Below are 112,712 nucleotides of genomic sequence, written 5' to 3'. Positions count from 1 at the left end.
GCTGCCGGATAATTGCCCGATGTCTCCCGACGCAGGATCGCCGGCGCCGCCGGCCAGAGCTGGGCTGAAGCCGGCGTCCAGATGCCGCCGCCGGGCGCCTTGAAACCCTTCTCGTCCCAGGGGGCAACCGGTTTCAGGCCATCCTTGATCATCTGCTTCGCGGCGGGGATCAGTTGGTCCGGCTCGACCACCTGATGCACGAGGTTCATCGCCTTGGCGCGGGAGCCGGTCAGCGACTGGCCCGTCGTCATCATCTGCAGCGCATCCTGGGCGTTCGCCAGGCGCGGCACACGCTGTGTGCCGCCGGCGCCGGGGAAGATGCCGACCTTGACCTCGGGCAGCGCGATCTTGACGCTCTTGGCATTGGAGACGACGCGGCCGTGGCAGGCGAGCGACATTTCGAAGGCGCCGCCCATGCAGGTGCCGTTGATGGCGGAGACCCAGGGCTTGCCCGATGTTTCGAGCTTGCGAAACAGGCCGGTCATGCTGCCGACCATGTCGAAGAGTTTCTGCACGGCCGTTTGCGGGCTCTTTTCTTTCTCATCCTGGTAGAAAGTGAACGTCGACTTGACCATCGACAGATCGGCGCCGCCGGAGAAGGAGGACTTGCCCGAGGTAATGACGACACCCTTGACGGCGGCGTCAGTGGTGGTGGCATCGATGATGGCGTCGAGCTCGGCCATCACCTCCGCGGTGAAGACGTTCATCGATTTGCCGGGCATGTCCCAGGTGACGAGAGCGATGCCGTCGGCGTCGGTTTCGAGCGTGAAATTTATGTAGGTCATTGGGTTTCCTCCCCGATCAGGCCGGCAAATGGCTGCGCTGCGCGTCGACTGTCTTCGTCTTTTCGGTGACTACATCGCCGATATGCTTGGTCTGCGATGGCTCGAAAAGCACGATCCAGCATTCCTCCTCCGCCACCGGATTATGCTCTACGCCCCTCGGCACGACATGAAAATCGCCGGCGTTCAGGTGCACATGCGGGCGGTCGCGATATTCGATGGTCAGCGCGCCCTTCCAGATGAGAAAAAGCTCGTCCTCGTCGCGGTGAGAATGCCAGGCGAGCTGGCCCCGGACCTTGGCGAGCTTGACGCTCTGGCCGTTGAGATCGGCAATGACGCGGGGCGACCAGTGCTCGGTGACCTCGGCATATTCGGTTTCGATCGTGCCGGTGTTGAAGCTCATCGTCAGACCCTTTCGATAACCGTCGCGGTACCCATGCCGGCGCCGATGCAGAGCGTCACCAGCGCGGTGTTGAGGTCGCGGCGTTCGAGCTCGTCCAGCACCGTGCCGAGGATCATCGCGCCGGTGGCGCCGAGCGGATGACCCATGGCGATGGCGCCGCCATTGACGTTGATCCTGTCGTGGTCGATGTCGAAGGCTTGCATATAGCGCAGCACCACGGCGGCGAAGGCCTCGTTCAACTCGAAGAGATCGATGTCGGCAAGGCGCATGCCGGTCCGTTTCAGCAGCTTCTCGGTGACATCGACCGGTCCGGTCAGCATCAGGGCCGGATCGGAGCCGATATTGGCGAAGGCTTTGATGCGGGCGCGCGGCTTCATGCCCATGCTCTGACCGCCTGCCTTGGAGCCGAGCAGGACGACGCCGGCGCCATCGACGATGCCTGAGGAATTGCCGGCATGGTGGACATAGTTGATGCGCTCGATTTCCGGGTGCGCCTGGATTCCGACGGCCTCGAACCCGCCCATCTCGCCGGGCATCTGGAAGGAGGGATTGAGGGAGGCAAGCGCCTGCATGTCGGTGCCGGGGCGCATATGCTCGTCCTTATCAAGGATCGTCAGGCCGTTCTGATCCTTGACCGGCACGACCGACTTGTCGAACCAACCCTGCTGCCAGGCATGTCCAGCGCGCTTCTGGCTCCCGACGGCGTAGGCGTCGACATCGGTTCTGCTGAAACCATATTTGGTGGCGATCAGATCGGCGGAGACGCCCTGCGGCATGAAATAGGCCGGGAAATTCACCGAGGGATCCATGAACCAGGCGCCGCCGGACATGCCGAGGCCGACGCGGGACATGCTTTCGACGCCGCCCGCGATGACGATGTCGTCGGCCCCTTGGGCAATCTTGCCGGCGCCGAAATTGACGGCATCGAGGCCGGAGGCGCAGAATCTGGAGATCTGCATGCCGGGCGCCCTGGTGGAATAACCGGCTTCGAAGGCGGCTGCCTTGGGGATGACGGCACCGGCATCCATGACCGGATCGACACAGCCCATGATGATGTCGTCGACGGTCGTGGTATCGAGCCCGTTGCGGTCGCGGATCGCTTCCAGCGTCTTGGCCGCCAAGCGCACGGAAGGCACCTCATGCAGGGCGCCGTCCTTCTTGCCGCGGCCGCGCGGCGTGCGGACGTGGTCGTAAATAAAAACCTCGGTCATGTTCTGCTCCCTATCGGCGGCGAGGCCGGTGAATTTCAACTCCCCTTCTCCCCTCGGGGAGAAGGTGGCCGAAGGTCGGATGAGAGGGCGCTCGCGGCAAACTCGACCTTGCTTGCGCGCGGCCGTTCGCTCCTTCGTCGCTCACCCCCTCATCTGTCCTTCGGACATCTTCTCCACGCAGGGGAGAAGGGGGAATTCGTCAAAACGCTTCGGCGGCAAGTTCCATCATCGTGTCTGCACCGGCTTCGATACGGGTCTTGCGAAGCGCGGTTTCTGGCATGATGCGTTCCATGAAGAAGCGGGCGGTCACCAGCTTATTCCTCAGGAAATCCTCACGGGTTCCATCGCCGGATGCAAGGCCGTCCTCGGCGGCTTTCGCCATCTTTGCCCACATATAGCCGAGAACGACAAGGCCGAAGAGGTGCATGTAATCAGTCGAGCCGGCGCCGGCATTGTCGGGCTTGGCCATGGCGTTCTGCATGAACCACATGGTCGCGCCCTGGGCGTCGTTCAAGCCCTTCTTCAGATGCTTGGTGAAGAAGGACAGTTTTTCATTGTCCCGATTCTCTTCGCAGAAATCGCCGATCTCCTTGAACAGCGCCATGGCGGCACGGCCGCCGTTCAAGGCGAGCTTGCGGCCGACGAGATCGAGCGCCTGAATGCCGTTGGCGCCTTCATAGATCATGGCGATGCGGGCATCGCGCACATACTGGCTCATACCGTGTTCTTCGATATAGCCGTGGCCGCCGAAAACCTGCTGGGCCATGACAGCATGATCGAAGCCCTTATCGGTCATCACGCCCTTGAGGATCGGGGTGACGAGGCCGAGAATATCGTCAGCCGTCTGGCGCTCCTTCTCGTCAGTGGCACGGTGAGCAATGTCCGACTTGAGCGCGGTCCACAGCAGAAAGGCCCGGCCACCCTCGTTGAAAGCGCGGATGGTCATCAAGGTGCGACGAATATCGGGATGAACGATGATCGGATCGGCCTTCTTATCCGGCGCCTTGGGACCGGACAGCGAGCGGCCCTGGATACGGTCGCGGGCATAGTTGGCGGCGTTCTGATAGGCGATCTCGGAAATGGCGATGCCCTGCAGGCCGACCATCAGTCGGGCCTCGTTCATCATCACGAACATGGCGTTGAGGCCGCGGTTTTCGGCGCCGATCAGGAAACCCGTCGCCTCGTCGTAATTCATGACGCAGGTGGCGTTGGCGTGGATGCCCATCTTGTGCTCGATCGCGCCGCAGGAGACAGCATTGCGGGCGCCGAGGGCGCCGTCCTTGCCGACGAGGAATTTCGGAACAATGAACAGCGAGATGCCCTTGGTGCCCTCGGGCGCGCCTTCGATGCGGGCAAGCACCAGGTGGACGATATTGTCGGCGAGATCATGCTCACCGGCAGAGATGAAGATCTTCTGGCCGGAGATCCTGTAGCTGCCGTCGGCCTGCGGCACCGCCTTGGTGCGCAGCATGCCGAGATCGGTGCCGCAATGCGGCTCGGTGAGGTTCATGGTGCCGGTCCAGGAGCCGTCCACCATCTTCGGCAGATAGGTGCTCTTCTGCTCGGACGAACCATGGACGAGGATCGCGGCGATCGCGCCTTGCGTCAGGCCCGGATACATCATCAGCGACATGTTGGCGGCGGAGGTATATTCGCCGACGGCGGTATGCAGCGTATAGGGAAGCCCCTGCCCGCCGAATTCCTCGGGCACGGCAAGGCCGATCCAGCCGCCTTCGCGATAGGCCTTGTAAGCCTCCTTGAAGCCCTTCGGCGTCGAGACGCTGGCATCGTCGTGGCGATGGCAGCCTTCCTGATCGCCGGAATAATTCACCGGGAAGAGAGCCTCCTCTGCAACCTTTCCAGCCTCGCCGAGGATCGCCTCGATCATGTCAGGCGTCGCGTCGGCAAAACCGGGAAGATTGTTGTAGCGTTCGAGGCCCAGCACGTCGTTCAGGACGAAGAGCGTATCGGTCACCGGGGCCTTGTAGACTGGCATCTCTGGATTTCCTCCCATTCGACTGCGCGGGTCGCGACGGCCTCGGGGACTGTCTTACAAAATATTGACGTTTGCGTAAACGTCAAATTCTGCCGCTTCGCCGCCTTTCATGAAAAAATTTGTCATGACGAGTCTGCGGGCGATGAAGGGCCCGAAAGGCACGAGACGTCGTCTCCCCTTCCTTGTCCATCGTGGAACGGCGTATAAACGCAAGCGTCTTTCAACCCGCAATTCGGGAATGCCAGGGGAGGATGGTCGGGATGATCAGTTTCGAGGCGATAAGGCAGCGTGCGGAGCAGCGGAAGGGCGGAGCCGCCGCTTTGCAGGCCTTGCTGGAGAAGCATAGGCCGGATCACAACCGGCTGCGCACCATGCCCGACGACCGCATCCTCGCAGACATGACCCGGCGCATCTTCTACAGCGGCTTCGTCCAGAAGGTGATCGATGCGAAGTGGCCGGGTTTCGAGGCGGCGTTTTCCGGCTTCGAGGCGGCTATGCTGAATATCGCGCCCGACGATTATTGGCATGACCTGACTTCGGACGAACGGATCATCCGCAACGGTGCGAAGATCATGTCGGTTCGCGCCAATGCCGCCTTCATCCGCGAACTGGCACGGGAACACGGCAGTGCCGGCGTCTTCTTGGCCGACTGGCCGCGGGAGAACCAGATCGGCCTTCTCGACCTGTTGGGGAAACGCGGCAGCCGGCTCGGCGGCATGACCGGGCAATATTTCCTGCGGGGCATCGGCCGTGACAGCTTCGTCAGCACGATCGACGTGCTCGCCTGCCTGAGATCGGCCGGTGTGCCGCTCTCCTCCTCCGGCATGGCGAAGAAGGACCAGCCGCTGATCCAGCAGGCCTTCAACGACTGGGCGGAGGAGACTGGCCTTTCCTTCATCCTCCTGTCGCGCATCAGCGCCTATTCGATCGATGCGGCGCACACGCACGGAAATTCGCACGGGCAGTAGCGCAGGCCGCTCGGAGTTCCTACGTCTTCCGGACGATTCATCGAGGAGGATATCATGACCGACTTTCCCTATGAGAGCGCCCTCATCGTCGGCGCGGGCTCCGGCATCAGTGCGTCGCTTGCACGGCAATTGTCGGCGCTCGGCGTCAAGGTCGGGCTTGCCGCCCGCAATGTCGAAAAGCTCCAGCTGCTCATCGAGCAGACCGGCGCCAGCGCCTTTACCGCCGACGTCTCGCAGCCGCAAAGCGTTGCAGCGCTGTTCGAAGAGGCTGCCGGCGCGATCGGCGGACCTGACGTGGTGATCTTCAACGCCGGCGCCCGCCTGCGCGGACCGCTGGCCGAACTCGATCCCGCCGATGTCGAAAAGGCGATCGCGACCACCGCTTTCGGCGGTTTTCTGGTGGCGCAGCAGGCGGCGCAGCGGATGATACCGCGCGGCCGCGGCGCCATCCTGTTCACCGGCGCTTCGGCGAGCGTCAAGGGTTATGCGCAATCGGCCCCCTTCGCGATGGGCAAGTTTGCGCTGCGCGGCCTTGCCCAGAGTGCGGCTCGTGAACTTGGGCCGATGGGCATCCACGTCGCGCATTTCGTCATCGACGGCGCGGTGCGCTCGCAGATGCGGCCGGACCGGGCGGAGAAGCCGGATGGCACGCTTTCGCCGGAGGCGATCGCCCAGACCTATATCGACGTGCTTCGCCAGCACCGCAGCGCATGGTCGCTGGAGGTCGAAGTCCGGCCCTGGACGGAGAATTTCTGAGCTGCCATCGGCGGAGAAGGCAGCTATCGCGGCGACGATGGACAGACTATGTTTCGTCGCCGGAGCTGACCAGGATGATTTTAGGCCGGATGGCCTAAAATCATCCTGGTCCAGATTCAATGGTTAGAGCATGATGCCGTCCGAAAACCGCTCACACTTTTCGGCATCATGCTCTCGGAGGACACCGATGCAGCGCCTGGACCATGTCACGATCGATACCCGCGATGCCTCTCGTATGATCGGCTTCCTCAACGCCGTGCTCGGCGTCGAGGAAGGCTATAGGCCACCCTTCGACTCGCCCGGCCACTGGCTCTATCTGGACGAACGCCCGGTCATCCATCTCAGCCTGACGTCACGCAGCACCGATTTTCCGCCCGGCATCTTCAATCATGTCGCCTTCAGCCTCTACGAATTCGGCGCGGCGCTGGAGCGCATCAAGGCGAGCGGCTATCGCTATGAATATTACGATATTCCCGACACCGATCTCGGCCAGATCTTCGTCTATGGCCCCGAAGGCGTGAAGATTGAGCTGCAATATAAGCGGCCGACCTAAGCGCCCCACCGCCATTCGATGTGACGAATTCAGGGGCAATTGCCGCCTAAAACGGCGTTTGGAACACAAACGTTAAAAAATTCTCATCGACATTAACGGCTTGTTTACCACGTTTCGTGAAAGGTGCGGATTGAGCAGTAGCAATCCGCATTCCTTTTCCCAGTGTCGCGTTTCCCAGGGATGCCGCTACATCGTCCAGCTTGAGGAAAGTCTAATTGACTAACCTCTTATGAATGATGTGCTCCGGTCGGCGTGAAGACGCTGGCCACAGACGGAAAAGCCAATGATCGAGCTCTGACGAGGGGTCGAGCAGTCGAAGCGAGCAAGAAGATGAACGGATCGCGATCAAATCCTTCCCGACAGTCCGACAGGACCTCGCTCGATGCGCTGAACCGCACGATCGAAGGGCTGGAGGCACGCATCGAAGGGCTGATAGGCAGCGGGCGCGAACAGCGGCCGCGCACGGCAACAGCCGAGCGCGAACCCTACCCGGCCTCCAATGCTCCGCGCCCCGCAAGGGCGCCGCTCGAGCCGCGGCCGGATCCGCTCGCCGAAATCCGCCAGCGCCAGCGCGCGCTTGAAGCGGGCCGCGAGCGACCCTACACACGCGAGCCGGCCCCGCAGTTGCGCGAACCAGCCCCACAGTTGCGCGAACCCGCGTCGCGCGTCGCCACACCACAACCGGCACCCGCCCTCCGTGCGGGCGACGACACGATGACCGAGATCGCCCAGGCGCTCGTCAATCTCAGGCATGATCTGAAGCGCGATATTTCCGAGGGCGTCACCCGCGAGATGAACGCGCTGCGCGCCGAGCTGCGCGAGATCAAGGCGAATGCCGGCGATGGCGGTTTCGCCGATGATATGCGCGCCGATATGGGCCGCCTTGCCCAGAGCATTACTCAGTTGACCGGCCGCTCGAGCGGTCCGGAGGCGACCGGCCTGCGCGAGGACTTCGAGGAGCTGCGCTCGCTGATGGACGGGCTGGCGCGCGAGGATTCGCTGCGCCATATGGAAAACCGCTGGGACGGCTTCGAGAGCCGGCTTGCGGCGCTCGATACCGAGGGGCTGCAGGAAGAGCTGGTTTCGCTCGCCTATAGGCTCGACGACATCAAGCGCCATATCGGCGGCATGGGCGAAAGCCCGGCGGTCCGGGCACTTGAGGACAAGCTCATCGCCATCGCCACGGCGATGGAGCAGTTCGGCAACATGATCCAGCCGCACGACCGGGTCATGTCGGAGCAGTTCGCCGCCATGGACACGCGGCTTGACGAGATCAGCCGGGCGATCGCGGCAAGCGGGCGCGCGGCTGCCACCAACGATCCGGCGCTGATGCAGCGGCTGGAAGGCCGGCTTTCGGCGCTGGCCGATCAGATCGATCTGATGAGCCATGATGCGGCCAACCGCGCAACGCCGGCCGACGAGCTGGCGATGCGGCTCGAAGCGCTGACATCTCGCGTCGAGGAGTTGACGAAGGCGGAAGCGACGTCACGGCTCGACGAACGGCTGGAGCATCTTTCCTATCTCCTGGAGCGCACGCAAACGACGGCGCAGCCCGACCTCACCGGCACGCTTTCCGACATTTCCCGCAAGATCGACGCGCTTGAGAACGGCGCGGTCAACGACGTGCTGGCGCAGCGGCTCGACGGTCTCGCCCGGCGCATCGACGAGATGGCCTACCAGCAACCGGCACCGGCCGCCGCGGTTGACGACGGCGCCTTCCGGCGTCTCGAAGGGCGGCTGAGCGACATCGCCGCCCGGCTGGAAGAGAGCACATCGGCAGCGCCGACCGATCCACATGCGCTGAAGAACCTCGAAGACCAGATCGCCAATCTTTCGGCACTGATGAACACGCCACGCGAAAGCGCCGCGATCCCAGCCGAATTCGACCGGCGGATGGGCGCGATCGAAGACTATATGGCGACGAGCGACGAATATATCATCGAGGCGGCGCGCCAGGCGGCAGAAGCCGTCGTCGACGCCTATTCGCGCCATGGCGGCCCGCAGGGCGCCGTGGCTGCTGCCGATATGTCGGCGCTGACGGCGCTGGCCGAGGATCTGCGTCACCTCGAGGAAATCAGCCGCGACAGCGAGGAGCGCACGCACAAGACTTTCAAGGCGCTGCACGAGACGCTGGTGCATATCGCCGACCGCCTCGACGGCATGGAAGAGCGCGGCGGGCGGGTGAGTGCCCAGATGCCGGTGGCCGAGGTCGATTTCGATGTCGATCCCTACGCGCTGATGGTGGCCGAGGCCGAGATGGACAGGACGCCGGCCGCTGTCCTCACAGCGAAGGCCTCTCCTGTTATCCGCACGGCCGAGGTTGCAGCCGAACCTGCCGCCCCGGTGCAAGCCAATGCCATGAGCGGAACGAGCGCGATCGCCATCGAAGCCGCGACCAGGACGACTGAGAACGTGACGCCAATACGGGCACAGGCACCGGCAAAGGCCAGCCTGCTTGCCAGCCTCGGCAAGCGGCTGCTGCCCGGCAGGAAAGCCGAGAGCCGGGCAACCGAACGCCCGATGATCGACCCCGCGCCATCGATCGATCCGACCGACGTGGTGCCGACGGATGCGGCAAACGAACTGCTCGAACCGGGCTCGGGCGCGCCCGACGTGAAGAAGATCCTTGAACGGGTCCGCGCCAGCCAGAGTGCCGCACGCGGCAAACCCGCCGCCGAAACCGATCGCGCCGATTATATCGCCGCCGCGCGTCGTGCAGCGCAGGCAGCCGCGATGGAAGTGGACGCCAATCCGAAACAGGCAGCCGTCAAGGCCGAGAAGAAGGGCGCAAGCGTCGACAAGACTTCTGACAAGACGGGCAAGACCAGCGCCTTTTCGCGCTACCGGCGGCCGATCCTGCTGGCCGTCGGGGCCGTGCTGCTGGCGATCATGGCCTTTCCGCTTGCCCGGACGTTGACGAGCGGCGAGAGCGCCCCGCAGGCGCCAGCCGAAGTCTCGGCGCTGACCGGCGCGACGGAAAATCCGCAGCTAGCCTTGCCTGAAGCAACACCCGCCCAGCCGGACACCGGCACGGCAGAAACGGCCGCCCCAACAGCGCAGACGACGTCCCCCGCCGCCGAACAGGCTGAGCCGGAAGCAACCCCGCCGGTTGTCGGCGATCATCTGACCGATGCCGCGCCGTTCGACGGCGAAGGGGCCGCGACATTTGCCCCTGCCGCCCCATCCGGCGCAGCGCAGGAGACATCGGGCTTTGTTGCGAACACGCCGGCGGCGGCATCCGCACCGCAGGCCGCCATCACCATTCCCGATACCGTCCAGCCGAAATCGCTTGCCGATGCGGCGCGCAGCGGCGATGTGCTGGCGCTGTTCGAGATCGGCGCGCGTTATTCGGACGGCCGCAACGGCATCACCGTCGATCAGAAGCAGGCGGCAGGCTGGTACCAGCTTTCGGCCGACAAGGGCTTTGCACCGGCGCAGTACCGGCTCGGCAGCATGTACGAGAAGGGCAATGGCGTCGAACGCGACATCGCGAAGGCGAAGAGCTTCTACGAGCAGGCGGCAAACCAGGGCAATGCCAGCGCCATGCATAATCTCGCCGTGCTCTACGCTTCCGGCGCGCTCGGCCAGCAGGACTATGCCACGGCCGCCTCATGGTTCACCAAGGCCGCCAACCTCGGCATCACCGACAGCCAGTTCAACCTGGCGATCCTTTGCGCGAGGGGCAACGGGGTTCCGGCGGATATCGAAGAATCCTACAAATGGTTTTCGATCGCCGCCAAGGCCGGCGACAAGGACGCGGCGCAGAAACGCGACGAAGTGGCCAAAGCCATGAAGCCGGACCAGCTCGAGCGGGCCCGCACTAAGGCCGATCTCTGGAAGCCGGAGCCGGTCGACCACCGCACCAACGCTATCGACATTCCCGACGAATGGGCCGGCACTGGCCTCAAGACGGCGACGGTCGACATGAAGAAGGCGATCCGCAATATCCAGGCGATCCTCAACAATAACGGTTTCGACGCCGGCTCACCGGATGGCGAAATGGGCGCAAAGACCGTGACCGCGATCAAAAGCTTCCAGAAGTCGGTCGGCCAGGAGCCGGACGGCAAAGTGACCGACGCAACCGTCAAGGCGCTGCTCGAACGCAACAAGCAGGGCAGCAAGGCCATCTAGAACCTTTCCGCTCTTTTCGGGTGCGGAAATGGCCTATGTCTCGTTTGCGCCAGCCCGGGCGCAAACCGCACGGCCCTTTTGCTGTAATTGCCCTACAAAAGGCTTGGCGGCCTCAAACATTTTTCGTTTTTTCCGCCGCCTGTCACGCAATCTGAAAAAAGCCGGATTATGCGGGACAGATCGATCGTCGCACCTGCCGAATCGTCCGCTTTCGATCTCCGTCGCCACAGGGGCCGATCGAAAGCCTCTGGCAACGATTTCACAGTATGGTGCGCATTCGAACGGGGTCGTGACAGAAACCGCCCGGCAGGGGCGGTCATCATTCGGGGTCGGCTGTGACAATCTATCTGCCCATCGCAGAATTGTCGGTGAACATCTTCATCATTCTCGGCATGGGGGCGGCCGTCGGATTCCTGTCTGGAATGTTCGGCGTCGGTGGCGGCTTTCTGATCACGCCGCTGCTGATCTTCTACAATATCCCCCCAATCGTTGCGGTCGCAACCGGCGCCAACCAGGTGGTGGCGTCGTCGATCTCGGGTGCGATCACGCATTTCCGGCGCGGCACGCTCGACGTCAAGCTCGGCACGGTGCTTTTGGTCGGCGGTCTCTCGGGGGCGACGGTCGGCATCTGGATCTTCTCGCTGCTGCGCGCCATCGGCCAGCTCGATCTGATCATTTCGCTGATGTATGTGATCTTCCTCGGCACGGTCGGCGGACTGATGCTGCTCGAAAGCATCAATGCCATGCGGCGGGCGGCGGGCAACGAGCCGCCGGCACCACGCAAGCCCGGCCACCAGCACTGGGTGCACAGACTGCCGCTGAAGGTGCGTTTCAAGAAATCGAAGGTCTTTCTCAGCGTCATTCCGATCGTTGCGCTCGGCTTTGCGATCGGCATCCTCACCTCGATCATGGGTGTCGGCGGCGGCTTCATCATGGTGCCGGCAATGATCTATCTGTTGCGCATCCCGACCAATGTCGTTGTCGGCACCTCGTTGTTTCAGATCATTTTCGTGACCGCCTATACGACGATCGTGCAGGCGGCGACGAACTTTTCCGTCGATATCGTGCTCGCCTTCATCCTGATGGTCGCAGGTGTCATCGGCGCGCAATACGGCGTGCGCGTCGGCCAGAAGCTGCGCGGCGAGCAGCTGCGCGCCCTGCTCGGCCTGCTGGTACTCGCCGTCGGCGTGCGTCTGGCGATCGCGCTGGTGGTGACGCCGGCCGACATCTATTCGGTGGTGATGGGAGCGGGCAATTGATGCGCCTGCTTGCCGCCGCCATCGCGCTTCTTTGTCTGCTGCCGGCGGCTGCCGGAGCGCAATGGCTGCCTGGGCAGGCAACCGAAGCGGTGCGTGAAGGGCTGGAAATCGGCACGTCGACCAGCGAAATCGCCATCACCTCGGATTTCCACGGCGCCGACCTGACGATCTTCGGGGCGCTCTCGAACACCGACCAGCTGCTGCTCGCCATCGGCCAATATGACGTGGTCGTGGTGCTGGAAGGCCCGCGCCAGGATGCGACGGTGCGCAAGAAGGAGCGCGTCTTCGGCATCTGGGTCAATACACGCTCGATGACCTTCGAGGCGGTGCCGCACTCCTACTCGATGTCGAGTTCGCGGATGATCGACGACCTGACGACGCCGCTCGAGCTGACCGATCAGGGGATCGGCATCGATCACATTCCGCTGACGCCGGTCGGCTTCGTCGGCGATGGCAGCAATCTCGGCGAATTCCGCGATGCCTTCCGGCGGCTGCAGCAGGGCGGCGGGTTCTACGACCGCAACCCGAGCGGCGTGCGCTTCGTTTCCTCCAACCTCTTCAAGGCGAGCCTGCGCCTGCCGGCAAACATTCCGAACGGCGTCCACACGGTCCGCGCCTATCTGTTCAAGAGCGGCAATCTTATCACCCAGGAATCGCTGCCGCTGCGCGTCATCAAAACCGGCATCGAGCAGACGATCACCGACGCCGCGCATGGCCAGCCGATCCTCTATGGCTTCGCGTCCGTGGCTCTTGCCGTCATCACCGGCTGGGGCGCCAGCCTGATCTTCCGCAAGGACTGATCTGCGATAAGACGCGGCATTCACGCGAATTTCTTCCTTGTAACGGCGGGCGGTCAAGCGGCCGCGTCGCGCCGATGCGGTCATTCTCACCGCTGAACACCGCTTGCATTTTGCTATCAGTTGCATTAGGTTTCAACCAGTTGTAATATGCAATCGGTTTTGATCGTGGCTGGCAAATCCAGAAGGAGGATGGAATGAGAAAGCTTGTCGTCTGGAACCTGATGACCCTCGACGGTTATTTCGAAGGCACGAAGCCGTGGGATATCGACTTCCACAATCTCGCCTGGGGACCCGAGCTGCAGCGCCTGGCCGAGCAATTTGGTGAAGAAGGCGATCTGCTGGTCTTTGGCCGCAAGACCTATGAGGGCATGGCCTCCTACTGGCCGACCGCCGAAAGCGAAGACAAGATCAAGGCCTATATGAACGGCATCGCTAAGATCGCCGTGTCGCGGACGATGACCGAGCCCGGCTGGAACAATGCCCGCATCGTCAGCGATCCGATCCCCGAATTGACGAGGCTGAAACAAGAGGACGGCAAGACGATCTTCATCTTCGGCAGTGCCGCGCTTGCCGACAGCCTGCTGAAAGCCGGCCTCATCGATGAAGTCAGGATTTGCGTCGTGCCCCTCATTCTCGGCGGCGGCAACCCGCTTTTCAAGCCTGCAGGGGAGCAGGTCGCGCTAAAGCTCATCCAATCCTCAACGACGGAAAGTGGCGCAGTGATCTTGCGCTACGAGCCCGTCAAAGCGTAGCGGGTTAGACTATCTGATGACGACGGCGGTCCAATCTATGGCCGCATTCGGCTTTTCCTCCTCAAATCCCGCCTCTATCATCGTCGCCGAACAGAGGGCGACGGAGCATGACAAAAGGCGCAGACCCACCGTTTGCGGAAGAACAAGATGAACGGCCGGCGGTGGGTGCACCGGTGGAGATCCGATGCAGCGACGGCGTGATGCTCGGCGGCCATCTCTGGACCTCGGGCGAAGCGAAGGCTCGCGCCAGCGTCATTATCAATCCGGCGACTGGCGTGCTTGCGCGTTATTATCATCGTTACGGCCACTTTCTCGCCGCTCACGGTTTCGACGTCCTGACCTATGACTACCGCGGCATCGGGCTTTCGCGGCCGGCGAGGCTCCGCGGCTGCGATTATCGCTGGCGGGAGTGGGGCGAACAGGATTTCGACGCGGCGCTGTGCTTCATGGACAGACGGGCAGACCAGCCTCTCTATGTCGTCGGCCACAGCATCGGCGGTTTTCTGCCGGGCCTTTCGAAACATGCCGGCCGGATCGACCGCATGCTGACGATGGGCGCGCAATATGCCTATTGGCGCGATTATGCGGCAGCGCGCCGGATGCGGCTGCTGATCAAATGGCACGTCGTCATGCCTATGCTGACGGCGCTCTTCGGCTATTTTCCCGGCAAACGGCTCGGCTGGCTCGAGGATCTGCCGGCGGGCGTCGCCCATGAATGGAGCTTTCGCCGGGCGCGCATGGAGTGGAGCCACCCGGCCGCGGAGCGGGACGAGGTGCTCAAACGTTTTGCCGCGGTGACCGCACCTATTCTTGCCGTCGCCATGTCGGACGACGAACTCGGGACCGTGCCGGCGATCCGCCGCACGCTTGCCTATTACCGCAACGCCGAGATTGGCGAAGTGCTATTGCAGCCCGCCGATCTCGGCTTCGAGGCGATCGGCCATTTCGGCCTGTTCCATGCACGCCATTCCGAGGGCTTCTGGCGCGACAGCGTCCTCTGGCTGCGCGACGGCATCCATCCCTGGCCGGCGCAGGCAGCAATCCAGAGAAGTTCGTATTCGACTAAAAACCGGTTTTTAACATTTACGAGTTAGTAATCTCTCGGAAACGAGAGGTTTTATCATGCGTACTCGTATCGTTCTGACCGCCGTGGGTCTCGCGCTGCTTGCCGGCTGCGCGACGGCGCCGAAGCAGACGAGGAACATCTGTGCCGTCTTCGATGAGCGCGACGGGCTCTTCTCCAGCTGGCAGCGTGCAGCCGAGCGGACGGAGAAGAAATACGGCGTGCCGGTGCCAATCCTGATGGCGACGATGTATACCGAATCCGGCTTCCAGCCCTATGCGCGGCCGCCGCGCACCAAGCTGTTCGGCTTCATTCCCTGGACCCGGCCCTCAACCGCCTATGGTTATTCGCAGGCGCTCGACGGGACATGGGATCACTATCAGTCGCAGACCGGGAACTGGACAGCGCGGCGGGCAAACTTCGCCGACGCCATCGATTTCATCGGCTGGTATCACGCCCAGAACAGCGCGGAGACCGGCATTCCGCTGAACGACGCTTATAATCTCTATCTCGCCTATTATTCCGGCCCGACAGGATACAAACGCGGCGACTGGCGCTCGAACGGACAATTGCAGCAGACGGCGCAGAAATTTGCGCGGATGGCCGGGACGTATCAGCAGCAATTGCAGAAGTGTGATTGATTTCAGGGTGTGCCGTGTAAGTCCCGTATCCGAGATAGCAATCGCTACCCCCGCAAATTCCCGTATCTGACCGAATAGATCCGATCCCGGCCCAGCAGATGCGCCATCAGCGAAGATGTGTCGAACAGGCCCTTCATCGCCTGATGGGCGAGATCCAGGCCGCCGCTCATGACGCCGAAGGCCGGCATCAGGAGGCGGGCGCCATCGGTGGCGAAACACGGACGGCGGACGGATTTTTCGCGGCGGCGCACGGTCGCGGAGGGGTGCAGGTGGCCGGCGATTTCGCCTCTCTGCAAACCGCTCCGCGGCTCGTGGCGAAAGGTCAGTCCGGCATAATGCATCTCGTCGACCGAGGCGCCGGGCAGATCCACGACGCCGTCGGGATCGTGATTGCCATTGACCCAGATCCATTCGCGGCCGCGGGCCATGGCGACGATTAGCGCCCGGAAATTCTCCGGCAGATGCGCAGAACCGATGCGGTCGTGGAAATTGTCGCCGAGCGAGACGACGAGCTTCGGATCATAACGAGAAATGACGGCGGCAAGCACGGTCAGCGTCGCCAACGTATCATAAGGCGGCAGCATCATGCCGCGGCGGGCGAAGGCCGCGCCTTTTTCCAGATGCAGGTCGGAGACGACGAGCAGGCCGGCATCCGGCAGATAAAGCGCGCCGAGGGGGTCGCAGACGGCGGCAATGCCATGGACCGATGTCTCGATCCCCGGCATCGCGGTCTGTCCCGATATGTCGCGCGCAAGCGCCAGGCGGTTGATCACGGTCAATATTCCCAAACAAGTCTCAAGCGAGCGCCTCGGCGATCAGATCGTCGGCCGCTTCGGCGAGCAGCGCATCATGCGCCTCGCCCGGCACCGCTTCACGGCCGATTTCCAGCATCACCGGCACGGCGAGCGGGGAAATATGGTCGAGAGCGCGGTGGGTGATGTGGCCCCTGATTCGCCTCAGCATATCGCCAAGACGGCCAATATCCAAAAGTCCCGTCGCCGCATCCTGCCGCGTCGCCTGCAGCAGGATGTGATCCGGCTCGTGGCTGCGCAGCACGTCGTAGATCAGATCGGCCGAGACGGTGATCTGGCGGCCGCTCTTTTCCTTGCCAGGATGACGGCGCTCGATCAAGCCTGCAATCACGGCGCAATTGCGGAAGGTGCGCTTCAACAGGAAGGATTCGTCGAGCCAGGCTTCGAGATCGTCGCCAAGCATATCCTCGTCGAAGAGGTCGGAGAGGCTGAGCCTGCCATTGCCGATCATCAGCCCCATATCCTCGAGCCCCCAGACGGCCAGCGAATAATCGGTGGCGACGAAGCCGAGCGGCTTGGCGCCGGCCCGCTCCAGCCGGCGGGTGAGCAGCATGCCGAGCGTCTGGTGGGCGAGACGGCCTTCAAAGGGATAGGCGACCATATAGCCGCGGCTGCCGCGCGGGAAGGTTTCGATCAGGAACTCGTCGCGCTTCGGCAGCATCGACTTGTCTTTCTGCAGCGACAGCCAGTCGCGCACTTGATCCGGCAGTTGGCGCCAGCGGTGGGGGTCGGCGATCATCGCGCGCACCTGCTCGGCGAGATAGGTCGACAGCGGGAACTTGCCGCCATTGTAGGAGGGGATCTTCGGATCGAGCGAAAAGGCCTGCGATGCCAGGCACTCGTTTTCGCGGATGCCCTCGAAGCGCAGCACCTTGCCGGAGAAGACGAAAGTATCGCCCGGCGACAATTGCTCGAGGAAATATTCCTCGACCTTTCCAAGCGTGGCGCCGCCGCGGCCGATCCTGCCGCCCTCGCCGCGCTTGACCATGCGGATGTTCAGCATCGGGCTTTCGACGATGGTGCCGAGATTGAGGCGGTATTGCTGGGCGACGGCGGGATTGGAGACGCGCCAGCGGCCCTCCTTGGTCTTGCGGATGCGGGCATAACGCTCGTAGGTGCGGAGCGCATAACCGCCGGTCGCGACGAAATCGACGATGCGCTCGAAGGTTTCCCAGGTCAGATCGGCATAGGGCGAAGCGCTGATGATTTCATCGTAGAGTTCCAGCATGTCGAAAGGTTCGGCGCAGGCCATGCCGAGCACGTGCTGGGCGAGCACGTCGAGCGCGCCGCGGCCGACCGGCGGGGTGTCCTGGGCACCGACATAATTGGCGTCGAGGGCCGCCTGACACTCCATCACCTCGAAGCGGTTGGCCGGCACGAGGATCGCCTTCGACGGCTCGTCCATGCGGTGATTGGCGCGGCCGATGCGCTGGGCAAGCCGCGAGGCGCCCTTCGGCGCGCCGACATGGATGACGAGATCAACGTCGCCCCAGTCGATGCCGAGATCGAGGGTGGAGGTGGCAACGACGGCGCGCAGCCGGTTTTCGGCCATCGCCGCCTCGACCTTGCGGCGCTGGGCGACATCGAGCGAGCCGTGATGGAGGGCGATCGGCAGATTGTCGTCATTGATCGTCCAGAGCGCCTGGAACAGCATTTCCGCCTGGCTGCGGGTGTTGACGAACAGCAGTGTCGTTTTGTGTTCGACAAGCTTGTTGTAGACGTCGGGAATGGCATAGCGAGCGGAATGGCCGGCCCAGGGAATGCGCTCTTCGGTCGACAGGATCGAGATATCCGGTTTGGCGCCACCCTCGACGACGACGAGACCGGCATGATGCTCACTGCCCTCCTGCCCGCTGCCCTCCTGTTGGGCGACCAGCCATTTCTGCAGATCCATCGACTCGGCGACGGTCGCCGACAGGCCGATGGTCTGGAGGCCGGGGGCAAGGCGGCGCAGGCGGGCAAGGCCGAGCGACAGCATATGGCCGCGTTTGGAGGTGACGAGCGAATGCAACTCGTCGAGCACGACATATTTCAGGTCCTTGAAGAAGCGCTCGGCCTCGCGGTTGGCGAGAAGCAGCGCGACCTGTTCCGGTGTCGTCAGAAGAATATCCGGCGGGTTGAGCTTCTGACGCTGGCGCTTGGCGTTCGGCGTGTCGCCGGTGCGGTTTTCGACGGTAACCGGCAGGCCCATCTCCTCGACCGGCTTCATCAGGTTGCGCTCGATATCGATGGCAAGCGCCTTCAGCGGCGAGACATAGAGCGTATGGATGCCGGTGAAGACGGAGCCTGGCGGAATCCGGCCGCGGCGGGTGAGATCGGTAAGCGACGGCAGAAAACCGGCGAGCGTCTTGCCGGCGCCGGTGGGCGCAATCAGCAGCGTGCTTTCACCGGCCTCGGCGCGGGCGAGCAATTCCAGCTGATGGGCGCGCGGCCGCCAGCCCTTTTCCGCAAACCAGCGGGTAAAGGCGGCAGGCAACAAAGCGCGGGCTTCGGCATCGATCTGGTCCACGCCCTGAAACTAGTGAAATCCTAAGGAAAAAGAAGAGCGGCAGCTTTTCACATGGCGATATAGCGGTCTTTGCGATGGTTGATGGCAATCGTGAGGTTGAGCACGACCGCGCCGAGCACGGAGCAGGCAATGATGAAGGGGCTGGCGACGAAGAAGGAGAGCGCCAGGATGATGCCGTCGAAGCCGAGCTGGACGAAACCGGCGCGCCAGCCGAAACGATCCTGAATATAGAGGGCGAGAATGCCGATGCCGCCGAGGCTGGCGCGGTGGCGAAAGAGCGCCAGCATGCCGGCGCCGATGACAAGACCGCCAAAGAGCGCCCCGGCGAAAGGATTGACATGGGCGATGCCGATGAATTCCGGGACGAATTCGGACAGGACCGATGTCAGGGCGATGGCGGCGAAGGTCTTGATGGTGAAGGCAAGACCCAAGCGGCGAAAGGCGAGATAATAGAAGGGCAGGTTCACCGCGAAGAAACAAAGGCCGAAGCTGATCCCGGTCGCATAATGCGCGAGGAAGGCAAGACCCGCCGTGCCGCCGGCGAGCAGCCCCGCGCCGGAGAGAAGCGAGACGCCAAGCACGGCGAGCATGCTACCGGCGACGATGCCCTGGGCGTCGTCGAACGGCGAGTGGCGATCGGCGCTGGTATTCAGAAGGCCTGCGAAGGCGTTGGATGCCATGATGTTCCCCTGTCGGCTTTCTCCGTTTCTATCCGGCGCCGGGAGAAAGGCAAACAGCGCCCTGTTGACAACCGGTATAATCATGGATATTTTTTATCCACGAATTGGAGAGATGCTTCGATGAAGATGAGCGATGGAGTCGAGCAGGCCATTCACAGCGTCGCGATGCTTGCCGGCCTCTCCGAAGGCGGCGTGCTTTCGGCCGCAGCACTGGCGGAGTTCCACGGCGTCTCGACGAGCTATCTGCTGAAACATCTGCAGGCGCTGTCAGGCGCCGGCATCCTCGATACCGTGCCGGGGCCGAAAGGCGGATACCGGCTGGCGAAGGCGGCCGAGGAGATCTCGCTGCTCGACATCCTGCTTGCGGTCGAGGGACAGGCGCCGGCTTTCCGCTGCGCCGAAATCCGCCAGCGCGGGCCGAACCCGGTCGCCGATCGCTTCTTCGCCAAGCCCTGCAACATCAGCGCGGCGATGCTCCGGGCCGAACGGGTCTATCGGACCGAACTCGCCAAGACCAGCATTGCCGACCTCGGCATCGAACTGACGGCCCTCGACGACGGATCGATCGCAGCCCGAGGCTGCGCCTTCCTTGAAATCCATGAACGCAAGACGGCTCGCTGAGCCATAACCAAGGAGAAGATCATGCAACCGCGTTTCAACTTCGCAAAAGCCGCCCCCGATGCCTACAAGGCGATCGTCGCGCTCGAGCAGTACGTCCAGTCCTCCGGGCTCGAGCGCCGCTTCATCCACCTGATCAAGCTGCGCGCTTCGCAGATCAACGGCTGCGCCTATTGCGTCGACATGCATGTGAAGGAAGCCCGCCATGATGGGCTCAGCGAGCAATGGATCAACCTGATGTGTGTCTGGCGGGAATCACCAGTTTATGACACCCGCGAACGGGCGCTGCTCGGCTGGGTCGACGCCGTGACCAACATTGCTAAAACCGGTGCACCGGATGCCGATTACGAGACGCTGAAGGCGCATTTTTCCGAGGAGGAAATGACGAAGATCACCGTGGCGATCGGCGCGATCAATATCTGGAACCGACTTGCCGTCGGCTTCCGCTCGCAGCATCCGATCGATGCCGCAGTCAAGGCAGCGTGATCAATTTCTGCTTAAGGGAACCATCCCGGCGACCGACCCGAAAATCTCGGGTCGGTTGAATATAAGGTCACTCGTAATTCGGAGTGGCCCGCACGGCAACGGCATCAGGCGATGGGCCTGAGAGGTCGATGCTATTGAAGAGGTCGCGGACAACTTTCGCGATTTCCTCTGCGGAAGCGCCCTTGGCGTATTCTTCCTGCATGCGGCGTCTTACAAGCTTTTCCAAATCTGACATAACTCACCTCATCAAATCCGGCGCGGGAAGAAGTGTCGCGTCATGGCTGAGCAGAGGCAAGTTACGTTTTGTTTAGAATGGCTTACCGATTTGTAATGTTAGAGTGCGATGTAGCGGTCGGCACGGTGGTTGATGGCGACGAAAAGGTTGAGGACGACGGCGCCGAGCACGGAATAGAAGACGACCGGCGGCGTGGTGACGAGGAAGGCGGCGGCGAGCACGCAGAGGTCGATGGCGAGCTGGACGAGGCCGGCGCGGATGCCGAAACGCTCCTGAACGTAGATACCGAGAATGCCGACGCCGCCGAGGCTGGCGCGGTGGCGATAGAGCGCCAGTACGCCGAAGCCGAGCAGCAGGCCGCCGAGAAGGGCCGCCCAGGCCGGATGGATGCTGGAAATGGAGAAGAAGCGCGACTGCACGTCGGCAAGCACCGAAGTCAGGCCGATGGCGATGAAGGTCTTGATCGTGAAACCCATGCCGAGACGCTTCCACGACAGCCAGAAGAACGGCAGGTTGAGCAGGAAGAAAGCAAGGCCGAAATTGACGCCGAAGGCATAATGCAAAAGGAAGGCCACGCCGGCCGTGCTGCCGGTAAGAAGCCCGGCGCTGGCGAGCACGTAGAGGCCGAGGGCGGCGACGAGGCTGCCGGAGAATATGCCCTGCACGTCTTCGATCGGGGCATGGCGCGTGGCGCTGGCATTCCAGAAGCCGCCAAGGGCATTGATGAGCTGTGTCATGTCGCCAGTCTCCACGGCAGACGAGTTCAAGAACACGCCGGAGAACACCGGGCGCGGCGAAATTTTGCGTAATGAAATGAGCTTGAGCGCCTTGGCGTTTATCGCTGGGCTCGCTGCCGATGCGGTGCAGTATCGGGTTTTTCAGTGAGCCGATCAAGCGAAATAGGTAAGCAATACTGACCTATAAAAACATCGCAAGAAATGTTCGCTCACGCCGGCTTGCGCGTAAGAAACAGAATGCCGGCAACTGGTTTGCCGCCATCTTTGCGAATGACCGTCTTGGTGATTTTGAGGATTTCGAGGCCGTGACGGGCGAGCAGCTTCCGCACATAGGCTTCCGAATGGGCGTAACGCAGCGATGGCGCGAGATGAAAGCCGTCGCCCTCCCCCGCATCCTCGACGGAAAAGGCGATGTCGGCGCCGGCGGCGGCGAGGTCTTCGACGATGGCAAAGACGCTTTCGAGATTGCCGAGATACATCAGCACATCGGCTGCCGTCACCAGGTCGGCGCGATGTCGCGCCGCATCGGTAAACAGGCCGGAGAGATCGGGCGCGAGCGACAGATCGGCCTGGGCGAGACTGTCATAGACGTGTTTCTCGGCGGCCTTGGCCAGCATGTTCTGCGAGAGGTCGAAGCCTTCGAGACGGGTGACACGGCCATGGATTTCCGAGCCGAGCAGACCGGTGCCGCAGCCAAGATCGACGGCCAATTGGTAATGCCTGCCGGTGGAGTTAACGAGGGCTGCGAGCTTCTGCGGGACGCTGTAATCGAGTTTTTCGACCAGTGCCGATTCGAAACGGTCGGCATAGTCGTCGAACAGGCGCTCGACATAGCGGCTCGGCGGCCGGTCGGGTGTGGCGCTATCGCCGAGCAGGGCGAGCTTGAGTGCGGCGCCGAAAATGTCTTCGGGATCGAGGGCAAGCGTGCTGCGATAGGCCCCGATCGCGGCTTCCCCCTTGCCCGCCTTTTCGCGATAGGTGGCGAGGCGATACCAGCCGGCGGCCCAGCCGGGCACGAGTTCGAGCGCCTGCTCCATCAGCTCGGCCGCCGCCTCGGGCTCACCGCCTTCGTCGAGCATGCGGGCGTAATCGGCACGGCGGTCGGCGATGACATCGCCTGAGGAAAGCTGGTGGGGCTGCATAATTAGACCTGTTGACTTTTACGCATGTCGTTATCGCAAAACCGCTCCACACTTTTGCGCGACATGCGTTACAGCGCCGCGCGTCTTTTAAGACGCGCAAAGGACGCTGTAACACTTTCAATCCGCGCATCGTGCTTTCCGAAAATCGATTCCGATTTTCGGGCCGATGCGCCAGCCCGCATTTGGCTGCGGCCACAAAAAAACTCAAGTCCTATTTCACAGGCGAAGCGGCCAATCCCGGAAAGGGCTTGCGGGCGGTACGCCGCAACCTTATTCCAAGGGCAAACAGGAGATGGCGCATGTCCGATCAGGTGAACAAGTTCCTCGGCGATTCCTTCGCCCGCACATTGATAAAGCTTATCGTCGTGTCGCTGATCGTCGGTTTCGTCATGACAGTCTTCGGCCTGACGCCGTGGAACATCATCTATGGGTTCCGGGATTTCATCCTGGAAATCTGGCATCGGGGTTTCTCGGCGCTCGGGCGCGTCGGCGACTATCTCCTCCTCGGGGCGACGATCGTCATCCCGCTCTTCGTCATCCTTCGCCTTTTCAGCTATCGCCGGTAACATGACATCGATCGACCTTTCCAGGCGCAGCCTGCTCATCCTTTCCGGACTCACGTTTGCCGCCGGCATCGCCGGCTGCACCACGACCCCGCACCTTGCCGGCACGCCGTCCAACGGCGAGGACGAAACGGCGAGCGTGCTGCCGCTCGTCAACCAGTTGAGGGCGAAGAACGGTCTGCCGCCGCTTAGCCCCGATCCGGCGGCGAGCACGGCTGCTCTCTTCCAGGCCAAACGCATGGCGAGTGCCGGCAAGATGGCGCATCTGATGGGGCTAACCGACAGTTTCGGGGCGCGGGTCAAGGCGAGCGGCGTCCAGCTGCCGGCGGCTGAAAATATCGCCGCCGGCCAGCAGAGCGTCGATGCCGTGGTGACGGCCTGGATCAACTCGCCGCATCATCTGGAAAACATGCTCGGGCGCTATGACGGCCTCGGCGTCGCCGTCGCCCATAATGTATCTTCCAGGAACCTGCCCTATTGGGCCATGGTGTTGTCCAGCTGAGGCGATTCGGCCTCGAGATAAGGCCATCATGGATACGCGCAGCAACGACAACAGGTTCGCTTTCGATGTGACGCACCGGCTGGTGCTGTCGATCGCCATTCCGATGACGCTCGGCTTCATGACGACGCCGATGCTCGGGCTGACGAATACCGCCGTCGTCGGCCGTATGGGTGACCCGGAAGCACTTGCGGGGCTGGCGATCGGCGCGATGCTGTTCGATCTGATCATGGGCAGCTTCAACTTTCTGCGCGCCTCGACGACCGGTCTGACGGCGCAGGCCTATGGCCGGCGGGATGGGCACGAGCAGCAGGCGATCTTCTCCCGGGCGATGATTTCGGCGCTCGGCTGCGGATTGGCGCTGCTTTTTCTTTCGCCGCTGCTGATCGCGGCCGGGTTGAGGCTGATGGGCGCGCACGGAGCGATCGCCGAGGCGACCAGCAGCTATTTTTCGATCCGCATCCTCGCCGCACCGGCAGCACTGGCGAATTACGCCATCCTTGGCTTCGTGCTCGGGCGCGGACAGGGCAAGATCGGGCTGCTGCTGCAGGCGATCATCAACGGCATCAACATCCTGCTGTCCATCTATCTCGGCCTGACGCTCGATTGGGGCGTGGCGGGGGTCGCCTGGGGTACGATGGCCGGCGAGACGGCCGGCGCGTTCGCCGGGCTTTTCATCGTGCTCAGCGGCTTTGCCAAGGCGGAGCGGCCAGCATGGTCCGAGGTTTTTTCCCGGCGCCGGCTGGCTGAGCTTTTCGCGCTCAACCGCGACATCCTGATCCGCACCTTCGTGCTGATCGGCGCCTTCACCATCATGACGCGGATCGGCACCGGTTTCGGCGCGGTGACGCTTGCCGCCAATGCCGTTTTGATGAATTTCGTTCTGCTCTCCAGTTATTATCTCGACGGGCTCGCCAATGCCGCCGAGCAGATCACCGGCCGGGCGATCGGCGCGCGCTACCGGCCGGCGTTCGACCGCGGGCTGAAGCTGACGACCTTGTGGTCCTTCGGGTTGGCGGCGATCGTTTCGGCTTTCTTCTTCCTCGCCGGTCCCTGGCTGATCTCGGTGCTGACGACCTCACCGGAGGTGCGACAGGCGGCTGAGACCTATCTGCCCTGGGCGGCGGTGACCGGGCTGACGGGCGCGCTCGCCTTCCTGATGGACGGGGTCTTCATCGGCGCCACATGGTCGGCCGAGATGCGCAACCGGATGCTGATGTCCTTTGCTGGCTATCTCCTGATGCTCGCCGTCTTCGTCCCGCTCTTTGGCAATCACGGCCTCTGGCTGGCAATGAACGCCTTCCTGCTCTTCCGCGGCTTTTTCCTGGCAATACTGGTCAAGCCGCGGGCCGATCAGGCATTTCGGGCCGCCCAGTAATCCAGCCTGGTGTCGCGCAAGTCGCGGATCGAGTTGGCCTTTTCGCGATCCAGGAGTTTGGTGAGGCCGCGGACGATATCGCCGGCCAGACCAGGCCCTTCGTAGACCATGCAGGAATAGAGCTGGACGAGATCGGCGCCCGCCCTGATCTTTTCCAGCGCGGTTTCGGCCGAGGAGACACCACCGACGCCGATGATCGGCAAAGCCTGGCCGACGCGCTTGCGCATCCTGGCGAGCACGGCCGTCGATTTTTCGAACAGCGGCACGCCGGAGAGGCCGCCTGTCTCTTTCGCCTGGCGCTGATCCTTGAGACCGTCGCGCGACAGCGTGGTGTTGGAGACGATCAGACCATCCAGCGCATGCGCGAGCGCTTCCGCCGCGATATCGTCCATGCCTTCCTCGGTCAGATCAGGAGCGATCTTCAGAAAGACCGGGACCTTGCGGCCGGATGTCACTGCTGCCTCGTCGCGCGCCGCAAGCACGGCAGACAGCAGTGCGGCGAGGCTTTCACGGCCCTGCAAGTCGCGCAGGCCCGGCGTGTTCGGCGAAGAGATGTTGGCGGTGAAATAACGTGCGACGGAATGGAAGCGGCGAATGCCGGCGACGTAATCGGCGATGCGGTCGTCGCTGTCCTTGTTGGCGCCGATATTGACGCCGACCATGCCCTTGCCGCTCAGCGCGGCAAGGCGTCCGAAAGCTGCCTCATGGCCTTCATTGTTGAAGCCGAGGCGGTTGATGACGGCTTCATCCTCGACCAGGCGGAAGATGCGCGGCCGCGGATTGCCGGATTGCGGCTTCGGCGTCACCGTGCCGATTTCGGTAAAGCCGAAACCAAGCTTCAAGAGCGCCTCCGGCACCTCGGCATTCTTGTCGTAGCCGGCGGCCATGCCGAGCGGATTGTCGAAGACGAGGCCGGCAACCGTCTGGCGCAGGCGTGGATCGGGGGTGAGCTGGCAAGCGGGCACCAGGCCGGATTTCAGCGCGGCGATCGACATGCCGTGCGCCGTTTCCGGATCGAACAGGAAGAGACCCTTGCGGGCGACACGCTTGAAAGGATCGATCATGGCTGCAGCTCCGGGAAGACATGGGCGCCGGTCTCGTCGAGCGGCAGCGGTACTTCTGAGAGCACGGCGGCCAGCGGCAGGTCGGCAAAGAGATGCGGGAAGAGATCGCCGCCGCGCGAGGGTTCGAACACCAGCTTGTCGCCAAAACCCCCTCCATCGACGGCAATCAGCAGCAGCCCGGAGTGGCCGGCAAAATGCAGCGCCGCGGTCTGCTTCACCTGATCGGCGGTCGAGAAATGGATGAAGCCATCCTTCAGATCGATGCCGGCGCCATGAAAAATGCCGGTTTGTCTGGCTTGCTGCCAGAGCGTTTCCGTCACGATCTTGTAAAGGGTCGGTGTCACGCTCATCATGGCCTCGCGATTGCTGGTCCTCGATCACCAGCGCTTTGCCGGAAAGAGGCGGCGATGTCCACGCCCCAGCACTCAAAAACGGGACCGGCAGAAACAAATTCCGGAGGATGAGACGATGAAGATTTTGGTTCTCACGCTTAGCGTTCTTCTCCTGCCGCTTGGCGCCGCGGCGGCCGAACCCGATGCAAGCCGGTTCCAGCTGGAAAAGAGCGGCGACCATTTCGTGCGGCTCGACCGGCAGACCGGGGCAATGTCGATCTGCCAGGACAAGGACGGCGCCCTCGTCTGCCGGATGGCGGCCGACGAACGGGCGGCCTATGAGGACGAACTCGACCGGCTTTCCGAGCGGGTGACGAAGCTGGAGCAAGGCGGCTCCATCCAGCGCGCGCTGCCGAGCGATGCCGAAGTCGACCGCTCGATCAGCATCATGGAGAAGATGATGAAGAGTTTCATGGGGATGGTGAAGGAGTTCCAGGCTGATGAAAACGCCAATCCCCTTCCGCAGAAGACCTGATCTGATATAATCCCATGAGAAAGCCGGCATGAACGCGGAGGGATGGCGTTCGCGCGCCGGCAATGATCGGGCTCTTGGGAGGGAGTTTTCGATGCACGAACAGACCATCATCATTGCGGACGACCATCCGCTTTTCCGGGATGCGCTGCGTCAGGCGGTGATCGGCATGGAAGGCCGGCAGGCGATCGTCGAGGCCGGCGATTTCGCCGCTGCGCGCACGGCCGCAGGCGCCCATGCGGACGCCGACCTAATGCTGCTCGACCTCGCCATGCCCGGGGTCAGCGGCTTTTCCGGCCTGATGGCGCTGCGCTCCGAATTCGCCAGCCTGCCGATCATCATCGTCTCGGCAAGCGACGATGCGACGACGATCCGCCGGGCGCTGGAACTTGGCGCTTCCGGCTTCATCTCCAAATCCTCCGGCATCGAGGGCATTCGCCGCAGCATCCAGACGGTGCTTGCCGGCGATATCGCCACGCCGGAAAACTATCGCGACGGCCAGGAGCAGGATCCCGATGTCGCCGACCTGATCCACCGCCTGCATACGCTGACGCCGCAGCAGAGCCGGGTGCTGACCATGCTGGCCGAAGGGCTGCTGAACAAGCAGATCGCCTATGAACTCGGCGTCTCCGAGGCGACGATCAAGGCGCATGTCTCGGCGATCCTGCTGAAACTCGATGTCGACAGCCGCACCCAAGCGGTCATCCAGCTCGGCAAGATCAATATGGCGATGGTCGCCTAAGCACTTTCAATAACAGGATTTTATTCCTCATTTACCTTTACTCAGGCGGCACGGTCGGTTAATATTCGGCCTGGTTTAAGCGCGGCAGGCACGAGCCGCACGGAATCGGGCGCATATGCTGTCACACGACCAGATCTGGGGAGCGATCGACAGGCTTGCCGAACGGCATGACCTGACGCCATCCGGTCTTGCGCGCCGCGCCGGGCTCGACCCCACCTCCTTCAACAAGTCGAAACGGCTTTCCGCCGATGGGCGGCTGCGCTGGCCCTCGACGGAATCGATCGCCAAGGTGCTCGGTGCGACCGGGGCGAGCATGGAACAGTTCCTTGTCTTCCTGCGGCCGGATGCCGGTCTTTCCAAGCAGTTGGCCGGAGAGCTTGCCGGAGAGCCTGACGACGCCTTTCCGCCGCAGGGAAGCTCGATTCCGCTGCTCGGCTTCGCCCAGGCCGGCGCCGGCGGCTTTTTCGACGATGGCGGTTTTCCGGCCGGCCATGGCTGGGATGTGGTGGAATTTCCGGCGGCCCCGACACAGAAATCCGGCGTCTATGCGTTGGAGGTGCAGGGCGAAAGCATGATGCCGCTCTACCGCGACGGCGACGTGCTGATCGTCGCGCCGGGTGCGCAGGTGCGCCGCAACGACCGCGTCGTGGTGCGCACATGCGCGGGCGAGGTGATGGCCAAGGTGCTGCTGCGCCAGAGCCCGCGATCGATCGAGCTGATGTCGCTCAATCCCGAACATGCCAACCGAACACTCGAGCTTTCCGACGTCGATTGGATCGCCCGCATCATCTGGGCCAGTCAATAGGAAGATATTCCATGCGCCTTGCCGCCTTGTTCACAGGTCTTACGGGAATGGCGGTGGTGGCCGGCCTGCTGATGGCGGGCGAAACAAGGCTGCGCGGCGGCACGGCCGGGGAAGAGAGCGTGTCGGCAGAGGAGACGGCGACTTCGGTGGATCCCGCCGCGCAAGCCGGCGAACCGGCTGCGATGTCGGACGACCGGGCCGAAGTGATCGCCCGTTCGGCGCAACCGCCGGCTCCTCCCTCCCCTCGGCCAGCCGACGGCACGGCGCCCAAACCCGCCGATATCGCACCACCAGCTGAGACCGCCGCCGGGCAAGCCGCAAATCCTTCCGCGAAAAAGCCGATGGAGCTGACGCGGCCGGCGGTCGAAAATGCCGGCATGCTGTCCTTCGGCGAGCGCAGGCTTCAGCTCGCCGGCGTCGTGCCGACGCCGGCCGACAGGATATGCGGGCCGGCGGGCCGGCAATGGCCCTGCGGCATGATGGCGAAGACGGCGCTGCGCCAACTTTTGCGCAATCGCAGCATCGCCTGCGATATCGATCCGGCCGAATGGAAGGAAATGGCGACGACCGCATGCCGGCTCGGCACGCAGGATCTCGGCGCATGGCTTGCCGAAAACGGCTGGGCTGAAGTCGCGGCGGGTTCGCCGCTTGCATCGGCCGCCGAGAAAGCCAGGCAGGCTGGAAAAGGGCTTTACGGCGACGATCCGCGCCGGAGATAACTGGCGGTCATGACGGGGACCGATCCCTTGTAATGGCGGCTGCCAATTCCTAATCTCCGCTGATCGAAAAAGGAATCAGAGATGAACAAGCCGCTTTCCGCCCATGATGCGCTGATCTACGTGATGGTGATGGCCTCTGCCGTCGACAGCACGATGAACGACAGGGAGCTGGAAAGGATCGGCCAACTGATCGGATTTCTGCCGGTTTTCCGGGATTTCGATGACGACAAGCTGATTTCGGTGGCGCGCGACTGCGCCTCGCTGCTTTCCGGACCTGAGGGCCTCGACGTCGTTCTCGAAACCGTGCGCGACACCCTGCCCGTCAAGCTCTACGACACCGCCTATGCGCTGGCCGTCGAGGTGGCTTCCGCCGATCTTTCGGTCAAGGCGGAAGAACTGCGGTTGCTCAGCCTGCTGCGCGACCGGCTCGGCCTCGACAAGCTGACCTGCGCGGCGATCGAGCGCAGTGCGATAGCCCGTTTCCGCAAGAGCTGATCCTTAAGTCTTTGTTTTTATGCATGTCAGTAGAGCCCGTAGGGAAAATAGCGCAGATAGATTTCCTGCAGACGGCCGTTGCGCGACAGCGTGGCGAGCGCGTGGTCGATGGCTGACGTCAGCACGCTGTCCTTCTGCCGCAGCATGATCGTCATGCCCTCGCCGAGGAAATGCTCGGAGAGATAGGGGCCGTCGAACAGTGCGCAGCATTTGGCCGAGGCCGGCGAGGAGACCCAGAAGGAAAGCTGCAGCGCATCGGCGAAGGCGGCATCGACCTTGCGCTCCCTAAGCGCAGCAAGCAGGGCGTCCTTGGTGTCGAAGGTCTGCGCCTTGATCGCGGGAAAGAAGGCGGCCAGCATCGCCTCGTGCACCGTGCCCTTGACCACACCGACCGGGTGAGCCGAAAGCGCGGCCGCCGTTTTGCCGTCGAGCGGAACGGCGAGATTGTGCACGAAGCGCGCCGGCAGCATCAGATAGGGCCGGGAGAAGACGAATTGCCGGCGCAATTCAGGCGTCACGGCAAGACCGGCGATGACGGCATCGCCCTGCGAGGCGGCGAGCGCATCCTTCAGATCGGCGAAAGGGATCGCCTGGATCTGGCACTTGTCTGAAATCTCCAGCTCGCTGCAGATCTCGCGGGCGAGATCGACGTTGAAACCGGAAAGCTTGCCGTTCTGATCGGTAAAATTGAACGGCGGGAAATCGACCGAGGTCAGGAAACGCAAGCGGACCAGCGAGGAGAGATCGGGCCTCGCCAGACGTTCGCGGGCATCGAAAAGCAGCGGCAGCGAGGGTGCAGCCTGCTGAGCGGATGCGGCAAAACCCGAAAACAGCACGCGCAGAAACAGCCCGAATACGAGAAAACCCTTCACAGCCAGGGATGCCAACTTGGATTGCATCATCGTGATCTTGGTCTCGGGTTAAGCGCGAAGCGTGCGGTGTCGGCGAGATGTAGCAGAGTCATGCGGGACGGGGAATATGCATGCGACGGATCGTGCCGCATCCGCCCCTCATCCGCCTGCCGGCACCGACCGGGGTCGAGCCACGGGTCTCGGCCCGTCCTTCGGACCCCCGTTTGCGGGGCGAAGGGGATATGCCGCGACCTCGCCGACGCCTCGCGTGGGATGTCCCCTCGCCCCGTTTACGGGGAGAGGGTTAGGGTGAGGGGCAGCCATCAGCGCAGATCGGGCAGCCATGGCAACGCATTGAAGACGATAATTCGGGCGCTAAAAATCGTGGGTATGCCGCCCCGCCGTTAGCGCGGAATTAAAGAATATCGCCTCTATTTGTGGCGACGACACGGACCCGCCGACCGATTGCATGATGCATGCGTCAACCCCGCCATAATCCCTGAGCCGCGGCACTTACGCGGCGCTCCGTTTGCAACAATTGATTTCAAAGCACCGGGCGTGCGACGCCCGGTCAACCGGGTGACATTTCCATGTTGAAGCATCTGAAAATCCGCACGAAAATCATATCGGTCGTGGCGCTCTTGGGGCTGATCACGATGGCCGGGCTGATCTATGTCATTGCCGAGTTCCGCCGTGCGGATGCCGCCTACAGCGCCTTCATCGATCATGAAGCGCTGGCCTCGATGCAGAGCGCGCGCGCCAGCGCCTCGGTGGTGGCCTCGGTGCTGCAGGTAACCCTGCTGGCCGAGATGAAGCCCGATACGCCGGCATTCGCCACAGCGCTCGCCACACCGAGCAAGCTGCCGCAGGCCCGTGACCGGATGAAAGATGCGCTGGCGCTGGTTCCCAGCCGCAAAGCGGCGATCGATGACATCCAGGCCGGCATCGATGAGATCGAAACGCTGGCGAACAAGATCATCGAACAGAGCAAAGCCAAGGACAGCGCCGGGGCGCTGGCGAATGTTGCCCTGATCAATGCCAAGCTCAATGCGCTGACCCCGAAGATGATCGCCAACAATGATGCGATGATGGCGATGCTCAAGGACGGCGGCGACGCGCTTTCGGCCTCGGTCAACGGGCGGATCGTCTTCTGTCTCGTTCTGATCGGCATTGCCGTGCTGCTCGCCGTCGGCTTCAGCGTCGTCGTCGCCCAGATGGGCATTGCCGGCCCGATGACGCAGTTGCGCCTGCGCATGACTCGGCTTGCCGAAGGCGATACCACAAGCGAGGTCAGCGGGCTCGACCGCGGCGACGAAGTCGGCCAGATGGCAAAGGCCGTGTCGATCTTCCGCGACAATGCGATCGAGCGCGGGCGGATCGAGGCGCGGGCCGAAGCTGACCGTAACCTCAGTGACGGCGAGCGGCGTGAACGCGACGCGCAGAAAACCCGTGAAGCATCCGAACTCGAAGGCGCAGTTACCGCGCTCGGCGACGGCCTGCGCCGTCTTGCCGCCGGCGATCTCGCCTCGCATATCGACCAGCCCTTCGTCGCGCATCTCGATGCGCTGCGCGAGGATTTCAACAACTCGGTCGAGAAGCTCAACGAAACTCTGCATACGGTCGGCGCCAACGCCCGGGCGATCGGCGCCGGCGCCAACGAGATCCGGTCTTCCGCAGACGAGCTTTCCAGGCGGACGGAACAACAGTCGGCCTCCGTCGAAGAGACGGCGGCGGCGCTGGAGGAGATCACCACGACGGTGCGCGACGCCGCCAAGCGTGCCGAGGAGGCGAGCCAGCTCGTCGCCCGCACCCGCCTCGGGGCCGAAAAATCCGGCGACATCGTCCGCAAGGCGGTCTCCGCCATGCAGCAGATCGAAAAATCCTCGGGCGAAATCTCCAACATCATCGGCGTCATCGACGACATCGCCTTCCAGACTAACCTTCTGGCCTTGAACGCCGGCGTCGAAGCTGCGCGTGCCGGCGACGCCGGCAAGGGTTTTGCCGTCGTCGCCCAGGAGGTGCGCGAACTCGCCCAACGTTCCGCCAAGGCGGCAAAGGAAATCAAGGGCTTGATCACCAACTCCGGCACGCATGTGCAGACCGGCGTTTCGCTGGTCGGCGAAACCGGCAAGGCGCTCGATTCGATCGTCCAGGAGGTGCAGGAAATCAACCAGCACGTCCACGCCATCGCCGAAGCCTCGCGCGAACAGTCGATCGGGCTGCAGGAGATCAACACCGCCGTCAACACCATGGATCAGGGCACGCAGCAGAATGCGGCGATGGTCGAGCAGTCGACGGCCGCCAGCCACAGCCTCGCCACGGAAGCGACAGCGCTGAACAACCTGCTCGGCCAGTTCAGGCTGACGGGCACCGGCGGCTTTGCCGCCAGTGCGCCGATTGCCGCCGCAGCCCCACGCGCTACCCCGCGCCCGGCCGTCAGAACAGCCCCGATCCGCGTCGCTCGCGAAGGCACAGCCCGCCCGGCCGCCTCGCCAGCCCGCGCCCTCGGCCAAAAAATCGCCAACGCCTTTAACGCCGGCAACAGCGCACCGAAAAGCCAGGATGGCGACTGGACGGAGTTCTGAGCCACGGCTGTCCAGTTCACGCCCGAAGCCTGCCCGTCACCCTAACTCAACCGGGGTCGAGCCGCTGGTCTCGACCCGTCCTTCGGACCCCCGTAAACGGGGCGAGGGACGTGCCAGGCGCGAGCCTAGCGAGGAACGGAGAGGTTGCAGCTCTTCCCCTTCGCCCCGCTAGCGGGGAGAAGGTCTTTTGGGATCTCGCTAACCCGGCCGCCAGCCGACCTCGACGAGGATATTCCCAGGCGCCGTGCAATAAAACAGCCAGCCGCCGCGCATGGCAGCTGGCGGACCGGAGAGCGCCGCGCCGGCGGCAAAAAGCCCGGCATGCACCCTATCGACATCTGCCCTTTCGGGCAGGATGAAGCCGATATGATAGGTCTGGCGCTGCAGTTCAACCTGGTCGGCGGTGCCGAATTTGGCAATGGCGTGACTGAGGACGATTTCGAGACCGGCATCGTCCGCAAGGATCGCCAAGCCGTTCTGGCCGCGCATATCCTTAAGCGTCAGGCCGAAATGGCGGATGAAAAAATCCGCCGTCGCAGTGATATCGGGTACGTGAAAATCGAGATGGTTCAGGCGCATGACAGTCTCCGTTCAAAAAATCCCGGGACTGCCTTTTGCCGTCTCCGCACGCCGCCGGGATCCCGCATCTGGTGCGGATCACGTCGCGGGTTCTCGTGCCATGGGCCACGGAGCAGAGCTTCGCCGGAGCGCTCTTGACGCTCCAGCGGAAGGGATCGGGCTTACCTCAACCGATCCTGCCTTTTTCGACGCTGCCGATCTAGCAGACGGCGCCGGTTTCGGCAATGGATTAGCACTGAACGATCACGGCGTTCCAAGCGGTGCTTCTCGAAGGATTGAAACTGCCCATGCCGTTTGCGTGATGCGCCGGCGCCAATAGAGAGTAAGATCGCTTCGTCGGCGGCATCGGAAGGGATGGACATGAAACCCGCACTCATCGGCCTCATCGGCACCCTCCTCATTGCCGGTTGCAATACCGTTACCTATAGCGGCCCCGGCCTCGAGCCAATCCCCGGAAGCATCACCTATAACGGCCAGCCGCGCACCAAGCTCACCAAATCGCCGGTCGGCTCGGCCTTTCCGCATGATTTCATCGACCAGTATGGCCAGCAGGTGGAGGAAACCTACATCATCCAGCCCGATCGGAGCCTGATCATCGCGCACCGCCGATACAAGCCGATCCGGTTCTTTGGGGATTAGATGTTGGTCGGCTTCGCGTGCGGGAAGCTGGAGCGGGTGAAGGGAATCGAATATGCTATCTAACACAATGATTAACATCACTATTTCTATCATTTGATCTTACAATACCGCGAATAGTACCGGAAAACCCATTGAGATTAAAGCAGACCACAGCGAGCTTATCAGACAACCTTGAAAATCAGACCAGAGGGGGTCAACCGAGCGATTGTACGTACAGAATAATGGCAGAACCATCCAAAGGATGGCGTGCACTTTTGCAGCATTCCCCTCCATGTTATTTGGCGAAACAAGACGACGTTCGCTTGCTAGTTGAGTGATCGCCCTCAATGTGGACGGAGGTCATTCTATCCTTAGCGACCGCGTATGACGGCATTTTCTATGGAGGAAACACATGTGATCGTCTCAGCATGCCGACCCGACCCTACAAGCTGCCTTGGGGCGCGCGCCCGAAAGGCGTATATAAATTAGTTCGGGCGCACTTAGTGCGCCAACCTAGCAGCGCGCTACGGGACAAATCCTCTGCGCAGTTTGCAGAGCATTTGTCCGGTTACGAGCAATTGCCCGCCCGTGGGCAGCGAAAAAGCTCGGCACAGGGCGCCTAGACCCACAGATTGCACCGCCGGCCGCCGTGATCAAATTTCTGAAGACGCTGAGAGAAGCATACTTCGGCGGTGCAGCTCTGGGTTAATTCAATTGGATATATTGACAAGTGTATTACTTTGGCATTCTGTACCTAGGGTTGGTATACAACTATACGTTATGTTGGAGGGCGAGCGATGAAAATCGGTTTTTCTGTAGTTTTTTGCGTTCTTCTTTTTTCAACAGTGATCGTTGAAGCCAAAAGCGGATGCCTAATGGCGGGGCCAATTCCGTGTCCGCCAGTCGCGAATTCCGCTTGGTGGAACGGCGCGTGGGCCACGAGAATGCAAGACGGAGGCGGAAAGCCTTTGACCGCCTTCACTCTGTTGAAACCAAATGGAAAGTACGTTTCGACCCTTGAGTACGACGATGGGAGAACGGTGCAGGAATGGGGTCACTTTCAAATAGAATTTCCTAAAGGAAAGAAAAGTATATCGCACGTAGCAGTTAACATTACCGAGGAAGCTAACGATATTGGCATCAAAGTTGAGACCACTAATTACCGGAAATCTGGGGACCTCATCAACCTGATGGCCGCTCCTCTGCCCTCGAAAGGCAGCCATGACTGTGAGTGCGCTGAAGGCAAGATAACCTATTGGGTCGAGGGATCGTCGCTCTCGCCCGGCAGCTTCGCGTCTCCGCAAAGTTTCAAATTTCTCGAACAAGCGCCCGGCTACGTCCGCGTATGGGGTGACGGGGTAGACGGCAAACTTAGCCGACAATACGCCGCGCCTTGATTTCCTTTCGTAGTGACTTCGGGCTGAAATCTTGGAAACACCATGTTCAAGTATCGAATGCTGCCATGCTTATTGGCACTCGGCATCGCCGGCGGGTACGGGGAGATGTCGTGCGCGGAGATGATTGCAGAATGCGGAGCAGGCCAGGATCGCGGCTGCGCTATAGAACCCAATTTGAGATTGGGTTGGCTCTCGATCGGCTATCCTCCAGAAATCTCCGCAATGGTGCTAAAGATGGCCGATCCGAAGCTGACATGGCTCAACGACAATGTGGATGAGAGCATTCTCTCAGTGGCGAGCCGCGGCATAGCCATTGCTTCGAAAGCGTCGCCAAAGAAAAGAGGCGGTCTCTTGATACTTGCAGAAAGCACCCCTCTTGGCGATCAACAATGGCGACCCGAGAAGGTAATGGATTGGACAGTTCGGGCAATCAACTTACAGGAAATTGAGCCTCAGGAACTTTACCGTCTACTGGACGTGGGGGATGTGAAGACACCGGCGCCGCTAGATATGACCGTTGACAAAAACGCCGCCGCGCTTTGTCACTTCGTTCCAACACTAGTCTTGAGTGCTAAGTCAAACGTCAAAAACAGCGGCATATTTCTTTTGGCGTCTCGGGAATGTCCAAACGCGTTGTTTGGATGGTGGAATGATCGTGGGCTGGTAATTGACACTGTGGTGGGGGGAATCGGACCGACCACGAAAGCCGCAATTGATAATCTCAACCACTGAGGTCGATGCGATGTATGCGAATGCTCGGACGCTTGCCGCATTGATGGTTCTGTTTTCCGTCCAGGGCACTTTACAAGCCAATGCGTCGGGACGGTTGATATTGATCGGCTTATATGACACGGCCGATCCTACAGCGGGGGTGCTAATCAAGCGCGCATCACAACGTGTGAATGCTTTCTTTGACGCGGCATCCGATGCGCTGGGGGAGCAACGGCAGGTAAGCCAGTTCGTATTGGATGGTGCTGACTTCTCAGTCGATAGTTTGCGTGCTGTAGTGAATCCGCTACCTGCCCTCGGCGCCGACGACTCAGTGATTTTAGTTTATATCGGGCACGGCTTCGACGATCCTCTGTCGCCGTTCCAAATGCTTAACATCCGCGACCAGAGGAACGACAAGGATAGTCTGCCTGCGCAACGGATCATAGATGCGTTGTCCTCAAGAACGCCAGGAACACTGATCTTATTGTTTGAGGCATGCAACGTAGAGCGCCAAGCCTCGACGTCAGCAGCAGCTGAAGAAACACCGGACCCTCGACGTATCAAAGCGCTTCTTGATGCGCACTTTGGTCTCGCAATCGCTTCTACCCGCGAGGGCGAGTACAGTTATGTCGGGAAAGGAGGAGGAGTTTCTTCGAATAGGCTCCTCAGCTTCTTTTCAAAAACACAGGGCTCTCTTGCTTCCGCAACTGCCTTTCAGTCGTTTATGTCCCAACCGCTCGGCACAGGGGCGCCGCTTCAGCCGGAACAACATCCCACAGCGAGGAGATTGTGGTAAAATTCTCCGCAATTTTTTTACTCGTCTCCATCGCCCTTCCCGAGGCCGAAGTACTCGCGGAAGAAGTCCAGTTTGACGATACGCTTGTGTGTGGAGAGGCAATGGCAGCTCCAGTGCCGGGGACGAGCGCTACGATTACCAGTCTGTCGTCCACCAGCTTAAGCTCCGACGGCTTGCAACCGGGTTGGGACGAGTTCTTGAACGTGTCATTCCACTTGATAGAAGATCGCATACATTCCGGCGCAAGTCTCGTGATTGCAACCCGCATGCCCTTCGATGACACGCCGGGAGCACTTCGCAACCCCGGCTGTTTCTCCAGGTCGAAAAACTACGTGATGCTTGCGGAAGGTCTGCTTGAGTTCGCCTTCTTGCAAGCTCGTCCAGAACGTAGCGCGTCGGCCATTGGGGTTACATTTCACGAGCTCGGCCACGCGTTTCAGCAACGCAAGGCGCCAAAATCCATGGGAGACGGCTCTATTGAAGACTACCTATATGCAAAATCCGATCAAGGCATTGAATTGTTTAGCGATTATTTTGCTGGGTTCATGTTTCTATTTTGGCGACGTTATGTCGAAGACCATTTAAACATCAAAAATCCGCTCTATCACGACCTGCTCGTGAACCTCGCCAGCTTTGACAACTTTCGGTTTACGTTTCGATACTTCGGCTGCTATCAGGCAGCAAGATCTATTCACGGCGACTATCGACAGCGCCATGACGCATTCGTGCTTGGCGCATTGGACGCCGAAAAGGTCGGCGTCCGCAGTCTTGATGATGTTACCGATGATGATTTGGACGCTATGGTTATGTCAGGCGCCGTCGCAGTTCTTCGGATCAGCACTCAACCACATGCGAAAAGCGCGGGCAATAGTTGTATGCCGAAATAGAATATTTTCTCGCACTCAGTGGAGTAATGTATGCTACGAGAACTGTACTTGGCGGTAGGGACTATTGTGGCTCTTGGCTCGGTTAACGTGGCGCACGGTTACGATTGTCCATTTTCCGACAAATCGACGTGCGTGGACGCTAGCCCACATAGCCATTCGCAGCAACCGACGAACTTCTGCGAATCATTGATCTTGCTCACTGAAACTCCTCCAAATAATCTAAGCTACGACGATGGTGACCCGGTCGACTTAAATAATTTTCGAGCGGGACGCCTTGCGGACAGGCTTGAGATGTCAAACGGCGCGAGGGTGCCATGTCGGCTCGCCAAGATTAGATCCAAAGGCTATTTTGCTGCGTATTGCACACAAACATCAGATACTCGAGAGGAATTGGCCGATATCTACCGATCATATCTAAATGACATGAGGTCATGCGCACGGCGACATGGTTATAAGGAGTTTACTGGTGCCACTCCAGGAGTTGCTCCAGGCAATATAGGTATGAGGCAAAATTACAGTTTTAACAAAGGCGATTTCTACGTTTGGCTATATTCCGGCGTGAGCACAACTGGGCGTTACTATGTCGGCTTCCAATGGCAACTTGAGAAATTCTAGATGTGGGCGCGGAGCACCGGCGCAAGCGCAGATTCTTGCTACTTGAGCAGTAGGATCATCATATGACCAAAGGTGGATGCATTATCTTGTTGGCTTTGTTCAACGCTGTTATTTTTTCAACTCAAGCGATCAGTTCCGGGTCCGACGGCTTGTTCGTGGACACGTGTCGACAGGACGACTGTGAACGCGAGTGGATTATCGTAAAGACAACCGTCGAAATGGACACTTATCGTGTGACTGTGAGGAATGCGAGCTATCGAGCGCCTGCGCAAGAAATGGAACCTCAATACGATCAAGTGAGTGATCATAATGATGTTGTCCATTGTGGATCGGAAAGTCCATATACACAGGCACCTGACGAGCCTCCACGACCGAGAGGAGACTGGTCGGATTTGCCAAGTAACGACGACTCGGCGTTTGAAATTCGAGAAGCGCTCTGGATCGCTGTCTGCCGAGGAGAGTATGGCCTCCCCCAACAATGGTAATTAGAGCTTCGTTGTAAGGCTGGAACTTCCATCTGCTGAGCCCGGCGGTTGTTGCCGTGATCGCTTGCAGGAAGATTGCGAGTACCTCAACTGCACGCTGAGTGGGTGCGAAGGATACAAAGATAAATCACCGTTTCGAGCTGCGGTGATCGTAACCGGCATGGAAGACTCGTTGCTGCTTATCGTACGATTGAATCAAAATAGAACCTGCGTACCGTCGCCGTGCGATCCTCTGCGGAATCAGATAGGAAATGTTGAGAAAATGGGCAAGCCTTTGGACAAGAAGCTCATTGAGACTTTAACAACAACTGCTGATGCAATCTACGCTCAGCCAAAGGTCCAACGTCCCGATGACGAAGGATTTTTGGCAGAAATGTTTGCTGAAGGCGGCGCGTTCAACCCGCACAAGGCAGTAACACTTTTGCTTGACCCCCAGCCTTCCTATTTCGGACACAAGGAGGCAATGCTCGCTGCCTTCTCCAGCTGGGTAATCGCCCCTGAAGACGAACAGATGCAGTTTGAGTTCGTGGCGACCTCGATAAAAAATTCTATTAAAAAATCTGAGGAGCTCGCACAAGAAACTTGTGAAGATCTATCGGCGGTTGAAGTGGACATGATTGCCCGCTATGCAATCGCGGGTCCGCAATTCATTGAAAATCTCTACTTTCCTTTCACGGGAATGCATCTACTTGCCGAAACTGTGGTGTCGGAGGCGAGCAAAAAAGACGTGAAGGCTAAAGAAAGGCGGTTCTACACTCTCTTGCGAATGATGGACCTTTGCCACTACTGGTCCTCTTCCGGCATTTACGCTTCCGACTTCGGACCAAGCGTCAATCGGGCTATTGATGTAGTCGAACGATTTCCCGACCGGAGGACCGTTACAAGGTCTGGAATCTACGACGCATGGGCGGAAGTGAAAGGCAATATCGCTCTAATTTATGCGGCAAACTCCGTTGAAGTCGATGAGGGTCTGTCACTTCTCGAGAGCTTTAAGCAAGGTAGTATCGACTTTGACCGACACTATCCGGTATTCGATCGCTGGATGCGGCGAGCACGCTACGTGTGCGACACGATACTATCCAAGATGCCTGACCTGGATCTCTATGAGTCCAACATTGCGCTTCTCTTGAATATTGATAGCGAGCCTTTCCCTCACGCTGAGTTCTCCGGCAGAGAGCTAGATGAAATCAATAACGCGTCACGGTGACGCTTTAACGCAATTACAACTCTCCTAAGAACAATAGGACTGCCTCTCCGACCACTGGTAGGAGAATTTAAGCAGCTGATCGAGAAGGCTAAATTTCTCCCGTTCCCACAAATCGGAACGAAGGAGAAAAATATGAAGTCGTACATTCGAAAACCCACAAATAGCACGCCTGACGCGTTCGCGAAGCGGCAAGGCTTTCTTCGCCTCGACATGATTTTGGCACCTCTGGGGCCGCTACCTATCAGCAAGTCAAGCTGGTGGAGTAAGGTGCGTACTGGCGAATATCCTCAACCGGTCAAGCTTGGGCCCCGAACGACTGCTTGGCGAGTAGCTGACATCCTCGACCTCATTGAACGGCTGGAGAGTCGGCATGTCTAAAAATCGGGGCTCAGATAAATTCTCGGCGTTCGCTCGCAGATGGCATCTTTTTGAAGAAGCGGAGATATGCGCATCGTACTTCGCTTCAATCACACAGCGCCTGATCGCTTTGGGCGAGATGACCGATCACTTGTCGGGAGGTAATTTCGAAGGTGACCTGCAGGCGGTGCGTAGCTTGATATCAGCAACGCCGGCAGCGCTAGATGAGAACGACTACGTGGTGACTGAATTTCGAGAGCGTCTCATATCGGGGCTCTCTGTAATCGAAAGTGCACTTCCCTCTTTGGCGCGGCCCAGAAAGACGGTGGTGGCGGAAATAAATTCGATGCTTGCTCACGTTAGACTGGAAGCCTTTGCGGTCGAATCCTTCTTCGCAAGCCTAGTCACCATGCTTGGAGACGATGAATGAAGAACTCGCGGAAAGTTGCTTCCAAGCGAATAAACCACCCGGAAAAGTTCTCGTGGTCCGACATGATTCCTTCGAAAGTGAGACCAAGTGATCATGAAATCAAGCTGATTCAAAATTCGGATTATCCGAATTTCATGGAAGAATTGAAGAGCATCCGGACGGGCCTCGCTGACATGGAGCTAAAACGCCGAGTGTCATTGGCTCGAAATCTCGCGTCCGCTTACAACGTAGCAAAACGGCTCGAACGGGATTTTTTTGCGTGGTCCGATTTTCTAGCAGGCGACTGGGGTGACCTTCGGAAACCTAAAGTCCAAGAGCAAAAGAAGAATGCGCTTAAGCACGTCCTTCGCTGGCTGTGTGGCCCGACCAAAGACGGCCAGAAGAAAGCAAGCTTCTATAATCGCGCGTTAGGCCCGCTATTTGAGAGTGATCTAACAGCTCACTCGATCAGGATGAAAATTCACTACACTGGCCTACGAAAACTTGCGGACCAGCATGCCGCGTCAAAGCAGAAAAAGCCAAAATTTGACTACATGAAACCTGTCGAAAAGAACAAGCGGTGGTGCGTTACCATGGACGTGGAGTTTGATATCCATCCGCACGACCTGATCGGATTAACCGGCCAGATTGGATTCGAAATGACAGGCCGCGTTTTAGAAACAGCGGGCAAACGCATGAAGGTGCTCGGCTGGAGATTCAAAAAAACTCAAGACTTTTCGTAGGCATCAAAGCGAACGGTCTGTACAGTCCTGAGACCTGAAAGCCAGAGGGCGCTTTAGGCGCCCTTTTTGCTCATCTCCGAAGGATGCCTTGGCAGTATGAAAATCCCGTCACTTCCGATCCGAAGCTTGTCAAACGATTTCAAGACGTATCCTGTGGCTTTTGTGGGTGTGTCTTTGATCGGCTTGACGTGGACATTCGTCAACATCCCGCTGCGCATAATCTGAGGTCTCGCCCGATCAACGATATCCTCCAAGTTCATCGCGGTTCGGGTTTTCGGCGGCACAAGATAAATTCCACCGAGATGCATTCCGTCATTGTTCGCAATTCCGTGAAGCGCTTTCTTGATCTTCTTGTGTACCGGCCAATCCACGCAACCCAAGAAGAACGGCCAATTGTCGATCGGCACCTTAGACTGATCCTTGAGGAATCTCGTCAATAGCGTTGCATAGATCCGCTCAACCTCATCCTCCATCCGAGCCTTGCGGGTCTCTTCCGAACCTTTCAATTCCTTGAACATAAATGTGAGCAGTGATCCTTCGAAACCTTCATCAATTCGTTCCTGTATCATGCTCTTGTATGCGTCGATGATCTTCTGCTTGTCGCTCATGTAATATCTCCTGTCGTCATACAGGCTGCTGCCCTGATGTGTCTTTCAGGCAATGCGCTGCCATATGCCTGATCCATCGATCAGGACATTGCGTTTTCAAATGTACGAAGGTCCGAGCAGACGTGGCGCTTCCCCGCCTGTCATAACCATCGATTGTCGTATGCAATTGGCTTATTGCCTGTGTGCTTTACCGCCGCCGCAAGCGAGCTCTGGATAGGGCAAGGAACCGAGTCTGGATCTCATTCCTCGTGCAATACAGCCTGCAATCACGAGGCGCATCTAGCGGAGACAACAGCAACCTACAATTGACATCTCGCCACTGTTCTGATATAACATGACGGCGCAGGCCAGCTTTGGCTTGCAGCCATAATCATGCTGGGCCCCTCGGGGCCTTCTTTCATTTCGGAGATCGATATGACCGCGACTGCAACTGCCGCAAACGGTATCAGCCTGCCCCACCCCGTCATCGTCCTCGGCCGTGACGACAATGGCAAAGCCCACGCCTCGTTCTTTCCCGCCACCGATGCTCAGCCGGCCTCACGCGCCGCCAGTCTAATGGGAATGCTTGCGCTCCCTGCGGACAACGACGCCGTGCGATCGCTGCTGCCGAAGCTACCGAAGGGAAAGCTCTTCGACAGCGGCAAAGCCTTCGTGCCCTTCGTCAAGCAGGACCTCTACAAACAGATTGCCGCGCACCTGCCCGAGGCCGACCGGGCGAAGGCGGAAGAAGTGCGGGCGCCCCTGCCGATGTTTCGCAACAGGGACATTCCGCGACGCCGAGCAATGTGCCGGATAGCTGGGATAAGGTCGTCGTCGGCAGCTTGGTTCTCGTGACTGAAGATCCGCTTGAGGGATGGTTCGAAGCCACGGTCGTCGAACTCAAGCCGGACAATGTTCTGCGGCTCCAGTGGCGGCATTACCTCGACCTGCCGCCGTTCAACCGCCGGCTTGAAGACGTGGCGCTGCTGCATCCCTCGATGAAGCTGTGAGGGCCGGCCTATGCGGAGCCTCTCGATGACTGCGTCACCCCATCAACCGGCGGCCGTCGAAAGGACGGCCACCATTCGCAGCCTCAACGATGCCTTCAGGCGCAATCCGACGGCCGGCAGGGCCGTTATGACCCAAGGGGTGAACTCTCTGCCCCACGATCAGCGATTGGCCCTCTTGAGGGCCGTCGTCGGGTTCTCGGCCTTTGATGCCGGCAATGATCCCTACAACGAGCACGACTTCGGGGCGATCGAACTGGATGGCGTCAGCTACTTCTGGAAGATTGACTACTTCGACCAGGACTATGACATGGGCTCGCCCGATCCCGCCAATCCGCACATCACCCGCCGTGTGCTGACCATCATGCGGGCGGACGAATACTGATGCTTGCGATCAATTCAAACCCGGCATCACCGCCCCGGTTTTCGTCCAGCGGGCAACGAACTTGGCGGTGGTTCACCTGCGGCCGGTATCTCGAAAAGCTCTGCGATATCGACAGCAAGTGCTGCCGCGATGCGATCGAGGAGATCGATCGACGCGTTGAAGTCGCCGCGCTCGATACCGCTGATGGTCGTGCGATCGACACCAGCGTCTACGGCAAGGTTCTCCTGCGTCACCTTCTTATCGGCACGCACCTTGCGGAGATTCCAAGCAAGTCGTTCGCGTGTATCCATGATCGCATGGCGACCATCTTGAAGGCTCGTAATCCATCGGATATATCCAACATATTTCAATTTCGGCGCGAGGTTTGCGCCGCTGGGGACAAACTATGAAAATCGCAGTCGGAATTATTGGAATCTTCTTGGGCCTGCTGGTGCTGATGCAGTCATGCGCCGTCACGGCCGGTAGCGGCTTGCTTCAGGACAAAGCGACCGGAGGTGCCGGCGCAGTCGGCATGCTGGTTGGCCTGCTCTTTTTCATCGCAGGGGCATTCTCGTTCGCCCTGCCGCTCGTCGGTACGATCATGTTCGGGCTGGCGGCAGCCTTCGCCTTTCTGGCATCGACACAGGGAAGCTTTTCAGACCTTACGATCTGGGGCTTCATTGCCTTGATCCTCGCCATGATGTCGTTCTTCACGTGGCGCTCAGCAAAGCGGAAGAAGCTCAATGCGCCTGTCTGATCAGCTAAAGCCCCTTGCCCTCGGCCTATCGCTTTCACTTGTCGCCGCGTGCGGTGCCGTGGCGAGTGAGACGAACTACTACAACAGCAAGCCTTGGGCGGTCGTGCTGCATGTGCCGGACGCGCAGGGCGTACGCCCATATTGCGCCATTCGCACGTCGCTTTGGGATACAAGAGCGATATCCATCGAAACGCAGATCGGAGCTGCAGACGCGGTGACGATGGCTATCCGCATTCACAAGGACAATTGGAAGTTACCGCTCAATCAGACAACCTCAGTCGCCTTTATGACCGTGGCTGCATTGGGTACCGACGTCACGATGAAGGCGATCAGTGCGGAGGAGCTTTACTACGCATTTCCTCGAGGGTCCTTCGACCAAACCAGCGTTGTCCTCAGCACTCTCATTCAACAGGTATTCAGCTCGCGGCAACCTCCGCCTCTCACGGTCAGATTCGGCGGCAATGAGCCAATGTGGGTTGTGCCGGCGCTGGATCGTTTCCAAACAATCGAGTTCAACGAGGCTTTCAACCGCTGTGACGTCGATCTGAGAGGACTGCATGCGAGTGCGACCGAGGGCAACACAGACACTTCGCCGTTTGCCGCCGCGTCTTCGTCGGTTACTCCTTCCGGCCAATCTTCAAGTGCTGACCGGCCTCAGCCTGCCACCAATTGGGAATTCTACACGCGTGATGAGGATTGGGGATCGACATGCTTTGTCCAAACCCATCGCGGGATAACGATGGTGGGCTTCATCGGTTCTCCGGGCAAGGAACTCGTGGGATTTGTCAGCAGCCTATTCAGCGGCGAAACAAAGGCAACGTGGCATGTCGACGATAGTCCGGCGTATGTCGTCGAGGGCGATCAGGACGATTATTTCACATGGCACAGCTTCGGTCCGATGCCTCCGGCAATTCTTGATCAGGTGGCTCAGGGGAAAGACCTGGCCGTGACGAGTGCCAAGGGTGAACGCGTCGTTATCGACCTCGGTGGGGCAGCCGATCCGGTCTCCAAATTCAAGGCGTGCTTCAAACCCTAACCGACCGCCGCAACTGCGGGCTCGGAATAATCCGCCCCGCAGGTTGCTATAGTAATCTGGTGCAAGACGATCACAACGATAGCATGACGAGTTCGACCTCAGCTATGAGCAAGCACGGCGCGACGTAAGCCCACGGTGAAGGCCGTCTTGCGAGGTTGATGCGAACATCGGAAGTCCTAGTGCAAACACTAGGAGTAGTCCTATGACCAAGCATCCGATTGAAGTGATTACGTCTGTCGAGCGCCGCTGGCGCTGGTCTCGCGAAGATAAGGAGCGGCTGGTTGCAGCCTGCCTTGAGCCTGGTGCGGTTCTCTCCGAGATTGCTCGATCGGCCGGCATCCACGTCAGCCAACTCTTTCGGTGGCGCAAGGAGCTTTGCCAAATCGAGGAACCGAGGACCGAGACGGCGAACACCTTGGTGCCCTTGATCGTGTCGAAGGCCGCGCCGGCAGCCCAGCCCGTTGCCTTGGAAGCGTCGGCCCCATCGCAGCCGCGCCGGAAGCGTAGCGATGTGATGATTGAGCTGGGCCGCGGTCGCCGCGTCCGCGTGAATAGCGACATCGACACGGAGGCGCTTGGCCGTATTCTCGATTGTGTGCTGGGTCGGCGATGATCCCGGTCCCTGCTGGTGTGAAGGTCTGGCTGGCAACGGGCCATACGGACATGCGCAAGGGTTTCCCCGGTCTGTCGCTGATGGTGCAAGAGACGCTGAAGCGCGATCCGATGTGCGGACATCTGTTCGTGTTCCGCGGTCGTGGCGGTGGCCTGATCAAGGTCATTTGGCATGATGGCCAGGGAGCCTGCCTGTTCACGAAAAAGCTGGAGCGGGGACGCTTCATATGGCCGTCTGCCGCCGACGGCTCGGTGGTGATCACGCCGGCACAGCTCGGGTATCTGCTGGAAGGTATCGACTGGCGGATGCCGCAAAAGACCTGGCGACCGACCTCGGCCGGATGAGTAAAAACACTGGAATGGCGGGGTCAAATATGATTCCATCAGTCCATGAACGATGCGGCCGAACAGCTTCCTGACGACCTTGCCAGCGCACTTGCGGCCCTGGCGGCGGAGCGTGCCCGACGCATCACGGCCGAGGCCGAGGCAGCGACCGCCAAGGCAGAAGCCGCCAGTGCAAAGGCGCTCGTATCGCATTCCGAGGCGCTGATCGCGCGGTTGAAGCTGGAGATCGAGAAGGTCCGCCGAGACCTCTACGGCAGTCGCTCGGAGCGCAAAGCGCGGCTTCTCGAACAGATGGAACTGCAGCTCGAGGAGCTGGAGGCCGATGCTGGCGAAGATGAACTGGCAGCAGAGATCGCAGCCAATGCTTCGACCGTCAGGGCCTTCGAGCGCAAGCGACCATCACGGAAACCGTTTCCCGAGCATCTCCCGCGCGAGCGCGTCGTCATCGCTGCCCCGACAAACTGCGCCTGCTGCGGCTCCGCCAAGCTGTCGAAGCTCGGCGAGGATGTCACCGAGACCCTGGAGGTCATCGCGCGTCAATGGAAGGTCATTCAGACCGTTCGGGAGAAGTTCTCCTGCCGCGAATGCGAGAAGATCACGCAGCCACCAGCACCCTTCCATGTGACACCCCGCGGCTTTGCCGGCCCGAACCTTCTGGCGATGATCCTGTTCGAGAAGTTCGCCCAGCATCAGCCGCTCAATCGCCAGAGCGAGCGCTATGCTAGAGAGGGGATCGATCTCAACCTGTCGACGCTGGCCGATCAGGTCGGCGCGTGTGCCGCGGCCCTGAAGCCAATCCATTCGTTGATCGAAGCCCATGTCCTGGCCGCCGAGCGACTGCATGGCGACGACACGACCGTGCCGATCCTGGCAAAGGGAAAGACCGATACAGGCCGCTTCTGGACCTACGTCCGGGATGACCGGCCGTTCGGTGGCCTGGATAAGCAAAAATTGGCACCGCCCGCCGCCCTCTACTATTCCTCTCGGGATCGGCGGCAAGAGCATCCAGAGCGACATCTGAAGACCTTCACCGGCATTTTGCAGGCGGATGCCTATGGCGGCTACAATCCGCTGTTCAAGGTAGACCGCGATCCCACGCCTCTGCGCCAAGCACTCTGCTGGGCACATTCGCGCCGCAAGTTCTTCGTGCTGGCCGACATCGCCACGAACGCCAAACGTGGCAGCAAAGCCGCGCCGATCTCGCCGATGGCATTGGAGGCCGTCAAACGGATCGATGCCCTGTTCGATATCGAACGGGAGATCAACGGTCTTAGCCCCGATCAACGCTTGGAGCGCCGCCGCAAGGAAAGCCAGTCGCTCGTCGAAGAACTACATGGCTGGCTCCAAACCGAGCGGGCAAAGCTGTCGCGCAGTTCTCCCGTCGCAGAGGCCACTGACTACATGCTGAAGCGCTGGGTTGGCTTCACGTCCTTCCTCGAAGACGGCCGGATTTGCCTGACGAACAATGCTGCCGAACGCGCGCTCAGAGGCTTTGCTCTTGGAAGAAAGTCATGGCTCTTCGCCGGATCGGATCGTGGTGCTGATCGTGCCGCTTTCATGGCCACGCTGATCATGACGGCCAAGCTCAATGACATCGACCCACAGGCCTGGCTCGCCGACGTTCTCGCCAACATTGCCGACACGCCGATCAGCAGGCTGGAGCAATGGCTGCCGTGGAACTGGAAACCGACGCAAACAGCAGCCGTTGCGGCATAGGATCAACGATGGATCGCAAAGCCGACCGAGCTATCATTCGGAAAATATTGCTCACCGAGTGGGACCCCATCGGGGTGTCGGACATTCCTGAAGCGCAAGACGAATATGATGCCTATGCCGATACCGTCTTTGGCATGCTGGCCAACCAAACCGCCTCAGTTGATGCCATCGCGCAGTATCTCTTCAAGATCGCGACCGAGCAAATGGGGCTCTCATACCCAGAACTTACAGAGCGCTGCGATAAGGCGGCAAGAGCCGTCGAGGCACTTCAGTCAGACCGCTGAACCTACACATCATCAGTGCAAGGTGCGGTAGTCACCGGATGCTTACGGCGCGACTTTGTCACCGTGGATGAAGCCTTTACGGCGCAGAGACACAGCTTTTCCATGACCACAAACGCCTAGACTAAGTTGCAATTTTGTCAATCGAGATCGAAAGTCCTGATAGTGCCACCAGTTACTTGGAACGAAACAACCGGAGCGACATGCCCGCGCCGAAACTCGTCGGCAAATTAGCTACTTCAAGGATGGGGTGTTGAATGGGTCACCACAATCATGCAGTCTTTGTAAGCATTAGTTGTCATTATCAGTTCGCCGCTTCGCCACGCTACGATGTTGGCTAACGCTGGGTCGATGACGTATTGCGGCGGGCCTCCTTCGGCCGCCCATCCTGAGACGAGACCGGTCCCCCTAGAGGGTGCCCCTCCACGGGAAAGGCATGCATAGTCCACCCATCCGAAGAATTCTGCTCCGTATCGCGGGGCAACTTGGGGCTTCCAGACACTGACGGCGGCGGCGGTCCCTCCACTAGGGCCGATATAATAGCGGCTAACCTGACGTATGTCCTTTTGCCGAATATCATTATCGACCGTCAGCGTATTGCGGACATGAAGGTCATCTACCGTTATTTCCTTGTTTAATTCGGCTTTGAGAGCGTCTATTTGCGCGAGCAGAGCCTGAATCCTATCACTCAGGAGATTATTCGTCGCTGCGATCCGGTCATTCAGACAGTCCGCGTATTCTTTTGCATCGACGAGCGTTTCAACTTTTCTAGGACACTCAGCGCCATAAGCTGCTGACAAGAGCGCGAGAACTATGATTGCGGCGACGCCCGCCGTTCGCGTCGCGGTGTTTTTTCCTGTAGCACACATAGTGGTTCACTCCTATCGAACGAGCGCCGCAGCAACTGCCTCACCAGGCATTTGGGGAGTTTCATCGAGGACGGCATAATCAAACAGTCGATCAACCAGCAGATCGCGTGTCGCAAGAAGCTTGAAAAAGCGCTGGGGAAATACAAAACGCCCCTCAACAAGTTGAGTAGGCGGTGGTAGCGGAATATCGATTGAAGCGTCCGCAGCTGCAAGATGCAAGCACGGAACGCCGTCAGCATTGACGGTAAAGACCAATGTGCTGTCGAACAGTCCTGTTAGGAGAAAGTCATTGTGTGCCGCAGACCGCTCGGCATACTCATACGCGAGGCGATATATGCTGGCGTCAAGGGGACTGTTCTTGTCTTTGCGATGACTATTTAAAAGGACCGTCGCTACGTTCTGGGCAAGGTATGAATTTTGCAAAAGGAGCTTAATCACTTTGACTTTGCTCGGCCAAGTATCGTCGACACCACTCGATACCGTTGTCTCATCCAAGACTTTAACAGCGCCCTTTGCTGGTATCCCACCGTACGTCTGATCGTAAGAGGAGATCGCGAGGTCCAGAATAACTACGGCTTTAGCTACTAGATCACGGCCAACGCCTGATCCGCCGTTATGCTGGAGCAGGTCCGGGATGGATGTGTATATTCTTTGATCTTGCTGGTCGTATAAATCTGCCATCTGCGATATCAGTACGATCCACTGGGCAATATCATCAGCGAAATCGGCGAGTACGGCCCGCTGAAGGAGAAAATTAGCCTTCTCTCCCGGTGCTGCATTCTGATCGCCGCAGATTAGCGGGTAGAAGCGCTTGTCCCTCTCCGACCCTGAATAGCACTGCAACGCGTTAGACCTGAACGTTTTAAGTTGCTCGTCTAAAGCAGCTAGGCTCGGCGCGGGCGTACTCAATAGTGAAAGGCCGGTGGCTGGGTCCACGCCCTCATGAAAGAGATACAGTGTCGTTAGCGTATGGGCTGGCCCGAACAATTCAGTTTCATAGCTTTGCAACGCCGAGGACCACTTGTCTTTCTCTTCGCCTAAAGCAAGTGTCCTCGGGTCTATGACAGTAAGATCGTTATAAGCCAAACGAGCATCAATAAAATTGCCAAATTGCGCTACCCGATCCAGACTAGCTAGGCCGCCTCTAACAGTTTCCAAGCACGCTCTAAAACTTGTTCCAGCTCTTCCAAACACGGTTTGCATATCTTGGAATGTCCTGAATCGACGTGACCGTTCGTCGATGTGAATAAATTTACCGTCAGCCGAACGTTCGGAAGCCTCTTTCACAAAGTCGTAGCAGGATCGCCAATCCTTCCAAATCAGTTGCCGGACCGCCTCACTCATGCGGTCTTGTTCCCACTTAATGGCAGCTAGATGTTCGTTTAGTGCTTGAAAGTCCGTCGCGAGCTGAACAGAGAGCTGGTTCACGGCCTCCATAAGCGCCTTTTGATTTTCAATTATGATGTCCAGCTTATGATCGATTTGGGCTAAGGCTCTCATCATGACTTGAAAACGTTCGGCGTCGGGATCTCGCTTCTGAGCGAATACGCCTGTTATGGCCGCAACTGCGCCGATCGGGTTTCCTGACGCATACGCTGCCAGCGCATTTGTTGCAGCGTTGCCGACCTCGACTGCTCTATTCAGATCCGGGCTATCAATGCCGAGATTTCTCGCGATCGTGCTGACGTCGGCCAATCCACCTGCAATTGAACTTACCGTCGCTATCGATGATTTTAGTTGAGCTTCTGCCCTAAAACGCGAAACAAGGCTGGCCTTCATCTTCGAACCTGCGCACTCCCTTTCGCCAGTTGGGCAAGCAAAGCGCTCCGACATAAACCCTCTCTGGAGTCCGTCGGCTTTCTGGTCCGGAGCCATTTGATCAAAAATAAAGTCGGAAATGAAAGCTTGGTTCTTTCCTTGCTGTTTCATTTGTTCATCGACATCAGCCACTGCGGCCGTTAGGTCGTCGACTTGAGAGCTTATAGCCCCGATCTCCCTTGTGTGTTTTTCTAGAGCTGCAATCGTTTCCGTTTCAAAATCTTGCGATTTGTCGACAAATTTGTAGAACTCATCACTTAGCGACGAAAGCTCTCTTCCTTGCAAATCGAGGGTATCTAACGTCGCCCCGGCTGTTGATACAAGCGTATCCGAGAGCAAGTCGCGAGCGTGGTCAGCCAATATTTGATCACCGCCAGCACGATCCCTCAGATCGGCAATCAGGTCGCTCGCATTGTTCAGGCGATCATTGATATCTTGAGGATTGTTTCCTAGCTCGGCGTAGCTTCTAACTCCAAGCTGCTGAAGGATCGCGCTCTTATTTGCCGCAAGATACTGCCTGCTGACCTCTGCGCCCGTGCTCTCAAGGTGGGCAGTGACGTTATCTGTAACTGAGCCCGCAACCGCCGCCATTACTGTCGCTGGGACCGTAAATACCGCCTGAGGCCCCCCATAGAGAGCAATTGCGCCAAAAGTCCCTACCGCTCCAAGGCCAGCCCAACTTACATTCTGGCTGGTCGCGTAGTATCCGTTCCGAATGGCCGCATAGCGGTCAAGTGTCCGCTCTAGAATTTCACTCCGCATTTGCGTAGACAGCGTAGATGGTGGCAGTGCCACTCTTTGCTCCTTAAGCCAAATGTTCACGCTAGATATGCCCACTTTTGTAACTAGTTCGGTTACTTGAGAAGAGGTCGCGCGATCAGCGGCTATCGCTGTAGCATCGAAAGTCGAAGTGAATAACAATACCCCCAGAAGCAAAGTGCGCATGACCGGGCTCCAATTTCCCATCAAGCAATCGCATTGGGTGTATAATAGAATTTAGTGATATTCTGGCAACCAATCCTTATGACGTAGGGCCAGCGTCGCAGAACAACTCATCAGAGGTTGACCTGCCACTGAACTTTCATCCAGCTGCGATTAGAGCCTCGGGGGTTTTGAATACGCCAAGTGGCGCGGTGTGAGCAACCGGCGGAAACGCGAAGCTTTCATCTTGCGCAGCGTTGGAGCCGGTTGCGGCGATGGTTTCGGCATAGCTTGCCGGGGTCTGGTATCCGAGCGATGAGTGTGGTCGGAAATGATTGTAATCGTCGGCCCATTCAGCGATGGCACTTCGGGCATGATCGAGGCCGAAGAACAGGCTTTCGTTGAGCAGCTCGTCGCGCATCCGGCCGTTGAAGCTCTCGACATAACCGTTTTGCATTGGCTTTCCCGGCGCGATGTAGTGCCACTCGACCTTGTGATCCTTCGACCAGGCAAGGATGGCATTCGAGGTGAATTCCGTGCCGTTGTCGGAGACGATCATTCCCGGTTTGCCGCGCCGTTCGATGAGGGTCGTCAGTTCGCGAGCGACGCGACGACCGGAGATCGAGGTGTCCGGGATCGCCGCCAGGCATTCGCGCGTCACATCATCGACGACATTGAGGATGCGAAAGCGTCTGCCGCAAGCAAACTGGTCATGCACGAAGTCCAGCGACCAGCGGGCATTGGCCTTCGCTTCGACCAGGATCGGTGCACGCGTGCCGACAGCACGCCGCCTGGCTTTGCGCTTGCGAACGGAAAGTCCTTCCTCGCGGTAGAGCCGGTAGATGCGATTGACCCCGGACGGTTCTCCGTCCCGCCGAAGCAGGACGAACAGTCGCCGATAGCCGAAACGCCGCCGCTCATTGGCGAGGTCGCGCAGCTTCGCCCGCAATTCTACCTCCGGCGGTCGACTTGACCGATAACGCACCGACTTACGGTCGGCGGATATGATCTGGCAGGCCCGCCGCTCCGAAAGACCCATGACGGCCTTCAGATGCATGACGCCTTCACGCTTGGCGGCAGGCCCTACCATTTTTTTGCAAGAAGCTCGCGGAGCGCGGCTGCATCAAGCATCTGTTCGGCCAGTAGCTTCTTCAGCCTGGCGTTCTCGTCCTCAAGCGCCTTCAGCCGCTTCGCCTCGGACACCTCCATGCCGCCGTATTTGGCCTTCCAATTATAAAACGTCGCTTCTGAAATTCCGTGTCTGCGGCAGAGGTCAGCCGCCTTTGCGCCAGCCTCCTGCTCACGCAGCACACCGATGATCTGCTCTTCTGTAAATCTCTGCTTCTTCATTCGTCCGTCCTTCGTAAGGCCGGACTCTAATCAATTCTGGAAGAAATTCGCAGTGGCAGGTCAAGGTTTGCATAGCAAGGGCCAGAGAAATTATCGAAAGTGAAGGGTGTTCGTTGGCGTCTCGCGTCGGCCACGCGAACGCGACCAGGACGTCGCAGACAGCTATTCAAGCGCTTGCAACTGTTGAGCCACCGAACACGCAACTTCTAAGATTCACGCGGTGAGCTAAGTGGAAGCTTGATAGCTGGTGCCCGCAGTTGCAAATAAAACCACTACCCAAGCAGGCGGCATGCAGTGGAAGTCTGAGCAATACTCGCTCGTAGCGGAAGAACGCAAAGCTGCGTGGCCGTCTTTCGCGAGTGGCCCCGGAGGCGGGGAGGATCCATACGTCTAGCTCGCGCCATCGACCCCGTCACCCCAGGAATCACGAAGTGCCTATCGAGACACATCGAGCAGCCAACCGCTTTGCCAACCAATCGTAACTTTTGAGTATACCCGCGAGTGACAATGCCCACGTTACGCGATCGACCGTCACATCGGTCTTGACTTCGACTATTTGTGACACGGTAGCCTCGTGCATAAAGCTTGAGGTTACACATGACAAAAATTGGCTATGCCCGCGTAAGCACGATCGATCAGGATTTTGAGATTCAGCAGCAACGCCTCAGGGGTGAGGGTTGCGTAATCGTGCGCGCGGAGAAGGTATCTGGTGCAAGTCGTGAGGGTCGAACGGAATTGGCGACGATCATCGAGTTTTTGAGAGAAGGCGACGAACTGGTCGTGACGCGATTAGATCGTCTCGGCCGCGACACCCGCGACGTCTTAAACATCGTCCATGATTGTGAGCAGCGGGGGGCTTTCATTACCGTCCTCGACCCGCATGTCTCGACCCGAGGGGAAATGGGGCACGTCATTTTGACGGTGTTAGGAATGGTCTCAGAGATGGAGCGCCGGTTCATCAAAGAGCGCCAGCGGGAAGGAATCGCGCGAGCAAGGGCTGACGGAGTTTATAAGGGGGGTGCTGTGCGTATCGACTATGACGCTGTCCTGAGCTTAAGACGTCGCGGACACGGCCCAGCAGCGATCGCCCGGGCAATCGGGTGCTCTCGAATGCACGTTTATCGAATCTTAGAAAAAATGTCGGCGAAGGACCATGAAATTCATGATAAACGGGATTCACAGAGCTTCACCGAAAGCTAAAGGGATGGAACGATCAGTCGCGAGATCAGGACCAAAGCTAAGCCGATAGAAATCCTATCGTACGAAGCTCATCTTCAATTTTTGAGAACGCTATCCTAGCTTGAATAAACTGATCGTTTGTCACTTCTCCCGAATGGGCCTCTTCCGTACGAACGATACGAATTGCCTCGATATAGAAATCGAACTCGACTTTTTTGATTGTGAACAATTTTTCAAACACAGCCCATCGCTCCGAAATAAGTTTTGCGAGATCGCTGAGATTTAGATCAATTGAGGTAGGTTGAAGAGCACGAGAAAACCCGCGCTCAGTCATCCGCTTTAGGCTAATGCCGCCTATGATTGACGCTGATTCTTGCTGTGCTCTCCCGCCATAGTTCGCCGTAAATATCGCCAGGATCAGGCGACGCATCGCTGGTTCGAGCACTGCTCGTCTGGCCGCCACCTCGACCAAGCGCTCTTCATTTGTTTTGACGAGTTTTGTAAATTTTGTCTTCTTTTTCAAATGCTCGCGCACTGACTCGATCTTGAAATAATGACCATTTAGCCCTTTGGCAATCAAACCATACCCGACGAGATGGCTGATGAGAGCGCTTTCTTCGGCAAACGAATTGAACAACTCCAAATCCTCGTTTGCCAGCGCGTTAAGCATAACATATTCATCCGGGAAATCCCTGACCAATACATCAAGTATCATGTCCGTGTAATTCGCGTAATTTACATCGAACTCCGATTTCGACTTCGCATAAATAGTTCTGTCTACATCTATCGGTCGGCTATTGGGAGAGTTTTTATTAATAATTGAACAAATGTGCCTAACTAGATATGGATGCCCCCCAAAATCCTCGTGCAGCTTTGCGCAAATAGCATCTGAAAACTTGAGGCCCATATAAAGACCAAGCTTCTTTACCATTTCTGATGTCTGCTGAAGATCGAACCCTGGAATATACTCAATGGGCACCCCGTTGAAAATCGGGTTATCGTGTCCATGGATGAAAGGCGTCTCAATACACTGCGGGTTGGTACCAATTAAAAAGAACGAAAATACACCGGTGTGGCGCTGAAAGGCAGATCTCACCGCCTGCCAAAAGAAAACAAAGTCTTGCCCGTCTGCCCAATGTAGGGATGAGCCAGTTTTCGGAGAAATTCTCTCAATCTCATCAAACGCTATGACAATTGGTTGCTTCTTCAGGCCGCTGTAAACCGCCTTCACGTCGTCAAAAAATTGATCAGCAGCATTTAACTCAGTATATTTCTCAATGTCTATTATACTCTTTTTCAAATTGTATTTACTTGCCGCCTGTGTCAACAAGTACGGCAGAAGCTGGAACCACCTTCTTTGGTGAACGGAGGGATTTTGGCAATCGATCGTGACGAATGCCTGCCCATTAAGCTTACTTGCCCGTTCCATGCCGAATACGATCGACGTCTTACCACTGCGCCTGAGGCCGAAGAGCGCAGAATTCTCATTTGACCTATTCCTAGACAGGATTTTATTTATTAAGTCGGTTCGGCCGAAAAAATAAGTATCCCTTTTCAGAGGACTTTCGAATGCAAACAAGTCTCGGGAGAAAAAATGGCTCCTAAACCGGTTTATAATTAGAGTATCTTGCCTGTTATTGATAAGTTCATCGTAAGTGAATGGTATGATTACGGGTAACTCAGGGTCATTCTTTAATACGTCCTTTATCCGCTCTACTATTTTCGGATCACGACTGATGAGGACACGGCAGATTGGGTCTGTCCTTAGCGAATTGAAGCGAGCCGCGGCCGCCTCAAACGCATCAATAGTTCGCACTTCAAATTCGTCATAGTTACTGAAAACTGCAATTATCTCCCGCTCCAAGTTGAACATATTGGCCGAGGGATCACAGGGCTTCCCCAGGAATGCGCGATAGGTGCTTTTCTCCGAAAGCGTTAGCGGCTGGATCCCGGACGTAATGAACCACTCCGTCGAGAACCTCTTGATAATCTTCTGCTCTTCGCCGCTGTAAATGTCATAGGCAAAATTGGGATGTATGCCTGGAGTCGCCATCTTTTAGTATGCCTTTCAGAGAATCATCTACAACCTGCTTTGCACCGATCAATATGCAGTTGTCAGCAGGCGATCAATTGCGTTGAGCCCGACAGCACTTAACTGACTATAATTTCGTTCGTTTCTGATAGAAAAAGAGTCCAAGGACACCGGCGCCCGACCTTCCCTACGATGAGGGAGGGCGAATAATAATAGTAGCGTCTGTCCCGCGTTTTAACCGGGAAACGAGGACGCGGGATCTATGGATAATCCGGAGAGTGGCAGCAATGCGGTATTGGTGGGTCAACCATAGGCAGACGGCGCGACAAGAGATTAGTGATGGTTATTTATGGTCGCCAAAGCGCGAAGCGAATGGCGCACGCAGTCAGTTTTATGAAAATATGAGGGTAGCTGAGCCGGGGGATACAGTATTGTCGTTTTCGAACTCTGCTATCGGCCACGTGGGGCTCGTTCTGGATTTCGCCAGCGCTGTATCGAAACCGTCTAGCTTTGGAGCTACCGGTGACAATTGGAGCAGTGATGGTTGGCTGCTCCCGATGGCTTGGACACAGCTCGCCCGTCCCATACGCCCAAAGGATCGAATCGGGGAACTGAGGCCCCTATTGCCGTTGAAATACTCCCCGATCAATCCGGTGACAGGCTACGGGCATCAAAAAGCATATCTCGCGGAGATAAATGCGGATGTTGTTGAACTCCTTATCGGCGTTCCATCTCCAGCTGTACAAATAGAAATAGATGGCAGCGATGCCGATCTGCGGCTCCAATATTTGGATGATTTGGCGCAGATAGCGCTAAGCGAAAATTCTGCTCTCGACGCGACGACCAAACAGCAACTCGTACTAGCCCGCCGGGGACAGGGGCTATTTCGTATGCGCGTGTTGGAGCATGAAAGAGGCTGTCGGCTGACTGGTGTTGAAAGTCCGCGCCTGCTTGTAGCAAGTCATATCAAACCTTGGCGTACATGTGCTAGCGCGGCCGAGCGTCTTGACGGCGCGAATGGCCTGTTACTTGCTCCACATGTAGATCGCTTGTTTGATCGTGGCCTCATCAGCTTCAAAGCGGATGGCGAAGTGCTTGTGTCGCCTCGTCTCAACCCGCTCGATCTCCACAGGCTCGGCTTAGTTGACGCATGCGCCAAAAATTGTGGCGAATTCACCGGTGATCAGGCCAGCTATTTGTCGTTTCATCGAGAGAACGTCTTTTTGCCTTAACTCATTGCCAGCATTAAGAAGATTCTGGAATTTCAACCTTCTTCCCGATTCTACTTGCGACTTTCCCAGTGATTTTCTCGACGTCCGAAGGCGCGCGCATCTCACATTCCCAAATGACTAACACTTGCCAGCCGAGACCGATTAGCTCGACATCCTTCTCCGCGTCACGTTGAGCGTTCCGCTGCAGCTTTGGCGCCCAGTAGCTTTGGTTGCTTCCTGGCGTTCGACCGCCGCTACAGTTGTGATGCTGATGCCAAAAACATCCCCGGACCTGTATTGCCAATTTCTGACGTGGAAACACTATGTCAGGTCGTCCAGGAAGATCCGTTCGGCAGACGCGGAAGCGAAGCCCCGCTTTATGCAAACAAGATCGAAGCTTTCTTTCCAGTTTGGTATCCCGTCCCTTGATCCTCGACATATTCCTCGATCGCTGCTCGGGACTAATCCGATCGGCCATTCTGCCCCTCTTGTTTCATTTTTCAGGAAGACGATTGGTCTTCAAAAGCAGACACATTTCCGCTTTTGTGAGCTGAGCGATAGCATCGCCCGTACCCTCATCACCGAGGAGGCTTCGCGCCAGCGCCGACTTTCGCTCTAATGCTGAAACGATAGCCTCCTCAATCGTGTCTGAAGCCAGGAGCCGTAGATAGGTGACCGGTTGAGTTTGGCCAATCCTGTGGTTTCTATCTTGGCTTTGAGCATAGTGGTCGTAACGCCATGACAGTGACTCGTAAATCGTATAGTTCGCCGCGGTCAGCGTGAAACCGGTTCCGGCCGCAGCTGGATTTGCAATGAGCACGCGAACGTTTGGATCATTCTGAAACCGAGCGGCAATTTCCTGGCGTTCTGAAGGCGGCGTCCCACCGTAGATAGCCACTGAACCTTGAATTCGAGCTAACAGGCTCTCGATCGAACGGATGTAATTGGACCACAGAATTACCTTCCTGTTCGGTACAGACATTATATCCGCGATAATACCATCGAGAGCCTCGAATTTTGCTGGAGAACGCTCCAGTTCAGGAAAAACGAGGCATGGATTTGACGCAAGTTGAATGAGCCGCGTGAGTTTCGCCAAAGCCGTGGGAGCAAACGCACGATACTGCTCACCGCTCATGGCCTCAATTTCACAAACCATTTCGTCACGCATTTCGTCGTACAGACGCCTCTGCCACGGCTGCATCTCGATACGGATGTCAACGAATGATTTCTGCGGGAGATCGAGACACTGGTCTTTTGTCCGGCGCAAGACGAGTCGATCTATAACATCTTTTGCGAACGAAGCCGCAGGGTCCTCCTCAAGTTGGGCGGTGAAGGACTCGAGAGAGCCGAGCAGGCCGCGCCCCGGCTCAATTATCTCAACCTGTGTGAACAGGTCTGTTGCCGTGTTCGTCACTGGAGTGCCAGACAGCAGCCACCTGAACTCGCAAAAAGGCGCGATGGTCCGAGCGGCAGTCGAGGTGAGAGAGCGCCAATTTTTGGCAGCATGGGACTCATCGAGAACCAGCACAGTGCGTTGTCGCTGTGCCAAAGCGAGAAGTGCAGTGGTTTCAGAGCGAGACGTTTCATAGCTCGTTACGATCACCCGAGCACGTGATTGCTGAAACGTGGAACGTCTCTGCTTGGGTGTACCCTCTGCCACTGCGACAGACAATACAGGGGCAAATTTCGCGAGTTCTGCGACCCAGTTGCGCTTAAGCGAATTTGGACAGATAACGAGCAACTTATCGGCACGACCTTCATCATGAAGTCTGCGAAATGCTTCAATCGCGACGAATGTCTTGCCAAGCCCCTGCTCGAAAGCAAGGAGCCCAACCCCTCGTTCTATCAAGAAGCCGACACCTTCGTGCTGATGTCTAAGCAGCTGGAATGTCATTTCGTTCCTCCGGCCTGATGGTGTTGGCCGATCAGTCCATTGAAGTAATCAAAGGCTTCTCGAAATTCTGTGACGTCCGAAAGCTGAAGATCGACTACGTCGGCGCGGCTAGCCTTGTTGAGTGTTCTCGTCGCCTTCTTGAGTGCGAGACGATAGGGATGAACGCCATCGTGAACTTTGTCTTCAATGAGGTCGATAGTCTGCTGGAGGCTTGCGATGTCATCGTCATCGAAGCCGTCTTCTCCCCTGTCGATCGCCCGGCGAACTATCTGTGGAATTGCAGAGATCTTTGCTTTAGGACTGCTGCTCTTATCCTGCGTCTGCTGCGCGAGCTTGTTTGCAACGTGTTTTTCGCCTGATTTCAGCTGCGACCAAGCGTCTTCATCGTCGTGGAATTCTTTTAAGAACCTAGCGTCACGGTACTCCTTGAAAACGTCATCGCGGACCATGTCGAAAACTTCTTTTCGCAGTTCGTCGTATGCCGTGTTTTCGAAATCTCGGAGTTGCGAGCCAATCACACGAGCCTTGCTGATTTCTTCAAGAACGCTGAATTTTTCGGCGGCAAGCTTCTTCGGATTAGGTTCATCATCCACGTGTTCAACAAATTTGAGAGCGAATTCGTAAGCGCTTTTAAGCCGAGCAACCCAGGACTCAGACTTCCCCATGTTATCCGCCAACGTGGCCTGATTCATCAGCGGGGGGTGACCCGGGCGTCCCACCACCGTCTCATAAATGAATTTAGCTTCGATGTACCTTCCCCAATCGCGAACGCCGGATCCGCGCACGTGAATACCGGCTAGGAGGATAGCAACATCTCGCTCACCAAAATTCTGAGGAAGGACTTTCGCCTGGACATAACGAAAGACGCCGAGGTTCTTGCCACTCGTGAACTTGCGGTCCAACTCCCGTAAAATAGTGACCCGTGTCGCCCCCTCTAGGACTAGGTATTTTCCGGTTGTGGTTCGCTGCACGTAAATGGACTGCATCTGACCAATCTCTTGAATGGATTTGCGCAAGCCATCGTAGCCAGGAGTCAATCGTAGACCCTCTTCCAGGTCGGCTTCCGAAGAAAAGCCCTCCATTGCCGTCGTTTGAAGACGGGGGTTATCTGCCCACAGCGCAACGTCTTGCTGGACGTCGAGGCGCGTTTCGCGCAGTTCCCACTCTGTATTACCGATCTTTTCATAAAGGACCCGCTCGGCTTGGGCGGGCGGAACTTCTAATTTTGCTACAGCATCCATCATCGCTTTTCCTTACTTTCACATCTTGCCTGAGCAAGATGTAGCAAGGATAGTGCATCGTATCAAGAGAGGATGTAACGAATTTTACACGTCTTTTGAAGCGCTCGATTCACCTGCCGTTGCGGATGTGGTAAAGTTACGCGACTCACAATGATTTTGGACGCCCACAGTCAGGCGAATTGGATTTTGAGGACTGAATGGGAAAGGAAGACCAGAAATTAGCTGTATATCAGCCATCTGCCCCCCTCCCCTCTGGTCCCCGCTGCATCGATTTGTTCTCAGGTGCTGGCGGCCTCGCGATAGGCTTTAAACAGGCGGGGTGGGCCATTCTGGCTGCCAACGACTTTGACGCAGCAGCCGGCGAAACATTTCGGCTTAATTTTCCCGAAAGCACATTTCTTCAAGGCCCAGTATCGAAGGTCACGGCCGCCCAGCTTATGGTCGGTCGCGAAGCCGAATCGGCGCAAGTCGATGCGATAATCGGGGGACCGCCGTGCCAGTCCTTCAGCTATAATAACCATCAGCGAAATGCCGAGGACGATCGAGCGCGGCTGTTCAGTTGCTACCTGAAGATCGTTTCAAAGATAAAGCCAAAATGCCTTGTAATGGAGAATGTGCCCGGCATTTTGACAATCGGGGGCGGGAAGGTCGTTAAAGAAATCCGCTCAACACTCTTAAAAATGAAATACGATTGCGAGGTAGTAACCCTTTCAGCCGAAGAATTCGGAACTCCGCAAGTTCGAAAAAGAGTATTTATTTTGGCGTCCCGAATTGGTCAGGCCGCCGAACTGATTCCAATCGCCACTCATCGCGCAGCTAAGAGTACAGCTCAAGGCGATATGTGGTTGCCAAATCCAATCACGGTCGGCGAGGCAATCGGGGACCTGCCTGCAGTAGAAAATGGCTGCAATTTCCAGGTATCTGCTTATAGTGCCGTTGAGCCCAGCAGCGAGTTCCAAATCCAGGCCCGAGAGGGAAGCGCAGAGTTATTCAATCATGTTTGTCATCGGCTGACCGATGTGAATTTGAACCGAATGAAGCACGTTCCGGAGGGAGGTAATTGGCGAAATATACCGCGTGAATTGCTGACTGCCGGAATGCAGAGAGCGCACCCCTCCGATCATACGAAACGGTACGGAAGACTGGCCAGCACGGGGTTAGCGTCGACACTCCTGACTAAATGTGACCCCCATTGGGGAGCTTATGTCCACCCGCATCAAGATCGAACGATCACCGTACGGGAAGCCGCTAGGTTACAGGGCTTTCCCGACACATTCCGCTTCGCCGGCGACAAACTGGGCTTACAGTACGAGCAAGTGGGGAACGCTGTTCCCGCGCCCTTAGCACGCGCGATTGGCGAACGTGTCGCTTTACACATTGCGATGTCCAATCGGCGAGCCTTCGCAGAGGCGGCAGAATAGGTTTAGGGAATTTAAACCTTTCAAAACATCTAAATCGGAAGTATCGCAACTTCCCTGCCGGAGGTAGCCGCCGCTGACACGTGCGTTAGGCCGACCTTCGCATTCGCTCCTCATCAAGCATGTCTGCCCACCACTGCATCATTTTCACCCGCTCATCCCAATAGGTCGCGCGATTATAGATCCGGCGCACCTCCCTCGTATCTAAATGCGCCAGTTGGGCCTCAATCGCATCGGCGCTAAATGCGCCCGACTCGTTCAAGATGCTACTTGCGGACGAGCGAAAGCCATGTGCGGTATGCTCCTCCTCCCCTACTCCCATACGGCGCAGGGCAGAATTCATTGAATTCTCCGAAAGCAACGTCTTGCCAGACATCATCGATGGAAAAACCTGTGGCTTGTCCCCGAACAGGTCCTTCATCAGTTTGATGACCTCGATGGCTTGACGAGAAAGGGGAACATGATGCTCGCGGCGCATCTTTGTCTTTGCGGCAGGGATGGTCCAAACCGCTTTTGCGAGGTCAAGCTCCGACCATTCCATTGAACGGGTTTCCCCGGGTCGAGCGAAGCAAAGAGCTTGAATCTTCAACGCCGCAACAAGCGAAACCCAGCCATTATAACCATAGATCGCCCTCATAAGGCCACCAAGGTCTTTGCGGGTCGTGAGCGCTGGGTGACTGACGGGAACATGGCGCTGGAGGGCGCCTCGCAATGCCGAGGTCGGATCGCTTTCCGCTCTTGCGGTTGCGATGGCAAATCGAAAAACGCGCCCTATTGCTGAACGCGTGGCGAGTGCACTCTCAACGCGTCCACTTTTTTCGATCACGTTGAGCACGTCTAAAACGTCTTTCGCGGAGATTTGCGTTATCGGATATGGCGAAAGCCTCTTCGCAAGCACCTTTAGCATCCAAGTGTTCTTATCGATGGTCGGCTCAGCTCGCTTGTCACGACGCAGCTTCGCGATGAATTCATCAGCAATTAGTCCGAAGGTGTTCCCGGCCGCCGCCTTGGAGGCCAATTGCTCGCGCTTTTTCGCCAGCGACGGGTCTAATCCCTCCGACAGCTTCTTCTTTGCTTCATCTCGCCGGACACGGGCTTCAGCCAGCCCAAGGGCAGGATAGGCGCCGAGCGTGAGCGTCTTTCTCTTGCCAAAGTAGGCATAATCCTGCCTCCATGATTTCCCGCCGGCCTTCGAAACATACAGATAAAGGCCCTTACCGTCCGGCAGTTTGTAGGGCTTTTCGGACTTTTTGGCATTTCGAATCTGAACGTCTGTCAGCGCCATTTACGGTATCGGCCTCGAGGCTAGCAGCTTTGTACCGTGGTTTTGTACCGAAAAATTTGCTGGATGTCACTGCACTCCGCTGCACGTCGTTACGCGCGCGCGAGGCGCTGGCCCGAATTATCTCACTGATTACAATACGTTTATTGAACGTCGATGGACGTCATTGAACAAAGTGTTTTTAAGTGAATGGAGCGGGTGAAGGGAATCGAACCCTCGTATTCAGCTTGGGAAGCTGCTGCTCTACCATTGAGCTACACCCGCGATAGCTGAGATTTCCAACAGATGGGGGCCGCTGTCAAGTCGCGTCGACGCAACCTGTCAGATGCGGAAGTGCTTCGAGAGTTTCAGGCCCTGGGCCTGGTAGTTGGAGCCGAGGCCAGAGCCGTAGAGGCTGGTCGGTTTTTCCTGCATGTGCTCGTAGACCAGGCGGCCGACGATCTGGCCGTCTTCGAGGATGAAGGGGACTTCGTGGCTGCGCACTTCGAGCACGGCGCGGCTGCCGCGGCCGCCGGCCGGCGCATGGCCGAAGCCCGGATCGAAGAAGCCGGCATAATGGACGCGGAATTCGCCGACCAACGGATCGAACGGGGTCATTTCGGCGGCATAGTCCGGCGGCACGTGCACGGCCTCGCGCGAGACGAGGATATAGAACTCGTCCGGATCGAGGATCAACTCGTTGCGGCCGCGGCTATAGAGAGGCTCCCAGAAATCGTAGATGTCGTGCTGGGCTTTCTTGTCGACATCGACGACGGCGGTGTGGTGTTTGCCGCGATAGCCGATCAGGCCGTCTTCGTCTCCGGCGAGGTCGATCGACAGAGCGATGCCGCTGCCGGATACATTCGGCTGCTTGCTGGCAACCAGCGTCTCGCTTTCATGCAGCTTCAACAGCTCCGGCTCGCTGAGCAAAGCATGGCCGACGCGGAAGCGGATCTGCGACAGGCGCGAGCCGCGGCGTACGACGATCGGGAAGGTGCGCGGGCTGATTTCCAGATAGAGCGGGCCGGAATAGCCGGCCGGGATCTTGTCGAACTCCTGGGCGTAATCGGTGATGACGCGGGTGAAGATATCGAGCCGTCCGGTCGAGCTCTTCGGATTGGCCGAAGCCGACATGTCGGCCGGCAGCGCTAAGCTCTCCATCAGCGGCACGATGTAGACGCAGCCGGTCTCGAGCACCGCGCCTTCGGATAGGTCGACCACATGCAGGCTCAGCCGGTCGAGCTTGTCGGCCACCAGATGCGAGGGGCCGGGCATGAAGCTGGCGCGCACGCGAATAGCCTTGGCGCCCAGGCGCAGGTCGAGGCTTGCCGGCTGGATCTGGTCGCGGTCCAGCTCCCGTTCGGAGATCAGACGACCCGTTTCGAACAGCGCCGATATCGCTCCGTCCGCCAGAATTCCCGTTTCACGAGCCATCACGCCTCATCCATCATTTGCCGCCGACAAAACCAAACTCGGGGAATTGACGCAAGCAGCTAACAGCAGTATTGCAGAATTATCCCGTGGTGATTTGGCCGGTCGGCTTGCAGCCACGTTAAACAAGTGGCTAAAAAGACCGGGTTGAAAACCGGTCTGCTTTTGCGACCGGTTTTTTTGTTATGTGAAGGTGATGGCATGAGCAAGACCTGGCGCCCGGCAACCCAACTCGTCCACGGCGGAACCTTGCGTTCGCAATATGGCGAGACGTCCGAAGCAATCTATCTCACGCAGGGTTTCGTCTATGAGACGTCGGAGGCGGCCGAAGCCCGCTTCAAGGGCGAGACGGAAGGCTACATCTACGCCCGCTACGGCAGCCCGACCAACGACATGTTCGAAAAGCGCATGTGCATGCTCGAAGGCGCGGAAGACGCCCGCGCCACCGCCTCCGGCATGGCGGCCGTCACCGCGGCGGTGCTCTGCCAGGTCAAATCAGGCGACCATATCGTCGCGGCGCGCGCGCTGTTCGGTTCCTGCCGCTGGGTTGTCGAGACATTGGCGCCGAAATACGGCATCGAGTGCACGCTGGTCGACGGCCGGGATCTTGCAAATTGGGAAAAGGCAATCCGGCCGAACACCAAGGTGTTCTTCCTGGAAAGCCCGACCAACCCGACGCTCGAAGTGGTCGATATCTCAGGTGTTGCCAAGCTCGCCAACCAGATCGGCGCCAAGGTCATCGTCGACAACGTCTTCGCCACGCCGCTTTTCCAGAAGCCGTTGGAGCTCGGCGCCCATATCGTCGTCTATTCCGCCACCAAACATATTGACGGCCAGGGCCGCTGCCTCGGCGGCGTGGTGCTGGCCGACAAGGACTGGATCGACGAGAATCTGCACGACTACTTCCGCCACACCGGCCCGGCCATGTCGCCGTTCAACGCCTGGACGCTGCTGAAGGGCATCGAGACGCTGCCGCTGCGCGTGAAGCAGCAGACTGAGAATGCGGCGAAGATCGCCGATTTTCTGGCCGAGCAAAGCAAGGTCGCCAAGGTGATCTATCCCGGCCGCAAGGACCATCCGCAGGCCGATATCATCGCCAAGCAGATGACCGGCGGCTCGACCCTCGTCGCCTTCGAGCTGAAGGGCGGCAAGGAAGCCGCCTTCGCGCTGCAGAACGCGCTCGATATCATCAAGATTTCCAACAATCTCGGCGACAGCAAGAGCCTGATCACCCATCCGGCAACCACCACCCACAAGAACCTGTCGGAGGAGGCGCGCGCCGAACTCGGCATTTCCCCGGGTACGGTCCGCCTTTCGGCCGGCATCGAGGATACCGACGACCTGATCGAGGATTTCGCCAAGGCGCTTGCCAAGGTCTCGGCCTGATCCAGGGATATTGGCGGCCGGACCTCGCTTGGGGTTCGGCTCGCCAGACCTCACCGGCGTTCGGCTCGCCGGACCTCAGCAGGTTGAGGCCGGGGGAACAAGCTCGGTCGCGCCGGCGTTCGGAAGTGGAATTGACACCGACAATTAGGCTTAACGATCGAAACACTTCGATCACGACCGTTTTAGTGACGATCAACGTTCCGTTTCTTGACGGGCAGGGCCTCTTATAAGATACGGGTAACATATCTTGACTAAGGTGCAAGGCATGTATCGCGCCCTCACAAAAGATATCGAAGTCGTCGTCGAACCATTCTATCTGGAGGAGCAATCCGATCCGGACGACGATCGCTATGTCTGGGGCTATCGGATTGTCATCAGCAACAATTCCGGCATCGCCGTTCGCCTGGTCAATCGCTATTGGAATATCACCGACCAGAATGGACAGGTGGACGAGGTCACCGGTCCGGGCGTCGTCGGCGAACAGCCGCGGCTCAGCCCCGGCGACACCTACGAATATTCCTCCGGCTGCCCACTCGACACCCCCTCCGGGCTGATGTTCGGCCATTACCAGATGGAAACGGACGAAGGCGACACCTTCGATGTCGACATTCCCGCCTTCTCGCTGGATTCACCGGGGTTGTTGCGCGTGCTCAACTGACAGGCCGGCCCGAAATCATTTTGCCCGCTTGATAGATTGCCGACACCGGCCCCTCATCCGCCTGCCGGCACCGACCGGGGTCGAGACCGGTGGCTCGACCCCGGCAAGGGTTAGGGTGAGGGGCAGATATCAGGGGCCAACCGAGCCTATTCGGCCGGCTGAAGTTCGACCGGCTCGAAGCGATAGGTGGTCGAGCAGAATTCGCAGGTGACAGCGATCTCGCCATCTTCCTGGCTGGCCTCGATCTCCTCGGCAGAGAAGCCCTTCAGCACGCCCTTGATCTTGTCACGCGAACAGCTGCAGCGATCGAAGACGGCGCGCGGTTCGTAGACGCGCACGCCGCGCTCGTGGAACAGGCGGAACAGCAGCCGCTCGGTGCCAACCAGCGGATCGGTGAGTTCATCCGCATCGATGGTCTCGACCAGCGAACGCGCTTCGGCCCAGGAATCGTCCTCGCTATGCGGGCGGCTGCCGGTGTCGCCGTCGCCGCCGTGGAGATCCGGTTGACGCATGCGCTCCGGCGCTTCCGGCAGGAACTGGGCGACAAGGCCACCTGCCCGCCAGCGATGGCGTGGCTGGCCTTCATCGTCGCGATCGAAGAGTTCGGCCGCGGCCAGACGCACGCGCGTCGGGATCTGCTCCGACTGGCGGAAGTAGACGCCGGCAATGTCCTCGAGCGTGGTGCCGTCGAGCGCGACAATACCTTGGTAGGGCTGGCCGAACTTGCCCTGGTCGATGGTGAAGGCAAGCACGCCGTGGCCGAGCAATTGCTCCGGCTCGGTTTCGCCAGCTTCAATGGCCTTGTCGAGCAGCGCCTGGTCGAAACGGGCATAGGCACGGACATTTTCCGGCGTCGAAAAATCGGCAACGAGAAGATCGACCGGGCCGTCGCCCTTGGTCTGCACGGTGAACTTGCCGTCAAACTTCAGCGAGGTGCCGAGCAGCACCGTCAGCACGACGACTTCGGCGAGCAGCCGGGCGACAGGGGCCGGATAATGATGGCGCTCGAGGATCGCGTCGAGCATCGGGCCGAGCTGGACGGCGCGGCCGCGCACATCCAGCCCGTCCACCTGAAAGGGGACGACATGGTCATCGCCGGCGAAATCGAACTGGCCGAGGGCGGCTGCAGCTTCTGCCATGGATTCACTCCTAGTTTTCAAGCGAAAGGACAGGGTGCTCTTCGCTCGCGCGGCCACGCGTTTTTCGCACGCGGCGTCCGATTATGGTTCAGATCGCGCCCAGGCACCAAGCAAGAATCGACTTCTGCGCATGAAGACGGTTTTCCGCTTCATCGAAGACCACGGATTGCGGACCATCGATCACGTCGTCCGTCACTTCCTCACCGCGATGAGCGGGCAGGCAATGCATGAACAATGCATCATTGCCGGCCTTCGCCATCAAGGCCGCGTTGACCTGGTAAGGCTGAAAGACATTGTGACCCCGGGCCCGATGTTCCTGATTCATGGAGACCCAGGTATCGGTCACCACGCAATCGACGCCTTCGACCGCACGGTCGGCATCATGGCAGAGCATGATTTCGGCGCCCTCATTGCGGGCCCAGTTCAGATAGTGATCCTTAGGCTCCGAGCCAAGGGGCACCGCCATGTTCATGCGATAGCCGAAGCGGGCGGCGCCTTCGACCAGCGAATGCAGCACATTGTTGCCGTCGCCGGTCCAGGCGATGGTCTTTCCCTTGATCGGGCCGCGATGCTCTTCGAAGGTCATGATATCGGCCATGATCTGGCAGGGATGGGTGTCATCCGTCAGCGCGTTGATCACAGGCACGGTCGCATGTTCGGCAAGCTCCACCAGGCGCGAATGCTCGGTAGTGCGGATCATGATCGCATCGACATAACGCGACAGAACCTTGGCGGTGTCGCCGATCGTCTCGGCGCGGCCGAGCTGCATCTCGGTGCCGGACAGGAACAGCGTTTCGCCGCCGAGCTGGCGCATGCCGACATCGAAGGAGACGCGGGTGCGCGTCGACGGCTTCTCGAAGATCATCGCCAGCATCTTGCCGGCGAGCGGCTTGTCGCCCGTGCCGGCCTTGAAGGCCTGCTTGCGGGCGAGCGCATCGTTCATGATGATTCTGAGATCGGCTGAGGTGACCGCGGAAAGATCGAGGAAATGTTTGGGAGCCATGTTCTTACCTGTGCTGCGCCCGAAGGCGGCAATCTCTTCAAGCCGTTTTCTTGACCTTCGCGGCGCGAATGCTCTCGGCGGCGCGCTCGATGCGGTCAAGGCCCTCTCGGGCTTCCTCGGCGGTGACGACGAGGGGCGGAAGAAGGCGGATGACGTTATCGCCGGCGGGTATGCCGAGCAGATGGGCGGCGCGGATCGCCTGCAGCAATTCGGCCGAGGGAATAGCAGCCTTGATGCCGAGCAACAGCCCCTCGCCTCTGATATCCTCGATCACATCGGGATAGCGATCCTTCAGCGAGGCGAGGCCCTGGCGGAAGACGAGTGCTACGTCGCGCACCTGCTGGAGGAAGCCATCGGCGAGGATGATGTCGAGCACGGCGCTGCCGACGGCCATGGCGAGCGGATTGCCGCCATAGGTCGAGCCATGCGTGCCGGCCTTCATGCCGGAGGCGGCCTCTGAAGTAGCAAGGCAGGCGCCGAGCGGGAAACCACCGCCGATGCCCTTGGCAACCGCCATGATGTCGGGCGTGACGCCCGACCATTCATGGGCAAAGAACCTGCCGGTGCGGCCAACGCCGGTCTGGACCTCGTCGAGGATCAACAGCAGGCCGTTTTCGTCGCAAATCTGGCGAAGCGCCTTCATGAATTCGGGGGTGGCAGGACGCACGCCGCCCTCGCCCTGCACCGGCTCGATGAGGATTGCCGCCGTCGCATCGGTGATCGCGGCGCGGACCGCTTCGATGTCGCCGAACGCCACCTGATCGAAACCCGGCGCCTTGGGGCCGAAGCCTTCGAGATATTTCTCCTGGCCACCGGCGGCGATTGTCGCGAGCGTCCGCCCATGGAAGGCGCCCTCGAAGGTGATGATATGGAAGCGCTCGGGATGGCCGTTGGAAAACTGATAACGGCGCGCCGTCTTGATCGCGCATTCGAGCGCTTCAGCACCCGAATTGGTGAAGAACACCTTGTCGGCGAAGGTGGCGTCGGTCAGCCGTTTGGCCAAACGCTCCTGGCCGGGGATCTCATAGATGTTGGAGAGGTGCCAGACCTTGTCGGCCTGCTCCTTCAGCGCGCCGACCACATGCGGATTGCCGTGGCCGACCGAGGTGACGGCAACACCGGCGCCGAAATCGAGATAACGTTCGCCGCTTTCGGTGATCAGCCACACGCCCTCGCCTCGCTCGAACCGCAGCGGGGCACGAGAGTAGGTGTCATAAAGCGGCGCGGCTTCAGCCATGGCGCGGTCTCCCGATCAGAGTTATCAAGCAACGGACTCCGGCTAAGAAAACCAGGCCCGAAAAATTAAAAATGCCGCCTTGCGGCGGCCAGCGGTACTATTTCCTTTTCGCGCTGCAATGTCAACAAAACTGCGCCCTTAGCGCATGCAGCAAGGTTGTACAGCGGTGTTTTCGACCTTCAACAGGCTTTATTGCAGAAATGACACGCTGGGGCAGCAAGTTGGGGAAAACTCCGAATTCGATTCATCCGGATTCATGCGACTCTTGTCACGGAGTCACGCTCACACTAGGTTAAAGTTCAATTACTAGACTGCATGCGGCGGAACTAGTCACCAAAATTGATCAAGCGTTTCTTGTTTCGGAGCTTCCGAGGCAACGGTGAGGGATTCTGCCATCACCAACGCAGAAGGTGGAGACAGGGCATGAACTGGACAGACGAGCGGGTCGAGAAACTCAAGAAGCTTTGGGCCGAAGGACTGAGCGCCAGCCAGATCGCGGCGCAACTTGGCGGTGTCAGCAGAAACGCTGTAATCGGCAAGGTGCACCGCCTGAGCCTTCCGGGCCGCGCCAAGGCCGGCGGCACGGCCGCCACGGCCCGAACGCCGAAACGCAATACATCGGCGCCGCGCGCGCCGAACTTCGCCTCTCGGATCACCACCCGCACCGTTACCCGCCAGCAGGGCGCAACGATGCTGAAGGAAGAGATCGAGATCGAAACGGTCGAGGAAATGGAATACGTGCCGAAAGGCAACGTGGTCGTGCCGATCTCCCGCCGCCTCGGCCTGACGGAACTGACCGAACGCACTTGCAAGTGGCCGGTCGGCGATCCGCTGAAGGATGACTTCCACTTCTGCGGCTGCGAGTCCCCCGACAATTCACCCTATTGCGGCTATCACCAGAAACTCGCCTACCAGCCCGTCAACGAACGCCGCCGGGCGGCAGCGCGGGCGAGCTGAACGGGTGACATTGTCGACATGCAAAAACGGGCTGGAAGGCCCGTTTTTTTATGTGAGTACGTTGGGTGTGGCTGCCCCTTGTATCTGCACGTTAGAGATTTTGTGCGATGGAAGCGATTGAGCCTCTGGCCGGGTGGCCACCCGGCCAGAGGCGTGACGAAGTCGCCCGTTCCCCCTCTGGTTACAACCGTGGATGAGCCTGGGATCTTCGTCATCGTCACGTACGACCGAATAGTCGCTTGGTTCCAATCGCACGCACAAGGCAGGTTACCGTGAACAGAGTTATATGTGGAGTGGATGTTTCGAAGGACTGGCTGGATGCGTCTATCCGCCCGTCCGGGACGTTTGAGCGTTTCAGCAATGACGCCACCGGCATCGGCGCGCTGGCCGATCTTTGCCGGGCCGAGAATGTCGAGCTCGTCGTCATGGAGGCTTCCGGCGGTTACGAGCGGACGGCCTTCCTGTTGTTGTGGGAGATGGGGATCGCCTGCGCCTTGGCTAATCCGCGCCATGTGCGCCGGTTTGCCGAAGCCATGGGCTTTCTGGAAAAGACCGACCGCATCGATGCGGCGATGATCGCCCATTATGCCGAAACCAAGCGGCTGGCTGCCCTGCCGCCGCCGAAAGCCGCGCAGATGCGGCTGTCGGCGCTGATGGCGCGGCTGTCCCAGGTCACGAGTGACCTGACCGTCCAGAGGCAGCGCCGCAGTGCGGCCCGCGATCATCAGAGCGTGGCAAGCCTCAACGAGGTGATCGCGCTTCTGGTGCGCCAGAGCCGCACCCTCGAAGGCGAGATTGCCTCGATGATCGATGACGATCCGCTCTGGGCCTGCCTCAACCAGGCCTTTCGCTCGATCAAGGGCGTGGCCAACCGTACCGTTGCCCGGCTGATGGCCGAATTGCCTGAGATCGGCCGGATCTCCAACAAGGCGATCGCCAAGCTGGCCGGCCTTGCGCCGATTGCCAACGACAGCGGCAAACGCAGCGGACATCGGCCGGTGCGCGGCGGGCGCTCCGGACCACGCGCCATTCTGTTCCTGGTTGGCGCCATCGCAGCCCGACACAATCCGCATCTGGCGGCATTCCAGCAAAGGTTGCAAAGCCAGGGCAAACCGAAAATGGTCATCCGCATCGCGCTCGCCCGAAAACTCCTGGTCATTCTCAATGCAAAAGCACGAGATGCGCGAAGAGAATTCGAACATGCAACTTGACAGCCCAGATAGTCGCTCATCCGCCTGCCGGCACCGACCGGGGTCGAGACGAGTGGCTCGACCCCGGTCGGGTTAGGGTGAGGGGCAGAGCTTGCTCGACTTTATCGGAAACCCCTCAGGCTTCCATCGAATAGCCGGCGCCGCGGACGGTGCGGATGACGTCTTGCATGTTGGAGAAGTTCAGCGCCTTGCGCAGGCGGCCGACATGGACGTCGACGGTGCGTTCGTCGACATAGATATCGTGGCCCCAGACGCCGTCGAGGAGCTGCGAGCGGGAGAAGACTCGGCTCGGCGACGACATCAGGAATTCCAGCAGGCGGAATTCGGTGGGGCCGAGGCGGACTTCGCGGCTTTTGCGATGGACGCGATGGGTTTCGCGGTCGAGTTCGATATCGCCGCATTTCAGCACCGTCGACAGCACCTCGGGACGGGCGCGGCGTAGCATCGCCTTGACGCGGGCAACGAGCTCCGGGGTCGAGAACGGCTTGACGACGTAATCGTCGGCCCCGGTCGACAGTCCGCGGACGCGCTCGCTCTCTTCGCCGCGCGCCGTCAGCATGATGATCGGCAGACGTTCGGTTTCCGGCCGCATGCGCAGGCGCCGGCAGAGTTCGATGCCGGAGACGCCGGGCAGCATCCAATCGAGGATGAGCAGGTCGGGCGTGCGCTCCTGAAGCCTGATTTCGGCTTCGTCGCCACGAAGGATAGTATCGACCTCGAAGCCTTCCGCTTCGAGATTGTAGCGAAGAAGCACGCTCAAGGCTTCCTCGTCTTCAACAACTGCAACTCTCGGGATCATGCCTGTCGGTCTCCTCGCGCATGTTCCTTAAACCGGGGTGATTTAAGCAATGCATCCTGCGCAAATTCAGAAAGGTGGCTGCGACCTCTTTGCGCGCCCGGATGGGCGCGCACGCAACGGCTAGTATGGGCTTTATTCCGTGACCGCGCCGACGGTGTTGGCGCTGTCGTCTTTCGGACGGTCACCTTCCGGCTGTGCGCCGGTCGCCATGTAATAGATCGTCTCGGCGATGTTGGTGGCGTGGTCGCCGATGCGCTCGATGTTCTTGGCGCAGAAGAGCAGATGCGTGCAGCTGGTGATGTTGCGCGGATCTTCCATCATGTAGGTCAGCAGCTCGCGGAACAACGAGGTGTACATCGCGTCGATCTCGTTGTCGCGTTCACGGATCGCATTGGCCTTGTCGGCAGAGCGCGTCGTGTAGACGTCGAGCACTTCCTTGAGCTGGACGAGCGCCAGCTCGGACAGATGCTCGAGACCGCGGGCGAGCTTGCGCGGAACGCCGGTGCTCTGCACGGCGATGACGCGCTTGGCGGTGTTCTTGCCGAGGTCGCCGACGCGTTCGAGATCGGCGGCGATGCGGATCGAACCCATGATTTCGCGCAGGTCCGAGGCCATCGGTTGACGGCGGGCGATGGTAACGATCGCCTTGTCGCCGATTTCTCGCTCGGCGTGATCGAGGATCACATCGTCGGAGATGACCTTCTGCGCCAGCGCGGTATCGCCGTTGACGAGCGCCCGGACGGCCTCGCTGACCATCTGCTCGGCCAGGCCGCCCATTTCGGAAATCCGCCTGGACAGGAACTTCAGATCATCATCATAGGCAGAAAAAATATGTGTCGATGCCATGGGGCTTTATCCTCGAATAACGGGAAGGCTTGGTGTCGCCAAAATCAACCGAAGCGACCCATGATGTAGTCCTGGGTGCGCGGATCGTCGGGATTGGTGAACATCTTGTCGGTGTCGTTCTCCTCGACGAGATTGCCGAGGTGGAACATGGCGGTGCGCTGCGAGACGCGCGCGGCCTGCTGCATGGAGTGGGTGACGATGACGATCGTGTAGTTCTCGCGCAGTTCGTGGATCAGTTCCTCGACCTTGGCGGTGGCGATCGGGTCGAGCGCCGAGCAGGGCTCGTCCATCAGGATGACTTCAGGGCTGACGGCGACGGCGCGGGCAATGCAGAGGCGCTGCTGCTGACCGCCGGACAGGCCGGTGCCGGATTCATGCACGCGGTCCTTGACCTCGTTCCAGAGGCCGGCGCGCTGCAGGCTGGTCTCGACGATCTGGTCGAGATCGGCCTTCGACTTGGCAAGGCCATGGATGCGCGGGCCGTAGGAGACGTTTTCATAGATCGTCTTCGGGAACGGGTTCGGCTTCTGGAAGACCATGCCGACGCGGGCGCGAAGTTCGACGACGTCGATATCGGGATCATAGATATCGTCGGTATCAAGCGTGATCTTGCCGGTGACCCGGCAGCCGTCGATCGTGTCGTTCATGCGGTTTAGGCTCCGCAGGAAGGTCGACTTGCCGCAGCCGGACGGGCCGATCAGCGCGGTTACGGTGTTTTCGCGGATGTTCAGGTTCACATCGAAAAGCGCGCGCTTCTCGCCATAGTAAACCGAGACATCCTTGCCGATCATCTTATAAGGGACGTTGCTCATCTTCTGATCCAGCGCTTTTTCAACTGCAGCTTCCGTCAACATGTTCATGATGTGTAACTCCGTTTACCAGCGGCGCTCGAAGCGACGACGCAAGAGGATGGCGCCCATGTTCATGACGATCAGGAACAGGAGCAGGACGATGATGGCACCCGAAGTCCGCTCGACGAAGGCACGTTCGGCCTCGTTGGCCCACATATAGACCTGCACGGGCAGAGCCGTCGAGGGATCGAGCGGCGTCGTCGGCGCGTTGGCGACGAAGGCGACCATGCCGATCAGCAGCAGCGGCGCGGTTTCGCCGAGCGCATGCGCCAGGCCGATGATCGTGCCGGTGAGGATGCCGGGCATGGCGAGCGGCAGAACATGGTGGAACACCATCTGCATCTTCGAGGCGCCGAGGCCGAGGGCTGCGGCGCGGATCGACGGCGGCACGGCGCGCAGTGCGGCGCGCGTCGCAATGATGATCGTCGGCAGGGTCATCAACGTCAGCACCAGGCCGCCAACCAGCGAAGCCGAACGCGGCAGGCCGACGAAGTTGATGAAGACGGAAAGGCCGAGCAGACCGTAGACGATCGAGGGCACGGCGGCGAGGTTGTTGATGTTGACCTCGATCAGATCGGTCAGCTTGTTCTTCGGCGCAAACTCCTCGAGATAGATCGAGGCGGCAACGCCGATCGGCAGAGCGAGCACCAGCACGATCAGCATCAGGTAGAGCGAGCCGATGAGGGCGACGCCAAGGCCTGCGGCCTCCGGACGGCTGGAATTGCCGTTGACGAAGAGGCCGGTGTTGAACTGCTTGTGGAGAGCGCCGCTCGCCTTCAGCTCGTTCATCCAGCCAACCTGCTTGTCGTTGACCTTGCGGTTCTTCTCATCGACCGACAGGTCGATCTGGCCCTTGTTGGCGCTGTCGACATTGGCGTCGGCGAGCACGGTGACATTGACCGTCTTGCCGATGATCGACGGGTCGGCGACGACCATGTCGCGCAGTTGGACCGGCGCACCCTTGGAGAGCATGGCGGATGCATCGCGCACGTCGGGACGGCTTGCGGCATTGACGTTCAGCTGCTTGACGATCGCGTCGCGCAGGAGAACCGGGTAGTTGGCGGCGATCAGCACCGAAGCATCGGTCGCACGCTTATTGCTGGGGTCGATCGTCTTCTCGGAAAATTCGATCGGCAGGGTGATCGCCGTCTGCTGAAAGGCGGTGTAGCCTTTGCCGATCACCGTCCACAGCAGGATGAACAGGAAGATGAGGCCGAAGGAGATGGCGGCGATGCCATAGGCCTGGAACCGGCGTTCGGCGGCGTAGCGGCGCTTGATGCCGATATCGCGGCGCGTGGGCGCCTTGGAAACGGTTATCCCGGCGGGAGAAACAATATCCGTCATTCGTACTGCTCCCGGTATTTGCGCACGATGTAGAGCGCGTAGATATTGAGGCAAAGCGTGATGCAGAACAGCGTGATGCCAAGGGCGAAGGCAACCAGCGTCTGCGGCGAGGTGAACTCGAGGTCGCCGGTGAGCTGATTGACGATCTTGACGGTCACCGTCGTCATCGGCTCGAAGGGGTTGATCTGGATGCGGGCGGCGACACCGGCGGCCAGCACGACGATCATAGTTTCACCGATGGCGCGCGAGGCGGTCATCAGCAAGGCGCCGACGATGCCGGGAAGGGCTGCGGGCAAGACCACTTTCTTGATGGTTTCGGAGCGTGTGGCGCCAAGACCGAGCGAACCGTCACGCAGCGTCCGCGGCACGGCGGTGATGATATCGTCCGACAGCGAGGAGACGTAGGGGATCAGCATGATGCCCATGACGATGCCGGCGGTCAGAACGCTCTGCGCCTGAATGAAGTTGGTGTAGTTGCCGGAGAGCAGGCCGCTGATCTGAGCCGAGAAATCGCGCAGGAACGGGCCGACGGTGACGAGCGCAAAGAAGCCGTAAACGATCGTCGGAATGCCGGCGAGCACTTCGAGCAGCGGCTTAGCGATCCCGCGCAGCTTCGGCGAGGCGTATTCGGCCATGTAGATCGCGGCAAACAGGCCGACCGGTACGGCAACCAGCATGGCGACCATGCCGATATAGAGCGTGCCGAGCAGCAGCGGGATAAGGCCGAACTGACCGAAGGACGAGCTGCCGGCTCCGGCAAAACGCGGGTCCCAGACGGTGCCGAAGAAGAAATCGGCGGCGGGAACGGCGGCAAAGAAGCGGGCGGCTTCCGACAGCATCGAGAATACGATGCCGATCGTCGTTAGGATAGCAATCGAAGAGGCGAGTAGCAGGCCCCAGAGCATGAAACGCTCAACCCGATTGCGGGCGCGGAAGCGCGGGGCGATGGCGCGCAGCGCATAGAAGGCGCCGGCAATGGCGAGGATGAAGACGACCGCCGTCATGGCGAGGCGGCTCGTCATGCTCTTGGCGTTGAGCGTCTTGGCTGCGTCGAGCATGTAAGGCAGCGGCTGGCCGGCAAGCGGCACACCCTTTTCGCTGAGCTTGGCCTGCAGGGCGGCCGGATCGCCGGCGACCGCTGCGGTTTCATCCGAGGTCAGCATCGTCAGGCCACGGGCGACCGTCGCCACCATGGAATAGCCAAGATCCTGCTCGACGGCGGCTTGAGCCTTGACATCGGCGGGGAAGTGGCTGCGAACCGAGGACTGGATGATGCCGGGGCTGACCGAGAGCCAGACGCAGAGCGCGAGGAGAGCAGGGAGAACCGCCCAGATCGCCGCATAGGCGCCGTAATAGACCGGCCGTGAATGCAATGCGGAGGACCGGCCCCCGGCAAGTGCCGTGGCCCGACTGCGCGCGACCAGATAGGCGGCGGCACCGATCACCACAAGGCACAGAAGTATGACGGATGTGCTCATTCGTTACGTCCCCAGGCCATAGCCCCAAAAAGCCCAATCATGCGGAATGAATTCAACCCTGCAGCGGAAATGTCGGCGCGCCCAGGGTTTAAGGCAATGCCGGCGCGGGCCTTTAGAGCGCCGCGCCGGCAAAGTCATTACATAGCCTTGCCGGCTTCGACTTCCTTGCGGATCGCATCACGCTCGGCATCCGGAGCGGCAACCAGGCCGTATTCGACGAGCGGGCTGTCGGGGCCGATCATCTGGTCGGATACGAAGAAGTTGACGTATTCCTTCAGGCCCGGAACGGCGCCGAGATGTGCCTTCTTGACGTAGAAGAACAGCGGGCGAGAAACCGGATAGGTGCCGTTGGCGATCGTTTCGGTGGACGGAACGATGCCGCTCATGCTGGCAACCTTGAGCTTGTCAGCGTTGTTTTCATAGAAGGAAAGGCCGAATACGCCGACGCCGGTCTTGTTGGCGGCGATGCGTGCCAGGGTTTCCGGATAGTCGCCGTCGATGTCGACAGCAGCGCCGTCCTTGCGGACTGCGACGCAGGCCTTGCCCTGGGCAGCCTTGTCGGCGATTTCCTTGGCGATGACGTCGACGGCACCGGCGGCCTTGCAGCCGGCGGCGAGAACGTTCTGTTCGAAGACTTCGCGGGTGCCGTGCTTTTCGCCCGGGATATAGGCAGCGATATCAACAGCCGGAAGCTTCGGGTTGACTTCCGACCACTTCTTGTAAGGGTTGGCGACGAGCTTGCCGTCGACGACGACCTGGGCTGCGAGGGCCTTGTAGATGTCTGCGGGAACGTAGGCAACATCCGGGTTGGAAGCGTCGGTTGCGAAGACGATGCCGTCATAACCGATCTTGACTTCCTGAATGTCGGTGACGCCTGCAGCCTTGCAGGCTTCGGCTTCGTTCTTGTTGATCGGACGCGAAGCGTTTGCAATGTCGATGGTGTCTTCGCCAACGCCCTTGCAGAATTCCTTCAGACCAGCGCCCGTGCCGCCGGATTCAACGACCGGCGTCTTGAAGTTGGTGAAGGTTTCGCCGAAGGACTCGGCAACGATCTTTGCGTAAGGCAGGACGGTGGACGAACCAGCAACCTGAATCTGGTCGCGGGCGACGGCAGCGCCAGCGAAAGCAGCGGTTGCAGCGAGCGCGGCAACGGTGAGCTTGAAGGTGTTCATTAGAAATCTCCCGGCATTTGGGCTTGTGTGAGTGCGGCCTTTCGAGAGGCCCTCGCAGTGCCTTTTTTCATCGGCGGGACTCTCTTAGCGCTGTAAGCACCGTCCTTTTATGTCAAATCGGTGAAACATTTGTGACAGTTTATCTCGTTGATTCTAAAAGCATATTTTCAGCGCTGCCGAGTGCTTGTGTCGGTCACGCTATGAACTTCGAGCCCGCCTCAACCTTATGTTGCAAAAAACCGCTGGAACATCGTTACTTAGGGGACAGGCAGCGTATCGCCTTAAAACCGCACGGTGAAATCGGTACCCTTGCCGACTTCCGATTTGACGATCAGTCGCGCCCGGTGGCGGGTGAGGATGTGCTTGACGATGGCAAGGCCGAGGCCGGTGCCCTTTTTCGAGCGGCTGTCCTCGATGCTGACGCGATAGAAGCGCTCGGTCAGGCGCGGCACATGCTCGGCCGGGATGCCCGGGCCCTTGTCGACGATGCTGACCTCGACCGGCTGGCCGGCGCCGTTCTTCAGCCAGACATCGACGATCTTGCCCTCCTGGCCGTATTTGCAGGCGTTTTCCATCAGGTTTTCGAACACCTGGACGAGTTCGTCGCGATCGCCCAGCACCTCGACCTTGCCGTCGGGCAGATGCAGGTTGATGTCGACGCCGACATCCCTGGCCAGCGGCACCAGCGCGTCTCTGACGTGGCCTAGCAGCGGCACCAGGTCGATCTTCTCATCCGGGGCGATGTGCGATTTCAGCTCCAGCCGCGAGAGCGACAGCAGGTCGTCGACCAGCCGGCTCATGCGTGTCGTCTGATCGAACATGATGGCGAGGAACCGCGCCTGCGCCTTCAGATCGTTCTTTGCCGGCCCCTGGATGGTCTCGATGAAGCCGCGCAGCGACGCTAGCGGCGTGCGCAGCTCGTGGCTCGCATTGGCGACGAAATCCGACCGCATGCGATCGATGCGACGAACCTCTGAAATATCGCGGAAGGAGAGGATGAAATAGCGCTCATGCGGCCCGCCATCTGCCGAAAATTCAACGGGGGCGCTGCGGACGATATAGACACGTTCGGAGGGCAGCCGCTCGGCATGCTCGATCTGGTTCGGGGCGTTGGTGGCGATGGTTTCGCGCACCATGTCGAGCACGCCGGGCGAACGCAGGCGGGCCGATATATGGGCGCCGAGCGCCACCTCGCCGAAGGCCTTTTCGGCAGCCCGGTTCTGAAAGAGCACCGAGGCATCGTCCGACAGCACCATGACCGGGATATCGAGGCCGGCGAGCGTGGCGGACACTTCCGGCAGGCGGCTTGGCAGCACCTCCGGCTTGATCTCAACCGGCTCGACCGGCTCTGCCTTGATATCAGGCGCCTCGTTGAAAAGCGCGGTGACGATCATCACAAGCAGGAGGATGAGCACCACCCACTTGTTCATGCCGGCGGCAAGCGTGACGAGCGCACTGAGGATCGCCGCCAGCAGCACCGGCCGTTCGCGCCGGATGCGCGCCGACAGGCTTTTTCTCCATGGAATTTCGTCTTGCAAGTGCCCTCGCGGCGTCGATTCGTTTTTCTTGATATTGAACTCTGCCTGATAGCGCCAATTCATGACAGTAGTTTTCGGGCTGCCGCTCCGATGTGAAAGGCGGTCGGCGAAACCCACAAAAAACACCGGCCGAACGCGAAAGATTTGATTTTCAACGGTAACTATGCTCGCCTGCGGGAAAGAAGCGATCGCTAAGGAGGAGCATATGGCCGAGACCGTCGAAAGCAGGGCTGTGGAGCTGGATATCCGCGGCAAGAAGCGCACCTTCGATGTCGACAATCCCGTCCTGCCAGACTGGGTGGAGGAACACGCACTGGCTTCCGGCGGCTTTCCCTACAAGAAGAAGCTCAAGGAAGAGGATTATCTGGAGCAGCTGGAAAAGCTGCAGGTGGAACTCGTCAAGGTACAGTTCTGGCTGCAGGCATCAGGCAAGCGGGTGATGGCGCTGTTCGAAGGGCGCGACGCTGCCGGCAAGGGCGGCGCGATCTCGGCCTCCTCAGCGCATATGAACCCTCGTCTTGCACGCGTCGTGGCGCTGACCAAGCCGACCGAGCGCGAACAGGGACAATGGTATTTCCAGCGTTATGTCGCCCAGTTTCCAACCGCTGGCGAATTCGTGCTGTTCGACCGCTCCTGGTACAACCGCGCCGGCGTCGAGCCGGTCATGGGCTTCTGCACGCCGCAGCAATATGAGGATTTTCTCAAACAGGCGCCGCAGCTCGAAAAGATCATCGCCCATGAAGGCATCTTCTTCTTCAAATTCTATCTCGATATCGGCCGCGAAATGCAGCTGAAGCGTTTTCACGACCGCAGGCACGATCCGTTGAAAGTCTGGAAGCTGTCGTCGATGGACATCGCGGCGCTGACGAAATGGGGCGATTATAGCGAAAAGCGCGACCGGATGCTGAAGGAAACCCATACGGATTTCGCGCCCTGGACGGTGATCCGCGCCAACGACAAGCGGCGGGCGCGCCTCGAACTCATCCGCCACATGCTGAACCGGATGGATTATGACGGCAAGGACAAGACGGTGCTCGGCATGGTCGATGAGGAGATCATCGGCTCAGGGCCTGGCTTCCTGAAATAAGGTTTCCTGAAACAGGCGGCGGGCGGAAAGCCATCGGCGCCATCGGCTTCGCCGAGGCTGGCGCCACCGGCTTTGCCGGGGCTGAGATCACTGCCCCGGCAGGATGCGGATCGCGAAGAGGTTGATGCCGCGCGCCTTGCCGTCGAGATCGCTGTTGATCGTCAGCGTGCCCGGCGCATTCGGCGCCAGCGAGCGATCGAATTTCACCTGCAGCAGCGCATCCGACTTTTCGCGGGTGACGTTGAAGCGATGGCGGGGGCAATTGCCGAGCGACTGGAAATTGCATTCGACGGTGACCTGCGTTGGCTCGTCGGTGGTCGATTGCAGCGTCAGCGCGATCGTCGAGGATTTGCCGGCAAGCTGCTGCAGCACCGTGGCGGGAACGCTGATCGAGATATTGCCGTCGGCTGCGCCGCTCTCAGAAATCAGGCGGATGGCGGGGCCGTCATTCTCGGTGATCTTTTCGGTGCGCGCCCGCGGACCGCTCTGGATCTTGTCGGCCTCTTCGGGTTTGAACAGCGGGATCCAATCGGCCGAAAAGCTGTTCTGCGGATCGATGGTCACCGGCTCGTCGGTGTGAGGAGCGGCATTGTCGTCATTGCCGGTGAAATCCTCGGGCTGGGTGCTGGCCGGCGGATTGGCGACGCTGGTGTCGCGCTCGGCCGCCGTCAGCAGCAGGCCCGACGTATGCGCCCACCAGGCGCCGATGCCGATGAAGGCAAGCAGGACGCACCAGACCAGCAGCCTGGAAAAGAATTTGCGCGGCTTGCGGCGGCCTGCCGCCCGTTCCGGGCGGAAATCCATATTGGTGGCGCGCTGGCCGCGGCTAAGCCGCTCCTCGCCGACGGGCGCGGCAGCCAGGTGATCGGCACTGCCCGCATGCACGTCGTCGAGACTGAAATCGTCGCTGCGGCCGTGGGCCACTTCGGGGGCGCGGGTCTCGCCTGCGGCCACGGGGCTGTCGATGAGGTTGTCGATATCGGCCACATCACCCTTGTGAATGGGCGGCGCCGGCATTTCCACAACAGGCGGCACGGGCACTTCAGGCGGCCTCTGGCGTGGGTGAAGGCGGTCGCGCTCCTCGCCTTCGATGGCGTGGATGGTGCTTTCCAGGCGATGGCGGTGATGGGCAACGACCTCGGTATCGGTGATATCCTGCTTGCGCAGGCCGGCTTCAAGCGCCTGGCGGGCCGACTGATAGATCCTCGCTCGAACCTCCGGATTGTCGCGATCGGAATTCTCGAGCGCTGTTCTGATGGCCGTTTCTAATCCGCTCACATTCAGTCCTTCACCTTGAACCCGGCATCGGACTGCAATCCCCGCCGTTCTCCATCAAAATTCGGTAGCGGCAAGCGCGGCAAACCGCAAGCCTTGCAGGCCCGGCTGCGGTTCATCGGCGGGATTATTGCCGAGTTTCACCGCTTACGGGGCCTATTTTATTAGCTTTCCCGGACGTATATATTCGGGCTGAAATCGACGAAGGCATGGCAGCCGCTCTTTTATCGCGTTTTCTTCTCTGTTAAGAGGTTGACGTTTTCGTAAACGTCAATGGAAGCGATGAAGCATGGCCCTGCCCCCGATCCTCAAAGACAAATTGAGACTGCCGGTCATCGGCTCGCCGCTGTTCATCATCTCGCATCCGGCGCTGACGCTGGCGCAATGCAAGGCGGGCGTCATCGGGGCGTTTCCGGCACTGAACGCCCGGCCGGCAAGCCAGCTCGACGAATGGCTGGCCGAGATCACCGAAGAGCTTGCCCGCCACGACGCCGCCCATCCCGAAAGGCCGGCTGCCCCCTTTGCCGTCAATCAGATCGTCCATATGTCGAACAAGCGGCTGGAGCACGATCTGTCGCTCTGCGTCAAATACAAGGTGCCGATCGTCATCTCCTCGCTCGGCGCGGTGCCTGAGGTCAATGCGGCTGTGCATTCCTATGGCGGCATCGTACTGCATGACATTATCAACAACCGCCACGCCCATTCGGCAATCCGCAAGGGGGCCGACGGGCTGATCGCGGTGGCGGCCGGGGCCGGCGGCCATGCCGGCACGCTGTCGCCCTTTGCGCTGATCCAGGAAATCCGCGAATGGTTCGACGGGCCGCTGCTGCTGGCCGGTGCGATTTCCACCGGCGGCGCCATTCTCGCAGCAGAAGCGATGGGCGCCGACATGGCCTATATCGGCTCGCCCTTCATCGCCACGCAAGAGGCACGCGCCACCGAAGCCTACAAGCAGGCGATCGTCGAAAGTGCCGCGGCCGACATCGTCTATTCCAACTATTTCACCGGCGTGCACGGCAACTATCTCAAGCCCTCGATCGTCGCCGCCGGCATGGACCCCGACAACCTGCCCGCAGCCGATGTCTCGAAGATGGATTTCGAACAGGCGGTCGGCGGCGCCAAGGCCTGGAAGGACATATGGGGCAGCGGCCAGGGCATCAGCGCCATCAAGGCCGTCGAGCCGGTGGCCAACCTCGTCGACCGGCTGGAGGCCGAATACAAGGCCGCTCGCGCCCGGCTTAGCCTCTGAACCGGCTCTCCCCGCCGCTGCCCTCTTTTTTGCCAAAGGCATGACAGGGCGCTTGAAATCTTCGGACAATGGCTGTATCAGCGCCATGCAAATCGTAGGCCGCATGCTTCGGCCGTGAGATGCCGCTTTAGCTCAGGTGGTAGAGCACATCATTCGTAATGATGGGGTCGCAGGTTCGAGTCCTGCAAGCGGCACCATTTTTCTCTCAGATTTCAACATGTTATTGAGATAATGCGCCGAAGTACGGTGAGGCCTTTTCTGCGGGCAGCATCTGGGCAGCACGCATGTAAATGGCATTCGCGGCCGAATAAGACGAGTGTGAGCCTCCACCACGGAACTCAAGTCTCCTCCAGTCGGAAGTTTCGCAACCGCTGCCATAAAGGTGTTCAGCTAGAGGGACAATAGCTCAGAACCCTTCCTCCATGGAACAGGAATAGGTGCTATGATCACCGTAGTCGGTGATCCATCCTCGGTCATCAATGGGCTCGTTCTGTCCAGATCCGGAAAGTACTTTGAGGTCCCTTCCCGTGCGCTGCAGGATGTTGTCATGCAGCGTCTTTGCTTTTTCCGGGAACGAAAAGTAGTAGTAGAAGGGCGACATGCAGCCGCCGCCAGCATCGAGAGCGTAGATCGGCATGCTGAACTGGGTGTATCTGCTTCCGAAGAATTCACCACTTGTAGCGACATTTATTAGCGGCATGTCATTCGAAGTGCATGTCGCCGTTATCTTTCTTTCCATCGTCTTGAGGCTTGCTTTGGCCTCGTCTGGAATGGCGACGGTGATATTGATCGCCTGATCATCGGCGTAATATGATATTGCCCCTTCTGTGAAGGCGCATTTGAGCGGATCTGGAAAGACTTTCTCTGCCCATTTATCTGCCGCAATCCTCGAAGTCGGAAGAAGAACGGCGGTCGAACATAAAACCGCAACCGACAAGCCCTGCAAACTGAAGAGAAATGAAAACATTTGAAATAGCCCCAAACCCGCTCGCAAGTTGCATGGTATCGGGAGATTTTCAACTATCGTTTCTGCGAAAAACTTCAGCAAGGCTTCCGGTGAAGCTCTTACGCAAATGCAAATGACCGAGGAGGATATGGCCCATCCGGCGGCGCAGGCATAACCCCGTCATCATTTGATAGCCCACTTGAAAAACCGCCTCAAAACGTCATGGAGAATCAGAAAGGAACACATGCTGATCCAGCCGCCCCAAAGGCAAATCAGATAAAACGCGCCAAATCTGAAATGACCAAATAGCTCGGTCCCGCCTCGGCACTTCGCGTTGGTACATGTGGTGATTTGACCCATGCCATATGCAGCTAGCGCAACTAGAGCCAGACCTGAAAGCGCAATGCCTAACGCCTTGGCGGTTGAAATCTGCGGGTCAGGTTTGCGTTTAATCTGGCGCGAGTAGATGAAATAGATTGCTAAACAGGCGCACGGAAGAGCCGTCGCCAGTGAGGCTGACAGCATCGAAACGGCCGTCTGATCTACCAGGATCGAGAAAACGTTCGCCCAAATATAAGCAAAAATAGGGACGCAAAGCATTGAGGTCTCCCAGCTTTTTGGGCCAGGTTTATAGAACTCCTGGAAGACAATGACGAAATGGCACGCCAGCGCGAAGAGCGCTGGAAGTAGTGGGAACTCCCATCGTAAAATAAGCAATCTCAACAATCTGAAAGCTACCTAGCGCTCTGCCGAAAATGAGGCGATGATGCGTTAAAGAAATGTCCCCTGTCCAGGAGCCACCTTGAATTTCCGGTTTAACTAGACGGCAGTGGCTAGGACCTCGACGACGGGCCGCATCAGCAGAGCAAGACAAACAGCAATTAATCGATAGAGCGGCAAAGAAGGGCACCTTGAATATGGGCGGGCCACATTAGCAGTCGCCGAAAAGAAAACAATCGGCGCGCGAATTTATCCGAATTTTCCCACCTTGCACCGATGCCCCCGCTTATACCGTCAACAACCTGAAAATCGCGACATTGCAGGAACAATGCCGCCGCCGAGCTGGTTCCCCCTGAGTCAACAAGCATGGAGAACATTATGTCCTGCAAATTCATCGCGATATCGCTACTTTCGATCGGTCTTGCCGGCACGGCGCTGGCGCAGACGACGGGTGGAGCAGATTCCAGTGGGCGGCTGTCGGTGGCGCCGATCATTGGCGGATCGGGGAGTTCGGGTGCGGGTTCGGCCGGTGCCGGTTCTGGCAGCACTGGTTCGGCGGGCAGCGGTTCTGTCGGGACCGATCCCGGCACCACCGGCAGCACGAGCGGCGGCACCACCGGCAATGGCGGCGTCGAGTTGAATAGCGGCCGCAGCACGATCAATCCCGGCGGCGTCAATCCGGATCTCAAGCCGACGCCGGGTTGCACCGCCGGTTCCGCGAATACCGGCTCGGGCAGCGAGGCCTGCCCGCAATGAGGATGAAGCGGATGTCCGCCTGACCTCTTGACAGGATGAAGGCCCGGCCCGCCGGCCCTCGCTTCGGCCGTCGCGGCTGCGAAATCACGTGAAAATAAGAGCCGCGAGAACGGCTTTACGACTCGCGCTTGCGGACGTAAAACTACCCATCACTCCGCAAGCGGCGCATCGCCCCACATCCCAGCCAGCCTGCCGACATTCCCGGCATCTGCGGAGCACCCGAAGAGGATCGTCATGTCGAATGCAGCGCAACGCTCGAACCGCGTGCTTATCGTCGCCACCATCATGGTCGCGACCTTCATGGTGGCGATCGAGGCAACGATCGTGGCAACCGCGATGCCGCGCATCGTCGGGCAGCTCGGCGGTTTTTCCTATTACAGCTGGGTGTTTTCGGCCTTCCTGCTGGCGCAGTCGACGACGACCGTGATCTACGGCAAACTCTCCGACATCTTTGGGCGCAAGCCGGTGCTGATCGGCGGCATCCTGATTTTCCTTCTGGGCTCTTTGCTCTGCGGCTTTGCCTGGTCGATGATGTCGCTGGTGCTGTTCCGGCTGTTGCAGGGGCTGGGTGCGGGCGCGATCCAGCCGGTGACGATGACCATCATCGGCGATCTCTTCAAGCTCGAGGAGCGCGGCCGCGTTCAGGGTGCAATGGCGACCGTCTGGGCGACGTCGGCCGTCGTCGGGCCGCTTGCCGGCGGCATCATCGTCGACAATATCTCCTGGGCCTGGATCTTCTGGATCAACCTGCCGATCGGCATTATCTCGATCATCGCCTTCATGGTCTTCCTCAAGGAGGACGTGGCGCACAAGCAGGCAAAGATCGACTACCTCGGATCGGTACTGTTTTCGATCTCGATCGTCGCGCTCCTGGTCATGCTGACGGAAACCGATGCGAGCGCCTGGATCCTGCTGTCGCTTTTCGCCGTCTTCATCGTCTCGGGCATTCTCTTCCTCGCCCAGGAGAAGCGGGCGCCGGAGCCGATTATTTCGATCCCGCTCTGGAGCCGCCGCTTGATCGCCACCAGCAATGCGGCGACGCTGCTGGCCGGCATGGCGCTGATCGGGCTTTCGACAATCCTGCCGCTCTATGTGCAGGGCGTGCTCGGCCGCTCGCCTCTTGTCGCCGGCTTCACGCTCACCATGCTGGTCGTCGGCTGGCCGCTGGCCGTCATGCTCTCCAGCCGCTTCTACAAAGCCTTCGGCATCCGCCGGACGCTGCGGGTCGGCAGCCTGCTCTTTCCGTTCGGCGCCTGTTTCCTGTTGTTCCTGACACCTGAGAGTTCGCCGGCGCTTGCCGGCGCCGGCTCCTTCTTCATGGGCTTCGGCATGGGTCTGATCAGCCTCACCAGCATCGTGCTGGTGCAGGACAGCGTCGAATGGTCGATGCGCGGCAGCGCCACCGCCTCGATCATCTTTGCCCGCAGCCTCGGCAATACGCTCGGCGCCACCGTGCTCGGCGCCATTCTCAATGCCGGCATCAACCATTATGCAGGCGGCGAGGCGGCGGCCGGCCTGCGCGAGGCGCTGAACCAGCCGACCGGGCTTTCTGCGCTCGCCGCCGACCCGGCGATCCGCTCGGTCTTCAACGCAGCCCTGCACTGGAGCTTCTGGGGCGTGGTCGTCGTCGCGGTGCTGACCTTCTTCACAACGTGGCTGATCCCGGTCGGATCTAGTCGGAGCCAAAAGGGCGCGGCAGTTGCAAGCGAGGCGGCCTCGCATTAGGCGGTTCGGCTGGGCCGCCGAGGGATCGATGGTCGTCCCCGGCATAGTCAGTACAAGCTTACAGAGCATGCGGGCTTACAAGGCATCCTGGATATCGAAGCGAATAATCCCATCGCCTGCGATGCGGAAGATATGCGTCACGGTCTTGTCCTTCAGGCCGTGGGTCTGCCCCTCAAGCGGCCGGCCATCAAGGTCGAAGACCGACTGGATCACCTCGACAGCGACGGCGCCATCTTCGGTTTTTTCGAATGCGACCGGCTCGACGTGCGGGCTGATGACAGCCCACTGCCTTGTCCAATAGTCGCGCACGGCCTCACGACCATGGATATGGCCGCCATCCATGCCGTTGGCCCAGGCGACATTATCGGACAGCACGGCAAGGACCGCGTCGATATCTCTCGCATTGAAGCTGGCATAGATGCGCTTGATCATCTCAACATCATTTTGCGACATATCGGTTCCCTCCGTGGAAATTGAAACATTCGCTGTCGAAACGGCATTGTCGAACGCCGTGCATGAATATATATATGTACGTATATATCTTGCAGTCAAGCGCGTGGGAAAAAGGGTAAATGGAATGGACGAAGACGTGCTGTCGACGCCGGGGCATCTCATCAGTCTCGCGGCGCGGGGGTTTGCGCGGCTCAGCGAGTCACGCCTCAAACCGCTCGGTTTCGGTGTTGGCCAGTTGCCGGTGCTGGTGGCGCTGCAAGATGGCAAGGCAAGCACGCAGCGCGATCTCGCCCGCTTTGCGAGGACAGAGCAACCGCCGATGGCGCAGATGCTTACCCGCATGGAGCGGGATGGCCTGATTGCGCGGACACGCGACCCGGCTGACGGGCGCAGCAGCCGCATCGTGCTGACGAAGGCTGCACAAGAAGCCATGCCGGAGGCGATTGCCGCCTTGTTCCAAGGGAATAACGAGGCATTGGCAGGGTTTACGGATGCGGAATCGGCACAGCTTGTCGATCTGCTCAAGCGGCTGATCGAAAATCTGGATCGGATTGCCAGCGCGGAGGTTCCCTTGCGCGACCGATGAATTCTGCGCCCAAGCGGACGTCATTTCTCATTCCGCGGCTGCGCCGCCTTGTTCGCGGCCGTGCCGGCCTTCGGCAGGGAGCGGCGGTTCTCCAAAACGCGTGACAATAAGGTCCGCTTTCTCTTGCGCTTGATCAGATCGATATCGCTGACCAGCTTTGCTCCGCCCTCGCGCCGCTCCAGGGTGATCTTGCGGCTATGGAAGACTTCGAGTTCGGCGCGATGTGCGACACTGATGATGGTCACCTCTGGCAATTCTTGGATCACCATCTGCATCATCTTGTCCTGGCTCTTCTCATCGAGTGCCGAGGTTGCTTCATCCAGCACGATGATATCGGGGGTGTGCAGCAGGAGACGCGCAAAGGCGAGCCGCTGCTTTTCGCCGCCCGACAAGGTCTGGTCCCAGGGCGCGTCTTCCTCGATCCTGTCGTTCAGATAATCCAGTCCCACCTTGGCGAGGGCCTCCTTGATCTTATCCAGCGTCCAGCTATCGGCGGCGCCGGGATAGGCGACGGCGCGGCGAAGCGTGCCCGACGGGATGTAGGGCCGTTGCGGCAGCATGAACAAGCGTCGGTCGGCGTGGAAATTGACGCTGCCGTCACCCCAGGGCCAAAGACCGGCGATCGCCCGCACCAGCGTGCTCTTGCCCGACCCGGATTCGCCGGATACGAGCACCCGCTCGCCGGGTTCGATCGCCACCTGGGTTTCCGTGACCACGGCGGTGCCGTCGTCAAGCGACACCGAGAGATCGTTCAGGCTGAGCATCGCCTCGCCCTCCGTCTCGCCGCGCTTGATGCGCCCGAGCGCGTCGCTCTGTTCGGCCCGCTCCAGCCCGTCGAGCGACATCATCAGCGAAGCGATGCGCCGTGCACAGGCGTTCCAGTCGGCAAGACGGGGATAGTTATCGACCAGCCATCCGAACGCGCCCTGGACGATGGCGAAAGCAGACGCAGCCTGCATGACCTGTCCGAGCGTCATGCTGCCTTCGAGAAACTTCGGAGCGCACAGCAAGACCGGCACGACGGGAGCAATCAGCATCGATCCATGCGACACAAGCGTTGTGCGCATGTGCTGGCGGGCAAGCAGCGCCCATTGCCCGAGCACATTGGTGAAGGTTTTGTTGAGGTCGTTGCGCTCCTCCTCTTCGCCGCCGAGCAATGCGATGCTCTCGCCGTTTTCGCGCACATGCGTCAGCGTGTAGCGAAATTCGGCTTCGGTTTGATTTTTAGCCTCGGAGACCTGGACGAAATGCCGGCCGATGACCGCCATCGAACTGGAGGTAATCGCGGCATAGAGAACCGCAGTGACGACGAGAAAGCCGGGAATGGTGACGGTGAAACCTGCGATCGGCAGCGTCAACGCCCCGCCGATCGTCCAGAGCACGACGATGAAGGTCGAAGCCGCCAAGAATGCGGAAATGACCCCGGCGATGAAATCGACAGGGGCTTCGGTGGCAATCCGCAAATCCTCCGAAATGCGCGCTTCGGGGTTCTTGTGGTCACCGCCGATCAGGTTCAACTGATAATAACGGCCGTTTGCCAGCCAGCGCCCGATGACGGCGGTCGTCAGCCAGGAACGCCAGCGGCGCTGGATCATCATGCGCAGGGCGACTTGTGTGGTGACAACGGCGACGGTGCCGAGCACCAGCGGCAGGAAGACGGCGCTGAGGAAATAGACGGTGCCGGCATCGTGTCGCTCTATGGCGTCAAAGATCCCGCGGTTCCACAGATTGATTCCATACTGGAAACCGACATTGATGCCGATCAGCGCCAGCAGCCCGAGTGTGCACGGCCAGGCGAGCCTGTCACCGCCGCGGCTCCAGTAGTGGCGGGCGCTGATCCAGAAACGCTTGAGCAAATACTTCTTGCGTGCCTGCTCGGCCTCCTCGGGCGTCAGTTCCGGACTGGGTTCGATGACATCTGGCGGCGGCACGACCTCGACAGTCGATGCCTTCTCGTCGAGCGACGCCTCGGAACCCTGCGGTTCGGTGCCGTCGACCGATATCGGATTAAGTTTAGCGCCGGTCATAAGCACGACAACGGCTTACAGATCGAAAGGTTTCATGATGCCGACGTTTGGCGTTGTGCCGTTTGGGCTCCTTGTATCTGCACGTTAGAGATTTTGTGCGATGGAAGCGATTGAGCCTCTGGCCGGGTGGCCACCCGGCCAGAGGCGTGACGAAGTCGCCCGTTCCCCCTCTGGTTACAACCGTGGATGAGCCTGGGATCTTCGTCATCGTCACGTACGACCGAATAGTCGCTTGGTTCCAATCGCACGCACAAGGCAGGTTACCGTGAACAGAGTTATATGTGGAGTGGATGTTTCGAAGGACTGGCTGGATGCGTCTATCCGCCCGTCCGGGACGTTTGAGCGTTTCAGCAATGACGCCACCGGCATCGGCGCGCTGGCCGATCTTTGCCGGGCCGAGAATGTCGAGCTCGTCGTCATGGAGGCTTCCGGCGGTTACGAGCGGACGGCCTTCCTGTTGTTGTGGGAGATGGGGATCGCCTGCGCCTTGGCTAATCCGCGCCATGTGCGCCGGTTTGCCGAAGCCATGGGCTTTCTGGAAAAGACCGACCGCATCGATGCGGCGATGATCGCCCATTATGCCGAAACCAAGCGGCTGGCTGCCCTGCCGCCGCCGAAAGCCGCGCAGATGCGGCTGTCGGCGCTGATGGCGCGGCTGTCCCAGGTCACGAGTGACCTGACCGTCCAGAGGCAGCGCCGCAGTGCGGCCCGCGATCATCAGAGCGTGGCAAGCCTCAACGAGGTGATCGCGCTTCTGGTGCGCCAGAGCCGCACCCTCGAAGGCGAGATTGCCTCGATGATCGATGACGATCCGCTCTGGGCCTGCCTCAACCAGGCCTTTCGCTCGATCAAGGGCGTGGCCAACCGTACCGTTGCCCGGCTGATGGCCGAATTGCCTGAGATCGGCCGGATCTCCAACAAGGCGATCGCCAAGCTGGCCGGCCTTGCGCCGATTGCCAACGACAGCGGCAAACGCAGCGGACATCGGCCGGTGCGCGGCGGGCGCTCCGGACCACGCGCCATTCTGTTCCTGGTTGGCGCCATCGCAGCCCGACACAATCCGCATCTGGCGGCATTCCAGCAAAGGTTGCAAAGCCAGGGCAAACCGAAAATGGTCATCCGCATCGCGCTCGCCCGAAAACTCCTGGTCATTCTCAATGCAAAAGCACGAGATGCGCGAAGAGAATTCGAACATGCAACTTGACAGCCCAGATAGTCGCTCATCCGACCCTGCGGGCCACCTTCTCCCCGCTGGGGAGAAGAGGGGAGCGAGGCGCGCCGACACTGCCCAAATGAAGCCGCCCGTTCAAAGGCACTCCATCCATTGGGATCGATGGCGAAGCGTCATTCTCCCTCTTCTCCCCTCGGGGAGAAGGTGGCCCGAAGGGTCGGATGAGGGGGCTGCACGGCACGACCTTTGTCGATTTTCGCTTACGCTCAGCTGCTCTCCGTCGCCATCTGCGGCAGGGATTGCAGCAGGGTCTGGCGGGCGGAGCGCAGGTGGATGCGGCAGGCGGTTTCGATCGCCGCCTGGTCACCGGATTCAAGCGCTGCGATATAATCCAGATGTTCGTGGATGGCGCGCTCGTTGCGCTCGCGGGCAGCGGTCTTGTTCCATTGGTAGTGATAATGGAAGACGATGGCGATGGCGTCGTAGAAATCGGCGATGAAGCGGTTCTTCGAGGCGCGGTGGATCAACAGGTGGAAGCGCTCGTCGAGAACGGAGAAATCCCTGTAGCGCTGGTTGATGTCGGCAAGCATGGCGTGATGGTCGTCGCGGATGGCGGCGAGATCGGCCCAGGCCTGGCTATCCCTGGCAAGCCGGCCGAATTCGGCGGCGGAATGCAGCTCGAACATCTCGCGCACATCGGCAAGTTCGAGGGCGAATTCGCGGGTAAAACCCTTGAGCGTCCAGTGGCTGTTCGGCCGTTTCTCGATCAGGCCGAAGCGGGAGAAGCGGATCAGGAATTCGCGCACGCTTGTTGTGCCGGTGCCGATCTCGCGGGCAAGCTCTAGCTCGTTGATCTGCATGCCGGGGGCTGCATCATCGGCGAGGATGCGCTGCATGAAGCTGCGCTCGATGATATCATGCAGGGAGTCGGTTTCCTCCGAGGGAAAAAGGTCGCGGTCGGTGGGTTGGCGCAGCACGGTCTTCTGGCGCTTGTTCCAGCGGATGATGCCTTCCTCGCTGAGACGGGTGAGGATGGCGCGCGCCGTCGAGCGGCTGACGCCGAGCTGGGCGGCGATCTCGGGTTCCGAGGGCAGCGCGGTATCCGTGCGCAGGGCCACGGCATACCTGTTGTAGGCTTCCTTGAAGACCGTATTCTGCCTTGCCACCAGACCCCGCTTTCCGCCCTCGTGTCAGCTTTGCCGCCCTCGCTTGAAAGCAGGACGGCGCCCGACCGGGGCTTGTTCAAACGACCTTTTAGCTTATTTCCGGTCGCCTGCGGCTCATTGCCTCCCTCGTCCACAGGATCAATATTCCCGTTGACTTGAAAATGTTTATTGTAGATAAAAAACAAAATCAATGCGCATTCGCCGATGCAGCGAGCGTTTCCTAAATTCGATAGTTGGAGCATGATGTCGTCCGAAAACCACTCACGCTTTTCGGCATCACGCTCTGGGGAGAAGAGACTTGGACAAACTGCCTTGGATCATCCTGTCGGCCGGTGACAATGTCGCGGTCGCAACGGCGGCCATCGCGCCGGGTTCGACGGTTGCCGGCATTGAAACCCGTGAAAAAATCGATCCCGGCCACAAGGTGGCGATCGCCGATATTCCGCTCGGCGCCGCCGTGGTGAAATATGGACAGGCGATCGGCCGCACGACGGCCGACGTCAAGGCCGGCGACCATGTGCACAGCCACAACCTGCATTTTGAAAACGACCGGCTGGCGGCGACTGCCAATTCGGCACCGGAAATGGCGACGAGCGAGGACAGGGCGCGCACCTTCATGGGCTATCGCCGTGCCGATGGGCGGGCTGCCACCCGCAACTATATCGGCATCATCGCCAGCGTGAACTGTTCCACCACGGTCTGCCGGGCGATCGCCGACGAGGCCAATCGGACGATCCTGCCGCATTACGAAGGCATCGACGGTTTCGTGCCGATCGTGCACGACCAGGGCTGCGGCATGAGCTCGACCGGCGACGGCATGAACGTGCTGCATCGCACGCTTGCCGGCTATACCAGGCATGTCAATTTCGGCGGCGTGCTGATGATCGGCCTCGGCTGCGAAGTCAACCAGCTGACGCTCTACGGCCAGAGCGGCGCCGGCGCCTCGAAGCGGCATTTCAACATTCAGGATGCCGGCGGCTCACGCCGCGCGGTCGAGCGCGCCATGGGCATGCTGCGCGAAATCGCCGCCGATGTCGGCAAGGAAACGCGTGTGCCGATGTCGATCGGCGAGATCATCATCGGCCTGCAATGCGGCGGCTCGGATGGCTTTTCCGGGATCACCGCCAATCCGGCGCTGGGTGTCGCGGCCGATCTGCTGGCGGCGGCCGGCGGCACGGCAATCCTGTCCGAGACCTCGGAAATCTATGGCGCCGAACACCTGCTGCGCAGCCGCGCCGTCAACGACGAGGTGGCCAACAAGCTCGACGAGAAAATCGCCTGGTGGGAAGATTACGTCGCTCTGCACGGCGCCTCGCTCGACAACAACCCCTCGCCCGGCAACAAGCGCGGCGGCCTCACCACCATCCTGGAAAAGTCGCTGGGCGCGGTTGCCAAGGGTGGGCGCTCGCCGCTGACGGCGGTCTACGGTTATGCCGAGCGAGTCACCGCCCCCGGCCTCGTCTTCATGGATACACCCGGCTACGACCCGGTCTCGGCGACCGGTCAGGTGGCGGGCGGGGCGAATATGATCGCCTTTACCACGGGCCGCGGCAGCTGCTTCGGCTGCCGGCCGGCGCCATCGCTGAAGCTTTCCAGCAATTCGGCGCTCTACGCCTCGATGGAAGAGGACATGGACATCGATTGCGGCACGATCGCCACCGGCGACGCGACGATCAGCGGCAAGGGCCGCGAGATCTTCGAACTCATCGTCGACACGGCCTCCGGCAAGAAGACCAAGAGCGAGCTCTTCGGCTACGGCGACAATGAATTCGTGCCGTGGCATCTGGGGGCGACGCTCTAATCCTTTGTTTTATGCAAATTCCGGACGGAAAACCGCTTCGCACTTTTCCTGGAATTGCTCTGAAATCCCAAGACTTGGCGAGGAGGCATGATGAAGACGAGACGGATCGGCAAAACCAAGCTCGAGGTGACCGAAATCAGTTTCGGCGCGGCAGCGCTCGGCGGTCTTTACCGCGTCTGCCCGCGCGAGGTAGCGATGGAAACGCTGCAGGCGGCCTGGGACAGCGGCATCCGCTATTTCGACGTGGCGCCCTGGTATGGGCTCGGCCTTGCCGAACGCCGGGTCGGCGATTTCCTGCGCGACCAGCCGGACGGCAGTTACGTACTGTCCACCAAGGTCGGCCGGCTGCTTCGGCCGGTGCCGACCGGAACCGTGCCCGATTACAGCTATGTCGATCCGCTCTCTTTCGATGCCGATTACGACTATTCCTATGACGGCATCATGCGCTCGGTCGAGTTCAGCTATGCCCGCCTCGGCCTCAACCGCATCGATATTCTCTATGTGCACGATATCGGCGTCTATACACATGGCGCGGCGAAGAACGCCGTCTATCAGAAGCAGCTTCTCGATTCCGGCATCAAGGCGCTGGAAGAACTGCGCTCCTCAGGCGCGATCTCGGCCTTCGGCCTCGGCGTCAACGAAGTGCCCGTCTGCCTCGACGTCATGCGCAATGCCGATCTCGACTGCATCCTGATGGCCGGCCGCTACACGCTGCTCGACCGTTCGGCGGTCGCCGAGCTCTTGCCGCTCTGCCGGCAGAAGGGCACGTCGCTGGTCGTCGGCGGCGTCTTCAATTCCGGCATTCTCGCCACCGGTCCGGTGCCGGGCGCGCATTTCGACTATATGCTGGCAGATGACGACGTGCTTGCCAAGGTCGGCGCCATGGAAGCGATCGCCAAGCGCCACGGCGTGCCGCTGGCAGCGCCCGCCCTGCAGTTTCCGCTGCTCGAACCGATCGTCGCATCGGTGCTGATGGGTACCGCCAAGCCGTCGAGCCTGATCCGCAACATGGAAATCGTCGAACCGCGGCTTGCCGATGAGATCTATGCCGAATTCGAACCCTATACGCTGGTCGCGCCGCCGCTCGGCGCCGAAGCTGTCCGCGTCTGAGGAGACACTATGCTCAAGGGTATTCATCCGCTGCTCGGCCCCGACCTGCTTCACGCGCTGAAGACCATGGGACATGGCGACGACATCGTCATATCGGACGCCAATTTCCCCTCGGGCTCGATGGGCCCGCCTGTCATTCGCGCCGACGGCGTCAGCGCCACTGATATGGCCGAAGCGATCCTCGCCCACATGCCGCTCGACACCTTCGTGCCGGAAGCGGCGTGGCGGATGGAGGTGGTCGGCGACCCGCACGCCGTGCCGGAGGTCTGCGCCGAGTTCCAGCAGATCGTTGCCAGGCGCGCCGGCGATTTTCCGATCGTACCGGTGGAGCGTTTCGCCTTCTACGCGATGGCCCGCAAGGCCACCTATATCGTCGCGACGACGGAATTCCGGCTGTACGGAAACCTGATTTTGAAAAAGGGCGTCGTGCATCCGCATGAGGTCGATCTGGACTGATACCTATTTTAGGTTATCGTGGTATTGGAATAAAATCAGTTGCTTGGGGGGAATTTACCAAAGCAAAAAAGCCAGTTTGACGCTCTTGCAATTTGATTGCGCCTCGGCTAGCTTCTCCCTGCAAATGTTTTTTATCGATAAAAATCGTCCGCCTGCGTTCAGCGGCCGATTTATTCGGAGGAGAACGCATCTTGAGAGGAGAACCCTTATGACTATCGTGAAATCCCTTCTGTCCCGTCGCGCCTTTACGGCGCTTGCCGGCGCTGCCGTTATCGCCACGGCGATGCCGGTTACGTCCTTTGCCGCCGACGTGACGATCCCGATCATCGTCAAGGACACGACGTCCTTCTACTGGCAGATCGTTCTGGCCGGCGCCCGCAAGGCAGGCCAGGATCTCGGCGTCAAGGTGCCGGAACTCGGTGCCCAGGCTGAGTCCGACGTCAACGGCCAGATCAGCATTCTTGAGAACGCCGTTGCCGGCAAGCCGGCCGCCGTCGTCATTTCGCCGACCGAATTCAAGGCGCTTGGCAAGCCGATCGATGAAGCCGCCAAGTCGGTTCCGATCATCGGCATCGACTCGGGTGCCGACTCCAAGGCGTTCAAGTCGTTCCTGACGACCGACAACGTTCAGGGCGGCCGTATCGCCGCCGATGGCCTGGCAGCCGCCATCAAGGGCATGACCGGCAAGGAAGAGGGTGAAATCGTCATTCTTACCAACCTTCCCGGCGTCGGCTCGCTCGAGCAGCGCCGCGAAGGCTTCCTGGATCAGGTGAAGACCAAGCATCCGGGCCTGAAGGTCATTGCCGACAAGTACGGCGACGGCCAGGCAACGACCGGCCTCAACATGATGACCGACCTGATCACGGCTAACCCGAAGCTCGTCGGCGTCTTCGCCTCGAACCTGATCCTGGCGCAGGGCGTCGGTCAGGCGATCGCCGAAAACAAGCTCGGCGACAAGATCAAGGTCATCGGCTTCGACAGCGACGACAAGACCGTCGGCTTCCTCAAGGACGGCGCCATTGCCGGCCTCGTCGTTCAGGACCCCTACCGCATGGGTTATGACGGCGTGAAGACCGCGCTTGCCGTCTCCAAGGGCGAGAAGGTCGAAGCCAATGTCGACACCGGCGCCAACCTCGTCACCAAGGCGAATATGGCCGATCCGAAGATCGACGCGCTGCTGAACCCGAAGATCAAGTAAGCAAGACAGACAGGCCGCGCCGGCTTCAAAAACCGGCGCGGCTTTTTCCATCCATGTTATGGTTACCAGGGGCCATGCTATGGTTACCAGGGGCCATGCTATGGTTACCAGGGGATGGAGAGCAGACGTGACACAAGGAGGAGAGGTCCATGATCGGACTGGAAGAGGTCAGTCATCGCCACGATGACAGCGCCACGCTGAAAGAAGCCAATCGAATTCCCGCCGGATCGCCTATCCTCGAACTCAAGGGCCTGCAGAAGAATTACGGTCATGTGCAGGCGCTGAAGCCGGCGACGCTGACCTTTCTTGCCGGTGAAATCCACGCCATCGTCGGCGAAAACGGCGCCGGCAAATCCACCCTGATCAAATTGCTGACCGGCGTCATTACCCGTACGGCCGGCGAAGTGCTGTGGTGCGGCCAGCCTGTGGGCCTGTCGACGCCAAACGAGGCAATCGCCCGCGGCATCAACGCCGTGCACCAGGAAGTCGTGCTCTGCCGGCACCTGACGGTCGCCGCCAACCTTTTCCTCGGTGACGAAGTCAACCGCTACGGCCTGATGCGCAAGAAGCAGATGCAGAAGTTGGCGCAGGCCGTGCTCGACGATCTCGGCTTCGGCCTGCCGGCCGGCGCGCTGCTCAGCTCGCTGACGATCGGCCAGCAGCAGCTGGTCGCGACGGCGCGCGCCGCCATGCGCGGCACGCAGTTTCTGATCTTCGACGAACCCACAGCCTATCTGACGCGCCAGGAATCGGCGCAGCTGTTCAAGCTGATCCGCCGCCTGCAGGGCGAAGGCGTCACCATCGTCTATATCAGCCATCGCATGGAGGAAGTCTTCGAGCTTGCCGACCGTGTCTCGGTGCTGCGCGACGGCACGCATGTCGGCACGCGGCTGATCGGAGAGACCAACGATGCCGAACTGATCGCGCTGATGATCAACCGCTCGATCGAGCAGATCTACCACAAGGAAGAGATCGCCATCGGCGAGACGATCCTTGCCGTCAACGGCCTTTCCGGCCCGGGCTTCGAAGACGTGTCGCTCAGCGTCAAGGCCGGGCAGATCGTCGGGCTCTACGGCCTGATCGGCGCCGGGCGCAGCGAATTCGCGCTCGGCCTTTATGGCCGCCAGCCGACAACGGCAGGCGATATCCAGTGGATGGGCAAACGGGTCGACATCCGCAACGAACGCACGGCGATGGAACTCGGCATTGCGCTGGCGCCGGAAAGCCGGCGCGACCAGGGGCTTTGCCTCAACCTGCCGATCGGCCTCAATATCAACCTGCCGGTGTTCGGGCGCCTCAGCCACGGGCCTGTCATCAACCACACGCGCGAATCGGCCAATGCCGACAAGCAGATCCGCGATCTCAGCATCAAGACGCCAAGCCGGCGTGTTCCGGCCTCCAGCATGTCGGGTGGCAACCAGCAGAAGATCGTCATCGGCAAGTGGCTGAGCCACGGCGCCCGGCTGTTCATCTTCGACGAGCCGACCGTCGGCGTCGACGTCGGCACCAAGGCGGAAATCTACCGGCTCTTCGCCAAGCTTCTGAAGGAGGGCGCGGGCATCATCCTGATCTCCTCCTACCTGCCCGAGGTCTACGAACTGGCCGACCGGCTGCATGTCTTCCGCGGCGGCAAAATCGTCGCGAGCCATGATTACCACGCGGCGACGCATGAAGAAGTGCTCAGCGAAGCGATCGGCGTCTGAGCACAAGCAGTTCCAGCAAAACTGCGTTGCGGTTTTGCGTCCGGAAATTGCGTCAGAACAAAGAGATAGGGCATTTCCGTGGTTTGAAGAAAACGGAAATGCTCTAAGAGGGAGAAAATTCATGACTGCCACCCCCACCGAAATCGTCGCGCCGCCGCCGCGCCGGAAAATGAACATCCTGTTCGGCCTGACGCTGATCGGGCTCTTGATCTTCCTCTGGATCGTGCTCGGCGTTGTTACCCCGAGCTTCTGGACGCCGCTCAACATTTCGAACCTGCTGCGTCAGGGGGCGATGACGGCGATCCTGGCACTCGGCCAGACCTTCGTCATCATCACCGCCGGCATCGATCTTTCGGTCGGCGCCATCGTCGGTTTCTGTACCGTCATCATTGCCTGGCTGCTGCAGGCGGGCGTGCCGGTCTGGGGTGCGATCGTGCTGACGCTGCTCATCGGCATGGCGATCGGGGCCTTCCATGGCTTCGGCATCGTCCATATGGGCCTGCCGCCGTTCATCATCACGCTGGCCACGCTGACGTCGCTGCGCGGCATCGGCCTGTTGATCACCAACGGCTCGACGATCAACATCACCAATGAGAATTTCAGCAATTTCGCCCGCGCCGACCTGTTCAGCATACCGAGCCTGTTCTGGATGGTCATCCTGGTGGCGGTGCCCTCCTTCATCTTCCTGCATCTGAGCCGCTGGGGCCGCTATCTCTTCGCGGTCGGCTCGAATGCGGAAGCTGCCCGCCTCTCCGGCGTCAACGTCAAGGGCATGATCTACCTCGCCTATATCCTCTCGGCTTCGTTTGCCGCCTTCGTCGGCGTGCTGCTTGCCTCGCGCATCGCGATCGGCAATGCGACGCAGGCCGATGGCTGGGAATTGCAGGCGATCGCCTCCTCCGTCATCGGCGGCACCAGCCTGTTCGGCGCGGTCGGCTCGGTACACGGCCCGCTGATCGGCGCCTTCATCCTCGCCACCATCAACAACGGCGCCAACCTTCTGAACGTCAACTCCTTCTGGCAGCGCATCATCACCGGTCTCCTGATCATCGTGATCGTCTTCTTCGACCAACTGCGCCGCCGCCGGAGCAATTGAGCGGCCAAGAGAAACCGGTCGAACAGGCCGGCTTCGTCAACTCCCAAGAATGCGAGACCCGTCATGAAAGCAGTTGTTTGCCGGGAGCCCGGCGTGCTCGAGATCGTCGAGCGTCCTTTGCCTGCGGCACCGGCGCCTGGCTGGGTGCGCCTGGCGGTCAGCCATGTCGGCATCTGCGGCACCGACTATCATATCTTCGAGGGCAAACATCCTTTCCTCGAATATCCCCGCGTGATGGGGCATGAGGTCTCGGCGACGGTGCTGGAAGCAGGCGAAGGCGTTGACATGGCTGTGGGAACACCCGTCATCGTCAATCCCTATCTGTCCTGCGGTCAATGTGTCGCCTGCCGCCAGGGCAAGCCGAATTGCTGCACCAATATCAAGGTGCTCGGCGTCCATACGGACGGAGCTTTCTGCGAGGAGATCTCGGTTCCGGCGGGCAACCTCTATGCCGCCAAGGGACTGAGCCTCGAGGCGGCCGCAACCGTCGAGTTTCTGGCGATCGGCGCCCATGCGGTGCGCCGCTCGATGACCGGCGCCGGCGCGCGAGCGCTCGTCATCGGCGCCGGGCCGATCGGGCTCGGGGCAGCGATCTTCTCACGCATTGCCGGCCATGAAGTGACGTTGCTCGACACCAGCGCTGAGCGGCTGCAGATGGCCTCGGAGCGCTTCGGCTTCACCTCCGGCATCGTCGCCAACGAGGCGACAATGGATGCCGTGCGCGAAACAACCAATGGCGACGGTTTCGACGTGGTCTTCGACGCCACCGGTTACGGCCCTTCGATGGAAAAAGCCTTCTCCTTCGTCGCCCATGGCGGCGCATTGGTGCTGGTCAGCGTCGTCAAAGACGATATCCGCTTTTCCGACCCGGAATTCCACAAACGCGAAATGATGGTGATCGGCAGCCGCAACGCCACGCGCGCCGATTTCGAACATGTGGCCGATTCGATCGCCAAAGGCCTCGTGCCCGTCGACAAACTCATCACCCACCGCACAACGCTCGCCGACACGCCCCGCGACCTCGCCCGCTGGGCGCATGAGAAGAACGGGCTGATCAAGGCGGTGATCAAGGTTGGTAGTTAGAGTACGACGCGTAACATGCACGCGGAGTGCTGGGCGTGGATGCTCGGGTCAAGCCCGAGCATGACGGAGGGTGGGAGACAGCGACCAGCAAGAGGCGGGCGGTTTGCGTAGGAACTACGCAGCACAAATGGGGGCAATTCCAACAAACTCACCACGCATTTGCGATACTTGCCGCATAGGCTCCCCCACTCTCCGTCTTCCTCGGGCTTGACCCGAGGATCCATGGCCGCGGGCACCGTCCTCGCGTCAGAGTATCCAGCAAAGCGCGAAGCGGACTTCCGTCGGCATCGATTGCGCTAAGCCTCTGCCGCAATCGCCCTGCACATCTCCCTGACCACCGCAGCATCCGTCCGGTTCGCGCTTTTCGCCTCGAAACCAAAGGCGACCGCACGGGGGTCGGCGCTTTCCATAGGTGAGTTGCAGGAACCGTGGACCTCGCGGGCGCCGGTTGCCTGCAATATCTGGCCGACATTGGCGGGGCGGATGCCACTGCCGGGCATGATGGATATGCGGCCGGATGCCGTGGTCGAAAGGCGTTTCAGGGTTTCGATTCCGTCGGCCGCCTTCAGCGCGCAGCCGGAGGTCAGGATGCGTTCGCAGCCGAGCTCGACGGCCTGTTCCAGCGCATAGTCGGCATCCGGCACCAGATCGAAAGCCCGATGCAGCGTCGAACCGAGGCCTGAGGCATGCGCCTTTAGGCGGTGGATCAGCGGCATGTCGAGCGTGCCGTCCGGCCGATTGGCGCCGATGACGACGCCGGCAAGACCTGCGGCGCGCACGGCATCGATATCGAGCATCATCGCTTCCTCATCTCTCCTGTCGAAGATGAACGGACCGGCATGCGGGCGGATCATCGCATAGACAGGAATGGGCGCCCTGGCGGCGATCTGCATCAGGCTCGGCAGCGGCGTCAGGCCGCCGAGCTCCAGCGCCGAACAAAGCTCGATGCGGCCGGCGCCACCCTCGATGGCGGCGGCGAGGCCGTCAGCGCTATCCACACACACTTCCAGCAGGACGGTCACGCTACGCTCTCCCTGGCTTTGTCGCGCACCATGGCCTGCGCGACAGTTTCAGACGTAATTCGCGCCGCCGCCTCGATGATGACGGCGCAGGCATCGGCGGCGGCTTTGCGATGGTTGAAGGCGACGTGATAGGACATCGCCAGATGCTCGTCGAGATCGACGATGCGCACCTTGTCGGCGATCGGCATGGCGCTGATCCGGCCGAGGAAGGAGACGTAGCCGTGATTGGCGACGAGGTCGACGATCACAGGCAGCGAATCCGCGGCGGTGATATCCCGGCTGCGCAAGCGCCGGTTCGGCGCGCGCTCGTCGCTGAAGGCCATGGCCGCGTGGCCGAGACCGGTGCGCGGGCTCGGCATGCAGATCGCGTGGGCGGCGACGAGATCGGCGACGGTGGTTTCGGTGCTTTGCGGCGGCGCGATCACCACCATGTCGGTCTGCAGCAATTCCCGATGGCGGAAGCTTTCAAGGCCGAAGACCGAATCCAGGATCGCCACATCGATGCGGCCGCTCTTCAGCGCCTCGCGCAGATCGTCGGCGGTCATCGAGACCAGCGAGATCGTATTGTTGTTGCGGCGCGCATTCCATTCGGAGACCAGCGAGCCCAGGCAGCGCGCCACCCAGCTTTCCGATCCGGTGGGAATGATCGAGCCGATGCGCAGCGACCGGGCGGCGCGCCGATACCGCTCGTCGGCCGATGATTTCAGATCGTTCCAGGCCTGGCTGATCGTCGTGAAGATCTGATAGGCGCGCCTGCCCTCCTCCGTCAGCACCGAACCCTGCGCCTGCCGCTCGAACAGGCGGTGACCTAAAAATTTCTCAAGATTGGCAAGCTGAAGCGAAAGCTGCGGCTGCCCCAGGCGAAGGCGGCGGGCGGCGCGATTGATGCTGCCCTGGTCGGCCACTTCCAGAAAACGCTCGATGGTGACGACCTTGATGGGAACACGTGATGCCCAGGCATCGGTGACCTCAATGGCGTCGGTGGTCGTAGCGTCATGGCCGGTGAATTGGCCAAGCTCGCCGATCGCAGCGGTGAGCGGCGCCAGGCCTTCCAGCACCCTGCCGCTGGCGATGAGCATTACCAGCTCGCCGGAGGCGCGTTCCGTCAGCTTCATCGCCAGCTCGGTTTCGAGATGATGGATGGCCGCAGACACGGTCGAGGGCGACAGCTGGAAGCGCCGCCCCGTCTCGCGCACCGAACCGGAGGTCAAGACATGGTGAGCGGTGAACAGGGCACCAAGATGCAAACGAGCCACCTCCGGAAAGCGCTGGAAAAACCGGACGATATGATGTGTTCATGAAAAAAGATATCCCTGCTTTCGCAGAGGCGGGCTATCGTTTCCGCATAGAAAAATCCGGGCGGCGGAAATCCGCAACAGAGCACCGGAACATCGCGGAAACACGCAAGGGGACAAAAACAAATCGCGCCGACCCTGGAAAAGGGAATGCGTTTCCGCGCGCGGCGGGACATTCGCCGCCATAATCGTGGCGCGGCCGCAAATACTAAAGGGGGCTTGCATCGATTTTTCAGGCGTGCACGCTATTTCCATCACGCACGCAATTCCGGCATGATGCGATCTCGTCGCGTTGGCCGGCGGACTTCCTGTGCGCAGACCCCCCGCCCGGGGCTTGCGCATCTGCATAATGCAGCAATTCAAAGTGCTAATGGTGTCAACCAAGGGGATATTCCATGCTGAAGAAACTCGCACTCGCCGTCACGCTCTCCGCCTTCGCGGCGGGTGCGGCTCATGCTGCAGATGTCGTCGTCTCGTCGAAGATCGACACCGAAGGCACGCTGCTCGGCAACGTCATTGCGCTCGCGCTCGAAGCCAACGGCATCAAGACACAGGACCGCATCGCGCTTGGCGCCACACCCGTCGTGCGCAAGGCGATCACCGCAGGCGAAATCGACATCTATCCTGAATATACCGGCAATGCCGGCTTCTTCTTCAACAAGGCCGATGACGCCGCCTGGAAAAATATCGACCAGGGTTATGAGCTGGCAAAGAAGCTCGATTACGACGCCAACAAGATCGTCTGGTTGACGCCGTCGCCGGCCAACAACACCTGGGCGCTCGCCGTGCGCAGCGATGTTGCCCAACCGAACAAGCTGAAGAGCCTTACGGACTTCGGCAAATGGGTGGCCGGCGGCGGTGCCGCCAAGCTTGCCGCCTCAGCCGAATTCGTCAATTCGGCCGGCGCGCTTCCCGCCTTCCAGACGACCTACGGCTTCCAGCTGAAGCCTGACCAAATGGTTGTTCTGTCCGGCGGCGACACGGCGGCGACGATCAAGGCGGCCGCCGACCAGACGAACGGCGTCAACACCGCCATGGTCTACGGCACGGATGGCGCGATCGAAGCGGCCGAACTCACCGTTCTCGAAGACGACAAGAACGTGCAGCAGGTCTATGCGCCCACCCCGATCATCCGCGAGGAGGTTCTGAAAGCCAACCCGAAGATCGAGGAAGTGCTCTCGCCGATCTTCAAGAGCCTGACCGCCGACGAGTTGCGCAAGCTCAATGCCAAGATCCAGGTCGACGGCGAGCCGGCAAAGTCCGTCGCTGAAGCCTATCTCAAGGAAAAAGGCTTCCTGAAGTAATCATCACTCGCTCCGCCCGATTGCGGGCGGAGCCTCTCTCTGCTGCTAGGTTTGGCCGGACGGGATTGCTCAGACAGGGTTGATTTGATGGAAGAAACCTCAGCGGTCCGCAGGCTGGACCGGCTCGGCGTGGTTCTGGTGGCCGGTGGCATCGCGGCGACGGCACTGATGCCCTTCATCTACGTCAAGGCGAACCGCATCGCCGCCGGCAAGCCGATGCTGCTGACGCAGCTTCTTCCCCAGCCCTCCGTCGTCATCCTCACCATCCTGCTCGTTCTCACCGCTGTCGCCACGCTGTTGCTGCGCAACGCCCTTGCCCGGCTTGCCATCGCCACACTCTGCCTTGCGGCGCTGATCGTTGCGATCGGCCTCGTCTCGACGGCGGCGACGCCGCCCGGCAGCACGGTGGCGCGGATGACGCCCGGTGGCGGTTTCTGGGCGCTGTTTGCGGTGATCGGGCTCGTCATCTCCGATGCGCTGGCGAAGATCCGGCTGGCGCCGTGGATGCGGGTCGCAGCCCTTGCGGCCTATGCGGCGCTGCTTTTCATCTCGCTTTCCTCCGGCCTGCTCGACAGCCTGTCGATCATGAAGGAATTCTCGACGCGGGCGCCGCAATTCGAGACGGAAGCGATCTCGCATCTGCTACTGGCCTTCGGCTCATTGGCCATCGCCATCATTCTCGGCCTGCCGCTCGGCATCCTGTGCTTCTGGGTGCCGAAGCTGCGGGCCATCGTGCTCCAAGGCCTCAGCTTGATCCAGACGATCCCGAGCCTCGCACTGTTCGGCCTGCTGATGCTGCCGCTCGGCTATCTCGCCACCCATGTACCGCTGGCGGCTGCGATCGGCATTCGCGGCATCGGCACGGCGCCGGCCTTGATCGCGCTGGTGCTCTATTCGCTGCTGCCGATCGTCGCCAACACCGTCGTCGGCCTCGAGGGCGTCGATCCCTCGGTGCGGGATGCTGCGGCCGGCATGGGGCTGACGCAACGGCAGATCCTCACCGGCATCGACATGCCGCTTGCCTTTCCCGTCATCCTCACCGGCATCCGCATCGTGCTGGTGCAGGCAATCGGCATGGTGACGATCGCGGCGCTGATCGGCGGCGGCGGCTTCGGCATCTTCATCTTCCAGGGGCTCGGCCAGACGGCCATGGACCTCGTCCTGCTCGGCGCCGTGCCGACCGTGTTCTTCGCCTTCTCATCGGCCGTCATCCTCGATGCGGTCATCGACAGCATCCGGGGATCCGCCGCATGAGCATGATCGAGATCAGGAACGTCACCAAACGCTATGGCGCGGCCACCGTCGTCGACAATGTCTCGATGCGCGTCGAGAAGGGTGAGATCACCGTCATCGTCGGCACCTCGGGCTCCGGCAAATCGACACTGATGCGGATGATCAACCGGCTGGTGCCGATCACCGCGGGCGAGATTTTCGTCGGCGGGCAGAATGTCATTGACGTCGAGGTGACCGAGCTTCGCCGCAGGATCGGCTATGCCATCCAGGGACACGGCCTGTTTCCACACCGCACCGTGGCGCAGAATATCGCCACGGTGCCGCAGCTTCTCGATTGGGATTCGACCCGGATCGCGGCCCGCGTCGAGGAACTGCTCGGGCTTTTCAACCTCGATCCGGCGAGTTTCGCCGACAAATATCCGCACCAGCTCTCCGGCGGGCAGCAGCAGCGCGTCGGCGTCGCCCGGGCGCTGGCGGCTGAGCCGGAACTGCTGCTGATGGACGAACCGTTCGGGGCGCTCGATCCGGTCATCCGCGGCAAGGCGCAGGACGATCTCCTGGCGATCCAGAAGCAGTTCGGCACCACGGTTATTCTCGTCACCCACGACATGGACGAGGCCTTCCATCTCGGCAATCAGATCGCGGTGATGAGTGAGGGCAGATTGCTGCAATGCTCGACGCCGGAAAAGATCCTCACCGAACCCGCCGATCCCTTCGTTCAGCAATTGACCGGCACCTCCGACCGGGCGCTGAAGCTGATGTCGCTGCTGCCGCTGAAGGAGAGCATGGAACCGGCCAAGAGCGGCCTCGCCTATGCCTTGCCGCAGTCGCTCAGCCTGCGCGACGCGCTGGCCGAAATGATCTGGCAGGGCGTCGACGAGGCTACGGTGCAGGACGGCGAGAAAGCGCCGGTGGGATCGATCTCGATGACGCGGCTTCTCGAACTGGGCCGCAAGGCATGAAACTCATCGTCGCCAATCTCTTCCGCCTGGCGGCGCTGGTATTGCTGCTCATCCTGCTGTTCAGGACGGAATGGCTTTCCTTCCTACTCGTGCCGCTGACCAACAACAATGCGCCCGCCGTCTATACGCAGAACAGCCTCGCCTCGCTGGCCGCCGGCCATCTGCAACTGGTCATCGGATCGATCGCCTGCAGCGCGGTGCTCGCCGTTGTCGGCGGCATCTTCGTCACCCGCGAAAGCGGCGCCGACTTTCTGCCGTTGTCGCGCGCCATCGCCAATGCCGGGCAGACCTTTCCGCCGGTTGCGGTGCTGGCACTCGCGGTTCCCGCCACCGGCTTCGGCGCCATGCCGACGCTGATCGCACTGTTTCTCTACGGCCTGCTGCCGATTTTCGAAAATACCGTCGCCGGCCTGAAGCAGGTGTCGCCGCAGGTTCTCGATGCCGCCGACGGCATGGGCATGAACGGCACCCAGCGGCTGCTCCGCGTCGAGCTGCCCCTCGCCCTGCCGCTGATCCTCGAAGGGCTGAAGGTCGCGACCGTGATCAATATCGGCACGGCGACGATCGGCTCGACGGTTGCGGCAAAGGGCCTCGGCGAGGTGATCATCGCCGGGCTGATTTCCGACAATACCGCCTTCATCCTGCAGGGCGGGCTGATCGTCGGCCTGATGGCGGTGCTGATCTATGACGCCATGGGCATGGTCGAAGGGGCGATCACGCGAAGAATCGGCTTGCGCACGGCGTAAGAGGACGAGTACCAAGACTGCCGTGACTACTGCATAATTCCCTTAAATCGATTCCGATTTAAGGAATTATGCAGTAATTCAAAGTGCTACAGCGTCCTTTGCTCGTCTAAAGAGACGCGCGGCGCTGTAGTGCAGTGGGAGGCAGACTTGGCGAAGATGATCCACTCGATGATCCGTATTCTCGACGAGGCGCGCTCGGTCGAGTTCTACGGCAAGGCATTCGGCCTTTCGGTCGCCGACCGCGTCGATTTCGACACCTTCACGTTGATCTATCTGAGCAATGCCGAGACCGGCTTCGAGCTGGAATTGACGGTCAACAAGGGCCGGACCGCGCCCTACGATCTGGGCAATGGCTATGGCCATCTCGCCATCTCCGTCGAAGAGGTGGCGGTCGAGCGCGAACGGCTGTCGAAACTGAGGCTGAAGCCGGGCGAACTGGTAGAGCTCAACCGTGACGGCAAGCTCTTCGGCCTGTTCTTCTTCATCAGCGATCCGGACGGCTATAAGATCGAGGTGCTGCAGCGCCACGGCCGGTTTCTCTGACAGATCTGACGCCGGCCCCGATCGCGGCGGCACCCTTCCCAAAACACCTCATCCGACAGTTTCGAGCGGCATAATCAGGAGCCATCCATGATCGAGAAGACCACGCTGAATTCCGGCTGGACGCTCTCCTGCAACGATACAGCAAGACCCGGCCTGCCTGATGCCATCGCCGCAACGGTGCCGGGCTGTGTGCATCTCGACCTTCTCGCCAGCCGGCTGATCGCCGATCCCTATATCGACGTCAACGAGATCACCAATGACTGGGTCGGCAAAGCCGACTGGAGCTATCGCTGCCGCTTCGAGGCAACGCCCGACGATGGCAGGGTGCAGGAGCTGGTCTTCGACGGGCTCGATGCGATCGCGACGATCGCGCTCAACGGCGAAGAGATCGGCCGCACATTCAATATGAACCGCACCTTTCGTTTCGATGTTTCGAGATTGCTGAAGGTTGGCCAGAACGACCTCAGCGTTACCTTTCGTTCCGCCTATGCCTATGGCGCGGAGATGGAGAAACATTACGGCTACCGTCCCAACAATTATCCGGGACCGGGCAATCTGATGCGCAAGATGGCCTGCAATTTCGGCTGGGACTGGGGGCCGACGCTGGTGACGGCGGGCCTCTGGAAACCCGTGCGGCTGGAAAGCTGGGATCGGGCGCGGCTTGCCGAGGCACGGGTGTCGGCCACGCTTGCCGGCGGCGACGGACTGGTCAAGATCCATGCCAGGATCGCGCGGCATGGCGATAAGGCGGGCTGCAAGCTTGTCGCCGCAATCGGCGGCATGACTAAGACGGTTACGATCGACCCTGGGGAAGACGAGGTCGTCTTCGAGCTTGTCCTTCCCTCGCCAAAACTCTGGTGGCCGCATCATCTCGGCGCGCAGCCGCTCTATCCCCTGACGCTTGAGCTCGTCGACGATGCCAGCAGCGACCTGCTCGACAGCCATCAACGTGAACTTGGTTTCCGCTCTTTGCGGCTCGACACCTCGGCCGACGCGCACGGCTCGGCCTTCACCTTCGTCATCAACGACGTGCCGCTGTTCATCGCGGGCGCGAACTGGATTCCCGACGATTGTTTTCCCTCCCGGGTGACGGCCGAGCGGTATGCTGCTGGAATCGACGAGGCGAAGGCCGCCAATATCCATATGCTGCGCGTCTGGGGCGGGGGCATTTTCGAGCGCGATGAATTCTACGAAGCCTGCGACCGCATGGGCATGCTGGTCTGGCAGGATTTCCTCTTTGCCTGCGCCGCCTATCCGGAGGAGGAGCCGCTGAGAAGCGAGGTCGAGGCTGAAGTGCGCGACAATGTCGTGCGGTTGATGCCGCATGCCTCACTGATTCTCTGGAACGGCAATAACGAGAACATCTGGGGCTTCGACGAATGGGGCTGGCGGCCGATCATCAAGGCGGGCGAAAGCTGGGGGCTCGGCTATTATCTCGACCTGCTGCCGAGGCTTTGCGCCGAACTCGATCCCGAGCGGCCCTATTATCCCGGCAGCCCCTATTCCGGCTCGATGGAGATCGAACCCAATGCCGACGGCCATGGCTGCAAACATATCTGGGACGTGTGGAACGATGTCGGCTACGAGGTCTACCGCAACTATATCCCGCGCTTCTGCTCCGAATTCGGCTGGCAGGCGCCGGCTGCCTGGGCGACGATCGAAGAGAGCGTGCATGACGCACCGCTGACGCCGCAATCGAACGGCGTCTTTCACCATCAGAAGGCCACCCAAGGCAATGACAAGCTGATCCGCGGCCTCGCCGGTCACCTGCCGGAGCCGCAGACCATGGACGACTGGCACTTCGCCACCCAGCTCAACCAGGCCCGCGCCATCCGCTTCGGCGTCGAGCACATGCGGTCTCACCGCGATATCTGCAAGGGCGCGGTGGTCTGGCAGTTCAACGACTGCTGGCCGGTGACGTCATGGGCGGCGCTGGATTCAGCCGGCCGCCGCAAGCCGCTCTGGTATGCGCTGAAGGCCGCCTATGATCCACGCCTGCTGACGATCCAGCCGCGTGGCGACGGGCTGGCGGCGGTGGCGGTCAATGAGCGCACATTGTTCTGGCGGGCGAAGATCAGTGGCAAACGCCTGAGGCTCGACGGCACGGTGCTTGCCGAATTCGAATTCTGGCGGCTGCTCTGCGACCGTTTCGAGGCCAAGGAATTTCCGCTGCCCGAAGATATCGTCAGGCCCAACGTACCGAAGGACGAGGTCATCGTCGTCGAGATGCTCGACAGGCGGGCTTTTCACTATTTCGTCGAGGATATCGCGCTTGCCCTGCCGGCGCCGCGGCTGAGCGTCGGTGTCAGCGCGATCGATGGCGGCTTTGCGGTTGCGGTAACGGCTGAGAGTTTCCTGAAGGATCTCTGCCTGATGGCGGATCGGCTGGACCCGGATGCCGTCGTCGATTCGATGCTGGTAACGCTGCTGCCGGGCGAGAGCCATGTGTTTGCGGTGAAGACGGCGAAGGTGATCGTCGCTGAAGACATTACGATCGGGATAGTGTTGCGGTCGGCCAATGATCTTGTTGCGGGGGAGTAAAACGCAGCCCCTCATCCGCCTGCCGGCACCGACCGGGGTCGAGCCACGGGTCTCGACCCGTCCTTCGGACCCACGCTTGCGGGGCGAAGGGGATATGCCGCAGCCTCTCCGTCCCTCGTCAACGTCCACCGACAACAGCACGCCAAAAAGGCCCCGCATCCGCGGAGCCCTTCCAATTCGGCCTATCGAACGAGATTACATCCAGTAGGGCGGCACGCCGTAGTAGTCATAGACCCGGCGGCCATTGTCGTTGTACCAGCTGTCGTCATCGTCCGAATAGCTCGGTGCGCCTTCGATCTGTTCCTTGGTCAGGTCGATGCGATAGCCATCCAGCTTGGTGTCGTAGTTGAGCTTTTCCCAGGGTAGCGGATAGTGATCGTGACCGATGCCGAGGAAGCCGCCGAAGCTCAGCACGGCATAGGCGACGCGGCCGTCGAGCTTGCCGATGATCAGACGTTCGATCGAGCCGATATGCCTGCCATCGGCGCCGTAGACACGGGTGCCCTCGACGCGGTCGCTGGCGATTAGCGAATGCGTGCTCTTCGCGTTCGGATCACCGCGGTTGGCGTCAGTTTCCTGATTGAGCATTGTGCATCTCCTTTGGTT

110 protein-coding genes, 2 tRNA genes and 1 riboswitch (1 of these 113 running past the window's edge) are annotated in these 112,712 nt (G+C 59.9%); of the genes, 67 read left to right on the top strand and 45 right to left on the bottom strand.

Annotation, left to right across the window (positions count from 1 at the left end):
• The 4 genes from J3O30_RS03160 to J3O30_RS03145 all read right to left on the bottom strand — a co-directional run.
• Nucleotides 1-785 carry the start of a 3-hydroxyacyl-CoA dehydrogenase NAD-binding domain-containing protein gene (locus J3O30_RS03160; protein WP_207582847.1) on the bottom strand. Its footprint begins 1,429 nt before the window's first position, so the window shows 785 of its 2,214 coding nt (coding positions 1-785); it begins with the start codon at nt 783-785; its stop codon lies off the left edge, out of view.
• A 16-nt stretch (nt 786-801) separates the two neighbouring features.
• On the bottom strand, nt 802-1,185 hold the full coding sequence (locus tag J3O30_RS03155; RefSeq protein ID WP_207582846.1) for a cupin domain-containing protein: 384 nt from the start codon (nt 1,183-1,185) through the stop codon (nt 802-804).
• Nucleotides 1,186-1,187: 2 nt separating this feature from the next.
• On the bottom strand, nt 1,188-2,396 hold the full coding sequence (locus J3O30_RS03150) for an acetyl-CoA C-acetyltransferase (protein WP_207584248.1): 1,209 nt from the start codon (nt 2,394-2,396) through the stop codon (nt 1,188-1,190).
• A 199-nt stretch (nt 2,397-2,595) separates the two neighbouring features.
• The gene (locus tag J3O30_RS03145; RefSeq protein WP_207582845.1) at nt 2,596-4,392 is read right to left on the bottom strand and encodes an acyl-CoA dehydrogenase C-terminal domain-containing protein; all 1,797 of its coding nucleotides are present in this window, start codon (nt 4,390-4,392) and stop codon (nt 2,596-2,598) included.
• A gap of 260 nt (nt 4,393-4,652) precedes the next feature.
• Between J3O30_RS03145 and J3O30_RS03140 the strand changes: the two genes are divergently transcribed.
• The 9 genes from J3O30_RS03140 to J3O30_RS03100 all read left to right on the top strand — a co-directional run bounded on the left by J3O30_RS03140 (nt 4,653) and on the right by J3O30_RS03100 (nt 15,315).
• Nucleotides 4,653-5,360, top strand: coding sequence for a DNA-3-methyladenine glycosylase I (locus J3O30_RS03140; protein ID WP_207582844.1), 708 nt, complete (start codon nt 4,653-4,655; stop codon nt 5,358-5,360).
• A gap of 54 nt (nt 5,361-5,414) precedes the next feature.
• Nucleotides 5,415-6,116, top strand: coding sequence for an SDR family NAD(P)-dependent oxidoreductase (locus J3O30_RS03135; protein ID WP_207582843.1), 702 nt, complete (start codon nt 5,415-5,417; stop codon nt 6,114-6,116).
• A 187-nt stretch (nt 6,117-6,303) separates the two neighbouring features.
• On the top strand, nt 6,304-6,669 hold the full coding sequence (locus J3O30_RS03130) for a VOC family protein (RefSeq protein ID WP_207582842.1): 366 nt from the start codon (nt 6,304-6,306) through the stop codon (nt 6,667-6,669).
• A 330-nt stretch (nt 6,670-6,999) separates the two neighbouring features.
• Nucleotides 7,000-10,800 (top strand): peptidoglycan-binding protein, encoded by a 3,801-nt coding sequence (locus J3O30_RS03125; RefSeq protein WP_207582841.1) that lies wholly within the window; start codon nt 7,000-7,002, stop codon nt 10,798-10,800.
• Between the two features lie 335 nt (nt 10,801-11,135).
• On the top strand, nt 11,136-12,059 hold the full coding sequence (locus tag J3O30_RS03120) for a sulfite exporter TauE/SafE family protein (protein ID WP_207582840.1): 924 nt from the start codon (nt 11,136-11,138) through the stop codon (nt 12,057-12,059).
• Nucleotides 12,059-12,859, top strand: a complete 801-nt coding sequence (locus J3O30_RS03115) for a TIGR02186 family protein (RefSeq protein WP_207582839.1) — start codon at nt 12,059-12,061, stop codon at nt 12,857-12,859. The genes J3O30_RS03120 and J3O30_RS03115 overlap by 1 nt, the downstream gene beginning before the upstream one ends.
• 194 nt (nt 12,860-13,053) lie before the next feature.
• Nucleotides 13,054-13,611, top strand: a complete 558-nt coding sequence (locus J3O30_RS03110) for a dihydrofolate reductase family protein (protein ID WP_207582838.1) — start codon at nt 13,054-13,056, stop codon at nt 13,609-13,611.
• A gap of 107 nt (nt 13,612-13,718) precedes the next feature.
• Nucleotides 13,719-14,705, top strand: a complete 987-nt coding sequence (locus J3O30_RS03105) for an alpha/beta fold hydrolase (RefSeq protein WP_207582837.1) — start codon at nt 13,719-13,721, stop codon at nt 14,703-14,705.
• Nucleotides 14,706-14,733: 28 nt separating this feature from the next.
• Complete coding sequence (locus J3O30_RS03100) at nt 14,734-15,315, top strand: transglycosylase SLT domain-containing protein (RefSeq protein WP_207582836.1); 582 nt, start codon at nt 14,734-14,736, stop codon at nt 15,313-15,315.
• 44 nt (nt 15,316-15,359) lie between these two features.
• Here the strand turns inward: J3O30_RS03100 and pdeM are convergent, their stop codons facing one another.
• From pdeM to J3O30_RS03085, 3 genes are read right to left on the bottom strand one after another with little or no spacing between them, the layout of a single operon-like run.
• Entirely contained in the window at nt 15,360-16,088 is a 729-nt protein-coding gene (gene pdeM / locus J3O30_RS03095; RefSeq protein WP_207582835.1) for a ligase-associated DNA damage response endonuclease PdeM, read from the bottom strand.
• 22 nt (nt 16,089-16,110) lie between these two features.
• The gene (locus tag J3O30_RS03090) at nt 16,111-18,636 is read right to left on the bottom strand and encodes a ligase-associated DNA damage response DEXH box helicase (RefSeq protein WP_207582834.1); all 2,526 of its coding nucleotides are present in this window, start codon (nt 18,634-18,636) and stop codon (nt 16,111-16,113) included.
• Nucleotides 18,637-18,683: 47 nt separating this feature from the next.
• Entirely contained in the window at nt 18,684-19,316 is a 633-nt protein-coding gene (locus tag J3O30_RS03085; RefSeq protein WP_207582833.1) for a YitT family protein, read from the bottom strand.
• Nucleotides 19,317-19,436: 120 nt separating this feature from the next.
• Between J3O30_RS03085 and J3O30_RS03080 the strand changes: the two genes are divergently transcribed.
• A complete protein-coding gene (locus J3O30_RS03080; protein WP_207582832.1) occupies nt 19,437-19,937 on the top strand; it encodes an Rrf2 family transcriptional regulator in 501 nt (166 codons plus the stop codon).
• Between the two features lie 21 nt (nt 19,938-19,958).
• Nucleotides 19,959-20,420 (top strand): carboxymuconolactone decarboxylase family protein, encoded by a 462-nt coding sequence (locus tag J3O30_RS03075; protein WP_207582831.1) that lies wholly within the window; start codon nt 19,959-19,961, stop codon nt 20,418-20,420.
• Nucleotides 20,421-20,487: 67 nt separating this feature from the next.
• Here J3O30_RS03075 and J3O30_RS03070 read toward each other — a convergent pair whose 3' ends face one another.
• Both J3O30_RS03070 and J3O30_RS03065 read right to left on the bottom strand, forming a co-directional pair.
• Nucleotides 20,488-20,655 (bottom strand): hypothetical protein, encoded by a 168-nt coding sequence (locus tag J3O30_RS03070; protein ID WP_207584407.1) that lies wholly within the window; start codon nt 20,653-20,655, stop codon nt 20,488-20,490.
• 98 nt (nt 20,656-20,753) lie between these two features.
• Complete coding sequence (locus J3O30_RS03065; protein WP_207582830.1) at nt 20,754-21,392, bottom strand: YitT family protein; 639 nt, start codon at nt 21,390-21,392, stop codon at nt 20,754-20,756.
• Between J3O30_RS03065 and J3O30_RS03060 the strand changes: the two genes are divergently transcribed.
• Complete coding sequence (locus J3O30_RS03060; protein ID WP_207582829.1) at nt 21,391-21,540, top strand: hypothetical protein; 150 nt, start codon at nt 21,391-21,393, stop codon at nt 21,538-21,540. The genes J3O30_RS03065 and J3O30_RS03060 overlap by 2 nt on opposite strands.
• Before the next feature lie 61 nt (nt 21,541-21,601).
• Here J3O30_RS03060 and J3O30_RS03055 read toward each other — a convergent pair whose 3' ends face one another.
• Complete coding sequence (locus tag J3O30_RS03055; RefSeq protein WP_207582828.1) at nt 21,602-22,534, bottom strand: methyltransferase; 933 nt, start codon at nt 22,532-22,534, stop codon at nt 21,602-21,604.
• Nucleotides 22,535-22,833: 299 nt separating this feature from the next.
• On the opposite strand from J3O30_RS03055, the gene J3O30_RS03050 reads away from it, so the two are divergent.
• The 3 genes from J3O30_RS03050 to J3O30_RS03040 are packed head-to-tail and all read left to right on the top strand — an operon-like array spanning nt 22,834 to nt 24,974.
• Complete coding sequence (locus J3O30_RS03050) at nt 22,834-23,100, top strand: DUF6460 domain-containing protein (RefSeq protein ID WP_164006429.1); 267 nt, start codon at nt 22,834-22,836, stop codon at nt 23,098-23,100.
• A gap of 1 nt (nt 23,101) precedes the next feature.
• Complete coding sequence (locus J3O30_RS03045; protein ID WP_207582827.1) at nt 23,102-23,599, top strand: CAP domain-containing protein; 498 nt, start codon at nt 23,102-23,104, stop codon at nt 23,597-23,599.
• 28 nt (nt 23,600-23,627) lie between these two features.
• Nucleotides 23,628-24,974 carry an MATE family efflux transporter gene (locus tag J3O30_RS03040; protein ID WP_207582826.1) on the top strand — a complete coding sequence of 449 codons (1,347 nt, stop codon included), beginning with the start codon at nt 23,628-23,630 and terminating at the stop codon, nt 24,972-24,974.
• Here the strand turns inward: J3O30_RS03040 and J3O30_RS03035 are convergent.
• Together J3O30_RS03035 and J3O30_RS03030 are read right to left on the bottom strand one after the other, a co-directional pair.
• The gene (locus J3O30_RS03035; RefSeq protein WP_207582825.1) at nt 24,950-26,038 is read right to left on the bottom strand and encodes a quinone-dependent dihydroorotate dehydrogenase; all 1,089 of its coding nucleotides are present in this window, start codon (nt 26,036-26,038) and stop codon (nt 24,950-24,952) included. The two genes, J3O30_RS03040 and J3O30_RS03035, sit on opposite strands and share 25 nt — an antisense overlap.
• Entirely contained in the window at nt 26,035-26,388 is a 354-nt protein-coding gene (locus J3O30_RS03030) for a DUF952 domain-containing protein (RefSeq protein ID WP_207582824.1), read from the bottom strand. The genes J3O30_RS03035 and J3O30_RS03030 overlap by 4 nt, the downstream gene beginning before the upstream one ends.
• A gap of 118 nt (nt 26,389-26,506) precedes the next feature.
• On the opposite strand from J3O30_RS03030, the gene J3O30_RS03025 reads away from it, so the two are divergent.
• The 5 genes from J3O30_RS03025 (at nt 26,507) to J3O30_RS03005 (ending at nt 29,663) form a co-directional block, all read left to right on the top strand.
• Nucleotides 26,507-26,905, top strand: coding sequence for a hypothetical protein (locus tag J3O30_RS03025; RefSeq protein WP_207582823.1), 399 nt, complete (start codon nt 26,507-26,509; stop codon nt 26,903-26,905).
• Nucleotides 26,906-26,996: 91 nt separating this feature from the next.
• A complete protein-coding gene (locus J3O30_RS03020) occupies nt 26,997-27,644 on the top strand; it encodes a response regulator transcription factor (RefSeq protein ID WP_207582822.1) in 648 nt (215 codons plus the stop codon).
• A 115-nt stretch (nt 27,645-27,759) separates the two neighbouring features.
• Nucleotides 27,760-28,449 carry a helix-turn-helix transcriptional regulator gene (locus tag J3O30_RS03015; RefSeq protein WP_207582821.1) on the top strand — a complete coding sequence of 230 codons (690 nt, stop codon included), beginning with the start codon at nt 27,760-27,762 and terminating at the stop codon, nt 28,447-28,449.
• A gap of 11 nt (nt 28,450-28,460) precedes the next feature.
• Nucleotides 28,461-29,168: a thermonuclease family protein gene (locus tag J3O30_RS03010; protein ID WP_207582820.1), complete on the top strand. Its 708-nt coding sequence runs from the start codon at nt 28,461-28,463 to the stop codon at nt 29,166-29,168.
• Nucleotides 29,169-29,249: 81 nt separating this feature from the next.
• Complete coding sequence (locus J3O30_RS03005) at nt 29,250-29,663, top strand: tellurite resistance TerB family protein (RefSeq protein WP_207582819.1); 414 nt, start codon at nt 29,250-29,252, stop codon at nt 29,661-29,663.
• A gap of 26 nt (nt 29,664-29,689) precedes the next feature.
• Here the strand turns inward: J3O30_RS03005 and J3O30_RS03000 are convergent, their stop codons facing one another.
• Nucleotides 29,690-30,565 (bottom strand): transporter substrate-binding domain-containing protein, encoded by an 876-nt coding sequence (locus J3O30_RS03000; RefSeq protein ID WP_207582818.1) that lies wholly within the window; start codon nt 30,563-30,565, stop codon nt 29,690-29,692.
• A gap of 539 nt (nt 30,566-31,104) precedes the next feature.
• Between J3O30_RS03000 and J3O30_RS02995 the strand changes: the two genes are divergently transcribed.
• The gene (locus J3O30_RS02995; protein WP_207582817.1) at nt 31,105-33,099 is read left to right on the top strand and encodes a methyl-accepting chemotaxis protein; all 1,995 of its coding nucleotides are present in this window, start codon (nt 31,105-31,107) and stop codon (nt 33,097-33,099) included.
• A gap of 198 nt (nt 33,100-33,297) precedes the next feature.
• Here J3O30_RS02995 and J3O30_RS02990 read toward each other — a convergent pair whose 3' ends face one another.
• Complete coding sequence (locus J3O30_RS02990; protein ID WP_207582816.1) at nt 33,298-33,678, bottom strand: VOC family protein; 381 nt, start codon at nt 33,676-33,678, stop codon at nt 33,298-33,300.
• A gap of 360 nt (nt 33,679-34,038) precedes the next feature.
• On the opposite strand from J3O30_RS02990, the gene J3O30_RS02985 reads away from it, so the two are divergent.
• The 9 genes from J3O30_RS02985 (at nt 34,039) to J3O30_RS02945 (ending at nt 41,903) form a co-directional block, all read left to right on the top strand.
• Nucleotides 34,039-34,317: a hypothetical protein gene (locus tag J3O30_RS02985; protein ID WP_207582815.1), complete on the top strand. Its 279-nt coding sequence runs from the start codon at nt 34,039-34,041 to the stop codon at nt 34,315-34,317.
• A gap of 776 nt (nt 34,318-35,093) precedes the next feature.
• Nucleotides 35,094-35,693, top strand: a complete 600-nt coding sequence (locus tag J3O30_RS02980; RefSeq protein WP_207582814.1) for a hypothetical protein — start codon at nt 35,094-35,096, stop codon at nt 35,691-35,693.
• A 42-nt stretch (nt 35,694-35,735) separates the two neighbouring features.
• Nucleotides 35,736-36,425 carry a hypothetical protein gene (locus J3O30_RS02975; RefSeq protein WP_207582813.1) on the top strand — a complete coding sequence of 230 codons (690 nt, stop codon included), beginning with the start codon at nt 35,736-35,738 and terminating at the stop codon, nt 36,423-36,425.
• 10 nt (nt 36,426-36,435) lie between these two features.
• Complete coding sequence (locus tag J3O30_RS02970; protein ID WP_207582812.1) at nt 36,436-37,200, top strand: hypothetical protein; 765 nt, start codon at nt 36,436-36,438, stop codon at nt 37,198-37,200.
• A complete protein-coding gene (locus J3O30_RS02965) occupies nt 37,194-38,087 on the top strand; it encodes a hypothetical protein (protein WP_207582811.1) in 894 nt (297 codons plus the stop codon). The genes J3O30_RS02970 and J3O30_RS02965 overlap by 7 nt, the downstream gene beginning before the upstream one ends.
• A 1,362-nt stretch (nt 38,088-39,449) precedes the next feature.
• Nucleotides 39,450-40,394 (top strand): hypothetical protein, encoded by a 945-nt coding sequence (locus tag J3O30_RS02960; RefSeq protein WP_207582810.1) that lies wholly within the window; start codon nt 39,450-39,452, stop codon nt 40,392-40,394.
• Nucleotides 40,395-40,526: 132 nt separating this feature from the next.
• The gene (locus tag J3O30_RS33705; protein WP_207582809.1) at nt 40,527-40,772 is read left to right on the top strand and encodes an AlpA family phage regulatory protein; all 246 of its coding nucleotides are present in this window, start codon (nt 40,527-40,529) and stop codon (nt 40,770-40,772) included.
• On the top strand, nt 40,765-41,181 hold the full coding sequence (locus J3O30_RS02950; RefSeq protein WP_207582808.1) for a hypothetical protein: 417 nt from the start codon (nt 40,765-40,767) through the stop codon (nt 41,179-41,181). The genes J3O30_RS33705 and J3O30_RS02950 overlap by 8 nt, the downstream gene beginning before the upstream one ends.
• A complete protein-coding gene (locus J3O30_RS02945) occupies nt 41,178-41,903 on the top strand; it encodes a hypothetical protein (protein ID WP_207582807.1) in 726 nt (241 codons plus the stop codon). Before J3O30_RS02950 ends, J3O30_RS02945 begins: the two co-directional genes overlap by 4 nt.
• 53 nt (nt 41,904-41,956) lie before the next feature.
• Here J3O30_RS02945 and J3O30_RS02940 read toward each other — a convergent pair whose 3' ends face one another.
• Nucleotides 41,957-42,511, bottom strand: a complete 555-nt coding sequence (locus tag J3O30_RS02940; protein WP_207582806.1) for a hypothetical protein — start codon at nt 42,509-42,511, stop codon at nt 41,957-41,959.
• A gap of 414 nt (nt 42,512-42,925) precedes the next feature.
• Between J3O30_RS02940 and J3O30_RS02935 the strand changes: the two genes are divergently transcribed.
• From J3O30_RS02935 to J3O30_RS02925, 3 genes are read left to right on the top strand one after another with little or no spacing between them, the layout of a single operon-like run.
• Nucleotides 42,926-43,345: a hypothetical protein gene (locus tag J3O30_RS02935; RefSeq protein WP_207582805.1), complete on the top strand. Its 420-nt coding sequence runs from the start codon at nt 42,926-42,928 to the stop codon at nt 43,343-43,345.
• Nucleotides 43,342-43,500, top strand: coding sequence for a hypothetical protein (locus tag J3O30_RS02930; protein ID WP_207582804.1), 159 nt, complete (start codon nt 43,342-43,344; stop codon nt 43,498-43,500). Before J3O30_RS02935 ends, J3O30_RS02930 begins: the two co-directional genes overlap by 4 nt.
• A gap of 25 nt (nt 43,501-43,525) precedes the next feature.
• Nucleotides 43,526-43,882, top strand: a complete 357-nt coding sequence (locus J3O30_RS02925; RefSeq protein ID WP_246762714.1) for a DUF3768 domain-containing protein — start codon at nt 43,526-43,528, stop codon at nt 43,880-43,882.
• 26 nt (nt 43,883-43,908) lie between these two features.
• Here the strand turns inward: J3O30_RS02925 and J3O30_RS02920 are convergent, their stop codons facing one another.
• Nucleotides 43,909-44,172, bottom strand: coding sequence for a helix-turn-helix transcriptional regulator (locus J3O30_RS02920; protein ID WP_207582802.1), 264 nt, complete (start codon nt 44,170-44,172; stop codon nt 43,909-43,911).
• A gap of 95 nt (nt 44,173-44,267) precedes the next feature.
• Here J3O30_RS02920 and J3O30_RS02915 point away from each other — a divergent pair, with 95 nt between their 5' ends.
• The 6 genes from J3O30_RS02915 to J3O30_RS02890 all read left to right on the top strand — a co-directional run bounded on the left by J3O30_RS02915 (nt 44,268) and on the right by J3O30_RS02890 (nt 48,611).
• Nucleotides 44,268-44,618, top strand: coding sequence for a hypothetical protein (locus tag J3O30_RS02915; RefSeq protein WP_207582801.1), 351 nt, complete (start codon nt 44,268-44,270; stop codon nt 44,616-44,618).
• Entirely contained in the window at nt 44,605-45,654 is a 1,050-nt protein-coding gene (locus J3O30_RS02910; RefSeq protein ID WP_207582800.1) for a hypothetical protein, read from the top strand. The genes J3O30_RS02915 and J3O30_RS02910 overlap by 14 nt, the downstream gene beginning before the upstream one ends.
• Before the next feature lie 202 nt (nt 45,655-45,856).
• On the top strand, nt 45,857-46,267 hold the full coding sequence (locus tag J3O30_RS02905) for a transposase (RefSeq protein WP_207582799.1): 411 nt from the start codon (nt 45,857-45,859) through the stop codon (nt 46,265-46,267).
• Entirely contained in the window at nt 46,264-46,611 is a 348-nt protein-coding gene (gene tnpB / locus J3O30_RS02900; RefSeq protein WP_207582798.1) for an IS66 family insertion sequence element accessory protein TnpB, read from the top strand. Before J3O30_RS02905 ends, tnpB begins: the two co-directional genes overlap by 4 nt.
• 45 nt (nt 46,612-46,656) lie before the next feature.
• Nucleotides 46,657-48,327 carry an IS66 family transposase gene (locus tag J3O30_RS02895; protein ID WP_207582797.1) on the top strand — a complete coding sequence of 557 codons (1,671 nt, stop codon included), beginning with the start codon at nt 46,657-46,659 and terminating at the stop codon, nt 48,325-48,327.
• 8 nt (nt 48,328-48,335) lie between these two features.
• A complete protein-coding gene (locus J3O30_RS02890) occupies nt 48,336-48,611 on the top strand; it encodes a hypothetical protein (protein ID WP_207582796.1) in 276 nt (91 codons plus the stop codon).
• A gap of 236 nt (nt 48,612-48,847) precedes the next feature.
• Here J3O30_RS02890 and J3O30_RS02885 read toward each other — a convergent pair whose 3' ends face one another.
• From J3O30_RS02885 to J3O30_RS02875, 3 genes are all read right to left on the bottom strand, one after another.
• On the bottom strand, nt 48,848-49,477 hold the full coding sequence (locus J3O30_RS02885) for a hypothetical protein (protein WP_207582795.1): 630 nt from the start codon (nt 49,475-49,477) through the stop codon (nt 48,848-48,850).
• A 12-nt stretch (nt 49,478-49,489) separates the two neighbouring features.
• On the bottom strand, nt 49,490-52,240 hold the full coding sequence (locus J3O30_RS02880) for a hypothetical protein (protein WP_207582794.1): 2,751 nt from the start codon (nt 52,238-52,240) through the stop codon (nt 49,490-49,492).
• Nucleotides 52,241-52,376: 136 nt separating this feature from the next.
• Nucleotides 52,377-53,566, bottom strand: a protein-coding gene (locus J3O30_RS02875) for an IS3 family transposase (protein WP_207582029.1) whose coding sequence is annotated in 2 segments (ribosomal slippage) — nt 52,377-53,314 and nt 53,314-53,566 — 1,191 coding nt in all. Because the reading frame shifts where the segments join, the coding sequence is not laid out codon by codon here.
• Between the two features lie 597 nt (nt 53,567-54,163).
• On the opposite strand from J3O30_RS02875, the gene J3O30_RS02870 reads away from it, so the two are divergent.
• A complete protein-coding gene (locus J3O30_RS02870) occupies nt 54,164-54,766 on the top strand; it encodes a recombinase family protein (protein ID WP_207582793.1) in 603 nt (200 codons plus the stop codon).
• 37 nt (nt 54,767-54,803) lie between these two features.
• On the opposite strand, the gene J3O30_RS02865 is transcribed toward J3O30_RS02870, so the two are convergent.
• Nucleotides 54,804-56,798: an AAA-like domain-containing protein gene (locus J3O30_RS02865; RefSeq protein ID WP_207582792.1), complete on the bottom strand. Its 1,995-nt coding sequence runs from the start codon at nt 56,796-56,798 to the stop codon at nt 54,804-54,806.
• A 266-nt stretch (nt 56,799-57,064) separates the two neighbouring features.
• On the opposite strand from J3O30_RS02865, the gene J3O30_RS02860 reads away from it, so the two are divergent.
• Entirely contained in the window at nt 57,065-58,009 is a 945-nt protein-coding gene (locus J3O30_RS02860; RefSeq protein WP_221166917.1) for an HNH endonuclease signature motif containing protein, read from the top strand.
• A 13-nt stretch (nt 58,010-58,022) separates the two neighbouring features.
• Here the strand turns inward: J3O30_RS02860 and J3O30_RS02855 are convergent, their stop codons facing one another.
• The 3 genes from J3O30_RS02855 to J3O30_RS02845 are packed head-to-tail and all read right to left on the bottom strand — an operon-like array spanning nt 58,023 to nt 61,126.
• Entirely contained in the window at nt 58,023-58,427 is a 405-nt protein-coding gene (locus J3O30_RS02855; protein ID WP_246762753.1) for a very short patch repair endonuclease, read from the bottom strand.
• A 54-nt stretch (nt 58,428-58,481) separates the two neighbouring features.
• A complete protein-coding gene (locus J3O30_RS02850) occupies nt 58,482-59,882 on the bottom strand; it encodes a DEAD/DEAH box helicase (protein ID WP_207582789.1) in 1,401 nt (466 codons plus the stop codon).
• Nucleotides 59,879-61,126: a hypothetical protein gene (locus tag J3O30_RS02845; protein WP_207582788.1), complete on the bottom strand. Its 1,248-nt coding sequence runs from the start codon at nt 61,124-61,126 to the stop codon at nt 59,879-59,881. Before J3O30_RS02845 ends, J3O30_RS02850 begins: the two co-directional genes overlap by 4 nt.
• A gap of 194 nt (nt 61,127-61,320) precedes the next feature.
• On the opposite strand from J3O30_RS02845, the gene J3O30_RS02840 reads away from it, so the two are divergent.
• Complete coding sequence (locus tag J3O30_RS02840; protein ID WP_207582787.1) at nt 61,321-62,544, top strand: DNA cytosine methyltransferase; 1,224 nt, start codon at nt 61,321-61,323, stop codon at nt 62,542-62,544.
• 85 nt (nt 62,545-62,629) lie between these two features.
• Here J3O30_RS02840 and J3O30_RS02835 read toward each other — a convergent pair whose 3' ends face one another.
• The 3 genes from J3O30_RS02835 to J3O30_RS02825 all read right to left on the bottom strand — a co-directional run bounded on the left by J3O30_RS02835 (nt 62,630) and on the right by J3O30_RS02825 (nt 65,239).
• A complete protein-coding gene (locus J3O30_RS02835; RefSeq protein WP_207582786.1) occupies nt 62,630-63,826 on the bottom strand; it encodes an integrase arm-type DNA-binding domain-containing protein in 1,197 nt (398 codons plus the stop codon).
• Between the two features lie 187 nt (nt 63,827-64,013).
• A tRNA-Gly gene (locus J3O30_RS02830) sits at nt 64,014-64,087 on the bottom strand.
• A gap of 57 nt (nt 64,088-64,144) precedes the next feature.
• Entirely contained in the window at nt 64,145-65,239 is a 1,095-nt protein-coding gene (locus tag J3O30_RS02825; RefSeq protein ID WP_207582785.1) for a 2'-deoxycytidine 5'-triphosphate deaminase, read from the bottom strand.
• 73 nt (nt 65,240-65,312) lie between these two features.
• Nucleotides 65,313-65,391: riboswitch (SAM riboswitch) on the top strand.
• 43 nt (nt 65,392-65,434) lie between these two features.
• On the opposite strand from J3O30_RS02825, the gene J3O30_RS02820 reads away from it, so the two are divergent.
• Both J3O30_RS02820 and apaG read left to right on the top strand, forming a co-directional pair.
• Nucleotides 65,435-66,619, top strand: a complete 1,185-nt coding sequence (locus J3O30_RS02820) for an O-succinylhomoserine sulfhydrylase (RefSeq protein ID WP_207582784.1) — start codon at nt 65,435-65,437, stop codon at nt 66,617-66,619.
• 265 nt (nt 66,620-66,884) lie between these two features.
• Nucleotides 66,885-67,277: a Co2+/Mg2+ efflux protein ApaG gene (gene apaG, locus J3O30_RS02815; protein WP_007633565.1), complete on the top strand. Its 393-nt coding sequence runs from the start codon at nt 66,885-66,887 to the stop codon at nt 67,275-67,277.
• 146 nt (nt 67,278-67,423) lie between these two features.
• Here the strand turns inward: apaG and J3O30_RS02810 are convergent, their stop codons facing one another.
• The 3 genes from J3O30_RS02810 to J3O30_RS02800 all read right to left on the bottom strand — a co-directional run bounded on the left by J3O30_RS02810 (nt 67,424) and on the right by J3O30_RS02800 (nt 70,656).
• Complete coding sequence (locus J3O30_RS02810) at nt 67,424-68,416, bottom strand: Hsp33 family molecular chaperone (protein WP_207582783.1); 993 nt, start codon at nt 68,414-68,416, stop codon at nt 67,424-67,426.
• Between the two features lie 88 nt (nt 68,417-68,504).
• Nucleotides 68,505-69,419 (bottom strand): ornithine carbamoyltransferase, encoded by a 915-nt coding sequence (argF, locus tag J3O30_RS02805; protein WP_207582782.1) that lies wholly within the window; start codon nt 69,417-69,419, stop codon nt 68,505-68,507.
• A 37-nt stretch (nt 69,420-69,456) separates the two neighbouring features.
• Nucleotides 69,457-70,656, bottom strand: a complete 1,200-nt coding sequence (locus J3O30_RS02800) for an aspartate aminotransferase family protein (RefSeq protein ID WP_207582781.1) — start codon at nt 70,654-70,656, stop codon at nt 69,457-69,459.
• 423 nt (nt 70,657-71,079) lie between these two features.
• On the opposite strand from J3O30_RS02800, the gene J3O30_RS02795 reads away from it, so the two are divergent.
• Nucleotides 71,080-71,613, top strand: coding sequence for a GcrA family cell cycle regulator (locus J3O30_RS02795; protein ID WP_207582780.1), 534 nt, complete (start codon nt 71,080-71,082; stop codon nt 71,611-71,613).
• A 272-nt stretch (nt 71,614-71,885) separates the two neighbouring features.
• On the top strand, nt 71,886-72,824 hold the full coding sequence (locus tag J3O30_RS02790; RefSeq protein ID WP_207580684.1) for an IS110 family transposase: 939 nt from the start codon (nt 71,886-71,888) through the stop codon (nt 72,822-72,824).
• Nucleotides 72,825-72,939: 115 nt separating this feature from the next.
• Here the strand turns inward: J3O30_RS02790 and phoB are convergent, their stop codons facing one another.
• The 7 genes from phoB to phoR form a co-directional block, all read right to left on the bottom strand.
• Nucleotides 72,940-73,623: a phosphate regulon transcriptional regulator PhoB gene (gene phoB, locus J3O30_RS02785; RefSeq protein ID WP_007633570.1), complete on the bottom strand. Its 684-nt coding sequence runs from the start codon at nt 73,621-73,623 to the stop codon at nt 72,940-72,942.
• A gap of 132 nt (nt 73,624-73,755) precedes the next feature.
• Nucleotides 73,756-74,469 (bottom strand): phosphate signaling complex protein PhoU, encoded by a 714-nt coding sequence (gene phoU, locus J3O30_RS02780; protein ID WP_164006409.1) that lies wholly within the window; start codon nt 74,467-74,469, stop codon nt 73,756-73,758.
• A 44-nt stretch (nt 74,470-74,513) separates the two neighbouring features.
• Complete coding sequence (gene pstB, locus J3O30_RS02775; protein WP_007633576.1) at nt 74,514-75,329, bottom strand: phosphate ABC transporter ATP-binding protein PstB; 816 nt, start codon at nt 75,327-75,329, stop codon at nt 74,514-74,516.
• A 15-nt stretch (nt 75,330-75,344) separates the two neighbouring features.
• Nucleotides 75,345-76,664 carry a phosphate ABC transporter permease PstA gene (gene pstA / locus J3O30_RS02770; protein WP_207582779.1) on the bottom strand — a complete coding sequence of 440 codons (1,320 nt, stop codon included), beginning with the start codon at nt 76,662-76,664 and terminating at the stop codon, nt 75,345-75,347.
• Nucleotides 76,661-78,142: a phosphate ABC transporter permease subunit PstC gene (gene pstC, locus J3O30_RS02765; protein ID WP_207582778.1), complete on the bottom strand. Its 1,482-nt coding sequence runs from the start codon at nt 78,140-78,142 to the stop codon at nt 76,661-76,663. Before pstC ends, pstA begins: the two co-directional genes overlap by 4 nt.
• A gap of 137 nt (nt 78,143-78,279) precedes the next feature.
• A complete protein-coding gene (locus tag J3O30_RS02760; RefSeq protein WP_207582777.1) occupies nt 78,280-79,314 on the bottom strand; it encodes a substrate-binding domain-containing protein in 1,035 nt (344 codons plus the stop codon).
• A gap of 281 nt (nt 79,315-79,595) precedes the next feature.
• The gene (gene phoR, locus J3O30_RS02755; protein ID WP_246762713.1) at nt 79,596-80,852 is read right to left on the bottom strand and encodes a phosphate regulon sensor histidine kinase PhoR; all 1,257 of its coding nucleotides are present in this window, start codon (nt 80,850-80,852) and stop codon (nt 79,596-79,598) included.
• A gap of 205 nt (nt 80,853-81,057) precedes the next feature.
• Here phoR and ppk2 point away from each other — a divergent pair, with 205 nt between their 5' ends.
• A complete protein-coding gene (gene ppk2, locus J3O30_RS02750; RefSeq protein WP_207582776.1) occupies nt 81,058-81,939 on the top strand; it encodes a polyphosphate kinase 2 in 882 nt (293 codons plus the stop codon).
• A gap of 87 nt (nt 81,940-82,026) precedes the next feature.
• Here the strand turns inward: ppk2 and J3O30_RS02745 are convergent, their stop codons facing one another.
• A complete protein-coding gene (locus tag J3O30_RS02745) occupies nt 82,027-83,217 on the bottom strand; it encodes a regulator (RefSeq protein WP_207582775.1) in 1,191 nt (396 codons plus the stop codon).
• A gap of 286 nt (nt 83,218-83,503) precedes the next feature.
• On the opposite strand from J3O30_RS02745, the gene J3O30_RS02740 reads away from it, so the two are divergent.
• Nucleotides 83,504-84,463, top strand: coding sequence for a nitronate monooxygenase family protein (locus tag J3O30_RS02740; protein WP_207582774.1), 960 nt, complete (start codon nt 83,504-83,506; stop codon nt 84,461-84,463).
• Between the two features lie 121 nt (nt 84,464-84,584).
• Nucleotides 84,585-84,660 (top strand) — tRNA-Thr (locus J3O30_RS02735).
• A 209-nt stretch (nt 84,661-84,869) separates the two neighbouring features.
• Here J3O30_RS02735 and J3O30_RS02730 read toward each other — a convergent pair.
• Entirely contained in the window at nt 84,870-85,430 is a 561-nt protein-coding gene (locus J3O30_RS02730; RefSeq protein WP_207582773.1) for a hypothetical protein, read from the bottom strand.
• A 162-nt stretch (nt 85,431-85,592) separates the two neighbouring features.
• Nucleotides 85,593-86,009: a hypothetical protein gene (locus J3O30_RS02725; RefSeq protein ID WP_207582772.1), complete on the bottom strand. Its 417-nt coding sequence runs from the start codon at nt 86,007-86,009 to the stop codon at nt 85,593-85,595.
• Between the two features lie 498 nt (nt 86,010-86,507).
• Between J3O30_RS02725 and J3O30_RS02720 the strand changes: the two genes are divergently transcribed.
• Together J3O30_RS02720 and J3O30_RS02715 are read left to right on the top strand one after the other, a co-directional pair.
• The gene (locus tag J3O30_RS02720; protein WP_207582771.1) at nt 86,508-86,885 is read left to right on the top strand and encodes a hypothetical protein; all 378 of its coding nucleotides are present in this window, start codon (nt 86,508-86,510) and stop codon (nt 86,883-86,885) included.
• 234 nt (nt 86,886-87,119) lie between these two features.
• A complete protein-coding gene (locus tag J3O30_RS02715; protein ID WP_207582770.1) occupies nt 87,120-88,610 on the top strand; it encodes an MDR family MFS transporter in 1,491 nt (496 codons plus the stop codon).
• A 75-nt stretch (nt 88,611-88,685) separates the two neighbouring features.
• On the opposite strand, the gene J3O30_RS02710 is transcribed toward J3O30_RS02715, so the two are convergent.
• Nucleotides 88,686-89,063 (bottom strand): nuclear transport factor 2 family protein, encoded by a 378-nt coding sequence (locus J3O30_RS02710; protein WP_207582769.1) that lies wholly within the window; start codon nt 89,061-89,063, stop codon nt 88,686-88,688.
• A 124-nt stretch (nt 89,064-89,187) separates the two neighbouring features.
• On the opposite strand from J3O30_RS02710, the gene J3O30_RS02705 reads away from it, so the two are divergent.
• Nucleotides 89,188-89,649, top strand: coding sequence for a MarR family transcriptional regulator (locus tag J3O30_RS02705; protein ID WP_207582768.1), 462 nt, complete (start codon nt 89,188-89,190; stop codon nt 89,647-89,649).
• A gap of 20 nt (nt 89,650-89,669) precedes the next feature.
• Here J3O30_RS02705 and J3O30_RS02700 read toward each other — a convergent pair whose 3' ends face one another.
• Nucleotides 89,670-91,676, bottom strand: a complete 2,007-nt coding sequence (locus J3O30_RS02700) for an ABC transporter ATP-binding protein/permease (protein WP_207582767.1) — start codon at nt 91,674-91,676, stop codon at nt 89,670-89,672.
• Nucleotides 91,677-91,941: 265 nt separating this feature from the next.
• Here J3O30_RS02700 and J3O30_RS02695 point away from each other — a divergent pair, with 265 nt between their 5' ends.
• Nucleotides 91,942-92,880, top strand: coding sequence for an IS110 family transposase (locus J3O30_RS02695; RefSeq protein WP_207580684.1), 939 nt, complete (start codon nt 91,942-91,944; stop codon nt 92,878-92,880).
• Between the two features lie 233 nt (nt 92,881-93,113).
• Here the strand turns inward: J3O30_RS02695 and J3O30_RS02690 are convergent, their stop codons facing one another.
• Complete coding sequence (locus J3O30_RS02690; RefSeq protein ID WP_207582766.1) at nt 93,114-94,013, bottom strand: GntR family transcriptional regulator; 900 nt, start codon at nt 94,011-94,013, stop codon at nt 93,114-93,116.
• 298 nt (nt 94,014-94,311) lie between these two features.
• Between J3O30_RS02690 and J3O30_RS02685 the strand changes: the two genes are divergently transcribed.
• The 7 genes from J3O30_RS02685 to J3O30_RS02655 all read left to right on the top strand — a co-directional run bounded on the left by J3O30_RS02685 (nt 94,312) and on the right by J3O30_RS02655 (nt 102,460).
• Nucleotides 94,312-95,814: an altronate dehydratase family protein gene (locus J3O30_RS02685; RefSeq protein WP_207582765.1), complete on the top strand. Its 1,503-nt coding sequence runs from the start codon at nt 94,312-94,314 to the stop codon at nt 95,812-95,814.
• Nucleotides 95,815-95,904: 90 nt separating this feature from the next.
• Complete coding sequence (locus J3O30_RS02680; RefSeq protein ID WP_207582764.1) at nt 95,905-96,924, top strand: aldo/keto reductase; 1,020 nt, start codon at nt 95,905-95,907, stop codon at nt 96,922-96,924.
• A gap of 9 nt (nt 96,925-96,933) precedes the next feature.
• Nucleotides 96,934-97,380, top strand: coding sequence for an RbsD/FucU domain-containing protein (locus tag J3O30_RS02675; protein ID WP_207582763.1), 447 nt, complete (start codon nt 96,934-96,936; stop codon nt 97,378-97,380).
• 208 nt (nt 97,381-97,588) lie between these two features.
• Nucleotides 97,589-98,578 (top strand): ABC transporter substrate-binding protein, encoded by a 990-nt coding sequence (locus J3O30_RS02670; protein ID WP_207582762.1) that lies wholly within the window; start codon nt 97,589-97,591, stop codon nt 98,576-98,578.
• A gap of 149 nt (nt 98,579-98,727) precedes the next feature.
• A complete protein-coding gene (locus J3O30_RS02665; RefSeq protein WP_207582761.1) occupies nt 98,728-100,281 on the top strand; it encodes a sugar ABC transporter ATP-binding protein in 1,554 nt (517 codons plus the stop codon).
• 121 nt (nt 100,282-100,402) lie between these two features.
• Entirely contained in the window at nt 100,403-101,377 is a 975-nt protein-coding gene (locus J3O30_RS02660; protein WP_207582760.1) for an ABC transporter permease, read from the top strand.
• Between the two features lie 63 nt (nt 101,378-101,440).
• A complete protein-coding gene (locus tag J3O30_RS02655) occupies nt 101,441-102,460 on the top strand; it encodes a zinc-binding alcohol dehydrogenase family protein (protein WP_207582759.1) in 1,020 nt (339 codons plus the stop codon).
• 296 nt (nt 102,461-102,756) lie between these two features.
• Here the strand turns inward: J3O30_RS02655 and J3O30_RS02650 are convergent, their stop codons facing one another.
• On the bottom strand, nt 102,757-103,482 hold the full coding sequence (locus J3O30_RS02650) for a copper homeostasis protein CutC (protein WP_207582758.1): 726 nt from the start codon (nt 103,480-103,482) through the stop codon (nt 102,757-102,759).
• The gene (locus J3O30_RS02645; RefSeq protein WP_207582757.1) at nt 103,479-104,729 is read right to left on the bottom strand and encodes a LysR family transcriptional regulator; all 1,251 of its coding nucleotides are present in this window, start codon (nt 104,727-104,729) and stop codon (nt 103,479-103,481) included. Before J3O30_RS02645 ends, J3O30_RS02650 begins: the two co-directional genes overlap by 4 nt.
• A 50-nt stretch (nt 104,730-104,779) precedes the next feature.
• Here J3O30_RS02645 and J3O30_RS02640 point away from each other — a divergent pair, with 50 nt between their 5' ends.
• The 7 genes from J3O30_RS02640 to J3O30_RS02610 all read left to right on the top strand — a co-directional run bounded on the left by J3O30_RS02640 (nt 104,780) and on the right by J3O30_RS02610 (nt 112,106).
• Nucleotides 104,780-104,965 carry an acetyltransferase gene (locus J3O30_RS02640; RefSeq protein ID WP_246762712.1) on the top strand — a complete coding sequence of 62 codons (186 nt, stop codon included), beginning with the start codon at nt 104,780-104,782 and terminating at the stop codon, nt 104,963-104,965.
• 207 nt (nt 104,966-105,172) lie between these two features.
• Complete coding sequence (locus J3O30_RS02635) at nt 105,173-106,081, top strand: ABC transporter substrate-binding protein (protein ID WP_007633609.1); 909 nt, start codon at nt 105,173-105,175, stop codon at nt 106,079-106,081.
• 87 nt (nt 106,082-106,168) lie between these two features.
• On the top strand, nt 106,169-107,335 hold the full coding sequence (locus tag J3O30_RS02630; RefSeq protein WP_207582755.1) for an ABC transporter permease: 1,167 nt from the start codon (nt 106,169-106,171) through the stop codon (nt 107,333-107,335).
• The gene (locus J3O30_RS02625) at nt 107,332-108,276 is read left to right on the top strand and encodes an ABC transporter ATP-binding protein (RefSeq protein WP_207582754.1); all 945 of its coding nucleotides are present in this window, start codon (nt 107,332-107,334) and stop codon (nt 108,274-108,276) included. Before J3O30_RS02630 ends, J3O30_RS02625 begins: the two co-directional genes overlap by 4 nt.
• Nucleotides 108,273-109,022 (top strand): ABC transporter permease, encoded by a 750-nt coding sequence (locus J3O30_RS02620; RefSeq protein ID WP_207582753.1) that lies wholly within the window; start codon nt 108,273-108,275, stop codon nt 109,020-109,022. Before J3O30_RS02625 ends, J3O30_RS02620 begins: the two co-directional genes overlap by 4 nt.
• 147 nt (nt 109,023-109,169) lie before the next feature.
• Nucleotides 109,170-109,565: a VOC family protein gene (locus J3O30_RS02615; RefSeq protein ID WP_207582752.1), complete on the top strand. Its 396-nt coding sequence runs from the start codon at nt 109,170-109,172 to the stop codon at nt 109,563-109,565.
• A gap of 87 nt (nt 109,566-109,652) precedes the next feature.
• A complete protein-coding gene (locus tag J3O30_RS02610) occupies nt 109,653-112,106 on the top strand; it encodes a glycoside hydrolase family 2 protein (RefSeq protein ID WP_207582751.1) in 2,454 nt (817 codons plus the stop codon).
• A gap of 195 nt (nt 112,107-112,301) precedes the next feature.
• On the opposite strand, the gene J3O30_RS02605 is transcribed toward J3O30_RS02610, so the two are convergent.
• The gene (locus J3O30_RS02605; RefSeq protein ID WP_207582750.1) at nt 112,302-112,694 is read right to left on the bottom strand and encodes a PRC-barrel domain-containing protein; all 393 of its coding nucleotides are present in this window, start codon (nt 112,692-112,694) and stop codon (nt 112,302-112,304) included.
• Between the last annotated feature and the right edge of the window lie 18 nt (nt 112,695-112,712).

It is taken from the genome of Rhizobium sp. NZLR1 (assembly GCF_017357385.1).
In the GTDB taxonomy this organism is placed as follows: domain Bacteria; phylum Pseudomonadota; class Alphaproteobacteria; order Rhizobiales; family Rhizobiaceae; genus Rhizobium.
The sequence above is the reverse complement of the archived record's forward strand: the minus strand, read 5'-3'. Positions and strand labels throughout refer to the sequence as shown.

What these genes read in the sequence shown, in the direction of transcription:
- J3O30_RS03155 (WP_207582846.1), bottom strand. Translation starts at nt 1,185, where the DNA reads ATGAGCTTCAACACCGGCACGATCGAAACCGAATATGCCGAGGTCACC.
- J3O30_RS03150 (WP_207584248.1), bottom strand. Translation starts at nt 2,396, where the DNA reads ATGACCGAGGTTTTTATTTACGACCACGTCCGCACGCCGCGCGGCCGC.
- J3O30_RS03145 (WP_207582845.1), bottom strand. Translation starts at nt 4,392, where the DNA reads ATGCCAGTCTACAAGGCCCCGGTGACCGATACGCTCTTCGTCCTGAAC.
- J3O30_RS03140 (WP_207582844.1), top strand. Translation starts at nt 4,653, where the DNA reads ATGATCAGTTTCGAGGCGATAAGGCAGCGTGCGGAGCAGCGGAAGGGC.
- J3O30_RS03135 (WP_207582843.1), top strand. Translation starts at nt 5,415, where the DNA reads ATGACCGACTTTCCCTATGAGAGCGCCCTCATCGTCGGCGCGGGCTCC.
- J3O30_RS03130 (WP_207582842.1), top strand. Translation starts at nt 6,304, where the DNA reads ATGCAGCGCCTGGACCATGTCACGATCGATACCCGCGATGCCTCTCGT.
- J3O30_RS03125 (WP_207582841.1), top strand. Translation starts at nt 7,000, where the DNA reads ATGAACGGATCGCGATCAAATCCTTCCCGACAGTCCGACAGGACCTCG.
- J3O30_RS03115 (WP_207582839.1), top strand. Translation starts at nt 12,059, where the DNA reads ATGCGCCTGCTTGCCGCCGCCATCGCGCTTCTTTGTCTGCTGCCGGCG.
- J3O30_RS03110 (WP_207582838.1), top strand. Translation starts at nt 13,054, where the DNA reads ATGAGAAAGCTTGTCGTCTGGAACCTGATGACCCTCGACGGTTATTTC.
- J3O30_RS03105 (WP_207582837.1), top strand. Translation starts at nt 13,719, where the DNA reads ATGACAAAAGGCGCAGACCCACCGTTTGCGGAAGAACAAGATGAACGG.
- J3O30_RS03100 (WP_207582836.1), top strand. Translation starts at nt 14,734, where the DNA reads ATGCGTACTCGTATCGTTCTGACCGCCGTGGGTCTCGCGCTGCTTGCC.
- J3O30_RS03085 (WP_207582833.1), bottom strand. Translation starts at nt 19,316, where the DNA reads ATGGCATCCAACGCCTTCGCAGGCCTTCTGAATACCAGCGCCGATCGC.
- J3O30_RS03080 (WP_207582832.1), top strand. Translation starts at nt 19,437, where the DNA reads ATGAAGATGAGCGATGGAGTCGAGCAGGCCATTCACAGCGTCGCGATG.
- J3O30_RS03075 (WP_207582831.1), top strand. Translation starts at nt 19,959, where the DNA reads ATGCAACCGCGTTTCAACTTCGCAAAAGCCGCCCCCGATGCCTACAAG.
- J3O30_RS03070 (WP_207584407.1), bottom strand. Translation starts at nt 20,655, where the DNA reads ATGTCAGATTTGGAAAAGCTTGTAAGACGCCGCATGCAGGAAGAATAC.
- J3O30_RS03060 (WP_207582829.1), top strand. Translation starts at nt 21,391, where the DNA reads ATGTCGCCAGTCTCCACGGCAGACGAGTTCAAGAACACGCCGGAGAAC.
- J3O30_RS03065 (WP_207582830.1), bottom strand. Translation starts at nt 21,392, where the DNA reads ATGACACAGCTCATCAATGCCCTTGGCGGCTTCTGGAATGCCAGCGCC.
- J3O30_RS03055 (WP_207582828.1), bottom strand. Translation starts at nt 22,534, where the DNA reads ATGCAGCCCCACCAGCTTTCCTCAGGCGATGTCATCGCCGACCGCCGT.
- J3O30_RS03050 (WP_164006429.1), top strand. Translation starts at nt 22,834, where the DNA reads ATGTCCGATCAGGTGAACAAGTTCCTCGGCGATTCCTTCGCCCGCACA.
- J3O30_RS03045 (WP_207582827.1), top strand. Translation starts at nt 23,102, where the DNA reads ATGACATCGATCGACCTTTCCAGGCGCAGCCTGCTCATCCTTTCCGGA.
- J3O30_RS03040 (WP_207582826.1), top strand. Translation starts at nt 23,628, where the DNA reads ATGGATACGCGCAGCAACGACAACAGGTTCGCTTTCGATGTGACGCAC.
- J3O30_RS03035 (WP_207582825.1), bottom strand. Translation starts at nt 26,038, where the DNA reads ATGATCGATCCTTTCAAGCGTGTCGCCCGCAAGGGTCTCTTCCTGTTC.
- J3O30_RS03030 (WP_207582824.1), bottom strand. Translation starts at nt 26,388, where the DNA reads ATGAGCGTGACACCGACCCTTTACAAGATCGTGACGGAAACGCTCTGG.
- J3O30_RS03025 (WP_207582823.1), top strand. Translation starts at nt 26,507, where the DNA reads ATGAAGATTTTGGTTCTCACGCTTAGCGTTCTTCTCCTGCCGCTTGGC.
- J3O30_RS03020 (WP_207582822.1), top strand. Translation starts at nt 26,997, where the DNA reads ATGCACGAACAGACCATCATCATTGCGGACGACCATCCGCTTTTCCGG.
- J3O30_RS03015 (WP_207582821.1), top strand. Translation starts at nt 27,760, where the DNA reads ATGCTGTCACACGACCAGATCTGGGGAGCGATCGACAGGCTTGCCGAA.
- J3O30_RS03010 (WP_207582820.1), top strand. Translation starts at nt 28,461, where the DNA reads ATGCGCCTTGCCGCCTTGTTCACAGGTCTTACGGGAATGGCGGTGGTG.
- J3O30_RS03005 (WP_207582819.1), top strand. Translation starts at nt 29,250, where the DNA reads ATGAACAAGCCGCTTTCCGCCCATGATGCGCTGATCTACGTGATGGTG.
- J3O30_RS03000 (WP_207582818.1), bottom strand. Translation starts at nt 30,565, where the DNA reads ATGATGCAATCCAAGTTGGCATCCCTGGCTGTGAAGGGTTTTCTCGTA.
- J3O30_RS02995 (WP_207582817.1), top strand. Translation starts at nt 31,105, where the DNA reads ATGTTGAAGCATCTGAAAATCCGCACGAAAATCATATCGGTCGTGGCG.
- J3O30_RS02990 (WP_207582816.1), bottom strand. Translation starts at nt 33,678, where the DNA reads ATGCGCCTGAACCATCTCGATTTTCACGTACCCGATATCACTGCGACG.
- J3O30_RS02985 (WP_207582815.1), top strand. Translation starts at nt 34,039, where the DNA reads ATGAAACCCGCACTCATCGGCCTCATCGGCACCCTCCTCATTGCCGGT.
- J3O30_RS02980 (WP_207582814.1), top strand. Translation starts at nt 35,094, where the DNA reads ATGAAAATCGGTTTTTCTGTAGTTTTTTGCGTTCTTCTTTTTTCAACA.
- J3O30_RS02975 (WP_207582813.1), top strand. Translation starts at nt 35,736, where the DNA reads ATGTTCAAGTATCGAATGCTGCCATGCTTATTGGCACTCGGCATCGCC.
- J3O30_RS02970 (WP_207582812.1), top strand. Translation starts at nt 36,436, where the DNA reads ATGTATGCGAATGCTCGGACGCTTGCCGCATTGATGGTTCTGTTTTCC.
- J3O30_RS02960 (WP_207582810.1), top strand. Translation starts at nt 39,450, where the DNA reads ATGGGCAAGCCTTTGGACAAGAAGCTCATTGAGACTTTAACAACAACT.
- J3O30_RS33705 (WP_207582809.1), top strand. Translation starts at nt 40,527, where the DNA reads ATGAAGTCGTACATTCGAAAACCCACAAATAGCACGCCTGACGCGTTC.
- J3O30_RS02950 (WP_207582808.1), top strand. Translation starts at nt 40,765, where the DNA reads ATGTCTAAAAATCGGGGCTCAGATAAATTCTCGGCGTTCGCTCGCAGA.
- J3O30_RS02945 (WP_207582807.1), top strand. Translation starts at nt 41,178, where the DNA reads ATGAAGAACTCGCGGAAAGTTGCTTCCAAGCGAATAAACCACCCGGAA.
- J3O30_RS02940 (WP_207582806.1), bottom strand. Translation starts at nt 42,511, where the DNA reads ATGAGCGACAAGCAGAAGATCATCGACGCATACAAGAGCATGATACAG.
- J3O30_RS02935 (WP_207582805.1), top strand. Translation starts at nt 42,926, where the DNA reads ATGACCGCGACTGCAACTGCCGCAAACGGTATCAGCCTGCCCCACCCC.
- J3O30_RS02925 (WP_246762714.1), top strand. Translation starts at nt 43,526, where the DNA reads ATGACTGCGTCACCCCATCAACCGGCGGCCGTCGAAAGGACGGCCACC.
- J3O30_RS02920 (WP_207582802.1), bottom strand. Translation starts at nt 44,172, where the DNA reads ATGGATACACGCGAACGACTTGCTTGGAATCTCCGCAAGGTGCGTGCC.
- J3O30_RS02915 (WP_207582801.1), top strand. Translation starts at nt 44,268, where the DNA reads ATGAAAATCGCAGTCGGAATTATTGGAATCTTCTTGGGCCTGCTGGTG.
- J3O30_RS02910 (WP_207582800.1), top strand. Translation starts at nt 44,605, where the DNA reads ATGCGCCTGTCTGATCAGCTAAAGCCCCTTGCCCTCGGCCTATCGCTT.
- J3O30_RS02905 (WP_207582799.1), top strand. Translation starts at nt 45,857, where the DNA reads ATGACCAAGCATCCGATTGAAGTGATTACGTCTGTCGAGCGCCGCTGG.
- tnpB (WP_207582798.1), top strand. Translation starts at nt 46,264, where the DNA reads ATGATCCCGGTCCCTGCTGGTGTGAAGGTCTGGCTGGCAACGGGCCAT.
- J3O30_RS02895 (WP_207582797.1), top strand. Translation starts at nt 46,657, where the DNA reads ATGAACGATGCGGCCGAACAGCTTCCTGACGACCTTGCCAGCGCACTT.
- J3O30_RS02890 (WP_207582796.1), top strand. Translation starts at nt 48,336, where the DNA reads ATGGATCGCAAAGCCGACCGAGCTATCATTCGGAAAATATTGCTCACC.
- J3O30_RS02885 (WP_207582795.1), bottom strand. Translation starts at nt 49,477, where the DNA reads ATGTGTGCTACAGGAAAAAACACCGCGACGCGAACGGCGGGCGTCGCC.
- J3O30_RS02880 (WP_207582794.1), bottom strand. Translation starts at nt 52,240, where the DNA reads ATGCGCACTTTGCTTCTGGGGGTATTGTTATTCACTTCGACTTTCGAT.
- J3O30_RS02870 (WP_207582793.1), top strand. Translation starts at nt 54,164, where the DNA reads ATGACAAAAATTGGCTATGCCCGCGTAAGCACGATCGATCAGGATTTT.
- J3O30_RS02865 (WP_207582792.1), bottom strand. Translation starts at nt 56,798, where the DNA reads ATGGCGACTCCAGGCATACATCCCAATTTTGCCTATGACATTTACAGC.
- J3O30_RS02860 (WP_221166917.1), top strand. Translation starts at nt 57,065, where the DNA reads ATGCGGTATTGGTGGGTCAACCATAGGCAGACGGCGCGACAAGAGATT.
- J3O30_RS02855 (WP_246762753.1), bottom strand. Translation starts at nt 58,427, where the DNA reads ATGTCGAGGATCAAGGGACGGGATACCAAACTGGAAAGAAAGCTTCGA.
- J3O30_RS02850 (WP_207582789.1), bottom strand. Translation starts at nt 59,882, where the DNA reads ATGACATTCCAGCTGCTTAGACATCAGCACGAAGGTGTCGGCTTCTTG.
- J3O30_RS02845 (WP_207582788.1), bottom strand. Translation starts at nt 61,126, where the DNA reads ATGATGGATGCTGTAGCAAAATTAGAAGTTCCGCCCGCCCAAGCCGAG.
- J3O30_RS02840 (WP_207582787.1), top strand. Translation starts at nt 61,321, where the DNA reads ATGGGAAAGGAAGACCAGAAATTAGCTGTATATCAGCCATCTGCCCCC.
- J3O30_RS02835 (WP_207582786.1), bottom strand. Translation starts at nt 63,826, where the DNA reads ATGGCGCTGACAGACGTTCAGATTCGAAATGCCAAAAAGTCCGAAAAG.
- J3O30_RS02820 (WP_207582784.1), top strand. Translation starts at nt 65,435, where the DNA reads ATGAGCAAGACCTGGCGCCCGGCAACCCAACTCGTCCACGGCGGAACC.
- apaG (WP_007633565.1), top strand. Translation starts at nt 66,885, where the DNA reads ATGTATCGCGCCCTCACAAAAGATATCGAAGTCGTCGTCGAACCATTC.
- J3O30_RS02810 (WP_207582783.1), bottom strand. Translation starts at nt 68,416, where the DNA reads ATGGCAGAAGCTGCAGCCGCCCTCGGCCAGTTCGATTTCGCCGGCGAT.
- argF (WP_207582782.1), bottom strand. Translation starts at nt 69,419, where the DNA reads ATGGCTCCCAAACATTTCCTCGATCTTTCCGCGGTCACCTCAGCCGAT.
- J3O30_RS02800 (WP_207582781.1), bottom strand. Translation starts at nt 70,656, where the DNA reads ATGGCTGAAGCCGCGCCGCTTTATGACACCTACTCTCGTGCCCCGCTG.
- J3O30_RS02795 (WP_207582780.1), top strand. Translation starts at nt 71,080, where the DNA reads ATGAACTGGACAGACGAGCGGGTCGAGAAACTCAAGAAGCTTTGGGCC.
- phoB (WP_007633570.1), bottom strand. Translation starts at nt 73,623, where the DNA reads ATGATCCCGAGAGTTGCAGTTGTTGAAGACGAGGAAGCCTTGAGCGTG.
- phoU (WP_164006409.1), bottom strand. Translation starts at nt 74,469, where the DNA reads ATGGCATCGACACATATTTTTTCTGCCTATGATGATGATCTGAAGTTC.
- pstB (WP_007633576.1), bottom strand. Translation starts at nt 75,329, where the DNA reads ATGAACATGTTGACGGAAGCTGCAGTTGAAAAAGCGCTGGATCAGAAG.
- pstA (WP_207582779.1), bottom strand. Translation starts at nt 76,664, where the DNA reads ATGACGGATATTGTTTCTCCCGCCGGGATAACCGTTTCCAAGGCGCCC.
- pstC (WP_207582778.1), bottom strand. Translation starts at nt 78,142, where the DNA reads ATGAGCACATCCGTCATACTTCTGTGCCTTGTGGTGATCGGTGCCGCC.
- J3O30_RS02760 (WP_207582777.1), bottom strand. Translation starts at nt 79,314, where the DNA reads ATGAACACCTTCAAGCTCACCGTTGCCGCGCTCGCTGCAACCGCTGCT.
- ppk2 (WP_207582776.1), top strand. Translation starts at nt 81,058, where the DNA reads ATGGCCGAGACCGTCGAAAGCAGGGCTGTGGAGCTGGATATCCGCGGC.
- J3O30_RS02740 (WP_207582774.1), top strand. Translation starts at nt 83,504, where the DNA reads ATGGCCCTGCCCCCGATCCTCAAAGACAAATTGAGACTGCCGGTCATC.
- J3O30_RS02730 (WP_207582773.1), bottom strand. Translation starts at nt 85,430, where the DNA reads ATGTTTTCATTTCTCTTCAGTTTGCAGGGCTTGTCGGTTGCGGTTTTA.
- J3O30_RS02725 (WP_207582772.1), bottom strand. Translation starts at nt 86,009, where the DNA reads ATGCTTTGCGTCCCTATTTTTGCTTATATTTGGGCGAACGTTTTCTCG.
- J3O30_RS02720 (WP_207582771.1), top strand. Translation starts at nt 86,508, where the DNA reads ATGTCCTGCAAATTCATCGCGATATCGCTACTTTCGATCGGTCTTGCC.
- J3O30_RS02715 (WP_207582770.1), top strand. Translation starts at nt 87,120, where the DNA reads ATGTCGAATGCAGCGCAACGCTCGAACCGCGTGCTTATCGTCGCCACC.
- J3O30_RS02710 (WP_207582769.1), bottom strand. Translation starts at nt 89,063, where the DNA reads ATGTCGCAAAATGATGTTGAGATGATCAAGCGCATCTATGCCAGCTTC.
- J3O30_RS02705 (WP_207582768.1), top strand. Translation starts at nt 89,188, where the DNA reads ATGGACGAAGACGTGCTGTCGACGCCGGGGCATCTCATCAGTCTCGCG.
- J3O30_RS02700 (WP_207582767.1), bottom strand. Translation starts at nt 91,676, where the DNA reads ATGACCGGCGCTAAACTTAATCCGATATCGGTCGACGGCACCGAACCG.
- J3O30_RS02680 (WP_207582764.1), top strand. Translation starts at nt 95,905, where the DNA reads ATGAAGACGAGACGGATCGGCAAAACCAAGCTCGAGGTGACCGAAATC.
- J3O30_RS02675 (WP_207582763.1), top strand. Translation starts at nt 96,934, where the DNA reads ATGCTCAAGGGTATTCATCCGCTGCTCGGCCCCGACCTGCTTCACGCG.
- J3O30_RS02670 (WP_207582762.1), top strand. Translation starts at nt 97,589, where the DNA reads ATGACTATCGTGAAATCCCTTCTGTCCCGTCGCGCCTTTACGGCGCTT.
- J3O30_RS02665 (WP_207582761.1), top strand. Translation starts at nt 98,728, where the DNA reads ATGATCGGACTGGAAGAGGTCAGTCATCGCCACGATGACAGCGCCACG.
- J3O30_RS02660 (WP_207582760.1), top strand. Translation starts at nt 100,403, where the DNA reads ATGACTGCCACCCCCACCGAAATCGTCGCGCCGCCGCCGCGCCGGAAA.
- J3O30_RS02655 (WP_207582759.1), top strand. Translation starts at nt 101,441, where the DNA reads ATGAAAGCAGTTGTTTGCCGGGAGCCCGGCGTGCTCGAGATCGTCGAG.
- J3O30_RS02640 (WP_246762712.1), top strand. Translation starts at nt 104,780, where the DNA reads ATGAAAAAAGATATCCCTGCTTTCGCAGAGGCGGGCTATCGTTTCCGC.
- J3O30_RS02635 (WP_007633609.1), top strand. Translation starts at nt 105,173, where the DNA reads ATGCTGAAGAAACTCGCACTCGCCGTCACGCTCTCCGCCTTCGCGGCG.
- J3O30_RS02630 (WP_207582755.1), top strand. Translation starts at nt 106,169, where the DNA reads ATGGAAGAAACCTCAGCGGTCCGCAGGCTGGACCGGCTCGGCGTGGTT.
- J3O30_RS02625 (WP_207582754.1), top strand. Translation starts at nt 107,332, where the DNA reads ATGAGCATGATCGAGATCAGGAACGTCACCAAACGCTATGGCGCGGCC.
- J3O30_RS02620 (WP_207582753.1), top strand. Translation starts at nt 108,273, where the DNA reads ATGAAACTCATCGTCGCCAATCTCTTCCGCCTGGCGGCGCTGGTATTG.
- J3O30_RS02610 (WP_207582751.1), top strand. Translation starts at nt 109,653, where the DNA reads ATGATCGAGAAGACCACGCTGAATTCCGGCTGGACGCTCTCCTGCAAC.
- J3O30_RS02605 (WP_207582750.1), bottom strand. Translation starts at nt 112,694, where the DNA reads ATGCTCAATCAGGAAACTGACGCCAACCGCGGTGATCCGAACGCGAAG.